Here is a 115343-nt window from a genome sequence, read left to right as displayed (position 1 = left end):
CTTTTTCGCGCATCCATGCAACAGCGACCGAAGTATCGAGCCCTCCGGAGAAAGCGATACCGACTTTTTTCCCTACGGGGAGTGATGCTAGAACTTTAGACACGCTGCCAAGCTTAACCAAAAAGCTGGTGCTATGCCTGCGCCATTGCTTTTTGAAGAGTCGAAAGCCCTAGGCCTCCAAGATTCAACGCAGTTTTATGAAATAGCTTGATGTCAAAGTCGTCACCCTTTTTCGCTGCGTAGTCATCCCGAACTTGCTCCCAAATGCGCTGCCCAATTTTGTAGCTTGGTGCTTGTCCTGGCCACCCGAAATATCTGGTGACTTCAAACTTTACAAATTCTTTGCTCATGTTTACGTTCTTGCCCATGAAATCAAGTGCGTAGTCAAAATCCCAAGTTCCACTGCCGTCAAGCCTCGGCTTGCCTAGGTGAACCCCGATATCCAGAACAACGCGAGCAGCACGCATTCGCTGACCGTCAAGCATCCCGAGGCGATCAGCCGGGTTATCGAGGTAACCAAGCTCGTCCATTAGGCGCTCGGCATACAGCGCCCAGCCTTCTCCGTGACCAGAGGTCCAAGACGCTAGTCGACGCCAAGCATTGAGGGTCTCTTTCACGTAGGTAGCCTGAGCCACCTGAAGGTGATGACCGGGAACGCCCTCGTGATAAACGGTGGTGGTTTCACGCCAGGTATCGAATTCAGTAACGCCGACTGGAACCGACCACCACATGCGCCCAGGCCTTGAAAAGTCATCAGACGGCCCGGTGTAGTAAATTCCACCGTGTTTAGTCGGTGCGATCATGCACTCGAGCCTTTTTATCGGCTCAGCAATCTCAAAGTGTGATCCGGAAAGGGCCTTCACGGCAGCGTCCGAGAGTTGCTGCATCCATTCTTGAAGAGCCTTTGTGCCTTGAAGCTTCGTGCTGGGGTCCTTTTCTAAGTAGGCGATTGCCTCTTCAACGCTGGCCCCGGGGAGAATCTGTTCGGCAACTAATGCCTGCTCAGCCACTACCCTGGCAAGCTCTTCTTTGCCCCACTCGTAGGCCTCATCTAAGTCCACTTTGGTTCCTAAGAACCTCGTGGACAACAACTCATAGCGCTCTCTTCCAATGGCATCCTCAGTGGTTGCACCTGGCAAGAGTTCTTTTTCTAAAAACGAACCAAATTTTGCATATCCTGCTGTCGCAGCTTCTGCAGCCTCGGCCAGATCTTCCATAAGGTGGCCTGAGAGCGCACCCTCTTCTGCTTTGGCGTCCTTTGCAAACTCACGAAAGAAGCCGTCGGTCGCTGTGATTTGTCTCACCTGATCAATGACCGCTTCGACTTGGCGTTTTGCTGGTGCGTCATTCGCACTTAGTCCGACTCTCAGCGTTTCGATGTATCCAGCCAAGGACGACTCCACTTTTCGCATTCTGGAAGATAGGTTCTCCCAGTCTTTTACCGTTGCCGTTGGTGAGTTATCAAAAATGTCTCGAACTCCTTGAGCCGGAGACGCAATGTTGTTGAGGTTTCTAAAGTGAAGCCCGGAATCATAGCTTTGGATTTCCTGAGTCAAGGACGCGGTCATCGCATCTTTAGTCACTTCGTCTATCTGATCTTGTGGCTCAAGCGCTGCCAGCATGGCAAGAACTTCCTTGATGGCCAACTGCTCATTAGCCAGCGCTTCGGGGGAGTGGTCATCCATGTCACCCTCGCCGCCGGGGTAACCAATGTCGGTCGCGAAGGATGGATAGCGGTTGGCCATATCAAGAACTAATTCATTGGCCAACAGGTCTATTGGGGTCTCGGTGCGCTTCATAGCCACTTCCTTTCAACCCGATGATTCTAGTTGGATGAAGGTTTGAGATGGCTATAAAAAATAGGCAGAGACGGTTACTTCACGCTTTCTAGCGGGACTTCCAGGCCTGCGGCGCGAATCGCTTGAGAATGTAGGTTTCAAAAAGCCCAATCAGGTTATAAAGCAAGATGGAAACCAACGTAATGACAACAACATAGGCCCAAACCTCGTTCGTCTTTGCCCTGCCAACGGCCGAAATAATCCCATAGCCGATGCCCTGGCCGGTTGCTAACCACTCGACCAATAGTGCCCCCGTAATTGCGCCTGGGACCGAAATCTTTACCGCTGCAAAGAATGAGGGTAGCGAACTGGGAAAAGCAACATACCTAAGGGCAGCAAGCTTGTTCGCGCCATATACGGTGGCAACATCGAGGGTTGCCTCAGATGCGGACCTTAGGCCAAAGACAATGTTTACAAGCGCTGGAAACAAAACCACAATTGCCCCCATCACTGCAACCGTGACTTGCTCTCTGCCAAAAATTAGAATCAGAATCGGCGCCATTGCAATTAGCGGCACTGAACGCAGCAACATCGCAATCGGCATCAGTGCCTGCTCGACCGATTTGAACAGGGCGAAAAGCACCGAAATAAATGTTGCAAAAAACAACCCAAAGGCAAAACCGATCCCGGCATCGAACATGGTTTGGGTAAGAGCGGAAATTACCAGAGCCTGATTCTCCATGGCACCTTCAACTAGGAACAGCCAGTTGAAGACATCGAGGGGGCCCTTGCCAATATATGGGCTGACATCGAATGCCCAGAGTGCGAATACCCAGAGGATTAAAACCACAACTAGCGAAAGGGCAGTGTTGCCAATTGACTGCGTAATGATCTTGGCTGTTTGTTTTGCAGCATCGCGCTTGACCTTGCTGCGAACAGCAATCATTGAGCGATCTTGAGAGTCTTCTATCTTGAAGTTCATCGGCTAGTCACCTTCGCCCAAGGGGTAAGTAGCCTGCCAATAATGCTAAATAGTGCGTAACCGCCACCGGCGATCAAACCAGAAATGAGCGCAACGCCCCAAACTCTCGCGATTTCAAGGCTCTGCTGGGCATTGACCATGGCTGGCCCAAAGCCAACATCTGGACCACCCACATATTCACCGAGGATTGCACCCAAAAACGCAGCTGGTGCGGCTATTTTGAAGGCTGCGAAGATAGACGGCAACGCTGAGAGCAGTTGCACCCGAAACAGTCGTTGGAGCGCACCGCCACCGTAGGCAGTCACCACATCGAGCATCCTCCTATCAGTTGCCTTCACGCCAGTTAGGGCTCCAATCATGGTTGTGAAAAAGACGCTCAGTGCAGCCAGAACTACTGCAGCACCGGCCGGTTCGCCGGCCCCGGGCGCACCAACAATGAGTCGCACGATAGGCCCGATAGCAACGATTGGGATGCAGTAGGTAATTACCGCGATTTGAGTTGTGAGTGTTTCAAGTCTTGGCAGTACCAGCGCAATGCCGGCAAAGACAAGTGCCAATGCGTTTCCCCAGGCAAAACCAATGGCCGCTTCGGTAAGGGTAATAATTCCGTTTCGCCAGTAAAACTCAAAGCCATCTTCAAATAGTTGAACTACAACTTCCAAGGGGGTGGGGATGGCTCCACCGGAACCATCCGGTCTGGTTCCCACGCTTGCAAAAACTGTTTCAGCCAGCAACCACCAAATGGCAAGGGTGGAGACAATACCAATCACGCCGCCAGCCCAGGTTGGCAAGCGGAGCTTGCTGCGCACGGTGGTTGCGCTACTCATCGCCAACTGCTGCGCCATTGCCGCCAAATAGGAGATCTGATGCATGGTCGTGGAGTGCATGGAACTCAGGGGTTCGCATCATCTCTGGCGTGCGTGGTCTGGGCAGGTCGACTTGAATAATTTCTTTGATTCGGCCAGGCCTTGGGCTCATTACGGCCACCTGATCGCTCAAAAATATCGCCTCCGAGATCCCATGGGTAACCATCAGTGTCGTGGCAGGTTTTTCGGTCCAAATTCGCAAGAGCTCAAGGTTCAACCGTTGCCTGGTCATGTCGTCTAGAGCCCCGAAAGGTTCATCAAGCAGTAGGACTGAAGGCTGTACTACCAATGCTCTGGCGATCGAGACGCGCTGTTTCATGCCTCCGGACAGTTGAGCTGGCTTGGCATTTTCAAAGCCCTGCAGGCCCACAAGCTTTATTAGATCTGAAATGAGGCTCTCATCTGGGCTAACTCGCGCTAATTCAAAGGGAAGCCTGATATTGGCAACGACACTTCGCCACGGCATAAGCGCGGAGTCCTGAAATGCGATTCCTAGTCTGTGATCGCGTCTGAGCTGGCTTGGGTCCATTCCGTCCACGGTTACGCTTCCAGCCGTGGGGCTTTCGAGTCCGGCGAGGATTCGAAGAATTGTTGACTTCCCGCAACCTGATGGACCTAGTAACGACAAGAAGCTGCCCTTATCTGAGTGCAGGGTGGTGTCTTCGAGTGCGGTAATCGAACTGTTTCCCAATTTAAACACTTTGGACAGTCCGGAAATAGTGATGCCACTGCCCAAAGTAGATTCACTCTGGGCAGTGGCATTTTCAAAACTCATGAGGGAAGGTTACTCCAAAAGTTCTGGGTGCTCTTGATAGACCTCAGCCAGCAAGCTCATGTCAAACAGCTGGTCCGCGGTAATTGCATAGCCAGCTCCCGAAAGCGTGGCAATGTTGCTCGCCTGCATCGCCTCTGAGATAGTCAACAGGCCATTAGCGACTGTCTCATCCGTTACCACCAGTAGAGAGTTCTGAGCAACGGACTGCTGCTGTTCCTTGCCTATGTCCAGACCTAGGTCCTTGCCGTAAACCTCAACTGCCAAACGCGCACCCTCGTTAGGTTCAGCGATTGCATCCTTCCAACCGCGTGCGGTTGCGTAAAGGAAGGACTTCAAGGCAGCGCGGTTGTTGTCGATTGAATCTTGGGTAACTACAAATGCCTCGGCTACAAACGGCAAGCCGTTGTCAGCAAACAGCAAGTTCGTGACTTCAAAACCCAGGTTCGCAACGGTGATTGACTCGTTGGTAACGTATGCCAGGAATCCGTCAACTTCACCGTTTACAAGTGGAGCTGGGTCATATTCAACTGGAACCTTTGTTACCTGATCCTGCGAGATGCCGTTAGCTGCCAACAGGGCATCAAACAGGGTCTCGTTGCCACCAGCTTGAACACCAATTCTTTTACCGATTAGGTCCTGGGCAGTGGCAATGTTGCCACCATCTTTCAAGGACAAAATAGTGAAAGGGTTCTTTTGGTAGGTAGCACCGATGATCTTCAGAGGTGCTCCCTCTTCAAGGATTACTGGGGTGACCGCAATTGGATCGGATAGACCGACCAGTGCTTCACCCGAGAGAACTACAGCTGCGGTTGCAGTTGGGCCAGCGATGAAGTTGACTGAACTGAAACCAGCTTCGGAGTAGTAGCCGTTCGAATCAGCGAAGTACTCGCCTGCAAATTCGGCGTTCTTGATCCAGCTGAACTGAACATTTAGTTCGCCTAGATCAGACGACTCGGTTTCGGTGCTTGCGCAGCCAGTTAGTGCTAATGATGCAATTGCTGTTACTGCTGCAAGTGCGAAAAAGCGCTTACGAATGGTTGTTCTTGTTGCCATTACAGTTGGGCCTCTCGGGAATAGGTAAACGAGCCGGAAAATCCCCGACTACGACATTGTTTCCCAAATGTTATCGTGAAATTTAGGGTTTACTGACAGGTTCCTGCTGTGTTATGCAATGAATTCCACCACCGCGGGCAAATAGCTCACGAGCGTCAATCAAAACTACTTCTCTATCGGGGTAGCACTCTCTCAAAATTGCCTGAGCCTCTTTGTCGTTTTGATCTTCAAAACTTCCAAGTAAGACAGCGTCATTCATAACGTAGTGATTGACGTAGCTGTAATCAACGAAACCTTCATCGTCCCGGAGGGTCGTTGGGGCAGGAAGCGATACTGGGGCAAGCTCAGCGTCAACAAGTTGTTGTTTGACCGCTTCGCTCACGGGAAAGTCTGGGTGATTCTGATTTTTTTGGTCATGAAATAGCACTCTTTGGTCGGGTAAGTAGCAGGCCACAATGTCAACATGGCCCCTAGTGCCGAATTCGTCATAGTCTCTGGTGAGTCCTTGCTTCAGCCAAACAAAGTCACTCACGCCAATGGTTCTGGAAAGTTCCTCCTCAACCTGCTCCTTGGTCCAGTTTGGATTCCGACCCGGGTCTAGTTGAACGGTTTCGGTAAGTAGCACTTGGCCTTGGCCGTTGACGTGAATACCGCCACCTTCGTTTACCATTTCACTGTCTACTCGTGGGGCCCCCAGAAAGCCCGCTATTTCTGTAGCAATCTTGCTGTCGTTTTCGAAGCTCGCCCAGCTTTGAGCGCCCCAGCCGTTAAACACCCAGTTCACGCAGGCAAGCTCACCAGCTTCGTTTTTGACAAAGGTGGGACCACTGTCTCTTACCCAGGCATCGTCAATTACTAAGTCAAAGATTTCGACTTGCCTGGACAGAAACTTTTTTGCCATGGCAAGGTCTTTGGGGTGGACAATGGCGGTCACTTTTTCAAAGTTACTTGCCGTATTGGCGACATTGGCCCAAGTTTTTCGGGCCGCGTATTGCTCATCGGGCGTCTCGCCGAGCGTGTAACCATCGTGCGGGAATGCGATCCAGGTTCGTTCGTGCTGGTCCCATTCCGGGGGCATCACGTAGGTCATGGAGTCAACCCCGGAATACCCCCGTGCTCGCCTTTGCCCCCAGGGGCTCTGTTGTTGGTGACTGCAGCTGATAGGGAACTATAGGTATCTGGTCTTCGGGTGGCAAAGAAGGGAAACAGTTCCAACCAATCTCTTCGTTGGTCTAGGTCGAGCTCGGCCACCAAAACCTCATTGCCGGACCGGCCGGCCTGAGCCAGAATGCGACCGTAGGGGTCGACGATGAATGATGAACCGTAAAAATCCAACAAACCCTCGTTACCCCATCGGTTTGGAACAACAATGAATAAACCGTTGGCAATCGCGTGACCGATAATGACCTGGCGCCAAAGTGGTTCAGTGTCAAAATCGGGATGGTCAGGCTCGGAGCCAATGGCGGTTGGATAGCAAAGAATATCCGCTCCCGCCAAGGCGTAAGATCTTGCAACTTCGGGGAACCATTCATCCCAGCAAGTTGGTAGGCCAAGCTTTGCTTTTCCAACTAGATCCATTTCGAAAACGGGGTACGGATTATTGCCTTGTCCCGGAGCAAAATACTTGTCTTCAAAGTAACCCTCGGTGACTGGAATATGGAGCTTTGGGGTTGAGCCCAGCAGCTGGCCATTTGACCCAACGACGATTGCTGTGTTTAGGCCTCTACCATCGGTGAGGCCCGCCTCTTGATAAAGCGATGCGTGAATAACTACGCCGTATTTCTTGGCCTGTTCTGAAATTAGGCTAAATGTTGGTCCGGAGTCCAGTTGCTCGGCATTTTGGCTCGGTGTCCCCGTGGGCAAGGTGTCTGCCGGATATCTTGAAAGCGTGAGCTCGGGAAGAAAAATTATTTGGGCGCCCGCCTCAACGGCAATCTCGACAGCTTCAATAACTGTGGCTATGTGAGCCGCTGAATCGACATTGTGGCTGATTTGAACTGCAGCAACCTTGGTTACTGCGCGCTCAGGCTCTCGAACACGGCTTAGAGATTTCGGTGACACAACTTGGGTTAGTTTCACGGCTATTCCATCGTGTCCAGGATTGCGACGAGATCCTCGTACTTTGTAGTCGGGTTGACTATTGCAAACCTCGTGTTTGGCTTGCCTAGGTGGCTTGATGGAACAACGAATGCAAACTGGGATTCCAGTAGTTTTTTGGACCACTTCTCATAGTCGTTGGCTTCCCAGCCGTCCCTCTCGAAAACTACGACCGAAAGCTGCGGCTCGCGAACCAGCTTGAGGTGGGGGCGGGTAGAAATTTCGATACTTATTTTCTTTGCAAGATCAACATTTGATTTGATGGCTGATCGGTAAGCGGCAACCCCGTAGGTTGCGAGTGAAAACCAGAGAGGCAATCCTCTAACTCGTCTAGTGAGGTTGAAAGCAAAATCAGATGGGTTCCAGTCATGATTCTTATTTAGGGTCTCTAAATATTCGCCGTGCTGGGTGTGGGTTTGGCGAGCAAGATCCGGGTTGCGATATACAAGGGCGCAAGCGTCAAAGGGTGCGAATAACCATTTATGCGGATCGACGATGAATGAATCAGCTTTTTCTAGTCCCAAATAAAGATGCTTTAGTTCTTGAACCAAGACCCCTGCCAAACCGTACGCTCCATCAACGTGGAACCAAAGATCGTTAGCGGTGGCAACATCCGCGAGCTCATCTAGTTTGTCGATGATTCCAAAATTTGTGGTGCCGCTTGTGCCAACCAGGGCAAAGGGAATCAGCCCCTGCTTCTTGGCTTCTTGAATTGCAGATTCGGCGGCGGCGCCGGTCAACGAGCCAGTCTTACTGGCGTCAGCAGAAAGGACCGTCACGCCCATTACTTTTCCGACGGACTTGACTGACGAATGCGCCTCTGAGCTGCAGATTATTGCCCAATTTTGACGCCCGTGCTTGGCCTCTGCGACATCGCGAGCAACCACAAGCGCAGATAGGTTTCCTAGCGTGCCGCCCTGAACAAAAACTCCACCGGCCCCCTTAGGAAGTCCTGCTTCACTGGCCAGAAATTCAAGGACTTGATTCTCCGCGAAAACGGCTCCAGCACCTTCGGTCCATGAGCCGCCGTAGATAGAGCTTGCGGAAACCACCAGATCAAAAAGAGTCGCGGCCTCGGTTGGCGCAGCAGGGATGAACGACAGAAAATTGGGGTGATCAGTGGAGATGGTGGCGGGGGCTAGAACCTCATCGAAGATAGATAGAGCTTTCTGTCCGCCGATGCCAATCTCGCTTATTGTGATCCCGGCGTTAGCTTCCAGCTCACTTCTTGAGCGCGGTCCATCCAGTGGAACCGGGTCCATGGCCATTCGCTCAGCTGCGTACTTATAGATGGCCTCACGGAGTTTGCTGTCTGCTCCAGCTTGATGCATTGCCTCAGTCATGTTGACCCTCCCGATAGGCCCAACTCTAGCTAATTGGCCCCTTGTGAAAGTGGTCGAAGACGATGTTAGTTCTTGTTGTTGCCACAGATGCATTGTTGCTTAGTTGATCTAGCACAAACTCTCTGGCGGCGTCGGAGTCTGCGACCGCGATGTGCACAATGAAATCCTCCGCACCGCCGAGAAAGAACACTTGTATCACTTGTGGGTGCTCTCGCATTGCTGTCATAAAGCTGGCCAGGTTTGCTCGCGCCCCTGCTCGAAGTGAAACAGAAATAAGAGCCTGGAGCTCTAACCCAAGAGCCTCGGGAGCGATGTCGGCGGCAAATGATCTAATCACCTTGCGCTGAACCAGATTGCGAACTCTTCCCAGACAGGTCGAGGCTGCTATTCCAACTTGACTTGCTAGATCAGCGTTCGAAATACGACCATTTCTGCCGAGTATCGAAAGAATCGAGCGGTCGATTTCGTCAACCTCGGAGTCGATTCGAATATTCTGCGACTTGAGCATGTGAAAAACCTCATTTTTCAATAGATACCATGGATATTAGCGCAATTAGTGAAGATTCTTCGTATTTTAGCCAACTGAGCGAATAATTTGCAAGAATTCAAGTCACTTGCTCTAGGAGAAAAAATGTTAGTTGGCGTCCCAAAGGAAATTAAGAACAACGAATTTCGAGTCGCTCTCACACCTGCCGGTGTTCACGAGCTGGTTACGCGCGGTCATGAGGTTCTGGTCCAGTCAAGCGCCGGCGAAGGCTCGGGTTTTCGGGATGACGAATACCAAAAGGCAGGCGCAACTATTGCAGCCACTGCCGAAGAGATTTGGTCCAAGGCTGAATTGCTGTGCAAGGTAAAAGAGCCGATAGCCATGGAGTACCCGCTGATGCGCAAGGGTCAAGTGCTCTTCACTTATCTTCACCTTGCAGCTTCCAGGGAATGTACCGATGCTCTTATCGATTCCGGGACCACTGCAATCGCCTATGAGACAGTTCAGCTTGCCAACCGGTCACTTCCTTTATTGCAACCGATGAGTGAGGTTGCAGGCAGGCTCTCGGCTCAGATAGGTGCTTACCAGTTGATGAAGACCAACGGCGGTGCCGGAATGCTTATGGGTGGAGTGCCTGGAACGCCGCGTGCCAAGGTCGTCGTAATCGGCGGCGGTGTGGCCGGAACCGAAGCTGCCTTGGTTGCCAATGGGATGGGCGCAGATGTGACAGTTATTGACCTATCGCTTCCAAGACTCAGGGAGATTGACGAACGTTTCAATTCCGAGGTGCAAACCAGGGCTTCGACTTCCTACGAGATTGCCGAGCAGCTAAAGGATGCAGATCTAGTGATCGGTTCAGTTCTGATACCGGGTGAGCGGGCTCCAAAGCTAGTTACTGACAAAATGGTGAGCGGGATGAAGTCCGGAGCAGTTCTGGTTGACATCGCTATTGATCAAGGTGGCTGCTTTGAGCACTCGAGGCCAACTACCCACGACGAACCGACCTTCCAGGTCCACCAAACTATTTATTACTGCGTTGCAAACATGCCGGGTGCGGTGCCCTCGACCTCAACGCGGGCCCTAACCAACGCAACATTGCCCTATGTAATGCAGCTTGCAACAAAGGGCTGGAAAGCCGCACTCAAAAATGATGCCGCTTTGGCACTGGGCCTAAACGTTCACGAAGGAATTATTACGCACCCTGCTGTAGCGCAAGCTTTTCCAGAATTGAAGTTTGTTGACACACAGGAATTGATTTAGAGAAATTCTCTTGCGAAAAATCCAAGAGCCCGTCAAAAAAAGTAGCTACTTCTTTTTTCGTTTCAGAACTGTGGTTATAAGCACTCCTGCGACAGTCACGCCAATTAGCGCATACAGAGCGATGGTTCTTTGGTTGGCAATTTCCTCGCAGGATGACCACCCCGCGACCTGAACATCAGGAGTGCAGGTCGTCGGGTCAAAAAATCCAATCAGCCAAGCCAAAATACCGATGCCGGCAATTGTGGCCAACATGGCAATTGAATTGTTCTTCAAGTTCGGTTGCTAGCTTGCTTCGGGTTCAGATTGCTGCTTTGCGATTTCCGCGTGAACGTCAGCCATGTTCAGGTCCTGAACTTTGCCGATCAATTCGTTCAGTGCTGGAGCCGGCAACGCGCCTGCTTGGCTGAACAGCAAAATTCCATCTCGGAAGATCATCAGGGTCGGGATTGAAGAGATGCCGGCCATTCCGGAAAGTTCTTGTTCCGCCTCAGTGTCAACCTTGGCGAAGGTAATTTCTGGATGACCGTTTGAGGCCTCCTCGAATATTGGACCGAAGGTTTTACACGGGCCACACCATTCGGCCCAAAAATCCACAAGGGTGATGCCTTCTTTGTTTACTGTTGCCTCGAAGTCCGCTTGGACCAAGTTTATTGTTGCCAATCTAATCAACCACCTTTACTATCCTTTGCCGCTTAGACGTTTGTGCCAAAACGATACCTACAATAACCACCATACCTCCGAGGGCTTGGGTCAGGCTAATCAGCTCCCCGAGCCAAAGTAGGGCGAACAGTGCGGCCAGAATTGTCTCCGATGTGGCCACCACGCCCACCAAAGTTGCTCCAAGGTGACGAAGCGCGAGAAAAGTAAAAGCCATAGGCAGGAAACTTCCGGCCACCCCGAGCAGGAGAAGCATTACCCATAGCGGAACTGTTATTCCGGCCAGGTTCCCACTCAGATCTAGGCCGTCGGTCAGGCTTCCGTAATCAAATTCATTCAGCCTTGAAAAAGGAAGGAAGAGTAGCGATGCGATACCCATCCCATAGGCCATGGTTACGTTTGTGGGCAAATGCCGCTGTATTCGCTCACCAACTATGAAGTGGGTGGTTAACGAGGCGGCAGCCCCAAGCGCATAAAGCATTCCCAGGCCACTAAGTTGACTATCCCAAATTTGGGCAACTACGGCCAGGCCGCCAAGGACTAGAGCAGCGCCAAACCAGATCTGCTTTTTTACCTTTTCCTTGAAAAAAAGCAAAGCGATTATTGGCACCCAAAGCACTGCGGTGTACTCAATGAGCAACGCGATGCCAACCGGAAGAAGAACCACTGCCTGCGAGTAGGCCCACTGAAGGGTTCCCACTCCAAAGATTCCTAAGAGTAGAAGTCGCGGGATGAGCCTTTTCTCCACCCGAAGATCTGATCGGTTTGCAATTAGGGCCCAGACAAGAGCAATCAGGCCTGCAGCAATAGACCGAACCAAAACGGCTTGTTCAGGTGTGACACCCGATTGGATTATCACTTTGGTGGTGGAGGCATTAAGGCCAAATAATATTGCTGCGCTGGCCGCGTATAGCACGCCAAGCGTCGGGTGTTTTTGAGTCAATTAGGCTTGTGCCGTACCTTTCAAAATACCAATTGGGAATCAATTGGGTAACCGTCTAAGTTTAGGAACATTATGGAAACTTTTGTAGTTGCCGGCGGGTGTTTTTGGTGCCTCGATTCAGCCTATGTCCAATTCAGAGGTGTCGGAGAGGTGACCTGTGGGTACACGGGTGGCCACAAACCTCATCCGAGCTACGAGGATATCTGCAATGGAAACACTGGCCACGCTGAGGTCGTGAACGTCACCTTTGATCCCGATGAGATTTCTTCAGAGCAAATACTGGATATTTTCTTCACTTTGCACGACCCAACTCAGCTGAATCGCCAGGGTGCTGACGTGGGTGATCAGTATCGATCAGCGATGTTTTACACGAGTGAATCTCAAAAGGAAGTTTTTACCGATGCCGTCGAGAGAGCCAAGGATATCTGGGGTCCAAACGTAGTCACCGAAGTTACCCCTCTGGGCGAAAACTTCGAGGCCGAGGATTACCACCAGGATTATTTCGACAAAAACCCCAACCAGGGCTACTGCCTTGCCGTGGTAGCTCCTAAGGTCTCCAAGGTCAGAGCAAAGTTCACAAGCCTTCTGAGATAAAAAGTTTTCCACAGATTCGTTTCCGAGTCACAAAGCTTCTAAAGCATTTGTCAAACTTTCCGGCATCACAAGGAAAGGCTCATAAATGGCAGAAACATATACGGCAGTCGGTCTGGTTGCCACTACCCCGAGAAACATAGTCACATCCGAGGGGCTCTCAGTCACTTCATTTCGCTTAGCATCCGGAAGTCGACATTTCGATAAAGAGACAGATGCTTGGACTGACGGTGACACCAACTGGTTCACGGTGGTGGCTTTTAGGCAACTTGCGGTCAACGCGAATGAGTCGCTCGCTAAGGGTGACAGAATTTTGGTCAGCGGTCGTCTAAAAGTGCGCGATTGGGACAATGGCGAGCGCACAGGAACAACAGTTGAAATTGAGGCGGATTGCCTTGGGCACGATCTGTTGTTTGGCACCAGCACATTTGAAAGGGCTGCTCGCCAAGACCAGCAAGCCGAAGATTCGGACTCTACGCTCCAGCCTGCTTAGAGCCCGATGAGGTCTGGCGCCCCCTAAACTCCAGACCCGAACCCCCTCTTCGTCACTTGCAATTTCAAAGGGCAATGCGCCTTTTAGCACTGGGATAAACTTTTCCCGGAGCAAACGACGAAGAGGGGTTTCCCTTTTCCAAATTGGATGGGCAGTTTTCTTGGCTGAATTTATTTACCAAATGATCAAAGCGCGTAAAGCGCACGGCGACAAAGTGATTCTTGATGATGTAACACTTGCGTTTTACCCCGGTGCAAAAATCGGTGTTGTTGGGCCAAACGGTGCGGGTAAATCGTCTGTTCTAAAGATTATGGCTGGGTTAGATAACCCTTCGAACGGAGAGGCCCGGTTATCACCGGATGCGACCGTTGGCATCTTGATGCAGGAGCCTGCCCTCAACGAAGAAAAGACGGTGCTTGGCAATGTCCAGGAAGCCGCTGCTGAAACCATGGCTCAGATTGAGCGATTCAATGAAATTAGCGCAGAGCTTGCCAGTCCAGAAGCCGACTATGACACTCTTTTGGCAGAAATGGGCACACTTCAGGAGCAGATAGACGCTTCTGATGGTTGGGATCTTGAGAATCAACTAGAGCAGGCCATGGATGCGCTGCGCTGCCCACCTGGAGACACTCCAGTCACCAACCTCTCGGGTGGCGAAAGGCGCAGAGTGGCTTTGTGCAAGCTTCTGCTTCAAAAGCCGGACTTACTTCTACTTGATGAGCCAACGAACCACTTGGACGCCGAGAGTGTCTTGTGGCTTGAGCAGCACCTAGCGCAGTACGCGGGCGCAGTGCTCGCCGTGACTCACGATAGGTACTTCCTAGACAACGTGGCCCAGTGGATTCTCGAACTAGATCGCGGTCGTGCTTACCCGTATGAAGGCAATTATTCGACCTACCTGGAAAAGAAGCAGGAAAGGTTGCAGGTTGCCGGCAAGAAGGACGCCAAATTGTCAAAGCGCCTTGCTGACGAGCTTGAGTGGGTTAGATCAAGCCCCAAGGCCAAGCAGACTAAATCAAAAGCCAGGCTTTCCAGATATGAGGAAATGGCCGCAGAGGCAGACAAGACTAGAAAATTGGATTTTGAGGAAATTCAAATTCCTCCTGGGCCGAGGCTCGGCGACATTGTTATAGAGGCGAAGAAGATTTCCAAGGGCTTCGAGGACCGTCCTCTTTTCAGCGACTTGAGCTTTACTCTTCCCAGAAATGGAATAGTTGGAATTATCGGCCCCAATGGCGTTGGAAAATCGACTTTGTTCAAGTGCATAACCGGCATGCATCAGATCGACAGCGGGGAGCTCAAGATTGGTGAGACCGTTTCGATAAGCTACGTGGACCAGTCTCGAGAGGGCATCGATCCGAATAAGTCACTCTGGGAGGTCGTATCGGGTGGGCTTGATTACATCCGGGTTGGACAAGTTGAAATGCCGTCCAGGGCTTATGTTGCAGCCTTCGGTTTTAAGGGCGCGGACCAACAGAAGAAAGCTGGAGTTCTCTCGGGCGGTGAGAGGAATCGACTGAATCTTGCTTTGACTCTAAAGAAGGGTGGAAACCTCCTCCTCCTTGACGAGCCAACCAACGATCTGGACGTGGAAACCTTGTCATCTTTGGAAAATGCTCTTTTGGAATTCCCCGGTTGCGCCGTGGTGATTACACACGATCGCTGGTTCCTTGACCGGGTGGCAACCCACATTTTGGCTCACGAGGGCACGGATGAAAATCCGGATAACTGGTACTGGTTTGAGGGTAACTTCGATTCATACGAGGAAAACAAAATCAAGCGACTGGGACCTGATGCTGCAAAGCCTCACCGCTCCACTTACCGCAGGCTTACCAGAGACTAGGAAAGTTCCGGAATCCTCAGCATTCCTTCTTGAGCGACAGAGGCAACCAGGCTCCCGTTTCTATTGAAAATTTGGCCGAGTGCCAGTCCGCGGCTGTTTTGCGCCGCGGGGGAGTGCTGAACATACAATAGCCAGTCGCTAAAGTCGGGCTTTTGATGAAACCACATTGCGTGGTCCAGGCTTGCTGAACTGAGGCCCTTGTGTGCCCAGCTAACGCCGTGGCGTCTCATTATCGACTCAAGGATTGAGTAATCACTTGCGTATGCCAAGCTCGCGATCTCAACTCCGTCGTCAGCTGGCAGCTGCGTTATGGGTTTGAACCAGACGCATTGCTTAGCTGACTGCTCCTTGGCTGCGGTTAGGTATACGGGTTCAGCGGTGTGCCGAAGATCAAACGGCCGGGCTTTGGCCCAGTAATTGGTGATCGGGTGATCAAAGTTCGCAAGGATTGTTGCCGCAGATGGAAGATCTTCTGGTTCCGGAAGGTTTTCTGGCATGGCATCCGAGTGACTCATCCCACCGCTTGGGTCTTGAAAAGACGCAATCATCGAGAAAATTGCCTTTCCTTCTTGACTGGCCTGAACACGTCGAGCCGAGAAGCTGCGACCATCTCGAAGGATGTCAACTTCGAACTCAATCGGCTTGGCCACGTCTCCTGGGCGCAAAAAGTAACTGTGAAGACTGTGAACCGGGCGGCCGGCGTCAATTGTCCTGGATGCCGCCACAAGGGATTGCGACAAAACCTGTCCGCCAAAGACTCTGCCATGTGGCATCCACTGAGTCTGACCGAGAAAAGTAGTTGGGCTCTGTTGTTCCAGGTCCAAGATTCGAACTAAATCTGCGACTGGGTCCTGAGGAATAACTGAATCTTGCATAAAAACCTTCTCTCATTGACTAGTTTAGGAGTTGACCATGGATAAAAATCTCTCCTTTAAAGACCCGAATGACCTTGTCGATCTCGCAGGTTATCTAAAAAGGGCATTGAGATTAGATAGCACTGGCGCAGTTCGACTTCGGGCTTTTGGGTCTGTATTAGCGGTTTATGTCAGTCCGATTTATGCCGGATCTTTACTGGGAGACGGGCTCACGGTAATTGGGCTTAGAACCATCAACCTAACTTCCCAAAACGAGCTCGACTCACTTTTTACAATTGAAGACTTATTGGCGTCTGTAGATAAGAGCATCGAGAGCGATGAGCTGGTGTTGGTGCTACCAAAAACTGCCGCCAGGGTCGGCTGGGCTGGCATTTCGCCACCACGTCAGGGCTGGGTACGTGCTGGCGAAGTCGAACAAGAGAAAATTTCTGCGTGGGCAAAAGACGGTATTGCTGCCGTGGCCGAGGCGCTTCCAGAGAGTATTGGGAGTGCCATCGCCGCGCGGGTAAGACTGCAGATTTGGGGTAAAGCGGTGGGAATTGAACACAACTTTCCAGCCGGTTCAGCCTTTGCTATGGCTGGGTTGGGATTCATGCAAAAAGGTATTCCCGTCGAGGTATACAGGGCGCATGGCTGGATTCGTCTTAGCAGCGACTACGGTCACGTAATAGCGAAGGAAAGCTTCAGGTTTTCCTAGTCCTCGAAGGTATTTAGCATCGAGTTAGCAGCCCGTTCCATATAGTCCCAGAGTTCGTCTCGATCCATCTCAGAAATCGAGAGCTCCTTAATTGCGCGTTGCATGTGCATTAGCCAAGCCGCTTTTGCGGCTGGATTTATTTTGAAACCGTTGTGACGCATTCTGAGCCGTGGGTGACCTCGCGTCTCCTGGTAGGTAGTTGGCCCGCCCCAGTACTGTTCCAGAAATAACTGAAGCCTGACACGGGCAGGCTCAAGGTCTTCCTCCGGATACATGGGCTTGAGAATCGGGTCGATCGCGACTCCCTTGTAGAAGTTTCGAGTCAGCTCTTCAAAAACCGGTTCGCCGCCAACTCGCTGGTAGAAATCCTGCAATTACTTGGCCAGGTTGATTTTGCTTGCACGAAGGAGGCCGATGTTTTGCTTGTCGAAGGCTTGCTTGCAACGTTTTCTCAGCTCTCTTGAAACCGCCCACTGGCGATTAGGGAGAGTTCGTATTGACACCCGAATAACAAACTGCTCACCTGAGATGTGCTGCATTCCCCACATGTCAGCATCTGCAATCATGTCCCTACTCCACTCCTTAGACTTGCGCATTTCGTCAGCGGTCGTTTGTATGATGTCCTGGACTTGATCAACGTCGTTGTCATATGCAAACGGGAAGTCCAAGAGCGCGGCTGCCCACTCCTGAGAAGCATTGCCAACCTGGACAATCTCACCGTTTCTCACAAACCAAAGCGTTCCGTGAATATCTCGAACTTCGGTGACCCTAAGGCCTACACGTTCAACTTCTCCGGACACGTCCCCTATTTCGACCCAGTCACCAACTCCGTACTGATCTTCGAAGACTATAAATATTCCCGAGAGAATGTCCTTCACTAATGACTGAGCGCCGAAGCCAATGGCCGCACCCAGAACCGTCGAGACGGCGATTAGCGCCCCTACGTTAATGCCAAGCTCGCTAAGAATCATCACTAGCGCGGTTATGGCGATTGCCCAGGTGGCGAAATTGTCCAGTACCGACGCGATGGTTCTAGTTCGTTGCGTAAGTCGCTGCTCCAGCATCAGCTCGTCCAGGCGTTCATCTTTTTTAACGCGCTGAACACCCGAGACAATGGTTCTCACAATTCTTTTTGATGCCACCTTCAACAGCACGCGCAGAACGACAGCTGCGGCAAGGATGATGACGATGGCTACCAGTGCAGACCATTCGGACATGAATTCGGTAAAGGTCATTTAGTTCTCCTCTTGGTCTTTGGCTTGAGCTTTTATTCCACGTTCCAGGCCTGCCAGATTCTCCACCAGTGTCCTTCTGAACGCTGGCTTTGACTGAGCGAAGCTGGAATCAATGAGCTTTTGAGTCTTTTCGGCCAAGCTCTTATTTGCAAGGGCTATTGGGTAGAGATTGGTCAATAGGTAGGAGGCAATTTGGTAGCTGCGCTCTTCCCAGATTTTTTGAGCAATAGACATGTACTTATCCGCATAAATTTCTAACAATGTTATGTCAGAGACTCGCCCGAAACTAGCAGAGGCAGAACTTATCAACGTGTTCGAGTACTCGGTGCGCTCTGTCAGCTCAACCCAGGCCTCTAGCTTTGCCACCGGAGTTGAGATTGCAGCCAGAGCAGCGGCTGCGAATTTCTTGCCGTTCGCCGTGTTGTCATGTGCCAGCTCCGTCGCTATTCGGTCTTGGTCGGCACGATTACCAACCGCAAGTCCAAGCAGAATCTCCCATCGAAGGTCTCCGTTAACAGTTAGGCCGGTCAGGGCTTTCTGGCCGGATACTAGAGCGTCTAGCCAGTCAAGTTGCTTGTCGGTTGTTGCGAACTGAGCAACGAATTTCGCAAACTGCAGCTGGTTGTCACTCCCAGCCTCCGCAGTCTCTGCAAGTTCAATTAACGATTGGGCTATGTGTTCAATTGTTTCTGTTCTTCTGTCTTCAGCCACGTAAAGAGTTGCAGTTGTTACCAGTTGCCGCAGCAATGTTGTGACGGTCGTGGACTCGGTTTCACTAGCAATGTGATCTAGCACCAACTGAATGAAATCTCTGGGCTTCGCCTCGGCGTCACGGGTTGTATCCCAAGCCGCTGACCAAATCATGGTTCTTGCAAGCGAATCGGAAATCCCTGACAAGTTCTCCAGCGCTACTGCCCATGAGCCATCGTCCAATCGAATTTTCGCGTAGGCAAGGTCTTTGTCATTTATCAGTATCAGGTCTGGCTTTACCTCGCCCAGTAGCTGTGAGACGGAGGTTATTGGCCCCGCAACATCGATTTCAATCTCGCCATTGCGCTCAAGGCGACCGCCAACAAGCTGAAACATGCCAACACCCAGGCGGTGAGGACGAAGGTATGGGTAGTCAGCAATCGCTGTTTGGATGATGTCGAACTTGGTAAACCTGCCATCTTCATCAACTTCAATTTCGGGACGAAGAGTATTTACACCGGCAGTTTCGAGCCAAAGTGAAGACCACTCTTTTAGATCCCGGCCGCTCTCGGCTTCGAGCTCAACGAGCAGGTCCCTTAGCTCGGTATTTTTCCACTGGTGTTTTTTGAAGTAGTTGCCGACTCCACGCATGAATGAGTCTTGGCCAACCCATGCGACCAGCTGCTTTAGAACCGAGGCGCCCTTGGCGTAGGTAATGCCGTCAAAATTCACCTGGACGTCCTCTAGATCGGCTATCTCAGCGACGATCGGGTGTGTGGAAGGCAGTTGATCCTGCCGATATGCCCAGCTTTTTTCTAGCGAGGCAAAAGTGGTCCAGGCTTCTGTCCACTCGGTTGCCTCTGCGGTTGCGAGGGTAGAAACATACTCTGCGAAGCTCTCATTTAGCCACAGGTCATTCCACCAGACCATGGTCACTAGGTCACCGAACCACATGTGGGCAAGCTCATGCAAAATTGTGACAACCCGTCGCTCTTTTACTGCGTCAGTGACAGCGGATCTAAAAATGTAACTCTCAGTGAAAGTCACCGCACCAGCATTCTCCATTGCGCCGGCGTTGAAATCTGGGACCCATAGCTGGTCGTACTTCTCAAACGGGTAAGGGTAATCAAATAGGTTCTCGAAGTAGGTGAAGCCGGCCTTGGTCTTGTCAAAGATGTATTCCGGATCCATAAATGTTGCCAGCGAACTTCGGCAGAATACTCCAAGTGGCACTATCTGCCCGTTTGATGAAGTCAGTTCATCGCGCCAAACGGTGTAGGGCCCGGCAACCAAGGCCGTGATGTAGCTTGAAATCCTTGGGGTCGGCGCGAAATCCCATCGCGCGAGTCCGTCGCCAATTAGCACTGGCTTTGGAGTAGTGGAGTTTGAAATCATTTGCCAGTCTTGGTTTCCTATTACCTTGAACTCAAAACTAGCTTTTAGGTCTGGTTGCTCGAATACGGCGAACATGCGACGAGAATCGGGTACCTCGAACTGGGTGTAGAAATAAACCTCGTTGTCCACTGGGTCCACGAACCGGTGCAGGCCCTCGCCGCTATTTGAGAAGACTCCGTTTGCTTTTACGGTGAGAACGTTCTCACTTTTGAGGTTCGGCAAGGTGATTCTGGTGCCATCGGAGTACTCGGACGGATCTAAATCCAGTCCGTTTAGTTCGATTGATTCAACTGAGGTCGTAATCGCATCGATAAAAGTCTCTTGGCCTTCTTCGCTGCAGGCGAATCTCACGGTCGAGACGTAGGAAAAGACCTTGGGATCCTGTGTCAAATTGACCTCAACGATGTAGGAATCAACATCGATTATTGCGGATCTTGCTTGCGCCTCTTGGCGGGTCAGATTTTCCCCTGGCATTTTTTTCTCCATTAAGTCTTTGTTTCCAAACAGCCTAGATGCTTTTTTACCTGAAACTCTGGGCAATAATTGATTTATGAATCAGTTCCTGAAGGCGGCGGCATCACCCGAGACCTCAGCACAGCTCGCTGAGATTGGCGCGGCCCTCCTGGTTCTCGGTTTGGTAGCTTTTTTGGCCAACAAGATGAAGTTCTCGGTGGTCCCTCTTTATTTGATGATAGGACTGGCTCTTGGTAACGGGGGATTCATTCCTCTGTCGCTAAGCGAAGAGTTCTTAGTTACCGGTGCTCAAATTGGCGCGATCATGCTTTTGTTGCTCTTGGGTCTTGAGTATTCGGCGTATGACTTGGCTAAGTCCTTCAAAGAGCGCAAGAGCGCCGGTGTCATTGATGTCATCGCGAATGCCACACCTGGTTTCCTAATTGGCTTCGTCTTAGGCTGGGGGATTCCCGGTGCCCTAGCTCTTGCCGGCATTACTTATGTTTCTTCATCGGGAATTGCAGCCCAGCTAATTAAGGAAATGGGCTTTAGGAAGTCAGAGGTTTCCAAGCGTGCCATTGGTGTGCTGGTATTCGAGGACCTGGCTCTTGCTCCTTACCTACCGCTTCTTTCCGCGGTTATTCTCGGTGTCAGCGTCTGGAGCGGCCTATTGACGGTGGGGCTAGCACTGGCAATCACCGGCCTAGTAATTCTTGTGAGCTTCAAGGGCTCTTCTAGATTTCAAAAGTTCCTGGACCCGAACGAGCCCGGTGGGCTGTTGCTAACCGTTTTCGGAACTGCGCTGTTGGCAGCGGGCCTGGCTGATCTCGTGGGGTTCTCGGGGGTTGTTGCTGCTTTCTTGATTGGTCTGTTGCTGACCGGTGAAGTTGCTGAAGCAGCAAGATCCAGACTGATGCCTCTCAGGGATATTTTCGCAGCAATTTTCTTCTTGTTTTTCGGTATAACTACCGACCCGTCGGAGTTGCCGGCGGTGCTGCCACTTGCATTCGTGCTCACGGTGGTTGGAATTGCCGGCAAGTACGCTGTTGGCTGGTGGGTCACTCGTGATCTCACAGACCGGTTGGCGGTTTGGCGAACCACTGCGTTCTTGATTCCGCGCGGTGAGTTCTCAATCGTGATAGCCGCCCTAGCCGCACCTGCGGTACTGAGCGTTAATCTTCAGGCCCTGACTCTTGCCTATGTAATTCTGACTGCGTTTACCGCGTCCATGATTTTGCGCTTCACTCGGCCCAAGTTGAATGCCAAGTCAGACAAGAAGTAGATTGGAAACATGAGTTCCTCACGTCTCGCAATCTATTTGGTGGCCCCTGTTGTAACAATTGGGTTTATCGCGGTCAGTTTTTCACTGGCTTTAGCAGGATTGCTTCCGGATCCGGTTGCCATCCACTGGGGGGTCAGCGGACAAGCTGATCAGTTTTTGGACCTGAACAGCTATTTGTGGCTGGTAACTATTAGTTTTGTGTTTTATTGGTCCGGCCTTGTTGCTCTTGAGGTTTCCGGCGTGAAGGCAAAGTTACTCAAGCCCCTGATGAAATCGCTACTTATCGGCTTGTTTTTCTTGATTCTTCTAGTTGTGACCATCACCACCTTGCTTCAGGCGGGTATGGAAACAGATGAGAGCCTCTTTATTGGTCAGTGGTTTTTGTTGGTTTTGATTCCAGTTGCGATCATGGTTTGGTTATTTTCTGCTAAGCCCAGTTTGAGGATTCGGGAAAACCTAGAGATCAGGCTTCGAGGTGTAATGGTTCTCAAAGTGCCCGTTGGTGCAATCGAGTCAGTTGGCCCGATGCACCTCAAGGCAAGAGACTATGGCGGCTGGGGCCTGCGCTACGCGTCCAACACCCTTGCGTTTATTCCAAGTTCTGGGTCTGCAGTTTTTATAAAACTTGACTGGGGTGAGGCCCTCGCGCTCAGAATGGACAAGCCAGAAGACTTTGTTGCCAGTTACCAATTAGAGACAGCGGGATAGCATGAAAATACACATAGCAACCGACCACGCCGGCATGGAGTTGAGCGCGTTTTTAGTCGATTCACTGACTGAACTTGGCCACGAGGTTATGGACCACGGCCCGAAGGTTTATGACGCTTTGGATGATTACCCGGGATTTTGTATCCGAGCTGCTTTAGCGGTTGCCAGAGACCAAGTCGCTGGCGAAGAGGCCCTTGGTATCGTGCTTGGCGGCAGTGGAAATGGTGAACAAATGTCTGCCAACAAAGTAAAGGGCATTCGGGCAGCACTTATTTGGAACAAGGAAACTGCGCAGCTTGCAAGGGACCACAATGACGCAAATGTTGCGGCAATTGGGGCCAGGCAGCATGACAACGCTGAAGTGCTCGAGCTAATAAAGATATTCATCACTCAGCCATTTTCAAATGATGAGCGACACGTGCGGCGGATTGGGAAACTGATGCAGTTTGAAAACACCGGAGAGGTTATTTACTAATCCGATGCCAGAGGGCCATACCGTTCACCGAACGGCAAAACATTTTTCGAAACATTTTCTAGGTCAAACAGTCGAGCTGACTTCTCCGCAAGGGCGCTTTACCGACGCGAGACTAGTTTCTGGTCAAAAACTAGTGACGAGCGAGGCTTTTGGTAAGCAGCTTTATCTTGGCTTTGAGGCTGCAACAGTGAGAATTCACCTAGGTATTTACGGCAAGTGGCGCTTTCGAAGTTTCGAGGAAACGCCTCCTGATCCAATAGGGCAAGTTCGAGCAAGATTTATTAGCACTGACCAAGTCGCAGACGTTGTTGGCCCAACATCGTGCGAAGTGCTTGATCAGTTAGAGGTCATTGCGAAACAGGCCAGGCTAGGTCCAGATCCCCTTCGAATAGACCCGGGTGATCACGAGCTTGAGCGATTTCTCACAAAGGTGGCAAGTAGCAAGGTTGTAATCGGGCAATTGCTAATGGATCAAAGCGTAATTGCTGGGGTCGGCAACGTTTATCGAGCGGAGCTACTATTTCGCGCTGGCCTGAACCCATACACTCCGGGTCAATTGGTTCCAAGCAAGGTGGCTGCAGAAATGTGGTTCGATGCCGTGGCACTCATGAAAATTGGTGTCAGGACCGGAATCATGCTGACAAGAGATGACTACCTGAAGGGAAGGCCCGCAATCGTAGATCGATATTTTGTCTATAAGCGTGAAGGGTTAACTTGCAGAAATTGCCTGAATCCGATTTCGATTGAGGTTCTGAATTCAAGGAAGCTTTATTGGTGTTCTAGTTGCCAAAAGGCGTGAAGGCCGGTTTCGATACTGTCTTTGCTTGGAGCGAGTGACGGGAATCGAACCCGCGTCATCAGTTTGGAAAACTGAGGCTCTACCATTGAGCTACACTCGCACGTCTTTGTTAGACGAGACATCATTCTATGGGGTAGAGTGGTCGAGTTCCTGACCTTTGGTCAAGAATGTTCGGGATGTAGCGCAGCTTGGTAGCGCATCTGTTTTGGGAACAGAGGGTCGCAGGTTCAAATCCTGTCATCCCGACAAATTGCTTGACGAAAAACCCCAACCATGGAGATAAGTTGAAGACGACCGTTGAAAAACTGAGCCCGACCAGAGTAAAACTGACAATCGAAGTTGATCAGGCGGGATTCAAGCCCACACTGGACAAGGCCTACAAGTCAGTCGCAACTCAGGTGAACATCCCAGGTTTCCGAAAGGGCAAGGTTCCCTCCTCGGTTTTGGATCAACGCGTTGGTAAGGACTCGATCATTGCTCAGGCAATCAACGATGGCATGGACACTTTTTACCGCGAAGCACTGGTGGCTGAGAAGCTAAAGCCACTTGGGACTCCCGAAGCCGACGTCAGCTCAGCGCCGAACGCTGCTGAAATGGAGAAGCCGCTAATTATTTCTCTAGAGGTTGAGGTTCGCCCAGAATTCAAACTTCCTAGCTACAAGAACATTGCGGTAACAGTCGAGCCAGTCAAGGTAGCCAAAATGGATATCGACACTGAGCTTGATGCTCTTCGCGCGCGCTTTGGCGCTCTCAAGACAGTTGACAGGCCAGCTAAGACCGGCGACTTCACCACAATCGACCTAACAGCAACGATGGACGGTAAGGACATCGACACCGCTCAGGACATTTCCTACGAAATCGGCTCCGGGCAACTACTGGACGGAATTGACGAGGCGCTAGAGACTCTGACTGCTGGTGAGACCACAACCTTTAGCTCGAAGCTTGTCGGCGGCGAGATGGCAGGACAGGCAGCCGAGGTTTCCGTCACTTTGAAGGCTGTAAAAGAGCGCGAGCTTCCAAAGGCGGACGACGACTTTGCCCAGCTGGCCAGTGAGTTTGACACGCTAGCCGAGCTAAAAAAGGATCTAGAAACCAAGCTTGCCGAGCAGCTGGGTCGCAAGCAGGTGCTGCAGGCTAGAGACAAAATTGTTGAGGAACTTGTCGCTAAAGCAAATATTCCGGTGTCCGACGTGGCGGTCAAGAAGGAAGTTGACGCACACCTAGAGGGCGAAGGTCGTCTAGAGGACGAGGTTCACCGCAAGGAAGTAACAGCAGACTCTGAAAAGGGCTTCAAGACTCAATTGCTACTAGATGCCATTGTCGACGCGGAAGAAATTAAGATTGAGGACCAGGAATTGATTGAGTACCTAGCTTTCACCTCCAGGAACTACCAGATGGAGCCGAACCAGTTCATTGAACAGGTCGCTAGTTCTGGGCAGGTTGCTTTCTACGCTGATGAGCTGAAAAGGCGCAAGGCCGTTGATTTTTTGGTGGCGCAGGCTGAAATTACTGACACCAAGGGTGCCAAAGTCAAATACGAGGTCTAACGCCTAAGGCGAACAAGCCCACGTTGTTGCAACTTTGCTAGTTATCGTAGTGACTACGTAGCTAAAGGAGATTTGAATGGCAATGCCCCAAATGGAGCGAACAGGTGTTTTTGACAGACTGCTAAAAGACCGCATTGTGTGGTTGGGCAGCGAAGTTAGGGACGAAAACGCTAACGAGATTTGCGCCAAAATTTTGCTACTAGCAGCCGAGGATTCTGAAAAAGACATCTTCTTGTACATCAACTCTCCGGGTGGATCAATTACCGCCGGAATGGCAATCTACGACACCATGCAGTACGTGCCAAATGACATCGTCACGGTTGGCATTGGAATGGCTGCGTCCATGGGCCAGTTCTTGCTCTCCTCCGGTGCCAAGGGCAAGAGATACGCCACTCCAAACACCAGGGTTTTGCTTCACCAGCCAGCTGGTGGCTTCGGCGGAACTGCCTCAGACATTCAGACCCAGGCCGAACTAATCATGTCAATGAAGCGTCAGCTTGCAGCGATCACAGCGCAGCAAACTGGAAAGACCGTTGAAGAGGTAATGCACGATGGAGACCGCGACCGATGGTTCACCGCTGCAGAAGCTCTCGAGTACGGCTTTATTGACCAAATACAAGAGTTTGCAAGCCGCTCAACCGGCGTTGGAAAGGCCTAATTATGAGTTTCATCGAGACATCGCAGGGCCGAGTGGCAGCACCCAGTGCCAGGTACATTCTTCCCGAGTTCGAAGAGCGGACTTCCTATGGAATCAAGCGTCACAACCCATACACAAAGTTATTTGAGGATCGCATTGTGTTCTTGGGCGTTCAGGTTGACGATGCGTCAGCCGACGATATTATGGCTCAGCTTTTGGTTCTTGAGTCCCAAGACCCAGATCGAGACATCACCCTTTACATAAACTCTCCCGGCGGCTCTTTCACTGCTTTGACAGCCATTTACGACACCATGCAGTACATAAAGCCACAGATTCAAACTGTTTGCTTGGGTCAGGCCGCTTCCGCGGCAGCTGTGCTGCTCGCAGCCGGTGCTAAGGGCAAGCGTCTTGCCCTGCCGAATGCTCGAATTCTGATCCACCAGCCTTCGTCGGGGGGCGGGGGACAAGGTCAAGCTTCTGACATAGAGATTCAAGCCAAGGAGATTATGCGCATGCGCGACTGGCTCGAATTCACATTGAGCCACCATTCCGGCAAGAGTTTGGAGCAGGTCAATAAGGATATCGACCGCGACAAGATCTTGACTGCCCAAGAGGCAATGGAGTACGGCTTGATAGATCAGGTTCTTAGTTCTAGAAAGCTCTAATTCTCTTTGGCGAGTGGCGCGGCAAAAAAGTCGCCCATTCGCTATAGGGTTTTGTCATGACACTATCTGAGACCAGTGAGCTTCTAAAGTGCACGTTTTGTGCCAAGAGCCAGAAGCAAGTCCGCAAATTAATTGCTGGCCCGGCTGTCTACATTTGCGACGAGTGCATTGAGCTTTGCAACGAAATCATCGAAGAGGAACTTGGGCAGAACGTCTCCAAGGAACTCTCCTCAATGGAGCTTCCAAACCCCAAAGAAATAAAGGGGTTTCTGGATGAATACGTCATCGGTCAAGATGGCGCGAAGAAGCAGCTGGCGGTAGCGGTATACAACCACTACAAGCGAATCAGGTCGACCGGCACGCTTACGGCCGCGGGCAAGCAGCACGATGACATAGAAATTGCTAAGTCCAACATTCTCATGATTGGTCCAACCGGTTGCGGAAAAACTTACCTGGCACAGACACTCGCAAAGCGACTGAACGTTCCGTTTGCGGTCGCTGACGCTACCGCCTTGACTGAGGCTGGCTACGTGGGCGAGGATGTTGAGAACATACTCTTGAAACTACTCCAGGCTGCGGACAACGATCCCAAGCGAGCTGAAACTGGAATTATTTACATCGATGAAATCGATAAAATCTCAAGAAAATCTGAAAACCCATCCATAACTCGAGATGTTTCAGGAGAGGGTGTCCAGCAGGCTTTGCTGAAAATCCTTGAGGGAACCGTCGCTTCAATACCTCCGCAGGGCGGCAGGAAGCATCCACAGCAGGAGTTCATCCAGCTGGACACCACCAATGTGCTTTTCATAGTTGCGGGAGCTTTTTCGGGCCTAGAGACAATAGTTTCAGAGCGAACTGGCAAGAAGGGTATTGGCTTTGGTGCTGAGCTAAAAGAGAAGAACGATGGCGTAGATATCTACAGGCAGGTTCAGCCAGAAGACTTGCGCAAATTTGGACTCATCCCAGAATTCATTGGCAGGCTTCCGGTAATTGCAACCGTGGAGGAGCTGGATAAGTCTGCGCTAATTCAAATTCTTACCGAACCCAAGAATGCGCTCATAAAGCAGTACCAGAGAATGTTCGAGATTGATGGGTTCGATCTCGAATTTGAGGCCGGTGCTATCGAGCATATTGCCGAGTCGGCGCTTGAGCGTCAGACCGGCGCTAGAGGGCTCAGGGCTATCCTGGAAGAGTTGCTCGGTCCGATAATGTACGAGCTTCCTGGCGGCGACAGCACTGGCATTGTAATGATTACTGAAGAGGTCGCCAAGACCGGTTCAATCCCTGAAATACAGCCACACCGCAAGCCACTTCAAGACAAATCCGCCTAGCGGATACGCACCAGCACCCATGAAAAACGCTGCCATCACGCCCTACCTTGCTGGCACAGTAGCTTCCACAACCGGATCAATCGCAACCTTCGGTATAGCAATTGCTGGACTGAGCGCCATGGGAGCAAGCCAGAGCCAGACTGCAACCGCAATAGTTGTAATGCTTATCGGCTACGGAGTGTTGTCGATTGCACTCAGCATTTGGCTCAAAATGCCAATTAGCATCGTCTGGTCAACGCCTGGCGCGGCATTTCTGGCAACTAGCTCGGGGCTTGGGGTCGGTTTCGAAACAGCTGTCGGGGCATTTATAGTTAGCAGCCTGCTGGTGGTCCTCACCGGAGCATGGCCTGCTCTAAGCAGGCTAGTCGCCAAAATACCTCCCCAGATATCGGCTGCAATGTTAGCGGGCGTTATCTTCCCTTTTGTGGCCGCGACAGTGCACTCAAGTGTTGATTTTCCACTCTTGATAATGCCAGTAATTGTTATTTGGCTTTTACTCAACCGACTTCTTCCGCTTTGGGCTTCACCGATAGCAATAGTGATCGGTTTTGCACTCATTGCCATGAGTCAAGAGGCCACGGACTTCGAGGTCTTGTCGTTCTGGCCAAACCTGGAAATGATTTCTCCCGTTTTTGATGTCGGCGTAATAGTCGCAATCGGAATCCCGCTTTATTTGATCACTATGGCCTCGCAGAACCTTCCGGGCCTAGCCATCATGAACGGGCTGGGATTTCCGCTACCGACCTCTAAACTCTTCGTTGCTACCGGGATTGGATCTGTCGTGACTTCTTTTTTTGGGGGCTTTGGGTTGAATCTAGCCGCCATCACCGCCGCCCTGAATGCCGACGATGGAGCCGGTAAGGATCCCTCAAAGCGCTGGAAAGCCGCTGCCTGGGGCGGCGTTGTTTATCTAATTTTCGCGCTATTTGCCTCTGTCTTTGCGGCCTTCGTGCTGGCGGTTCCAAGGGAGCTGCTACTAGCGCTGGCCGGCCTCGCGCTCATAAAGACTTTTGCATCGTCACTTAGAACCGCAGTGAGCGACGAGTCGACAAGGCTTGCGGGGGTTGTAACTTTTGTTATCGGCGCAGCAGGAATATCGGTATTCGGCATCGGCGGAGCCTTCTGGGCACTTGTCGCTGGAATAATTGTCTGGTCTATCAGAACTCGCTAGTCCTGATTCGGCTGAAACCTTAGATCTGTCACAGTCACTTCTTTAGCTTCTTTGAAGTTCAGTTCGGCAATGTGACCAACGGCTGCTAGGTCCTTGGCCATGCTCTGCATGGCAACTGGTCCAGAGACAAGCGCAGTTGCAATCTCAGCCTTCATCGATAACTTGTTGTCCGACTTTGACTTTCTGATTTGAACCAGAGCAGCACTCGCCAAGATCATAAGCCCAGAATCTTCGCCTGATATCTCGTCGGAAGTTGGCCAGGAGGACTTGTGGACAGTGCCGTCCTGCCACCAGCTCCAGACTTCTTCGGCTGCAAAGGGAATGAATGGCGCAAATAGTCGAACCAATACCCCCAGGGCCTGTCTAAGAGCTATAACTGCGCTTCCCTTTTCCTGTTCAGTGAAGTCACCTTGACCATAGGCACGTTCTTTTACTAGCTCAAGGTAATCGTCGGTAAAGGTCCAGAAAAAGGACTCTGCTTTTTCAAGCGCTTTAGTGTGATCGTAGCCCTCGAAGGCTTCTGTTGATGCGGCAATTACTTCCTGGAGGCTAGCAAGCATAGATTTGTCAATCGGTTCCGTAACCGCCGTGACGCCGGCTGGAAGTTCAAAGCTAAGGGCAAAGCGGGCAGCGTTTAGAAGCTTAATTGCAAGCCTTCTGCCAATTTTCATCTGACCTTCGTCGAACGCGGCATCGGTTCCAAGTCGCGCACTGGCGGCCCAGTATCGAACCGCATCTGAACCGTGTGTCTCGAGGATTTCGTTTGGAACGACTACGTTGCCCTTGGACTTTGACATCTTCTTGCGATCTGGATCTAGGATCCAACCGGAAATAGCTGCGTGCTTCCAGGGGGCTTGGCCGTGTTCTAGTTCAGAGCGAACCAAGGTTGAAAACAGCCATGTCCTAATAATGTCCTGACCCTGAGGTCTTAGGTCGTAGGGAAAGACCTTCGCGAACTTTTCTGGATTCGATAGCCATCCGCCCGCTAACTGGGGCGTCAGGGAGCTTGTAGCCCAGGTGTCCATGATGTCTAGTTCGCCAATAAATCCATTTGCCTGCCCCCGCATTGACTCCTCATGGCCGTCTGGGGTATCGCTAGACGGGTCGACTGGGAGCTGGGTGTCGTTGGGAACAATAGGGTTTTCATAGTCCGGATTGCCTTCGGCATCCAACGGATACCACAGCGGTAACGGGACGCCGAAGAAGCGTTGGCGAGAAATTAGCCAGTCGCCATTTAGTCCGTTGATCCAGTCTTCAAGACGAACTCGCATGAAATCCGGGTGGAAGGCAACTTCTTTGCCGAGGCTTACTAGTCTTTCTCCAAGTTTTTTGTCGCTGCCACCATTTTTTATGTACCACTGTCTGGTGGATACTATTTCTAGAGGCTTCTCACCCTTCTCGAAGAACTTCACAGGGTGGGTAATCGGCTTGGCTTCTCCGACCATGTCGCCGGAAGCCTGCAGGGACTTGACTAAAATTTCCTTGGCGCTAAAGACGGTTTTGCCTGCCAGCTCCGCGTATAGATCAGCACCCTTGCTGGCTGCTATCGCCTCGGGCGCATCTTGGAGTATTCGTCCATCAAACCCGATTATGGGCCGATTCGGAAGCTTTAGTTCGCGCCACCAGATGACGTCAGTGACGTCTCCAAATGTGCAAATCATTGCAATGCCCGAGCCCTTGTCAATTTGTGCCAATCGATGGGCCAAAATCGGAACCTCCACCCCAAATAGCGGAGTTCTGGCTGTCTTGCCAAAGAGGTGTGCGTATCTTTCGTCGTCGGGGTGAGCAACCAGCGCAACACAGGCCGGAATTAGCTCTGGTCTAGTGGTTTCGATATAGATCTTGCCATCCGGACCATCGAACCCGATTCGGATATATGCACTTGGTATCTCACGGTCTTCGAGCTCCGCCTGAGCCACTGCGGTCCTAAAGCTCACGTCCCACAGTGTTGGTGCCATCTGCGAGTAAGCCTCGTCGCGAGCTAGGTTGTTCAGAAATGCACGCTGGGAAACAAGTTGCGACTCTTTGGAGATAGTTCTATAACTTTGTGCCCAGTCAACCGACAGGCCTAGATTTCTCCATAGGTTTTCAAAGGTCTTCTCATCTTCTTCGGTTAGCTGTTCACACAGCGCGATGAAGTTTTGCCTAGAGATCGGAAGCTGGTCCTGCACTCTTGATGACTTGTTATCTCCGCCTGTTTGGGGAGGTTGGAAATCTTTGTCAAATGGCAGCGTAGGGTCGCATCTGACGCCGTAATAGTTCTGAACTCTTCTTTCAGTTGGAAGGCCATTGTCGTCCCAACCCATTGGGTAATAGACGGCCTTGCCGTTCATTCGCTTATAGCGAGCTACCACGTCAGTGTGGGTATAGCTGAAAACGTGGCCAACGTGCAGGGAACCGGAAGCTGTTGGTGGAGGAGTATCGATCGAGTAGATGTCGCTTTTTAGGGCTTGAGAATCGAACTCATAAACTTTATTTGCCTCCCAGACAGGGGCCCATTTGGCCTCTAAGCCCTCTACGGAGGCTTTTTCTGGAACGCTGGCGGGCCTTAGTGGCTCGGGAATGTAGTTATTCAATAGGTATGACCTCTGTATATTCGTAGTCTCTAGATTAACATTGTTCTTGACCGTAACTTCTCCGAAAGCCGTGATGTATCCAAAGCACCGCAATTCCTCTCAAGGGCCAATCGCCTCGCCGTCCTTTCCAGAACTTGAAAAGGAGGTGCTGGCCTACTGGGATAAAGACGGAACTTTTCAAGAATCAATTGACCAGCGAGCCGCAGCTGACGCTCCGGAGTTCGTCTTCTATGACGGCCCTCCCTTTGCCAACGGACTTCCGCATTACGGTCACCTTCTAACTGGATACGCAAAAGACTTGGTGCCTCGCTACCAAACCATGAGGGGCAAGCGGGTTGAACGCAGGTTCGGCTGGGACACCCATGGGTTGCCTGCAGAGGTTGAGGCGGAACGACTCTTGGGCATATCCGGTCGACCAGAAATCGAGAAATATGGAGTCGCTAAGTTCAATGAATTTTGCAAGACCTCTGTACTGAAGTACACCGAGGACTGGCGCAGCTACATCACTCGACAAGCCCGTTGGGTCGATTTTGATAATGACTACAAGACTCTGGACCAGAACTATACCGAGAGCGTTATCTGGGCCTTCCAGCAGCTCCACAACAAAGGGTTGATCTACGAGGGCTTCAAGGTCCTGGCTTACTGCTGGCGATGCGAGACTCCTCTTTCAAATCACGAACTCAAGATGGACGATGAGGTATACCGGGATAGACAGGACCAGTCCGTAACTGTCACTTTTCCGGTAACGAGCCAAGGTGAACTTTCAGGCGTAAAAATACTTGCATGGACGACAACGCCGTGGACGCTCCCAACTAACTTCGCATTGGCCGTTGGGCCGAATATCGAATATTCCTTGGTGAATGCTAAAAACAGTGACTTGGGTGATGAAAAATTCTTGATCGCTTCGGCGCTTTTGCCTAACTATCTAAAAGAACTGGGTTTCGAAGATGTTGAGAGCGCACAGGCCGCTGTGTCTAAGACTTATCTCGGTTCTGATCTAGGTGGCCTTAGGTATGAGCCAATCTTTGACTTCTACACCGATGCCAGTAAGTTCAGCATTGAAAATGCCTGGCAGGTGTTAGTCGGCGACTACGTAACTGCCGAGGATGGCACCGGAATTGTCCACCAAGCCCCTGCCTATGGAGAAGATGATCAAATGCTCTGCAATGCTGCTGGCATTCCAACTTATGTGTCAGTCAATGAAAGAGGCGAATTCACCTCTTTGATCGCTCCATACGAAGGGCAGCATGTATTTGAGGCGAATAAGCCAATCACTCAAGACTTGAAAGCGAGTGGTCGATTAATAAGGCAAGCGTCTTATGATCACAGCTACCCGCATTGCTACCGATGCAAGAATCCGCTAATTTACAAGGCGGTTTCATCGTGGTTTGTTGAGACCACAAAAGTCAAAGACCGAATGCTTGAACTAAACCAGGAGATCAACTGGGTTCCTGATCACACCAAAAACGGTGGCTTTGGAAAATGGCTTGAGAACGTTCGAGATTGGGCAATTTCAAGAAACCGGTTCTGGGGAGCTCCGATACCGGTTTGGAAATCGGACGATCCTAATTACCCAAGGATTGATGTCTACGGCTCGCTCGATGAAATGGAGCGCGACTTTGGTGTTCGCCCCACCGATTTCCACAGGCCAGTCATTGACGAGCTAACGAGACCAAATCCTGATGACCCAACCGGCAAGTCCACGATGAGAAGAGTGCCGGAGGTTTTGGATTGCTGGTTTGAATCTGGATCGATGCCGTTTGCGCAGGTTCACTATCCGTTTGAGAATCAGGATTGGTTTGACTCGCATTTTCCCGGCGACTACATAGTCGAGTACGTAGGGCAAACCAAGGGCTGGTTTTACACCCTTCACGTTTTGTCCACGGCGTTATTTGATCGCCCGGCTTTTAAAAACGCGGTGAGCCACGGGATTGTCTTGGGCAATGACGGGCAGAAGATGTCTAAGTCGCTAAGAAACTATCCGGACGTCAATGAGGTATTTGATCGTGACGGCTCTGATGCAATGAGATGGTTTTTGATGTCAAGCCCGATTCTTCGCGGCGGAAATATTTCAGTTACCGAGCAGGGCATTCGAGAAGGTGTTCGTCAAGCGCTTTTGCCGCTTTGGAATAGCTATTACTTCTTTGCTCTGTACGCCAACGCCTCCAGCTACACTGCGAGCCCATCGATGGCCTCAACTCAGTTATTAGACCGATATATTCTTGCTAAAACCCGAGAACTTATTGACTCGGTAACTTCAGATCTTGACGTTTTTGACAGCTTCGCGGCCTCTGCCAAAGTTCGTGATTTCGCTGAAGTGCTTACTAATTGGTACATCCGGCGCTCCAGAGATCGTTTCTGGGAAGGCGACAAGGATGCCTTCGACACTCTCTACACGGTTCTAGAAGCTGCATTCAGAGTGATCGCTCCCATGCTGCCGCTGGTGGCCGAAGAAATGTGGCGCGGTCTAACTAACGGTCGCTCCGTTCATCTCGAGAGCTGGCCGGAGGCCGAGGAGTTCTTGGAGCATGCTCAGCTAGTTCGGGACATGGATGCAATCCGCGAGGCGGCATCTTCCGGGCTTTCCTTGAGGAAGGCCTCTGGGGTTCGTGTAAGGCAGCCACTTGCAAAAATAACGGTTGCTGTAGTTGGTTCTGATTCTCTTCGAGATTATGCCGAGTTGTTGGCTGATGAGCTCAACGTGAAGGCCGTGGACATCGTGGAGGCCAACGCCGAAACCTCCTCGAGTTTCGGTCTAAAGCAATCGCTGTCCGTAAACGCTAGAGCTCTAGGACCCAGGGTTGGCAAGGATGTTCAACGAATCATTGGCCAAGCCAAGTCGGGCAACTGGGAACAGTTGGCAGAGGGGATCTTCGTTGATGGAACGTTGCTGATGGAGCCCGAGTATGAATTGACTCTTGTTGCGGACAATGAGTCCAGCGATTTTGCAGTTGGGGTGACCAGTTCGGGATTCATTCTGCTTGACACTCGACTTACGCCGGAGCTTCAGTCAGAGGGGCTTGCCAGAGACACGATTCGACACATTCAGCAGGCTAGGAAAGATTTCGGGCTTGATGTTTCGGACCGCATTTCCCTGAAGCTTGTTTGCGATGAGGAATCGGTAACCGCTTTGGAAACTCATTCCGATTTGATATCAAGGGAAACCCTGTCCAGCGACATAGAAATTGCTGCCGGTCAGATATCAGCGCCGCTTTCAGTAGGCGAAACCGGGGCCATCGCGATCACGTTGGCCAAAAAATGACCTTAGAAAGCCAACCTCAATCTATCGATGAGGTTCTTGCTGCCCTTTACGCAAGGAGGCCTGAAAACCAAATAAGGCCTCGCTTGGAGCCCACCAGACGACTAGTCGAAATGATGGGAAACCCCCAAAACAATTACAAAGTAATTCACATCACTGGCACCAACGGTAAGAGTTCGACAGCAAGAATGATTGAGCGGCTACTCAGGGAGCACGGGTTGAGAACCGGCAGGTTGACCAGCCCCCATCTGGTCTCTTTCAACGAGCGCATTGCCCTTGATGGTGAGCCGGTAGAAGATCAGTTGATCATCGAGGCTTACCAGGAAAATCTGGTGCTACTAGAGCTTGTGGACCAGGAGCTCACCGACAAAGGGGAGGACCCGCTTACTTTCTTCGAAGCCTTCACTGCACTCGCTTTTCACGTCTTTTCGGATGCTCCGATCGATGTTTTGGTTCTTGAAGTTGGAATCGGCGGAGAGTGGGATGCTACCAACGTTGCCGATGCAGATGTTGCGGTCTTCACGGCGATAGACCTTGATCATCAGGAAACTCTCGGTGACACCGTGGAGGAGATTGCCCAAACAAAAGCCGGCATTACAAAGCAGAATTCGATTGTGGTGTCAAGCTTTCAGCAGCAGAGCGTGGCATCTATCCTGCGCGCAAGTGCACCTCAGGAAGTTTTGATTGCCGGCGATGAATTTGGCTACTCGGAGATAAGCCCAGATGGCTTCGGAACCAGGTTTAGCGTGCAAGGAATTTGGGCCGAGTATCCCGAGCTTTGGATGCCAATCATTGGCCAACATCAAGCAGAAAACGCGGCAACCGCAATTGTCGCTACCGAGGCATTTCTTGGAAGAGCAATCGCTGACGAGGTGCTCAGGAGCGCTCTCGCAGATGCTGTCAGTCCTGGGAGGCTTCAGGTCATAAGTAAACAACCGCTGGTCGTAATCGATGGTGCCCACAACCCAGCTGGCCTGGTAAGCCTCAGGAACTCTATTCAGTGGCACTTCGGAGCGCCAAAAGCAATAGGTGTCGTTGGAATGCTCCGAGAAAAAGACATTCAGTCTTCGGCCCAGGAACTAATTGGGGTATTCGACCACCTCATAGTTACCTCGGCGCCTGGTGAACGAGGTCTTCCGGCCTTTGAGCTTGCTAACAGCTTTTCCGATGAGGGGCTAATTGTCGATGAAATAGTCCTGGAGTTCTGGTCGGCCTACGAGCAGGCAATTAGGCTTGGGGTGAGCACGGATAGGCCTGTATTTATAACCGGGTCGCTGTACCTTGTGGGAGCAGTGCTTGAAAAGCTTCAGCTGGAAAATTCGAACATGAACGATCAGGACGGGCAAGAAGTTGAGTAAAAGGTCTTCAAAACGAGCTCTCGGATCAATCGCACTTAGTTTCGAGGCCTTTGTGGTATTTTTCGCGACCCTCACCGCTTTTGGGCTAAAGGCATCAGACGTAAGCCCGAATTTGCCGCGCGTTGAGATCATTTGGGCAATTGGACTGGGCGTCGCTCTTCTTTGTATTCTGACGCCCGCCCTGTTATCGAAGCCATGGGGTTACTTCATTGGCTGGGGGATTCAGGTGGCGGTTTTGGCTTCTGGCTTCTGGCTCTGGGGCATGTTTGTGATCGGCGCAATGGTAGCCGGAATGTGGATTTGGGCGATGGTGGCCGGTGGCACAATAGACAAAGCAAGAGAAAATTATGAAAAGCTGAACGAAAAGGATCCAAATGCAGACACTAGTTCTATGTAAGCCGGACGCGGTTCGTCGTAATCTAATCGGCGAAATTATTCGACGCTGCGAGCAAAAGGGTTATGTGGTCGCGAAACTTGCAAAACTTCAGCCATCAAGACAGCTTCTAGCTCAGCACTACCTTGAGCACGAGGGAAAACCTTTTTATGAGCCCTTGATGGATTTCATGCTGTCTGGCGAAGTTGTTGCAATAGCACTTGAGGGCGAACGCGTCATCGAAGGATTTAGATCTCTTGCCGGGTCCACTGAGCCAACACTTGCGGCTCCGGGTACCATCCGGGGCGACCTCGGAAGGGATTGGGGGACGAAGGTTGTTCAGAACCTGGTTCACGGCTCAGATTCAGACGAAAGCGCTGCACGAGAGCTCGCGCTCTGGTTTAGCTAGCACTCGCTCTGGTAACAGCTAGATGAGAGTTATCCAGTAGTCCCAGAACTGGATCAAGATCAATACGATCAGCACTAAATAGGTCATGAGCGTGAAAACCCAGCTCCACGAGTAGACAAACTCCCCGAGCTTTTCTTTATTGCCCAGGTTGCCATCCCGCATAGTGCGGCCCAAAATCATCCAGAACAATGGGATAGTCGCTGCCCAGGCCACCATGCAGTAGATGCACAGCGATCCGATTACGTAAGCGGACTGTGTAAAGAGCCAAATGGCAAAACCAAGCCCAAATAAGTGTCCCAGCAGGAATAGTCGCCAAAACCATGGTGCAAACTTTGCCCCTGCAAGAATCGCCATTCCCACCAAGATCGGTGCAAAGAATGCGGCCAAGCCGATCAAGGGATTCGGAAATCCTAGGAGGGCCGCTTGTTCGCTCAGCATGACGGACTTGCAGCTCAGGATGGGAGAAATGTCACAGGAGGTGCTGGCATCCGGATTTTCGGCGACGTGGAGTCGCTCGAGCGTCAAGCCGAAGCTTGCGATCCAGCCCATAACGCCCATTGAGATAAGGGCAATTGGAAATAGCATCTTTCAATTATCGCATTTTGGTAACAAGTCGTGACATACTTACGGAAGATGTATTCACACATACATCAAAGATTTTTTTCGGAGAGCGATATGCCCCGAAGAATAAGAATTAGGTTCCGGCTGAGGCTTGAATCACTAGAACAGGCTCGGCGGGTGTGGACCTAAGGGCTACAAAGGCATAAGTGGCTGAGAAAAAAGAAATTCCAGAAAAGACGACTTCAAAAAAGGCACCTGCTAAAAAAGTGGCCGAGAAAAAAGCAGTCGAGAAAAAAATAGTCGACAAGAAAATAGTCGACAAAAAACCGGCAGCGAAAAAAGAAGCTTCAACAAAGGTCGTCGAAAAAAAGGACGAGCCTAAGAAGCCACTGAGCATTCAGCTGCTTTTCCAGGCACCAGACCTCCCTACTCCAAAGGTGAATCCTCGAAGTGGCAAGCTTGCCGAGGAGGAAACTTCTGAAGCTGCTACTAGGTCCGCTCCGACTAAGTCCGCATCTACTAGAACCAGACAGCGAAGCAAGCCTGAGAGTGAGGCCAAGCCAAAGACCAACGATGAACCTGCCGAAGAAAAAGATTCCGGGTCAACCAGGGTCGCTGCAAAACGTCAACGTCGCAAGGATTCAAGAGACACTGGTCGCCGCAGGACTGCAGTTACCGAGTCAGAGTTCTTGGCAAGAAGAGAATCTGTCGATCGTCGAATGGTTGTTCGCGAGAAGGATGCCAGGGTTCAAATCGGAGTTCTCGAAGACGGCCTGTTGGTCGAGCACTACGTAGCCGAAAGCCAGGGCGGGTCACTCATTGGAAATGTTTATCTTGGCAAGGTGCAGAACGTACTGCCTTCCATGGAAGCCGCTTTTGTTGACATTGGACGCGGCCGGAATGCTGTTCTGTATTCGGGCGAGGTCGATTGGGATGCCGCTGAAACTGGGAACCAGCCCAGAAGAATTGAGCTAGCACTAAAGTCTGGCGACCAAGTTTTGGTTCAAGTAACCAAGGACCCGGTTGGCCAAAAAGGGGCAAGGCTCACCTCGCAGATCTCACTACCTGGAAGATTCCTTGTCTACGTTCCCGGCGGAAATATGTCTGGAATTTCTAGGAAGCTGCCAGAGGGCGAGAGGCAGCGCCTGAAGCAAATTTTGAAGCACGCTTTGCCTGAAGACGCTGGTGTTATCGTGCGAACCGCTGCAGAGGGTGCTACCGAAGATCAGCTCACCCTGGATGTTGAAAGACTAAAGATGCAGTGGGAGAACATAAACAGCGAGGTAGCAAAGGGTAAAGCCCCGACGCTTCTTCACAGTGAACCGGACTTGTTGGTAAAAATCATTCGCGATGTCTTCAACGAGGACTTCACTGAGCTTGTTGTTTCGGGGGAAGAGTCCCTAGAGACCATCAGACAGTATCTGGAGTCTGTGGCGCCTGAGCTAATTGAACGTTTGGTTCAGTTCACCGCAAGCGAGGATGTGTTCGATAGCTATCGACTCGGGGATCAAATTATCAAGGCCCTCGACAGAAAGGTATTTCTTCCTTCCGGTGGCTCTTTGGTTATTGATCGCACCGAAGCCATGACAGTTGTTGATGTGAATACTGGAAAATTCATCGGATCCGGCGGAAACCTCGAAGAGACAGTCACCAAGAACAACCTTGAGGCAGCCGAAGAACTTGTTCGACAGCTTAGATTGCGCGACATCGGCGGAATCGTCGTGGTGGACTTTATCGACATGATTCAAGAGTCAAACCAGGAAATGGTGCGAAGGCGCCTATTGGAGTGCCTATCAAGGGATCGCACCAAAAACCAGGTTGGCGAAATTACTTCACTTGGGCTTGTCCAGATGACCAGAAAGAAAATTGGTCTCGGATTACTTGAAACTTTCTCAGAGCCCTGTGACTGCTGTGCTGGAAGAGGCGTAGTGGTTCATGACGAGCCGAGGTTCAGGATGCCGGAGGTTTCGGAGAATAAGCGAACCAAGAAGAAAGAGAAGACTAAGCCGACTGTAGTCAAAAAAGTAGTAACGGCGGAGCAGGCAGACGCATTCAAGAATGTGGTTAATCAAATAGCGAGTGCTGGTCATTCGAGTGATGAAGCCCTTCTACAGCTAAAGAAAGAGCCGGAAGGCAAGACAGAAATCCTAAACGCCGTGCTTGATTCGCTCCCAGAAGCCGAGAATGTGCCTAAGCCAAAACGTCGACGCGCCACATCAGCGGGTAAGCTATCAACTACAACCGAGTAAAACGCGGTTGAGTGTTGCTCACTCTTGGTTTATTTGCTAAACTTCGAGGCTGTTGCTCACGTTCTGTGGTTCAACAAGATTTCCCCTAATAGTTAGGTCAAAAAGTGGTTTACGCAATTGTTCGAGCTGGTGGACGCCAGGAAAAGGTTGAGGTCGGCACCATCGTGACCATGAACCGCATCAAAGCGTCTTCGGGCTCCATAGAGCTTCCGGCTGTTTTGTTGGTTGATGGTGACAAGGTCACCTCAGACTCACAGTCTCTTTCCAAGGTCAAGGTTGTTGCAGAGGTTCTTGACCAGTTGCGTGGCCCAAAGATTTCGATTCAAAAATACAAAAACAAGACCGGATACAAGAAGCGCCAGGGTCACCGTCAAGACTTGACCCGCGTCCAGGTCACAGAGATCAAGTAACTAGGAGTTAGACAATGGCATCCAAAAAGGGAGTTAGCTCCACACGTAACGGCCGCGACTCGAACTCTCAGCGTTTGGGCGTGAAGCGTCACGATGGTCAGGCAGTCAATGCCGGTGAAATAATCGTTCGCCAGCGCGGCACTCACTTCCACCCGGGAGTAAATGTTGGCCGCGGTAAGGACGACACTTTGTTCGCACTTGCGGCAGGTGCAGTCAAATTCGGCGCAAAGGCAGGCCGACGAGTAGTAAACATCGTCACCCTGTAACAGGATTAAGCAAAGAGGCGGACCTGGACCAGGTTCGTCTTTTTTTGTAGGGAGGGAAGAATGGTCACATTTGTTGATCAAGTAACCCTGCACCTATCCGCGGGAAACGGCGGAGATGGGTGTACTAGTACCAAACGTGAAAAATTCAAGCCACTTGCTGGTCCTGACGGAGCCAATGGCGGCGATGGCGGAACTATTTCGCTTATTTCAGACGTCAACACCACCACACTTCTTGACTACCACCACCGTCCACACCGTACTGGGCTAAATGGAACAGCTGGAGCTGGCGATTATCGTAACGGCGCGCACGGCGGAGACATTGTTCTAAAGGTTCCGGTAGGAACCGTCGTAAAAGATGCTCGTGGCAAATTGCTGGCCGATCTGGACTCAGTTGGAATGGAAATCGTCGTTGCCCAGGGCGGACAGGGTGGCCTCGGCAATGATGCACTGTCTAACCAGAAAAGAATTGCACCTGGTTTTCACCTCTTAGGTGTGCCCGGCTGGAAGGGCGAGGTAATCCTCGAGCTCAAGGTTGTCGCTGACATCGCTTTTGTGGGATTCCCAAGTGCTGGCAAGAGTTCTCTGATTGCCTCGATGAGCTCAGCTCGTCCAAAAATTGCAGATTATCCATTCACTACTCTTCACCCAAACCTTGGCGTCGTTCAGGCTGGAGAGCAAAGATATACCGTTGCTGACGTACCGGGTCTCATAGAGGGTGCAAGCCAAGGAAAAGGCCTAGGCCTTGAGTTTTTGAGGCACGTGGAAAGATGCAGCGCGCTGCTTCACGTTATCGATTGTGCCACCATGGAGCCGGGCAGGGATCCACTAACCGACCTGAAGGTCATCCTCGGTGAACTTCGTGATTACCAGGTGCCCGAGGGGCAGACGCCTCTGCATGAGCGACCTCAGTTGATTGCCTTGAATAAAATCGACATTCCCGATGCTAAGGAATTGGCGGCTTTTGTCACAGAGGAACTGCAGGCCATGGGGTATCCAGTCTTCGCTGTCTCAACTGCCACTCACGAGGGCTTGAAAGAACTGAACTTCGCTCTTAGCGCGGTTGTTCAAAAGGAGCGTGAGGGCAAGGTTGTGGGAGCTCAGAAGCGATTCTCATTAATCCCAACCAAGGCCGAGGACTCGAGTTACATAGTGCGAAAAGAGTCAATCTCCGGTGAGGACGTGTTTCGAATCATCGGCACCAAGCCAGAGCGGTGGGTTGCACAAACGCATTTTGGAAACACAGAGGCGGTTGGATATCTGGCTGAGCGTCTTCAGAAGATCGGCATAGAGGACGAGCTTGTGAGAAAAGGTGCGAAGAGGGGTTCCACCGTAATCATCGGTGAAGAAAATGGCGTCGTTTTTGACTGGGATCCATTGATTGATTCAGTCGCAGAGTTGGCCGACGGTATTGGCCTAGGAGAAGACGAAAAGCGCAGAACGAATGAACAACGACGTGGCGAATACTACGCAATGATGGATCAGCGAGCCAAGGGCCGCGAAGAACGTGCTGCTGTTCGAGAGGCCAGCGTCTTCGTAGAAGAAGACCAAGAGTGAAAACCTCCGAGCGCATTGCATCAGCCAGCAGAATTCTTATAAAGGTTGGATCAAGCTCGATAACAGGTGCAAATCATTCCAATCTAGACGAGATTGTTGATCTAAGCGCTGCGCTGATAGCTCTTGGTAAAGACGTAATCGTGGTCAGCTCCGGCGCAATCGCAACTGCTGCGCCGTTTATTGGTCTCACAGTCAAGGCCGAGGACCTGCCAACATCGCAAGCTCTAGCCAGCATTGGTCAAGCGAAGCTAATGAGCCGATACGAAAAGTCTCTTGAGCGTCACAATCTAATGCCTGGTCAAATACTTCTAACGGTCGAGAACTTGGACCAGGAAGTTACCTCGCTGAATGCGCTGCGCGCACTCGAGAGGCTCCTAGAGATAAAGGTCTTACCGATAATCAATGAGAACGATTCGGTGGCAACAAATGAGATCCGATTTGGCGACAATGATCAATTGGCGGCCAGGGTCTCGAGGTTGGCGAAGGTTGACCTCATGATCCTCCTTAGCGACATCGATGGCCTCTACACCAAGCCTCCACAGGAGGACGGCTCAGAGCATATTCCCGTTGTGGTTTTCGGTGCAGACCTGTCTTGGGTAGAGGTGTCTGGCACCTCGACAGGATATGGAACCGGGGGCGCACTGACAAAACTGTCAGCTGCCAAATTGGCAACGGAGTCCTCGGTTGGAGTGATCCTGACATCCAGCCAGAGCGTCGGTGAGCTGATTGACGGTGACTGCAAGCACACCTGGTTTGAGCCAGGACCTAAGAGCTAGGATTTTAGGATGAGCATCCAGCAACTTTTGCAAGAGGCCAAGGCCGCTTCGGCTGCCATGGGTCGAGCAAACAGCTCTGTGAAGAATCAGGCGCTTGAAACCATCGCGTCGGAGCTTGAAAAGAATTCAAAATTGATAATTGCGGCAAACCAGCTCGATATGGCCGCCGCAGAGACAAATGGCGTAAGCCTCGCCCTCCAGGATAGATTGCGCCTCGACGAGGCAAGAGTGTCATCGCTAGCCGTTGCTCTCAGGAAAATAGCCCAACTAGATGATCCAATCGGAGAGTCGGTTCGGGGCATGACACTAGCGAACGGCTTACTGGTTCAGCAGGTCAGAGTTCCTTTTGGCGTTATCGGTTGCATCTATGAGGCTAGACCCAACGTGACTATTGACATTGCTGGCCTAGCAATTAAGAGCGGGAATTGTGCAGTACTGAGAGGCGGCAGTGCTGCCGAAAATACGAATAAGAGCCTGATTAGTGTTATCCAAGCTGGACTGGAAAAAACGGGACTACCGAAGTCGGCTGTCTCGACAGTAGATCCTTTTGGCAGAGATGGCGCTGTTGAGCTCATGAAGGCTAATGGTCTGGTTGATGTTCTGATTCCTCGTGGATCCGCGAGTCTTATCCGAACAGTTGTGACTGAATCCACCGTGCCAGTGATTGAAACCGGCGACGGTGTTGTGCATATCTTTGTGGACGCCTCAGCAGATCTTTCCACGGCGATTCCTCTGATTATCAACTCGAAGGTTCAGCGCCCCTCGGTTTGCAACTCTCTTGAGACGCTGCTTGTACATGCTGACGTAGCGCACAAACTTCTGCCAGCACTTGCCAAAGAATTGAAGGAAAACGGAGTCACAGTCCACGGCTGCCAGGAGACTTTGCTACACATCCCGGATGGGATTGCGGCGACTGAGGACGATTGGGCGACCGAATACTTGAGTTTGGATTTGGCTATCCGTGTGGTTGCTAACTTAGATCACGCGCTGTCCCACATCGCCGAGTTTTCAACTAAGCACACTGAATCAATCTTGACATCCGATGCCTTAAGCGCAGAGCGGTTCCTTGCCGAAGTGGATTCATCGGTAGTTATGGTCAACTCTTCCACCAGATTTACTGACGGGGGAGAGTTCGGCTTCGGTGCTGAGGTCGGGATTTCTACTCAAAAACTTCACGCGAGAGGCCCAATGGGTCTTCGGGAATTAACATCAACCAAGTGGTTGGTTCGTGGAAGCGGACAAGTCCGAAGCTAAACTAAGGGACGAAGAAGGGGCCAGAATATGATTTCCATATTATTTGAGGAAGGTGTGATCATTCATCACACTGAATTGCCGATTCCAGCATTGCTGTTTGGGCTTATTGCGTTCGCCTCATTCTTGGTTCTGGCTGCTATCACGTGGTCTTACCGAGACGTAGCAAACAGGCATTCCCACAAGGAGTCGGGCTCCAGGGCCGGCCACTAGACCAATATGACTTCCAGGCGACGACGCATTGGTGTGATGGGTGGAACTTTTGACCCAATTCATCACGGCCACCTAGTCGCGGCCAGCGAAGTCGCAGCGGCCCTCAGCTTGGACGAGGTGGTGTTTGTTCCAACAGGTCAGCCTTGGCACAAAAAGGCCGTTAGTTCTGCAGAGCACCGGTATCTAATGACTGTCATCGCGACGGCAGCTAACCCTCAGTTCACGGTTAGTCGAATAGACATAGATCGACCAGGGGTTACTTACACGGTCGATACTCTTCGAGATCTTTCGTCTCTAATGCCTGATGCAGATCTGGTCTTTATCTCGGGCGCGGACGCCATTGCGCAAATCCTAGCCTGGAAAGAAATTGACGAAATCTGGCCCTTGGCCGAGTTCATAGCTGTAAGTCGTCCAGGGCACAAGCTAGAGCTTCCCGAAGCACCAGAGGGCAACATATCGGTTCTGGAGGTACCCGCTCTTTCGATCTCCTCTACAAACATCCGGCAGCGCGCTGGAGACAGTAAGCCAATCTGGTACCTGGTTCCCGATGGTGTGGTTCAGTACATTGCTAAGCACAAGCTTTACGAGGGGGAGTCTTGACAACTCCCATGACCAGGCGAGAGCTAAGAGAGCTTGAGAGAGTAGCAGTCACCAACGAACCACGAGTTCCAGCCCCGATTGAACAGCAGGTATTGAGTCAAGTCCCATTTCGAGATCAAAGCCTTGACCGAGCCTCAGAGTCATCTGAACATTTTGAAGTCGCCTCTCCTCTCTTGACGCGCAGACAGATGCGCGAGCAGGGGCTCCTGGGTTCTACTGCAGAAGCTAACAGTTCGAATTTTGTTGACGCCACAAACCTAACCCTCCCCTCTCACGAGGAGCCCGTCAGTCCTCGGCTCAATTCAAGGCGGGGCCTCCGAGAGGCCTCTTTTCCCGATGCTGAAGTTCCTGTCGAAATTTCTGAAGAAGACAGCTCAACAATTAGAGCGATCGACGCCCCTGATGAGCAGCTGTTTACCGGTGCAAACTTATTTGCTGAACCAAGCACTCAATCAATAGTTCTGGAGGGGGTGACCGAAGCGATTTCGCTACCAATGGATACGGGTGAGATTTTCACAACCGGATCTATTTCTATCGTTTCCGACCCTGCCACCGGAGCTCATACCGCCGGTTTTGATCTCGACGGAATTTCACAAGGCCAAGAGAGTGTTTTTGGCGTGGTATCAACCGTTAGTCCGGTAAGCGCCCTGGACTTGATCGACCAGCGCTCATCTATCGGAGTGGTTCCGCAATCTGTGCTGCGAAAGGGCTGGTGGAAGCCGTGGGCTCTAGCTGTCTGCGCGCTAGTTCTTGCAATTACTGCCATACTTGCCAGTATCACCATTCTCGGGGCCATAGGAGGCTAAGTACTTGCCAGCAAGCAAAGAGACTATTTCACTAGTTAAAACCGCATCGAAAGCAGCCTCTGACAAGCTTGGGGAGAACATAGTCGCCCTCGATGTCACCGAGCCGTTTGCTCTTGCTGAGGTCTTCTTGATGATTAGCGCCACCAACGAGCGTCAGGCACAGGCAATTGGGGACGCGATCGAAGATGAGCTACTTAAGCAAAAAGTAAAGGCTCGTTTCCGCGAAGGCAGGCAAACTGGGCGTTGGATTTTGCTTGATTTTGGAGATCTAATCGTTCACGTTATGCACGAGCAGGAGCGCGAATTCTACTCACTAGAGCGCCTCTGGAGTGATTGCCCGGTTGTCTCAACTGTCTAGGTTTTTTGTGTAGACTTAGGCACTTCACGGGCCTGTGGCGCAGCTGGTAGCGCACCTGCATGGCATGCAGGGGGTCAGGGGTTCGAGTCCCCTCAGGTCCACCGTGTATGGCAGACTCCAATCGGAGTCCATTTCGATGTAAACAAGCGGTCCTTCTAACCCAATCTGTCTTAAGCCACACTCCCGGTAGCTCGTTTCGTTAATGCCGAGGTCTTTCGACACGTCAGCCCGTTCAGGACACCGTAGCCCGCGGGCTTCGTCGCGGCGGGGCGGGAGGCACTTCCTTGGCGGCCACCACTAGCGGTAGTGCAATCACAACGTCGGAGCGCCGGGTGCGTACGGTGCACTCGCCGTTGGACTTTTCCACCAGCTCGCCCAGGGCATCCGTCAGGCCGCCGTCGATGCGGTATCTGACCACCACCCGAATGCCGAGTGGGGCGTTCGAAAGGAAGTGCTTGGGCGTAGGCAATGGGGAACTCACCCCCTCATGCTAGACGCGGGATGCCGAATAACATGCCCGCTAGCGTGCATGTTATTCGTTTCGTGAGCTAGCCCCAGGCGGACCGTGGTTGTGGGCATCATTCCCATAGGACTCCACTGTGTGTTTCTCAGACTGAGTTTGCGTCTGCGAGTTTTTCTCCCAATCTTGTTTGGTTTTTGTCAAGCGATTTATGAACATAAAGTCGTAAATAATGGTCATGATTTCCAGCAAATTTTCAGTAATCTGACTTAGACTTCCTCAAAGTTATATACCTCCAAGAAAGGGTAGAAGTGGCCTCTCACAATCCTGCTTTCAACCAAAGCATGCGTTCCGGACTAGCCTCTGCGAACCAGAATCAAGTCAACGTCGAATTTGATCGCATGACCTCAAAGCCCATGACAATGGCGGGAACTACCTCAAAGGTTCTCGGCATGTTTCTGGCAGTACTGGTTGGAGCAGGTGCGACTTGGTACTTGGAGCTTTACTCTCTATTTTTCCCTGCTATGTTCGTCGGCCTAGGTCTTGGTCTTTGGGCAAGTTTCAGCAAGAAGGTCCGTCCGGGTCTTTACATGGCATACGCGTTGGTTCAGGGGGTTTTCATCGGCAGCATTAGTGGCCTGTTGGAGTCTTTCTACCCCGGAATTGTGCAGACTGCTGTTATTGGAACCTTTGCAACTGCCGGCACGATGTTTGCGGCCTACCGTTTTGGATGGATAAAAGTAAACCAGCGCTTTACTCGATTCATGACTTTTGCGGTGACTGGCTATCTTGTCTTTGCGCTTGTAAACCTAGGGTTTGCAATGTTTGCCGGCATAAGTATTTACAGCTCACCATTCGGTTGGCTAATTGCCTTGGTTGGAGTAGGCCTAGCTGCGTTCACTTTGAATCTCGACTTTGAGGTTATTAGCCAGGGCGTTAGCCAAGGCTGGCCCGAGGAGATGGAGTGGCGAGCTGCATTTGGTCTGACGGCTACTCTCATCTGGCTATACGTTGAGATTCTTCGATTGCTTTCTATTTTCAACCAAAACTAAGAGGCCCGTTTCTCCCATTGCTGCCATAACTGGCGAAGGTCCCAAGCGTTTTCGGCAAGTATTGAAACCCCTCGCACCCCGGTGCGGCGAGTTTTTCCAGAAATTAGAAGCAGCTTATTTTGAAACAACAACTGGCTGCATCGACGTTGTGCCTCGTCAAAGAAGGTGGCATCTGCAATGCCGGATCCGTCGTCCAGGCTAATAAATACGACCCTCTTGCCACTACGCATAGGTGGAGTTTGGGTTGCAATCCGGACTCCGGCCACCAAGACCTCGGTGTTGCTCCTCAGTGAGCCGACTTCACTTGCTCGCACAACTCCCATTTCCTCTAGCATCTGCTGAAACTTTTGAATCTGGTGCTCGGAGATGTCCATCCCGGTAACGGCCATTTCAGCTTCAAGTTTTTGTCGCCTGGTGGGCGCAGTGTTGCCCACTGGAAGTTGATCAAGGTTTGTTAGGTCAAATGCCAGCTGATTTTTATCAATTTTGGGCGCAGCCTTTGAGCTGATCTGTCTAACCTTTACCAGGAGATCACTTCGGTTGTGGATCGATTCTTCGTTCGATACTCCGGCTATTGTGTCCAGCGCGCCCACTAGCGCAAGGCGCTCTAGAGTTCTCCTCGAAGGCCTGGCTCTCAGATAGAAGTCAGTCACATCTGCGTAGGGTTGCTCGCAAATTATTCGGTCCATTTCAGGTCTTGAGATACCGGAAATTTCACCGAGCGAGACCCTCACTCCCAGCTCTTTGCCACTTTTCTGGACAACGTACTGACTGGTTGAATAATTTACGTCAATTCCAAGAAGTTGAACTCCCAATCTTCTAGCTTCTGCGAGCAGCAATCTTCTTGGGTACATTCCAGGGTCGTGCGTCAGCAGTCCAGCTATGAACTCAGTGGGGTAGTGAGTTTTTAGCCACGCGGAATGATACGTGGGGACTGCAAATGCAGCGCCGTGTGCCTTGCAGAATCCAAAGCTTCCAAAACCTTCGAGGATTGACCACACACGATCAACTACGGCGGGAGTGTAATCTCTGGCGGCGGCTGACTTTTTGAAGTAGCGCTGAACTATACGAGCCTTATCTGGCTTACCCAGCTGTCGACGCATCTCATCAGCCCTGGCTAATGAGCAACCCGTCATTACCTGCATTATGCGCATCAGCTGCTCATGAAAGACCACTACTCCGTAGCTTTCTTTAAGGATGTCATGAAGATCTGGATGCATGTAGTCCGGTTGGATAAAGCCGTGTCTGCCATCAAGGTAGGGCTTAATCATGTTGCCCTTCATTGGCCCAGGTCTAAAAAGTGAAATCTGCATTGTGAGGTCATTGAACTTGGTTGGTTGGTGCTTGCCGGTGAGCTCTCTTTGACCTGGGCTCTCGATTTGGAACAACCCCAGGGTGTTGGTGGTCCTGATCATCTTGTAGACGGCTGGATCGTCTCTTGCGACTTTGTCTAAATCAAGGTCAACATTTTTGACTCGTTTGATCTCTTTGATTGTGTAGGCCATTGCGCTTTGCATCCGAACGCCCAGTACATCGAGCTTTAGAAAGCCCATGGGGTCCATGTCGTCTTTATCAAACTGGCTCATAGGTAAGCCCATCCCGCTCGGTTCGGTTGGGGTTAGGTCAAGCAGTCTTGAGTTCCCTAAAATCACGCCGCAGGGGTGCATGGAAATGTGCCTAGGTAGCCTGTCTAGTCGCTGGGTTATATCAACCAGCAGGTTTAGCTTGCGGTCAGATTCGGTGAGCTTGGAAAAATCTGCAAGCTCGGGCTTGTTCGACATTTCTGAACGAAAGTTTTTTGCCGAAAACCGCCACATGTTCTTGGCAATCTCATCAACCTGCTGGTCTTCTAATCCAAGCGCCATTCCGCCGTCTCTGACGGCACCCCTGCCTCGATAGGTGGACTGCATTGAAAGCAGGGTCACTCGTTTACCGCCGTAGCGTCGAAAGATCGCGCGATAAATCTCGTGTCGCCTGGCAGATTCAACATCAATGTCTATGTCTGGCAAGGTGCTGCGTTCTGTTGAAAGAAATCTTTCGAATAGCAGGCCTTCTTCTATCGGGTCAACACTGCTTATGCCAAGCAAGTAGTTGATCAAAGAGCCAGCGCCGGAACCTCTTGCTGCAATTCTTATGCGCATGTCTCTAATCATTTGAGCCACATCGGCAACCGTTAGAAAGTAGGTCGCAAACCCAAGCTTGTTTACCGCTATCAACTCCTTGGAGAGTCGGTGCTGAACAGTTGCAAGTTCGGCTGCCTTGATTCCTGGGTAGCGCAAGCTAATTGCAGCGTGACTTCTTTGCCAGAGAACTTCGAAGGGGTTTTCTGTCACCCCAAGCGAAGATTGCTCTGGAGTCTTTGGTTGGTTCCAGCCACAATCGTTAATTGGATCGAGAGAGCACTTTTGAGCCAGAAGTTCTGTTGTCCTTAGGAGCGCTACTGACTCGTTGGTGTCCTCGGTTACCTCCAGAGCCAGTGTTGCCATCTGATGCGATGACTTTAGCCAGGCCTGGGCGTTTGGCTGTGGGATGAATAGACCCAGAGGCTCTAGGTATCTTGCGGAATCTAAAACATCCGCGGTTAGGGCGCCATCCGGTTCTATGTAGCGAACCGCGTTGGTTATTACCGGAGGGATACCAACTGTTTTTGCTAAATCAAACATTGCCTTTGCGTGCTGTGCTGAACCTAATTTGCCGGGCTCAGTCATGTGATTCACCACTTCGACGGCAAGTGCAGCCGGGGCTGGAAAATACTCTCGCCACATTGTTGCTAAGTCACGTGCACTGGTTTTGGAGGTGAGTGCAGCATCAGCTAAAGAACTTTCAAGGCCAATGAGTATCGTGCAGGAAGTTTCTTCCTTGAAAAAGCCAGCAAGATCGCCAATTTTTATCGATACATCTTTTTTACCACCTTTTCTTTCCTGCGCCTGAGAAATGATGCGGCATAGGGTCGACCAACCCCTGCCTGAGTTGTTTCCGTGAGCAAGAATCAGAACGCGCCCCAGCGACTTATCCGCGGTCACTTCTAGGCTGACGCCCACAATCGGAGCTATGCCACTAGATATACAGGCCCCTATGTGCTTTATTGCCCCGTAGAGGCCGTCTCGATCGGTTATTGCTAAAGATTCACAGCCCATTGAGCTTGCGGCCGCACAAAGCTGCTCAGGTCTGTTCACGCCATAGTGGGCAGAGAAGGCGGAGCTGACGTTTAGGTGAGTAAAGCTCATTTAGGGCGTGGCTTGCTCAATTTCCCAGTTGTCACCGGGCATTTGGTGCCTTAGCTGGAAAAAGTACCTATTGTCAGGGCTTGCCGCCCACAAGCGCCACATTTCTGTCTCAACCAGGTTTTGACCCTGACCGGGGTGAGCCTGACCTGCATGTTGCCACCAGAGTGACCTGGAGTACCAACGAACCGGCCGAGATGTGGTCAAAAAGACAGCATCGCGCCAAGTAAAGCAGGCCGGAGCACCGTCAGCATCAAGCACGACACCGGTGACTAATTCTGTTTCCAAAGCTAGCGCCCCTTCTAACTATTCGAACAAGTGTTCGAATAGTTAGAAGTGTAAGTCTTAGCTAAGACATTTACAAAATTGCTTGGAAACTATGGTTTTGTTTTTTGCCAATCCTCGACAAAGCTAACTACCTTGAGGCTTGAATTTAGTTTCCGCTAGGCGATCGAAAGGTCGTCGCTTTGGGACGAGTTAGTGAGAAGAGCTAGGCGTTTGCGAAATGAGCTGAGCCTATTCAGATTCGAGAGCGGAATGTTTTGCCAATGAGTTACGCCCCTGATTCCTTGCAGTGCTGAGAGGCTCCAAACTTCACAGTCAGCTAGGTCTTCAGGCTTAGAATTCACGAAGGCAGTTTCAAATCCTGCCTGATTTGCCATCTCGAAAACGAGTTCTCTGGTGATTGATGGTAGCCAGTCGGTTGAGTCGTCCGGTCCGCAAAGCACGTCGTCACGCCACCAAACGATTGACGACAGCGCTCCATCCGCTACGTTCCCGTGGGCATCTAAAATCACCGCTTCGTCGGCGCCGTGGAGGTTGGCTTTTCTTCTAAGTTTTTGGCACACCGATAGATCAGGTCCTTTGACTTGAGCGTCAACCCGAGGATCTGGCTCGTCTAATGACCATAGAGAGCAGGTAAGGGTCCTAACCGGTGCTTGACGGAGTCGGAAAAATAACTGTTCACCAGGGTTTTGTTCCTTGCGGAATTCGATTCTTGGAAACCATTCGCCTTCCGACGGAATTGCGGACACGACGGCGTCAAAAAAGCCACTCAGGTCCTGCTGCTGTATTTTGGTAACTGAACCAGAAAACCGCGCAAAGTGCCGATCTATAACTCGGGTTGAACCGTTGGAAACAAGCCAGCTGTCCGCCACGCTAAGAGTGGTTGGAATGGCGTGGTCAATCGGATTCAACTCACCGCCGGTGAATTGAAAGAAATCTCCAGTTACGCTCATCTTGTCTAGAATACGGGGCTGGAAAAGGATTAAATGCCACTTTATTATGAACGCATAGCCGGGTGGAGCCCCGTGGCTGATACTTTCGTGGCTTTTTTCGGGAGTAAACCAAACTCGTTTTGGTTGGACCGGGAACATCATCATGACGCTCGATTTTCGATAATTGGCTCCGGACCAAAGACTTCACAGTTGCCGAAGTATGCCAAAGACGAGCAAAATCACAACTTGCCGTTTGGTTTTCGTCCGGGATTCGTGGGGGTCATTGAATACGAACTACCCGAAAAAGGTCCACTGGTTGTTTCGGGCATTGAGGTGGACAGGGCTTTTGTCTACGACCATGACAATCGGGCAATGTTTTTTGTTGGCGAGTTTGTCGATAGAGCGTCTTTCGCTGATTGGTTCCACGCCGCACTGTTGCGCTTAGCTCTAGCTGGGGGAGATGCGGCCAACTACGCGCTCAGTCACGACGCTGCTACAGCCGCCAGCTTTGAAGTCAGGGACACCAAGAATGACTACATTGCAAACATCGAAAAGGCTAAAGATCAAATCACTAGGGGTGAGATCTATCAGCTCTGTCTGACAACCGAATTGTCAGCGGATTATGTTGGGGATCCACTAGCGCTGTTTCTTCGACTCAGAAAAGATCACGGCGCTCCTTACTGCAGCTATCTAAAAGTCGGAGGTGTTAGTTACTTGAGTATTTCGCCAGAGCGGTTTTTGACAGTTTCTGGCGTGAGGGTTACCAGCTCACCTATCAAGGGCACTCGAGCAAGATCGAGCGACCCTGAAATCGATTTGGCCTTGCAGGCTTCGCTTGGGGCCGATGAGAAAGAACGAGCAGAAAACCTAATGATTGTTGATTTGATAAGGAATGACCTGTCATCGGTCTGCACGGCTCAATCAATCACGGTTGAGTCGCTATTGGCGTTGCGGTCATATTCGACCGTTCATCAGCTCGAATCTGATGTTGCGGGCGAGCTTGCGGATACTAAGACTGGCTTTGATGCCCTTACCGCTTTGTTCCCGGGTGGTTCGATGACCGGTGCGCCAAAGATTAGGGCATGCGCATTGATCGCGGAACTGGAGGATAGGCCCAGAGGTGCTTATTCGGGCGCGATTGGCTGGGTAAGCCCATCGGGTGACATGGACCTAGGCATGGTTATTAGAACTGCCATCTTCAAAAATCAAACTGTCAGCATTTCGGTTGGCGGGGGAATCACCTCTGGATCAGAACCAGAAACCGAGCACGCTGAAATGCAATTGAAAGCACTAGCCCTAGTTCAGGCAATGGACGCCTCGGTGAATTGGTAACCTATAAGCCCGCTAAGCAAAAGGCCACTAATTGCAAGAAGATTACAACGTCACAGCCATTCAAGATAAGTGGTTGCCGGTTTGGGATGACCTAAAGCCTTTTGACTCATCCAGAAAAGACGACACTAGGCCCACTAAGTATGTTTTGGACATGTTCCCGTACCCGTCTGGTGACTTGCACATGGGACATGCAGAGGCCTATGCCCTAGGCGATGTTATTGCGCGTTACTGGGGCCAAAAGGGCTACAACGTTATGCACCCAATTGGATGGGATGCCTTTGGGTTGCCAGCCGAAAACGCAGCAATTAAGCGCGGCCTAGACCCCAGAGCTTGGACCTACGAAAACATCGCCCAGCAAAAAGCATCTATGCGCAGGTATGCCTGCAGCTTTGACTGGGACAGAGTTCTGCAGACTTGTGACCCGAGTTACTACCAGTGGAATCAGTGGTTGTTTCTAGAGCTCTACAGCCGCGGTCTTGCCTACCGCAAGAATTCGAACGTGAATTGGTGCCCGAGCTGCCAAACAGTGCTAGCTAACGAGCAGGTAGTTCAGGGACTTTGCGAGCGCTGTGATTCGGTGGTTACCAAGAAGTCTCTTACTCAGTGGTATTTCAAAGTTACTGACTACGCAGATCGCCTTCTTGATGACCTAAGTCAGCTAGAGGGCAAGTGGCCTTCCAAGGTGCTCTCGATGCAGCGAAACTGGATTGGAAGATCTCAGGGTGCAAACATCGATTTTGCAATCGAAGGCATGGATCAAAAGATTTCGGTGTTCACCACTCGACCTGACACTTTATACGGGGCGACTTTTATGGTTTTGGCAGCCGACAGCGAGCTAGCCCAGGAGCTTGCCAATGCCGCAGCCCCAGAGATTCGTGAGCAGTTCAATAACTACCTCGAGGAAGTCAAGAAGGCTAATGACATCGAGCGTTTGGCTACCGACCGAAAGAAAACCGGAGTGTTCTTGGGGCACTATGCGCTAAACCCAATAAACGACGAACGAATCCCAGTATGGGTTTCCGATTATGTTTTGGCTGATTATGGAACCGGCGCAATCATGGCGGTTCCCGCCCATGATGATCGTGACATTGAGTTCGCAAAAACCTTTGACCTACCGGTGTTCATGGTTGTCTACACCGGCGAAGAGGACCCAGCTGTATCTGGAATTGCGACCAGCGGCGACGGTGTCATCGTGAACTCTGGAGAACTGAACGGTCTAAGTAAGTCAGATGCAATCTCCAAGGCCATCGAGCTAGTTGAAGCAAAAGGCACCGGTAAGGGTGCGAAGAACTTCAGGCTTAGAGATTGGTTGATTTCCAGGCAACGCTACTGGGGAACTCCAATCCCAATCATTCACTGCGACAAGTGCGGGGAAGTCCCAGTACCTGCCGATCAACTGCCGGTTGAGTTGCCGGCAAGCGAAGGTCTAGATCTTTCACCTAAGGGGACTTCACCTCTCGGCGCTGCCTCGGACTGGCTAAATGTCGATTGTCCAAAATGTGGTGGCAAAGCCAAACGAGACTCTGACACCATGGACACCTTTGTTGATAGCTCCTGGTATTTTTTGAGGTTCCTAAACCCAAATTCTGATGAAGTTCCATTCGAAAAGGCGCAAGCTGAGAAGTGGGCACCGGTTGACCAGTACGTCGGCGGAGTGACCCACGCTATCTTGCACTTGCTCTATGCGAGGTTTTTCACCAAGGTGCTTCACGACATTGGGATGGTTGATTTCGAAGAGCCCTTTACTAGGTTGCTAAACCAGGGCATGGTCTTGATGAACGGTTCCGCGATGAGCAAGTCCAGGGGGAACTTGGTTCGCCTCAGCGAACAGCTGGACATTCACGGGGTGGATGCAATTCGACTAACTATGGCTTTCGCGGGACCACCGGAGGATGACATCGACTGGTCCGATGTTTCACCGGCTGCGTCGGCTAAGTTTTTGGCACGCGCTTGGCGCATTGCCCAAGATGTTACTAGCAAGCCAGAATCGAATTTTGCTTCTGGAGACAAAGGGGTCCGAAAGGCAACCCATCAATTCTTGGCTGGATTCAAAGAGGCAATTGAGAGCCATAAATTCAACGTTGGCGTTGCCAAGGCCATGGAGCTTACAAACCACCTGCGTAAGGCAATCGATCAAGGTGTTGGCCCAGCCGACATTGCTGTCAGAGAAGGCGCCGAGGAGCTAGCTAAGGCACTAAGCCTGTTTGCTCCCTACACCGCAGAGGACATGTGGCAGCTGCTTGGTCATGAGCCGACAGTCGCGCTAGCTCAATTCGCAGAAGTTGAGAATGATCTGCTCGTCGAGCAAAAGGGCACCGCAATCGTTCAGATTGACGGCAAGCTGCGCGACAAGTTTGAAGTGGATGTTTCTATCTCAGAAGATGAGCTACGAGAGCTCGCGCTAAGTTCCGAGCTAGTTAAAAAGGCACTTCAGGGCAAAGAAACTTTAAACATAATTATTAGGGCTCCAAAACTTGTGAACATAGCAACCAAGTAGCGGTTTCTCGACAGAGTTTTCAGCGGCCAGTAGCACATTTGAACTTTAGTGCATCTTGTTTGGATGCAGAAAATACTTCAATGGCTAAACGCTCTGGATTCTAAAAAACGCAAGCAGCTCTATCTTGTCGGCGGACTCGTTGCGATCTTGCTCGGTGTTTTACTTTCCAATTCCAGTGCGCCTAAAGTGCAAGATGCGATTGTCCAACAAAGTGAAAACTTTACGGTTTCTGGTGAGGTTTTTATTCACGTTGTTGGCGAAGTAGTTGAGCCTGGCCTATACGAGCTTTCCTACGGTTCTAGGGTTCGAGACGTTATCGATGCTGCCGGGGGCTTTACCGACTCGGCTGTTCAGTCAAGCGTCAACTTAGCTCGCCTAGTCTCAGATGGCGAGCAAGTGGTGATCCTGGCGGAGTCCCAAATGGCAACTGACTCAAGCCTGGGCTTTATTTCCCTAAATAGAGCCTCAAGCTCGCAGTTAGAGTCGCTTCCGGGCATTGGACCGGCATTAGCCGGTCGGATTTTGGCATACCGGGACGAAATTGGTTCGTTTGCCAGTATCGAACAACTCCTGGAAGTGACCGGCATTGGTAGCAAATTATTTGAAGAGATAAAAGGCTCCATAACTTTGTGATTATTTTTGTGGCGGCGACCTACTGGACGATTCTCTGGGTTACCGCTTTGCCCGGGTCAGTGTCTCAGATAAAGCTTTCCTATCCAAGAATCGAATTTATCGAGGGGCTGCGCGCTGTTTTTCTCTTTCGTGCCCAAGGGGTTACTCCTGATGCCACGGCGCTAGTGGGCGGACTCGCAATCGGCGAGAGAGAGCTTCTTTCTCTTGAATTGGCACAGAACATGAAAACCCTTTCACTCACTCACCTGGTTGCCGTATCCGGAGCAAATCTGGCAATTATCATGGGAGTCGTATATTTACTCACGGCCGCATTGGGGCTCGCGAGAAACACTCGATTCGTGACTGCTTTTTTGGTCATGGTCGCCTATGTTTTAGTCGTCGGGCCAGAGTCAAGCGTGCTTAGGGCTGCCACCATGGCGACTTTTGTCGCTATTGGTCTATGGCTTGGAAGAGGAACAAAGCCAATAATTTCATTGGCTTGGGCGGTTATCTTTTTATTGGGCATAGATCCAGGTTTAGCGACAGACTTCGGCTTTGCTCTTTCGGCGTTGGCTACGGTTGGGCTTTTGACCATGGCAGTCCCGATCTACAACTGGCTGTCTGGCTTTATGCCTAGGTTGATCGCAATAGGAATTGCAGCAAGTTTTTCAGCTCAACTGGCAACGACCCCAGTTTTACTTATGCTTCAGCCGTCAATTCCTGTGTATTCAGTGCTGGCGAATCTCATTGTCGAGCCCGTTGTGGCTCCGGTGACGGTCCTTGGAATACTTGCCTTGATTCTTGCCTATCCGCTTCCGTTTTTGAGTTCTGTAGTCAGCTACCTGGCATCAATTGGGACCTGGTGGATAACACTGGTAGCCAACGAAGTATCAACGTGGCCGGCCGCCAGAGTCCATTTTGTTGCGGGTCCTGCCGGAATCGTTTTGGCTGCACTCATTGTGTTGCTTTGCCTAGGGCTGTATCAGCGTCGCCTTTCTGAGTATCGACCCGGTCTATCGATTTCACTGGTTGCGGTGCTGCTTATGTCGGCGTCCTGGTCGGCGATTGATCAGATCCGATATCAGGGCTTTGAGGGTGAGTGGCAGGTTGTCAACTGTGACGTTGGGCAGGGTGATGCTCTCGTAATCAGAAGCCAGGGTGTCGTTGCACTAATTGATGTTGGAAGAGAGTCACAGCCGATTGACAAGTGTCTCGATAATTTGAATATTTCGCGGATTGATCTTTTGGTTATTACCCACTTTGATGCGGATCACGCCGGTGGAATCTATGGTGCGCTAGATGGAAGAAGAGTGAAGACGGCTGTGATTTCAGGATTCGCTGACGATCGACCTCTGGTTTCCTTGGTTGAAGCCGCTCTTGCTCAGTCGGAGGTGGAAGTGCTAACCGGCTTTGCCGGCATGGGCGGAAAGCTCGGGGAGCTCAATTGGAAAGTTTTGGCTCCAACAGCGAAAGCCACCGAGGCTAAAGACAGTAATGATGCTTCGGTGATAGTGGCATTCACGGGTGGGGACTATGGAATCCTTGCCCTTGGAGACTTGGGGGCTGCCGGTCAAACTCGCTTGATGAGAAATGCCGGGGGTGCCTTGAGTGAACTTGCGAACCGACCGCTTCTACTAAAAGTTGCTCACCATGGCTCCGCCGATCAATCTAGTCAGCTCTTTCAACTACTCTCTGCCGATGTGGCAATATTTTCAGTCGGACAGAATCCTTACGGGCATCCAACCAAAAAAGCGCTTGATCAGGCAGCCGTTAGTGGCTCGATAATAGTGAGAACTGATGAACTTGGGTCTGTCGCTTTTAGGTTCGAAGGACAAGCCTGGAAGATTTCAAGCGCGGGTAAACTAACGGCGTGACTAATGGACGAACGGTTAGCTGGCATCAGGCCGAGCCCGCCAACCTTGTATTGATATCCGGCCCCGAGTCATACTTTGCATCTCGCGCGTCCAGGTTGATAAAGGACAAGTTGCGGGCTAGTCACGAAGATTTAGAAGTAAACGAGGTTACCGATGGAGAATATTCTCCAGGGCTAATATTTAGCTTGGCTTCACCCTCGCTGTTTAATGAGCCAAGACTTGTAATCATCGGCAGTGCATCCGAGGGTTTGGCGGAGGACTTGGAGCAGCTGCTTCTAGATCCTGCGGAAAACTGCACGATCGTGGTCCGGATTCCTAACCTCGTTGGGCACAATGGCAAACTAAAAAAGCAGCTTTCCGCATCTGCCCTAAATGTTTCTTGTGAAGAGGTAAAAAAAGATGTCGATCGCATCGATTTTATAAAGCGGGAATTTCAGAGACTCGAGACGCCAATCGACCTGCCTGCTATTAGAGCTCTGGTAGCGGCTTTCGGTTCAGATATGGGTGAACTTGGTGCCGCCTGTGATCAATTATCGAATTCTGGCGCCTTGAAAATTTCACTCGTTGAAGTTGAGCGAACTTTTCAAGGCAGAGTAGAAACAAATGCGTTCAAGATTGCCGATGCCGCTCTAGCCGGTAATGCGGGTGAAGCTATCAGGCTATTTCGGCACGGCTTCGCAACCGGTATAGACAGTGTCGCCCTAACGGCTGCACTTTCAATGAAGATCAGACAGCTAGCAAGGCTGTTTAACGACAGAAATGCCCCTGCGGCTGCCACTGGAATGCAACCTTGGCAGCAAGATCGTGCGATAAAGGAGCTGGCGGGCTGGACTGAACCTCAGCTAATAGAGCTTGTGCAGTTGGCTGCCCAAACTGATTTCGACGTAAAGGGCGCAAGTCGGGACCCGGAGTACTCCATCGAGAAACTCTTATTAGCGATGGCTAAATCTGGGCAATAAAAAAACCGGGCCATCAGCCCGGTTTTTTTAGAAGCTTTTTTAGAGGCTATTTACCTTCTTGGCAATAGCTGACTTACGGTTAGCTGCCTGGTTCTTGTGGATGACGCCCTTGCTGACAGCCTTGTCGATTTTCTTATTGGCTCCGACTAGTGCGGCGGCAGCTGCAGCCTTATCACCGGCTGAGCTAGCATCACGCACAGCGCGGATTGCAGACTTGACTTCGGTCTTTACTGCCTTGTTGCGGTCCTCGGACTTCTGGTTAGTTCCGATGCGCTTGATCTTGGACTTGATGTTTGCCATGTTCTACTTTCTCTGGCCAAAAAATTTTGCGGAGTAAATCTCCGCGAACAAGGCAAAACTCTACCAGTTTGGCTCCTGTCGAGCAAGCATCATGGGAGAATGGCCAAGTTACATTCATCCATAAATGAGGTTTACTTGTCTCCACGCGCACGGTCTGCTCTCGAGCCGTCTCTTACCGACCAGGATCAAATACGCAATTTTTGCATAATTGCTCACATTGATCACGGTAAATCGACCCTTGCAGATCGGATGCTTCAGCTCACTGGAATAGTTGAAGACCGTCAAATGCGGGCTCAGTATTTGGATCGGATGGACATTGAGCGAGAGCGCGGAATTACGATCAAGTCTCAGGCGGTTCGGCTTCCCTGGGAGTTGGACAATAAAACTTTCGCTCTAAACATGATCGACACACCCGGCCACGTTGATTTCACCTATGAGGTTTCTAGGTCGCTGGCTGCTTGCGAGGGAGCAGTGTTGCTAGTCGACGCGGCTCAGGGGATTGAAGCGCAAACATTGGCAAACCTTTATCTAGCTATGGAAAATGACCTGGAAATCATTCCGGTCCTAAATAAAATCGATCTGCCAGCAGCCCAAACCGAGAAGTACGCCGAGGAACTTGCCAATCTGATTGGTGGATCCCCGGATGATTGTTTGAGGGTCTCGGGTAAAACTGGTGTTGGAGTAGAAGAGCTTCTTGACCGTATCGTCCAGCGAGTGCCTGCTCCAACAGGCGACATCAATGCTCCTGCTCGAGCAATGATTTTTGACTCGGTTTATGACAGCTACCGAGGCGTTGTTACCTACGTCAGGATGATTGATGGGCGGCTGTCTTCTCGGGAGCAGATCCAGATGATGTCAACAAGGGCAGTGCACGAGCTCTTAGAAATCGGTGTGATTAGCCCGGAACCGGTTGTCACCAAAGGTTTAGCAGCTGGCGAGGTGGGTTATCTAATCACCGGCGTCAAGGACGTCAGGCTTTCCAAGGTCGGAGATACTGTCACCACTAAAGACAAACCAGCAACACTTTCGCTGAAGGGTTATGCCGAGCCAAAGCCTATGGTTTTCTCTGGAATTTACCCCATAGATGGAAGCGACTACCCGAACCTTCGGGAGGCATTGGACAAGCTTCGTCTCTCCGATGCCTCGCTGGTCTATGAGCCCGAAACATCAGCCGCACTTGGCTTCGGCTTTCGCTGCGGCTTTTTAGGTTTGTTGCACCTCGAGATAATTACCGAGCGATTGGAGCGAGAGTTCAATCTTTCTCTCATTGCAACCGCTCCATCGGTGGTTTATCAAGTCACTCGAGAGGACAACACCGAGTTCATAGTCACTAACCCATCCGAGTTTCCCGAGGGCAAAATAAAGGTAGTGAAAGAGCCGATCGTAAAGGCCACAATTCTGAGCCCAAAGGACTATGTGGGCACAATCATGGACCTGTGTCAAACCCGTCGCGGGACGATGATTGACATGCAATACCTAGGTGAAGACCGAGTGCAGCTTCGCTACCAGCTTCCGCTTGCTGAGATTGTTTTTGACTTTTTCGACCAGCTAAAAAGCAAGACCCAGGGCTACGGGTCATTGGACTATGAAGAAGCCGGCTATCTCCCGGGCGACTTAGTAAAAGTAGATTTGCTGCTTCAAGGCGAGAAGGTAGATGCTTTCAGCTCGATTGTTCACAAGGACAAGGCTTATGGCCACGGCACAAAAATCACGGCAAAGCTTCGTGAATTAATACCAAGGCAACAGTTTGAGGTTCCAATCCAAGCCGCTGTCGGTTCCAGAATTATTGCTCGGGAGAGCGTTCGTGCAGTCAGGAAAGACGTGCTGGCTAAATGCTATGGCGGTGACATAAGCAGAAAGCGGAAGCTTCTTGAGAAGCAAAAAGAGGGCAAGAAGAGAATGAAGATGGTCGGCCGGGTAGAAGTTCCTCAGGACGCATTTATAAAAGCGCTGTCCTCCGACGAAACTTCAAGCACGGAAAAGAAAAAGTAGTGTCGGCCAGCTTGCCGCTTGGACTGCCGTGGCCAGAGTCGAATCTAATACCTCCTAGGTTCGATGACCTAAAAACCTTTCACGCCTATGTTCACATTCCGTTTTGCGAGTTTAGATGCGGATATTGCGATTTCAACACCTACACCGCAAAGGAAATCGGGGGGCTCTCCCAGTCGAGTTTTCACGAGTCACTAATTACCGAAATAGAGGCGAGTGCGAAGGTTATTGAGAACTCGGGCTACGCGAAGCGGAGTCTTTCCACATTGTTTTTTGGTGGTGGGACACCATCGCTTTTTACCAGTAATCAAATCGAGCAAATCATGACCAGCTTGAAAAATCATTATGGGTTTTTACCGGACATCGAAATAACACTAGAAGCAAACCCTGAATCTGCCAGTCCTCAGTATTTAGAGCAACTTGCCGCCGTAGGCGTCAACAGAATAAGTCTCGGGGTCCAGAGTTTCGACCCGAAGGTTTTAGCCACGCTAGAGCGAGTTCATGACCCAGACAAAGTTGAACCAATCCTGAAGGCTGCAGCCGAGCTTGGGTTAGAAAGCAGCCTCGATTTGATTTATGGCGCTCCAAACGAGTCTCTTGATTCTTGGAGAAGGACCGCTGAAATCGCCGCCTCAATGGGTACTGGACACGTCTCTGCCTACTCCCTAATCGTTGAGCCTGGAACAAAGCTTGCCAGGCAAATCAAGGTTGGTGAATTGCCGGCAACAGACGATGACTTAGACGCAGAGAAGTTTGAAATCGCGGACCAAGTTTTCCAGGCCAACGGTCTTCCTTGGTATGAAGTTGCCAACTGGGGCAAACCTTCGAAGCACAACCACGCTTATTGGGGCAGCGCCGACTGGTGGGGGTTTGGGCCCGGTGCTCATTCACATTTAAGTGGGAATCGGTTTTGGAACACTAAGCATCCTCTGAGCTATCAAAAACAACTTGCGAACGGCTCGCCGGTTGCGGGCATCGAATACATTGATGCACGGACCAACCTCGAGGAGCGCCTGATGTTGGAGCTTCGAACCAGCACCGGAATTCCTCTAAAAGTATTGGCCGAGCTCGGTATTTTGGAAAGCACGATTGACCCCTTTGTTTTGGACGGAAGCTTGAAGATTGAGAACCAAAATTTGGCTGTCACTGCATCCGGGAGGCTTTTTGTTGATCGCATAGTTCTTCAGCTGCTGACGAACTAGCACTTATTCAATAGACTTGGCACTCATGATAGGTCAGTGCTAATGATTCCCAACAGATCCCTAGAGGTCTTGCGGGCAATTGTTGAGGATTACATCGCCTCGAACCAGCCTGTCGGCTCAAAGTCACTTCTTGATAGGCACCCGCTGGGAGTCTCTGCCGCAACAATTCGCAATGACATGGCGCTTTTAGAAGAAGAAGACCTCATTACCGCGCCACACACTTCAAGCGGAAGAATTCCAACCGAAAAAGGCTACCGACTGTTCGTTGACAAGCTCGGTGAGATAAAGCCCCTTTCACACTCAGAACGTAGCGCGATTGAGACTTTCTTGGACGGGGCTACTGACCTGGACGAGATTGTAGAAAGAACTGCTAGGTCATTGTCCGCGCTCACCAATACTTTGGCGCTTGTGCAGTATCCAACGCTTGGCAACGCCAAGGTGCGCCACGTTGAGCTAATTCCTATTGCCGAGCTAAGGCTTGTTGTGATGCTCATTTCTGAGAGGGGAAGGGTTCAGCAGGTTCAGGTGGAGTTGAGTGCTCCGGCTGAAATAGATCTTGTTACCGAGTTGCGCGGACGACTAAACGGGATGCTAGTCGGTGCAAACTACACTGATGTAAAAATAATTTTGGACAAACTCCCAGCCGAATTTGCTCCCAGCCGAAGAGATTTTGTTGGCAGGGTCGTGTCTCAACTTCAGTCTTTGGTCGATGCCAATAGAGAAGAGCGCTTAGTTCTGTCGGGCACCGCGAATTTGGCGAAGCACGATGAGGATTTTGGTGGCGAGCTTTCAAGTGTCCTTGAGGCGATTGAGGAGCAAGTAGTAATGCTTCGTTTGATGCAAGAAATGCAGACCGATCAATATGGGGTGGGCTTGAAGATCGGGTCCGAACTTGGGGTTGCTGGCGTCCAGCACGCAGCCATGATGGCCATCGGTTACGAAAACTCCGGAACCGAGTTGGCAAAAATTGGCGTACTCGGGCCAACAAGAATGAACTATTCCGGGAACATAGCTTCGGTAAGAGCCGTTGCAAAATATCTAAGCAATGTACTGGAGGCAAATTCTTGAGCGATCACTATGAAGTTCTCGGAGTCGCAAGAGATGCGACCGAGGATCAAATCAAGAAGGCATATCGCAAACTGGCAAGGGAGCTCCACCCCGATATCAACCCTGCCAAAGAGGCCCAAGAACGCTTCAAGCTTGTGACTCACGCCTACGAGGTTCTCAGTGATAGCAGCAGTCGAGCTAGCTATGACGGAGGCGGTAACGAAGGATTTGGCATCGGAGACATTTTTGACAGCTTCTTCGGAGGCGGGGGCCAACGCGGACCGCAGTCCAGGTCTCAAAGAGGTCAAGATGCCCTGCTGAGAGTGGACTTGGATTTGAAAGAGGCAGTTTTCGGTGCCAACAAAGTTCTAACCATAGACACCGCGGTTCTCTGTGAGGAGTGCAAGGGCAGCTGCTGTCGCCCAGGAACAAGCGCTCAAACCTGCGATATCTGCAGAGGGTCAGGCCAGATTCAGCGTCAGGTGCAGTCATTTATGGGGGCCATGGTCACCACTGCACCATGTGGAACCTGCCGGGGAACCGGTCAAGTGATTCCGGACCCTTGCGTTGAATGTCGAGCCCAGGGCAGAGTCAGAGCCTCAAGAGATCTCGATCTCGATATCCCAGCTGGAGTGTCCGACGGCTTGCGTTTGCACCTACCAGGTCAAGGCGAAGTGGGTTTCGGCGGGGGCCCCAGCGGGGACATTTATCTTGAAATTTCGGTCCGTGCCGATCCTATCTTCGGCCGCGATGGGGATAATTTGGTGGCTGTTCTGGAAGTCCCAATTGCAGATGCCGCCCTTGGCTTCGAGACCGAAATTGACACATTAGATGGTCCCTCGCTGGTTTCAGTGAAGGCAGGTGCTCAGCACGGGGATGTAATAACTCTCAAGGGGCTTGGGTCAAATAAACTGCGCGGTCGTGGACGCGGAGACCTTTTGCTGCAACTGAAGGTCTTGACGCCAAACCGGATAGACGGAAAACAAAAAGATCTTTTCAAAAAACTCAAGGCGCTTCACAAGGATGACTCGCCGAGGCTCGGCAGTCGTCGGGCTAGAGGTAGGTTCTAGTGCATTGGTTTTTTGACCCAAGCATTACCGAGGCTTCATCTGTTATTACAGCTACCGAGCTTGAACATTTCAAGAGTCTTCGGATCAGAGATGGGGAAGAGATCGCCATAACAAATGGCGTCGGTGGAGTACTGACCGCCACAGTTTCGAATGCCGCTGCAGGACAGCTAGGACCAAAATCATTCCAAGTAACAACCAGGTCAACCCCTGCGATACACCTTGTGCAATCACTTGCTAAAGGTGGCAGAGACGAAGCTGCGCTCCAGACCGCAGTTGAATTAGGCGTCTCGAGCATAACCCCACTGCAGGCATCACGATCAGTGGTCGAGTGGGGAGCAAAGGCGTCAAGAAATCAAGAGCGTTGGAACCAAATCTCTATTTCCGCAATGAAGCAATCTCAGCAAGCTTTTAGGGCAGATATCAAAGACCTTTCTACTCTCAAGCAGTTGATACCTATCGGTACCGGACTTGTACTCGATCCCCAGGCTTCGACAAGCATCGTTGGACTAGAGCTGGAGAATGAAGTGACCATTGTGGTGGGGCCAGAGGGCGGGTTTTCACAACAAGAGATTGACGCCCTTTTGTCTCAAGGGTTTTTAGGCGTCCGGCTTGGTGGAACTATTCTTCGAACTTCAAGCGCTGGACCTGCAGCCATTGCAGCCCTAATGGCCCTGTCTGGACACTGGAGCTAGTGGCTAAAATGATGAAGGAGGAAAACGTGGACTGTATTTTTTGCAAGATAGTAGATGGCGAGGTTCCAACCGAGCTGATCGCCGAAAACGAGCACGCCATAGCCTTCTTAGATCTTTACCCGCAGGCTCCGGTACACATTTTGGTGGTTCCAAAAATTCACAGTGAAAACATTCTTCAGCTTGATAATTCTTCGAGCCTTAACGGTCTTTTTGAGTTGATTCGAAAAGTTGCGGCGACAAAAACTGACGGTCAGTTCAAGCTTCAGTTCAATTCTGGCAAGCGTGAGGGGCAATCGGTCTTTCACACTCACGCGCATATTCTTAGTGAGCAGTCCAACTAGTGGCTAAAACAAGTTTTGAAATAACCGGAGTAGCACTCCTTGATCTGTTGGGCGAGCAAGACAGGAATCTGAAGCGAATTGAGGCTGAGCTGCCGGGCTTAGTCATTCAAAATCGGGGGAATGTTTTTAATCTCACGGGTGACCAGGCTCAGTTGGATCTAGCTTCTGAGGTGTTTGAGCAGCTTGCAGAGATGATAAAGCAAGGCCTAAGCCCAGATCCTCAAGGTGTTTCAGAGACGATACGAATTATTCAGGACAATAAACAGCAGCCAGCCTCAAAGATACTTGCGTCAAGCACGATAAACACGCCCGCTAAGACGGTAAGGGCTAAGACGGCGGGTCAAAAAGAGTACCTAGATGCCATTGACCAGAACACCATCACCTTTGGGATTGGACCTGCGGGCACTGGAAAAACTTACTTGGCGGTAGCAAAGGCCGTGGAGGCACTTTATCGAAAAGAAGTCAGCCGGATAATCCTTACTCGGCCAGCCGTTGAGGCCGGAGAGAGGCTTGGCTTTTTGCCTGGGACACTCAGTGAAAAAATCGATCCTTATCTAAGACCGCTGTTTGATTCACTTCAGGAGATGCTCGAGCCCGATGTGACAGCAAGGCTTATGGAGGCAGGGGTTATTGAGGTTGCGCCTCTTGCGTACATGCGAGGCAGAACTCTAAACGACAGCTTCATAATTCTTGACGAGGCGCAAAATACCACCGGTGAACAAATGAAGATGTTTCTGACAAGACTGGGGTTCAATTCCAAGATGGTTGTAACCGGAGACGTAACTCAGATCGATCTTCCCGGTGGGAAGTCCGGACTCGGGATTGCTCAGACGGTGCTGGCTGATGTTGAAGGACTCAACGTTCAAAAGCTAACAAGCAGAGATGTAGTTAGACACGAACTAGTCACAAGAATCGTTGAGGCGTATGACAGAGCGGCAATCAAATGAGCCTTGAAATAGCCAATGAATCCGAAATAACTGTAGATACCGAACGCGTGCTTGAGCTGGCATATTTTGTCCGTGGAGCGCTGAAGCTTCACGAATTGGTGGACCTGGGGATTACCTTTGTTGACGAGGGGCCGATGACTGACCTTCACATCAAGTGGATGGATGAACCAGGACCAACCGATGTCTTGAGTTTTCCCATGGATGAATTACGTCCAGGTACGGACCGGAACAGCTCGCCCGAAGGAATTTTGGGCGACATAGTCGTGTGCCCGCAGGTTGCAATAAAGCAAGCTAAAACAGCTGGTCACGAAACAATCAATGAAATCCTGCTGCTGGTAACCCACGGCATGCTCCACCTGGTCGGTTTTGACCATGCTGAGCCGGAGGAAGAAAAAGAAATGTTTGATCTGCAAAAAAACTTGCTAGCTGATTTCTATAAATTGGAAACCTCTTGATTTTCGTAATCTCAGGTTTATTGCTGGCGGCCCTATTGATCATTCTGGCCACCATTCAGACCACGCTCGAAATCGCTGAAGATGCTCGGGCCGGAGCTTTATCTATAGCCAGAGCGCTATTACTGAGCGCTTTAGCCGGTTTTTGGCTGGTTTTTGCCGTGAATGCCGGCAATCTTGGTTACATTTTGGCTGCAGGCCTACTCGTACTTTGGTTTTCACAGCAGCTGCTTGGTCGAATTCTGGGTAGGGCTAAATTTGCCGAGACGCTATCTAGCAAGGCCAATGGGCTTGTGACATGGTGGAGCAAATTGGTTGCTCCAATCCGGCTTGTGACTCCTGAGGTGGCCGAGGAGTATGAACAAGAACTTCTGGACTCTGTTGAGGAATTTGGCGAAACGGTGGTCCGAGAGGTCATGGTCCCCCGGGTAGACGTGGAAGTAGTTGACAGCGATGCACTGCTCGAGGATGCATTGAGCACGTTTATGGCGACTGGGTTTTCGAGGCTGCCGGTTGTGGGAGAGAGCGTCGATGACGTTGTTGGCGTGCTCTACCTAAAGGATCTTGCCAGGGTCGTGCATCAAGATCCGGGCCTACTGTCGGTCAAAAAAGCCATTGATGCTGCAAGACAGGCGCTCTTTACTCCAGAATCCAAGTCGGTAGCAGATCTGCTTCAAGAGATGCAGCGGGTAAAAACTCAGATTGCAATTGTCGTCGACGAATATGGCGGAGTAGCTGGAATCGTGACCGTTGAGGATCTGATCGAGGAGCTCGTTGGCGAGATTGGCGACGAGTACGACCGTGAGGTTGTCGGAATCGAGAAGCTTTCTGAAACAACTTTCAGGTGTCAGCCCAGAACTCCGTTGGACGAAATTGCTGAAATCTTCGAGATTGAGCTTGAGGACGATGATGTTGACACAATCGGCGGTCTTCTAGTCAAGGCAATCGGAGCGCTCCCGGTTGGTGGGGAAACAGTCGAGGTGCAGGGTCTAATGCTTACTGCCGAGCGCGTAGTTGCCAAGAAAGGCCAACTGCTGAGCGTATTAGTTCGTAAACTCGTGACAGATGAGTGAATTTAGATCTGGGTTTGTAAGCTTCGTGGGCCGACCGAACGTTGGCAAGTCAACGCTGACTAACGCTATCGCCGGTGAGAAAGTCGCCATCACTAGCTCTAAGCCACAAACCACCAGGCGCGCAATTAGGGCAATCAAGACCACGGAGACTGGCCAGTTGATAATGGTTGACACTCCTGGTCTTCACAGGCCAAGAACGCTTTTGGGACAGCGGTTAAACGATCTTGTAAGCTCGACTTTGCACGAGGTAGATGTAATCGTGTTTTGCACTCCGGCCAATGAGGAAATTGGGCCGGGTGATCGAAAAATTGTTGCGGACATTGCCAAATACGGCCGTGCCAAGAAAATCGCAATTGTCACCAAGTGTGAAACCGTATCTAAGCAAAAACTTGCTCAACACCTGATGGCAGTCTCAGAATTACATGACTGGAAGGAAATTGTTCCGGTTTCAGCCGCCACGATGGAGCAGGTTGAGCTTCTAGAGACACTTCTGATTAGCTACTTACCGATTGGGCCTCTGTTCTATGAGAAAGATGTCGTGAGTGAAGAACCTCTTGAGGATCGGATTTGCGAGCTGGTGCGGGAAGCGGCTCTGGAGTTAGTCAATGATGAGCTGCCACACTCACTTGCCGTCACCTTGGATGAAATTCTCTACGATACAAAAAAGCCGACCGTACACGTTTCGGTTTGGGTCGAACGCGATTCCCAGAAGGGGATCATTATCGGCAAGGGCGGCTCGATGTTGAAAACCATAGGTCAGAAGGCCAGGCGTGAAATCGAAGCCTTGATGGATGAGCCCATTCACTTGGCAATTCAAGTCAGAATTGCTCAAAACTGGCAAAGAAATGCCAAGCAGCTTGGAAAACTCGGGTTCTAGCGCAACTGGTCCTCAAGTGCTAGCCTGAGAACATGAGTTTTAACCTCCTGCTTATTGGCCGCGACGAGGCCTAGCCACGGCCCAATCTCGTCGCGGTGCAAACCTGCGGTCAATTCAGATTTAGGCGGAGAGAAATGAAAAATCACCAAAAACCATCGAAAATGCCATTTGAGCGTTACGAACCTTTTCACGATCAGATTTCGGTAGAGCTTGCGGACAGAACTTGGCCCACTAAAAGAATCACTCAGGCGCCACAGTGGTGCGCTGTTGATCTTCGTGATGGCAACCAAGCACTAATCGATCCTATGAACGCCGAGCGAAAGCTTGAGATGTTCAAGCTTCTGGTTTCGATGGGTTATAAGCAGATCGAGGTTGGGTTCCCGTCTGCATCCCAAACTGACTTTGACTTTGTGCGTCTACTAATTGAGCAGGACTTGATCCCTGAGGACGTAACGATTCAGGTTTTGACGCAGTCCAGGGATCACCTTATTGAGCGGACATATGAGTCGATAGCTGGGGCCAAGCAGGCAATCGTCCATTTTTACAACTCAACTTCAGTGCTTCAGCGCAGAGTTGTATTTGGGCAGGACAAGGCCGGAATCAAGAGGATTGCCACCGATGCGGCTTTGAAATGCTTGGAACTAGAAGCCAGCATCCCCGAAACAAAAGTCTTTTACGAGTACTCGCCAGAGTCTTATACCGGCACTGAGCTCGAGTTCGCACTCGAAGTGTGCAACGCGGTCGCAGACATTATCAAGCCGACTTTGGACCGGAAATTGATAATCAACCTGCCGGCAACCGTGGAAATGGCAACACCGAATGTCTACGCGGACTCGATTGAGTGGATGTCAAGAAGGCTTCACCCCAGAGAAGCAATATTGCTTTCACTGCATCCGCACAATGATCGAGGTACAGCAGTTGCCGCAGCCGAACTGGGCTACATGGCAGGTGCCGATCGCATTGAGGGTTGTCTTTTTGGAAATGGCGAGCGCACCGGAAACGTTGATCTAATTACCCTGGGCCTAAATTTATTCAGTCAGGGAATCGATCCGATGATTAATTTCGCAGACATCGATCAGATCAAGCGGACCGTTGAATATTGCAATCAACTAAAGGTTCCTGAGCGCAGTCCATACGGCGGCGATTTGGTCTACACGGCATTCTCCGGCTCGCACCAAGATGCTATCAAAAAGGGATTTGATCACCTTGCTAAGGATGCTCTTGCAGCCGGAAACAGCGTTGATAAGCACACCTGGGCTGTTCCTTACCTTCCAATTGATCCAAAGGACGTTGGCAGGAACTACGAGGCCGTCATTAGAGTCAACTCCCAATCCGGTAAGGGTGGAGTGGCCTATCTATTGAAGACCGACCACAGCTTGGACTTGCCTCGCAAGCTCCAGATTGAGTTTTCGAAGGTTATTCAGGGCTACACCGATACTTCCGGTGGAGAGGTGAGCTCCGAGCGAATTTGGGAAATTTTCCAGGACGAGTATCTTCCAGCTTCAATCGAGCAGCCTAAGTGGGGTCGCTTCGAACTGAAGAAGATGCGGACCGAATCTGACATGGATGGAATTGTTCAAATTGACGTAGTTATGCGTGATGGAGATGTTGAGTTTGCCGCTACTGCAACGGGTAACGGTCCGATTTCGGCCTTCATCGCTATCTTGGGGGATAAGGGTTCTGACATCAGGCTTCTTGATTATGTCGAGCACACACTTAGTGCTGGAGGCGACGCGTTAGCTGCAGCGTATATCGAGCTCGAGGTTGACGGGAATGTGCTTTGGGGTGTCGGTATTGATGGCGACATTGCTACCGCGTCTCTAAAGGCACTTATTAGCTCAACCAATCGAGCTCTAAGGACTGCAGTTACCAGCTAAACCCGCAATTTTTGCGATACTTGTCCTATGCCGCATTACCGAGATGAAGCCGTCGTCATCCGAACCCACAAGCTCGGGGAAGTCGATCGCATAGTGACACTTTTGACAAAGAATCACGGTCAAGTTCGAGCAGTTGCAAAGGGTGTCAGGAAAACTAGCAGCAGAATTGGCGCAAGGTTAGAGCCGTTTAATGTTGTGGATTTGCAGCTCTACGAAGGCAGAAACCTAGACACTGTTTCTCAGGTCGAGCAACTCGCTAACTACGGAGCCGTCATAATCGCGGATTACGCCAGATACACAGCAGCTAGTGCTGTTGTCGAAGCGGCCGAACGCTTCACGCGCGAAGATTCTTCCTCCCAGCACTACATGCTCGTGATTGGAGCTCTCAGGGCTCTTTCACTGAAAGAGCATGCCTCTGATCAGATCCTGGACTCGTACCTTTTGCGGGCATTGGCAATCTCAGGTTGGATAACCAATATTGACCAGTGCCAGGGTTGCGCCTCAACCGAAACTGTTTCGTTTTCCGTTCACTCTGGATCTGTTAGTTGCCAATCTTGCACCATGCCCGGATCGGTCCGTCTTGGGGTCGATGGAATTTCGCACATTAGCGCACTGCTTATCGGTGATTGGCCAAGCGTTGGTCGCGCTAACTTGGCAACGCGTGCGTCCGTGAGCGGTGTCGTGGCTGGCTACTTGCAATGGCAGCTCGAAAGAGGACTTAGATCCCTGGAGCACGTGGAGCGAAGTTGATAAAACTAAATGACCCGACGAGAAAAGTGCCTACCTTTGGGACTGTTCCAAAGCACATCGCGATGGTTATGGACGGGAATGGTCGGTGGGCCAATGAGCGTGGTCTTACTCGCACCGAGGGTCATAGGGCTGGCGAGGCAGCGCTATTGGAGGCAGTTGCAGGCGCGAGTAACGCGGGTGTCGAGAATCTGACTGCCTATGCATTTTCGACGGAGAACTGGAAGCGCTCGACCGAAGAGGTCAAGTTCCTAATGGGCTACAACAAGGATGTTTTGAGGCGACGAAGAGACCTCCTCATGGAATGGAACGTTCGCATTCGTTGGTCTGGGTCGGAGCGTAGGCTTTGGCCTAGCGTCGTGCGTGAGCTACGTGTCGCCGAGGAAATGACCAAGAACAACACCGGTTTGGTCCTAACCATGGCTGTTAACTACGGAGGACGGCAGGAGATAGTTGCCGCCGTGAACAAGATTCTCCAAGAGTTCAGCGCTAGTGGTTCTGTTCCCAAATCCATAACCGAGAAGACGATTCAAAAAAGACTTTATGTTCCAGAACTTCCGGACGTGGACATGTTCTTGCGATCGAGCGGAGAGATGCGTATTTCTAACTTCATGCTTTGGCAATCGAGCTATGCGGAGATGATTTTCATGGACGTTCTGTGGCCTGATTTCACTCGCGAGTCAATGTGGGAGGCTATTGGTGAGTTTGGAAGAAGGCAGCGCCGCTTCGGTGGTGCCTTAGATGCCCCACTAAACTAGGGAATCGCTAGACATCCAATAAATAATCCCCGGAGAATAATGGCCAATCAAAAGCTCGACCAGGTAATTTCGCTTGCAAAACGCAGAGGCTTTGTGTTTCAGGCTGGCGAGATTTACGGCGGATCGAGATCGGCATGGGATTATGGCCCACTCGGAGTGGAGCTAAAGGAAAACATCAAACGTCAGTGGTGGCAGTCTGTGGTGTCTGGCAGAGATGACGTTGTCGGGCTTGATAGCTCCATTATTTTGCCCACCAAGGTTTGGGAATCTTCTGGCCACGTTGAGGCGTTTGTTGATCCGTTGATTGAGTGCACCAGTTGTCACAAGCGGTTTCGTCAGGATCACCTGGAAGAGGCCTTTGAAGAAAAGAAGTCCAGGGCTCCCAAATCAATGGCGGAGATTGCCTGCCCAAACTGTGGGACAAAGGAATCCTGGACTGAGCCAAAGAGCTTTAACGGCCTTCTGAAGACCTCGCTAGGTCCAGTCGATGATGACACCGGCATGCATTACCTGCGGCCTGAAACTGCTCAGGGAATATTCGTAAACTTTAACAACGTTCTAAATGTTTCAAGGATGAAGCCTCCATTTGGAATCGGTCAAATGGGAAAGAGCTTCCGCAACGAAATCACTCCGGGTAACTTCATCTTTCGCACGCGCGAGTTTGAGCAGATGGAGATGGAGTTTTTTGTAAAACCAGGTGAAGATGAAAAGTGGCACGAATACTGGATCGAACAGCGCCATAACTGGTATCTAGATCTTGGAATTAATCCAGATAACCTTCGACTGTTCGATCACCCGAAGGAAAAGCTGTCGCACTACTCCAAGCGCACCGTTGACATTGAGTACCGCTTTGGCTTCCAGGGTGGAGAATTCGGTGAGCTTGAGGGAATTGCAAACCGAACTGATTTTGACCTAAAAACCCACTCAGCTTCGTCCGGTGTTGACTTGAGTTACTTTGATCAAACCGAGGAAAAGCGCTGGACTCCATTCGTTATTGAGCCAGCGGCTGGACTAACTAGGTCGCTGATGGCATTCATGGTCGATGCATATTCAGAGGACGAAGCTCCTAATGCGAAGGGCGGCGTTGACACCAGGACCGTTCTCCGACTCGATTATCGACTTTCGCCCGTGAAGGCAGCTGTTTTGCCGCTCAGCAGAAACGAGGCGCTGAATCCAATTGCCAAGGCGTTGGCCGCCGAGCTTCGAAAGAACTGGAACATTGACTTTGATGACTCAGGTGCCATTGGGCGTAGGTATCGCAGACAAGATGAAATTGGAACTCCTTTTTGCATAACGATTGATTTTGAGACAGCCGATGACCAGTCCGTGACTATTCGTGAGCGTGATTCAATGGCTCAGGAGCGAGTGTCCTTGGACAAGGTTGCAAGCTACCTATTTGAGAGACTCAGCTAGTTAATTGGGACTAACGTACGGAACTAAAACCTTTCAGGTGCCAGTCGTGCTGGCACCAATGGCTGGTATTACAAACACTGCCTTCAGGAGGCTCTGTCGCGAGTACGGCAATGGTCTGTTCGTCTCTGAGATGGTCACCTCTAGAGCTCTGGTTGAAAGAACTGAAGAGTCGATGCGCCTAATCGGGCATCATGAGTCCGAGGAATTTCGGTCGGTTCAGCTTTATGGAGTTGACCCCACAACGATATCTAGAGCCATCGAGATGCTCGTTCAAGAGGACCGAGCAGATCATATTGACCTGAATTTTGGTTGCCCGGTTGCGAAGGTTACTCGAAAGGGTGGGGGAGCAGCCTTACCTTGGAAATCAGAGCTATTTGAGGCCATTGTTCAAGCAGCTGTTAAGGCAGCTGGAACAATCCCAGTGACAGTCAAAATGCGCAAGGGTATAGATCAAGGTCACCTAACGTTTTTGGACGCTGGCAAGGCCGCCAGGGACGCAGGGGTTACTGCCGTTGCGCTGCATGGGCGAACCGCGGAGGATTTCTATTCCGGAAGAGCAGACTGGGACGCTATCGCAGAGCTTCGAGAGTCGTTGCCAGATGTTCAAGTTCTTGGCAATGGTGACATTTGGTCAGCTCACGACGCAGTATCAATGATGGATAAAACCGGAGTAGACGGAATTGTGGTTGGTAGGGGTTGCCTCGGAAGGCCGTGGCTCTTCCAGGATCTCGAACGGGCAATAGCAGGCTACCTAGCTGGTGACAAGAATCCACAAGTAGACGAGGTAATGCCATCACTTGGTGAGGTGGCCGACGCGTTTTATCGCCATGCCGAGCTGCTGACAGAGTACTTCGATGAAGAAGGCAGGGCGTGCCGAGATATTAGGAAGCACGTTGCTTGGTATTTCAAGGGCTACCCGGTTGGCGGGGAATTCAGGGCCGATCTTGCAAGAGTCGAGTCATTGCAACAGGCAGCTGATTTATTGGGCTTACTAGAGCGAGATACGCCCTACCCGGGTGAAGAAGCTGAGGGCCCTCGGGGTAGGCTCGGCTCGCTAAAGAAGTGTTCACTGCCGGAAGGCTGGTTGGACTCCAGGGACTTGAACGACACTCATCGAGCTCAGCTGGAGTTTGCGGAACTGTCTGTATCAGGAGGATAAGCATGGTTGCTAAAGCTGAAAGCGGCTATGACCCTCGAGACCTCGAGCGGTTTGTGGGCCAACCCGGGTCTCAAATGGAGGGTCGCGGAGAGTTTGCGCGGGACCGGGCAAGGGTCTTGCACTCTGCTGCGTTCCGGAAACTCAGCGCTAAGACTCAGGTTCTTTCCCCAAGCTCGGGGGACTTTGCAAGAACAAGACTTACTCATTCGCTTGAGGTTGCTCAGGTTGGCAGGGAGCTAGCAACAGCCCTGGGAGTGAACCCGGATCTAGTGGACATGGGCTGCCTGGCTCATGATCTTGGACATCCTCCTTTTGGCCATAACGGTGAGTCTGCTCTGAATTTTTGGGCTGCCGACGTCGGCGGTTTTGAGGGCAACGCCCAGACATTTCGAATCCTGACGAGGCTTGAGCCAAAGATCTATGACGAAAGTGGCATCTCGAGGGGCTTGAATTTAACCAGGGCCTCTTTGGATGCGGCGACCAAGTATCCGTGGCCACTGTCCAGAGCAGCCGAGTTCGACAACGTAACAAAATTCGGTGTCTATGACGACGATGTAGAAGTCTTTGATTGGATGAGGCAGGAAGCACCTGAGGGTATCAAGTGCGTCGAGGCTCAAATTATGGACTTTGCTGACGATGTTGCTTACTCGGTTCATGATTTTGAGGACTCAATAGTGGAAGGGTTTGTGGATCCGGCCCTAATTTCCGATTCCACGTCAAACGATGCCCTAATTGAGGACATAAGCAAATGGTCCGAGGGTTCCTATTCAAAGGTTGAATTAGAAGAAGCACTCTTATCCCTACAGTCCTCCAGTCATTGGCTCAAAACATTCGATGGGTCACCGAGACACTTGGCGAGGCTAAAAAACCTGGCCAGTGACCTAATTGGTTCTTTTGTTTCCAGAACCACCGGTGCAGTTTTGGAGGACTCTAAAAGAGGCACATTGAGTCGTTTTAGTAACGGCGTTATGGTTCCGAGTCGCGTGAAAAGTCAGATTGCGGTCCTCAAGGGCATCGTCGCCTCCTCGGTAATGACAGAGAATTCAAGGCAGCCTTATTACGAGGACCAACGAACTTTGCTAGTAGAGCTTGCCGAAACCTTGCTATCCAAAAACGGCGCTCGACTCGACTCGACCGGTTCCGAAGCATGGGCAGCCGCAAAGGACCACAAGGCTCAGAAACGAGTCATCGTGGATTTCGTTGCATCCTTGACTGACCCGGCAGCTGTCGCTCTACACCGCAGCTCAAGAGCATAGGATTCAGTTATGGCTGGTCGAGTATCCCAAGGGGACATTGAAGAGCTAAAAGAGCGCGCTGACATTGTGGAGATTGTCGGGGGCTACGTATCTCTCAAGGCAGCAAGTTCGGGTTCTTTCAAGGGTTTGTGTCCATTCCACGATGAGAAATCACCAAGTTTTAACGTTCGAGCTAATCCTGCGTTCTACCACTGCTTTGGCTGTGGAGTTGGTGGCGATGTTTACAAGTTCATTCAAGAAATTGAGTCGGTTAGTTTTTCCGATGCGGTGCAACGCTTGGCAGACAAGGTCGGCTATCAGCTGAAGTTTGAGGAAGGAAGCGACGAGGGTTCAACAAGGTCAAGGTTGCTGTCTCTAAATAAATTTGCTGCAGATTATTACCAAACGCAATTGCAATCAGCCGAAGGTCAGACTGCTCAAGACTTCCTGCTGTCTCGGGGTTTCGAATTGGCAAGCTTTGCAACTTTCGGAATCGGCTATGCCCCGAAAGGCTGGCAGAACCTGATAGAAGCGGCGACTGCAGCGGGTTACCAAATGCAGGAGCTTGTATCTGCGGGTTTGGCGATGGAGAGCGACAAGGGTGGCTACGATCGCTTTCGCGGGCGTGTGCTATGGCCCATCAGAGACGCAAACTCGCAAGTGCTTGGGTTTGGCGCCAGAAAACTTTATGAGGATGACCAAGGGCCGAAATACCTAAATACGCCAGAGACACCCGTGTATCACAAGTCGAGCGTCCTTTATGGTCTTGATTTGGCTCGAAAAGCCATCGTCAAGTCAAGGCAGATCGTTGTTGTCGAGGGCTATACCGATGTCATGGCCTGTCATCTAGCAGGGGTGGAGACTGCGGTCGCAACTTGTGGCACGGCTTTTGGCGAAGAGCACATTCGGATAATCAATCGATTATTGGGTCAAACAAGCGACCCGGCAGAGGTTATCTTCACCTTTGACCCGGATGCCGCAGGTGAGAAGGCTGCTCTTCGAGTCTATGGAGACAGCTCAAAGTTCAATGCCCTAACCTTTGTCGCGAGTGGGCCTGATGGCCTTGACCCCGCGGACCTTCGACAGAAAATGGGCGACGGGGCAATATCAAAGATGCTGGGATCCAAAAAGCCACTATTTGAGTTCGTTATTCGCCATCGAATTAGCCAATTTTCTTTAGCCGATCTAGATTCACGAGTAGCTGCTGCAAGGGCAGCAGCACCAGTTGTTGCTGAGATTACGGATTCGGCCCTCAAGTCAGGTTATGTGAAGGCGCTAGCGGATTGGGTGTCTCTTGACTCTTCAGAAGTAGAGCAAATGGTTCGGGCAGGCGTGACAAGGCAGGTTCAGCAGCGAGTAGAGCCAATGAGACAAGCTGGAGCTCCTGCGGGCGAGGCTATTACCCCGCAGGCTCGAATGGAGCGGCAAATACTGGAGGTATTAGTGCAAGCCCCCGGTGCGTTTAGTCCCGAGCAGCTTCGCCGCATGTTGGCTTCGGGGTTTTCCGTCGCTCAGCATCATCGAATTCTCGAGGTGGCGAATATGAACTCGATGCAGTTAGCGGAGGATGACTTCGCAAATCTATTAGCAACTCAAGTTTTGCCAGAGGATCTGGATGTGATTCGGTCTCTTGCTCTTGCAAACCTTCCGGTAGCTAACGAGGCGGCTCTTTCTAAATACGCGGTTGGTGTCGTGAGGACCGCGATGCTCAATACCTTAGCTCGAGAGAAAGCTGATTTGATGGCGGCGCTCAGACGAATCGACTCGACAGCAAGTCCGGAACAGCTTGCCCAAGTCCAGCAGGAATTGATGGCGTTGGAATCAGAACGTCGTGAGTTGATGAAATAGCTCGCGAATCTGCTAATGTTGTGCCGTGTCTCTAGGGATGCATTCCTCGGTAGCTCAATTGGCAGAGCAATCGACTGTTAATCGATAGGTTCTTGGTTCGAGTCCAAGCCGAGGAGCCACACTTTTCCTGGAGATGGCATGAGCAGGCAAGTAATTTCCACTTCACTGTCCGTAGGCCTTGCCACCGGCCTTTACGGAGTTTCATTCGGAGCCATTGGGTCTGCCGCTGGCCTAACGGTTCCTGCCGTCATGTTGCTCAGCTTGCTGATGTTTTCGGGCGCGAGTCAATTCGCATTTGTAGGAATCGTTGCTGCTGGGGGAGCGCCAATCACAGCAATTTCTTCTGCATGGCTTATGGGTGTCCGAAACTCTTTCTATGGCCTGCGACTCAACACCGTAATTGGTCCAAGAGGGCTATGGCGTCTGCTTGCAGCCCAATTGACCATTGATGAGTCAAATGCCGTGTCCGCGGCCCAAGAGGGTCCACGAGATCAAAAACTTGGTTTCTGGCTCACCGGCGGTGCGGTATTTGTCTTTTGGAACACAGCAACTTTGCTGGGAGCCATGGCTGGAAATCTCTTTGGGTCAGTTGAGGCCTGGGGCCTCGATGGCGCTGCTGCGGCTGCGTTCCTTGGGCTGCTCTGGCCTAGATTGAAAAATAACTTGGCTTTGGCCGGCATCGGTGCATTAGTTGCACTGATCGCAATTCCCCTCACCCCAGCCGGCGTTCCGGTGCTATTGGCCGCTGTTGTTGCTTTGCTCCCAATAGGGGGCAAAAAATGATCAGCACGGTGATTTTTGCATCTTTGGCGGTCTATAGCTGGAAAATTCTAGGTTTCTTGATTCCCGACCGTCTTATTGGGGAGCGTGGAAGGCTGATTGCCGAGCGCATGACGGTTTCTTTGCTTGCAGCGCTTGTCATGCTTCAGGGGTTTTCGTCTCAGAGCGATCTGGTTCTTGATGCACGAGCAGCTTCCCTAGTTGTTGCCGGGGCGCTTTTAGCTCTTAGGGTTCCCTATATTTTTGTAGTTCTAGCCGGGGCGGTTGTGGCTGCTGGGGTAAGGCTTTTAGGGTTCTAAATAGTCTTCCCCTGGCAGCCACGACAAACCAGGTGCTCCCCAGTCGTTTTCCTTGATGGCCTTTTTCATGAATCTTTTATGGGGCTTTGCTAGCCGGTCCGCATAGAGGATGCCTTCTAGGTGGTCAAACTCGTGCTGAAAGATTCGAGCCAGCCAGCCCTCGGCGTCTATTTGGTAACCCTGGCCCTCTAGGTCAGTAGCTCTCAACACGGCCCGGTTTGCTCGCTTGAGGGGAAATCTCTCTCCTGGAATAGACAAACAGCCTTCAGAATCTGCTTCTTCGTCTAGTGACTCTTCGGAAAATTCTGAGATAGAAAGCTCAGGATTGATTGCAACTCCTCGAACTTCCTGATCTTCGGTGCTGAATGAGTAGACAAATATTCTGAGTCCGACTCCAATTTGAGTGGCGGCTAGGCCGACTCCGGGAGCCGCATCCATGGTCTCGAGCATGTCAGCGACCAGCTGGCGGATGTAATCATCTATCACCGGTACCTCTAGAGCTCGTGTATGAAGAACTGGATCACCGGTTATGCGTATTTTTTGCAAGGTCACGCTCCTATTTTAGCTATTCTCAAGCGGTAATTTCAGCTTGGTGGTCTAGGCTTTTAGGGCTTCCAGGCCGACAGGAGAAAAGCTTTGTTTTCACCCGAAATTGTCAGGGCATTTGCAATCGGCCTTGCTGTTATCGGAGCGATTTTTCTCTCACTTGGCGCCCAGTTTCAAAACGACGCAGTGACTAAGCATCACGCCCCTATCCGTCCCAGACCAGGATCTCTGAGCCTTCGGCAGATTGCTGACCTTCTGAGAAGACCCAGATGGCTGACTGGAACAAGTTTTTTGGTGCTGGCAATCCTCTTCCAGCTATCAGCCCTTGCGCTCGCTCCACTGATTGTGGTTCAGCCGATAGGTGCGATTGCTTTGATTATGACCTCTCTGCTGAACGCAAGAATCTATGGGGTTCGCCTGAATCCGAGCACATTTCTTGCAATTGCTCTAACGACTATTGGTGTTGGCGGGTTCGTTGCAGTAGCGGCCTCTAGTGCCGTTGCTGTTGAAATGAGCAACGGGAAGCTGTTGCAAGTAGTCGGCATACTCTTTGTATTGCTTCTAATGTTCGGGCTGTTATTTTGGCGTTCCAAGGGCAAGGTTGGTGCGCTGCAATACATTTTTGGAGCCGGTGTTTTATACGGTTTTGTGGCCTCTCTTGCAAAAGTGGTGATTCAGAGAATATTCCAACAGGACTATGACCTACTTACGCTGCTTGCTCTGATTTCCTTGATAGGGGCGACGGTACTCGGTGGTTGGTTCGTTCAGAATGCTTACGCGTCGGGCCCTCCTGATTTAGTGATTGCGGGCCTGACTGTTATTGATCCTGCTGTTGCGGTCATGATCGGCATCGCAATTCTTGGTGAGGCCGAGGCAGCCAGTATTGGACAGGTTGTTAGTTACGGCGTGGCGGGTATTATTGCTATAACTGGGGTGCTTGCCTTGAACAAATTTCACCCGCAGTTAAAAAAGAAGGATAATAGTGAGCCAACCGATTAAGGTCCTCATAGCCTGCGACACCTTTGCACCGGACATTAACGGAGCCGCCAAGTTCGCTGAACGATTAGCCGGTGGTCTTGTTAGAAACGGCAATGAAGTGGCAATTATTGCTCCTAGTCTCGACGGTTGGTCCGGAACCAGAGTGGAAGAACACGACGGCGCCAAAATGACCGTCCACAGGCTCAAGAGCCACAAGATGCCGAACCACAAGAGCCATCGATACACCTCTCCGTTTGGGCTATCAAGGGCGATCAAAAGAATCGTTCTTGAGCAAAGGCCGGACGCACTGCACATACAGTCACACCTGATGGTTGGACGATTCGCGATGCGTGCGACCAGAGGAATGTCGATCCGTAGGATCGCCACGAACCACACGATGCCTGAGAACCTACTCAAGTATTCGTTCCTGCCAAAATTTATCCATCCGCTTGCCATCAAAATTCTCTGGGGAGACGCCGGCCGAGTGTTGCGGAAGATGGATGCGTTAACCACACCCACAAGACGTGCAGCAGATCTTTTGGAGAACTCAGCTCACGTCGAGGGTGTTTTGGCGATCAGCTGCGGCATAGATGCGACAAAGTTTGCTAACCAGACTCCAACTCAAAATAGATTGCCGGTGGCACTCTTTGTTGGCCGATTGGACAACGAGAAGAGAATAAATATTTTGCTGAACGCCATTAGCAAATTAGATAAGTTCCCAAATCTAAAACTTCGACTGGTTGGTGATGGGGGTGAGCGCGAGCGCCTCGAGCGTCAGGCCGGTTTGCTTGGGATTTCGGATCGCGTCGAATTTTTGGGGCATGTTACAGACCAAGAGCTTGCGGGGATTTATGAGAACTGCACTGTTTTTGTAATGCCTTCAATAGCCGAGCTTCAGTCGATTGCGACCATGGAGGCTATGGCCTCTGGACGACCAGTCATAGCCGCGGATGCCATGGCACTTCCGCATTTGGTTCACGACGGTGACAATGGATATTTATTTCCCCCGGATGACGTAGATGCCCTTAGAGATCGATTGGAGCTTGTGCTTTCAGCGGACGAACAGGAGCTTGCAAGACTCAGTGAAAACTCCCTGCATCTGATTCAATCTCATGACATTGTGACGACAATCACGATTTTTGAAGACCTCTATCGAGGAACAGGGGCCGAGGTTCCAACGACAGCCGACAATAAACCCGAGTACTTGTTACCAATTGGCCGATTGTCTGCTTCCCTTAGAAAGCGCTTAGAGGAATTCAGGGTAGAGGCCCTAAGCCTTCGGCGCCGCGCAGAGGGTGCGTCGGAGAGCGCGCGAGGAAGATTCTCGGGAGCGGCCGATGACGCCAGGGAGAGACTGAGCGAGGTGCGCGAAGAGGTCAGGGAGCAGCTATCCGAGTTTCGCAGTGACCTAGGGGATGCCGCGAAGAAATTTCGACGTAAACGCGACGATTAGATTGTTCTAGTCGATACATCGGATCCAGAGTGTGTCCATTGTCTTGTAAACCCCGTGCAAGAGCTTTGGACGCCAAACCTGATGCAAAATTTCTTTACACCTGTTGCTTTAGACGAGGCGGCCTTGTCTTAGTTGGGTAGAATCTAAGAGGCTGGGGGCGTTAGCTCAGCTGGTTAGAGCAAACGACTCATAATCGTTCGGTCGCGGGTTCAAGTCCCGCACGCCCCACTTTCAGATGTTTTTCCTCGCAACTGTGTAACCCTAGAAAAACCTTGACTACCTCTGACTCAGCTACATTCCGCTCACCTAGTTAGACTTGGAGCAACAGCTGGGAGTAAATGAATGTCGGCAATGATAATTCAAGTCCAAACGTCCCTGCCTGACCATGCTCATTCTCAATCGGAAGTGACCGCTGCTCTAGCACCCAGACTCGCACCCACAGATGGTACCAGGGCCGTGTTAGAGCGCCTACATGGCAACACCAAAATCGAACAGCGGCACTTTGTTTTACCAATTTCGGAATACACAGACATTGATTCATTCACCAAGGCGAATACACTTTTCGCGCAGCACGCTCTGACGCTGGTTGAGGACTGCACCAGAAGAGCGCTTGAGAACGCCGGTTTAAATGCCGAGGAAGTTGATCATCTTTTCTTCACGACGGTGACCGGGGTTGGCGCTCCTGCGATAGATGTGTTGCTTTCCGCTCGCATGGGATTTCGACCAGACATTAAACGCATCCCGAGTTTCGGGCTCGGTTGTGCTGGTGGAGCCGCGGGAATTGCTCGAGTAGCTGATTATCTTTTGGGTGACCCAAAGGCAGTGGCGCTAGTTGTGTCTGTTGAACTGTGCTCACTAACTATCCAATGGGAAGATCGATCTATGGCCAACTATGTTGGTACGGGCATCTTCGGGGATGGGGCGGCCGCAGTTGTGATGGTGGGGAGTCAGCACCCCAAGGCTTTGAATGGGATTGCTGTAAAGGCCACCAGAAGCACCTTATATTCCGATACCGAATCTCTCATTGGATGGAAGATTGGTGCAAGTGGCCTGTCCCTGATGCTAGAGGCGGGCGTCCCTGAGATGATAACTGAGCACTTTGCAGCTGAGGTGGATGTGCTCCTGAGTCAACAAGGGCTGTCTCGTGAAGACATTGATATATGGGTGGCACATCCGGGCGGTCCGAAAATTCTGGAGGCATTCGCCTCATCGCTCGATCTAGCTGACTCGGACCTGTCCGCTAGCTGGGATGTTATGGCCAGAGCAGGAAACATGTCTTCGGCAGCGGTACTTCATGTACTGAGCGATCTTTTTCAGCAACCATCCGCAGCAGTTGGCGTGCTATTTGCAGTCGGTCCTGGAGTATCTCTCGAGCTTGTCTTGTTGGAGTGGACATGATCTTGACTGTCAGTGTGATGTTATTCATCGGTCTTATGTTGGCAACGGGTGCAGAGCGGATTTACGAACTAGCTGTTTCTACTAGAAACGCGAAAAAAGCATTCGAATCTGGTGGCATCGAATACGGCCGAGGTCATCTACCCGCCATGATTGCGCTTCACACTGCTTTACTAGCCGGTGCCATCATCGAAGTTGTTCTGTTCGACCGCCAATTTCTCGGGGCTCCGGGCTGGATTTTTCTTGCCATTGCTATCGGATGTCAGGCGGCAAGATATTGGTTTATTTGGGCACTTGGGTCCCAGTGGAATACCCGTGTGATCGTGATTCCTGGTGCCCAGCGTGTCAAAAGAGGTCCATACTCACTTTCTTGGCTTCGTCACCCTAACTACTGGGTTGTAGCGATAGAGGGTATCGCTTTGCCCTTGGTTCACTCGGCTTGGTTTACAGCTATAGCCTTCACCGCTCTTAATGCCATATTGCTTCTTGGATTCAGGATTCCTACCGAAAACAAGGCGCTGAAGGGTTTGAAATGACGGACTACGACGTAATTGTGGTCGGGGGAGGGCCAGTAGGCATGGCAGCGGCCATTGAGGCCCGACTGAGTGGCCTATCTGCTGTTGTAGTTGAACCTCGAAGTGGTGCCATAGATAAGGCTTGTGGCGAAGGTCTAATGCCGGGCGCCATTCCTCTCTTAGCAAGGTTGGGCGTTTATCCCACCGGCCGTGATCTAGCCGGAGTCACCTACAGAAGTGGTGGGCACGCCGTGTCTCACCGATTTTCGAGTGGCGTAGGAAAAGGCGTTAGGCGCACGGAGCTTCACGGAAGCCTTAGGTCACGCTCAGAAGAACTTGGCGTAGTTTTTGTCGAGGCATCCGTCGGCTCCGTCAGGGAATCCGAAAGTGGTTTGGCTGCATCGTGCTCAAATGGTACTAACATTCAAGGCCGTTACCTCATCGCCGCTGACGGCTTGCATTCTAGTATTGCTAAAGCTGCTGGATTAGTGAAGGCCCTGTCTCCAAGGCGATCTAAACGCTTTGGAATAAGGCAGCATTTCCACGTTGCGCCTTGGTCCGAATTCATTGAGGTCTTTTACACCAAGACCGCTGAGGTCTACATAACTCCTGTATCAGAGGATCAGGTGGGGGTTGCTGTCCTGGGTCCAAAGTCAACCGACTTTGATGAAACTATAGCTAGCATCCCAGAACTTGCAGGAAGGCTAGAGGGTGCAGCACCGGCCTCGCAGCGAAGTGGGGCAGGGTCATTCCCTCAGCTAACCACAGCGCGCACCAAGGGCCGCATACTGTTGGTCGGCGACGCCTCCGGGTATGTAGATGCAATTACTGGTGAGGGTTTGAGGCTTGGTTTCGCTCAAGCACGAGTGGCGATTGAGTGCATTTTGAGTGACAAGCCAGCAAGTTACGAAAGAGCTTGGCGCCGAGTAAGCAGAGACTTTAGGGTTTTGACTGGGGGCCTAATTTCAGCGGCGAATTCCCCGATCAGAATGGCCATTGTGCCGCTGGCCAGCCGGCTTCCTTGGGTCTTTGGTTTGGTCGTCAATCGCTTGGCTCGCTAATTATGGTTGCAAGCAGAATTGGTTTTCTATTTAGGTCTACCCACCCAATGCCTTCACTTGCAGTCGCGCTCTTCGCGGCTTTATTTGCTGTCGGTGTCGGCTTGGACGCTGGCAGAGTTGCGCTAGTAGGGCTCGCGGTTTTGTTGCAGCAGTTCTCGGTAGGGTTATCAAACGACTGGCTAGACCACAAGCGAGACCGCGCAGCCGGACGCACCGATAAACCCCTAGCAAAGGGCTCCCTAAATGCTTCGCTTGTTCGGAACTCTTCCTTTGCGGCAGGCGTCTTGGCGCTCCTCGTCTCAGGTTTGCTCGGCTGGGAGAGTCTAGGCTGGATGGTACTCATGCTTGTTGCAGGTTGGGCCTACAACCTAGGCCTCAAGGCAACCCCTCTCTCAGTTCTTCCATATGCAATTGGGTTCGGTATTTTGCCGGTCTTTGTGACATTGAGCCTTGAGCAGAGTCAGGTCCCACCCGCATGGGTTGTGGTTGTTGCAGGTCTGCTGGGAGTCTCCGCGCACTTCGCGAATACTCTGCCTGATCTGCTTGAGGATAGAGCGACCGGGGTTAGAGCGCTTCCCCACATTGTTGGACAAAAAATCTCCGCACTTGTCATTGCCACTACGGCAATTCTCGCCTCCAGCATTGCTGTTTATCAAAGCAACAGCTTGGCAGGCCTCGTAGGTGTAATTGGCTTGACGGCAACGATTGTGCTAGCTGGCATTGCGTCCGTGTTGAGTCTCAGGCCAACACCACCTCGCGTGATTTTTCCGTTGCTGGTCTTGGCTTCTTTGGTCAATGCGGTTTTGCTGATGCTGGGTGTTGGACCGATCGGAAGTTAGGTCCTTTGGTCGATTATGCCTGAGACCCAAACTGTGTCGAGCTGGCTGGAATTACGTCTTCGTCTCCAAACAGAAAATGCCTGCTCATGTCGGGCGAGTATTTAGATAAGTAGGTCCTTCTTCCAAGACCTTCGGCCAGTTCTCGATGATGGATTACGCTTGCTCCGCAACAAAGACCAATAACCTTCACCCCGAGGCCAAGGGCAAATTTCCCGAACTCGGCTGTCTCGTATCGATTCGAATTTTGGGCCTCCAGAGCATCTGGAAACGTCCTCTCATTCCGGAGGGCCGCCGTGTTTAGTGGGTCTGGAAGATTAAAAAGCGTGGGGTGTTTCGTTGTTGTGCGATACGTTGCCGGCATGGCGCAAACGTTATGCCCTTTGGTTGCCTCAACTATCGCTTCTACTATGGGTCGAATCGTTTGGGGTCCGTGAAAACAATTTGTTCCGACCACGTCGGCCCCAGCTTCAGCCAGCTGTCTGCATGCATCTTGTGCTGAGACCCCATCGCGCAGCACTCCGTTTGCGAAAATCGCCACATTGATTATCGAGGGGAGCCCTGCAAGCTGTATTTCTTCGAGGGCAATCTTCGCTTCTTCGAAGTAGTACATAGTCTCGCCGACAATAAGGTCAGCGCCTTCTTCTTTTGCCCACTTAATCATCTCCCGATACATCTGCCGAACGGCCGATTTGGAGGACTCATCGGCTGGGTCAAAAATGTTTGAGTTGGATATGTTCCCTGCTACATAAATGTCTCGTGACTGAGCAGCTCGCTGCTCGCTAGCCGCTTCTCGGGCGATCGACATGGCCGCCCTGTTGAGCGGCTCCAGCAGATGTTCTTGCCCCAGAAGCTTCAATTTTTCTCGGTGACCGTTATAGGTGAAAGCCAGAGCGATGTCACTACCTGCCCTAAGGAAATCAGTCGTGATTTGCTTCAGAACTTCTGGATGCTCAAGTGCTACCAACGGAACGAATTCACCCGCGGTTAGATATCCGCGCCTCTCGGCTTCAAACAGGTAGCCGCCGGAAAGGATTATTGGCTCAGGCTCGAGTAGGCGTTCCGAGAAAGTGAGTTCGTTCATAATTAGCCTCCGAAGGTAAGGGTGGCAGGGACCCCTGTTTCAAGCAAGTCGAGTGAAATGAGGCGTAATTTCTCTAGAGAATTTGGGACAGGAACTTCTTGGTTCGCTCCTCTTTCGGGCTGTCAAAAATTTCCGAAGGTGTCCCGACTTCGACGATTTCGCCCTTGTCCATGAAGACAACTCGGTCGGCGACTTCGCGGGCGAAGCCCATTTCATGCGTCACCACAATCATGGTCATACCTTCTTGGGCTAACTCCTTCATTGCATCTAAGACTTCGTTAATCATCTCCGGGTCCAGGGCACTTGTGGGCTCATCAAATAGCATCACCTTTGGGGTCATCGCTAACGCTCGTGCTAGCGCAACTCGCTGCTGCTGACCCCCGGATAGCTGGGCTGGAAATTTGTCGGCCTGCTCCGGAATCTTCACTCTGGTCAGCAGTTCCATCGCAAGCTCTTCGGCAGCAGACTTGGATAGACCCCGAACCCTTCTAGGTCCAATCGCAACATTGGTTAGGACCGTGAGATGAGGGAACAAGTTGAAGTTCTGGAAAACCATTCCGGTTTCTCTTCGGATCTCCTGAATATTTCTAATGTCCGTTGTTAGGGCAGTGCCGTCAACGAGGATGTTGCCTGCGTCATGACTCTCGAGCCTGTTGATGCAGCGTATTAGCGTCGACTTACCGGAGCCGGAGGGGCCAATCACTACGACTACTTCCTTACGGCCAACCTGCATGTTTATGTTCTTTAGCGCCTCAAAGTCCTTGAAACGCTTATAGACACCATCGATAACGATGATGGCATCGTCGGATTCGCGCCCACCTGACATCTTGGATGCATCCTTGAATACTTCATTGTTCATCGAATACCAACTCCTAGTTTCTTTTCGATTCTTTGGCTTTCTCTGCTCATGACATATGAACCAACCCAGAACAAAAGGCCCACAAATGCTAGGGATTCATAGATCAGGCCTTGTCCGAGGTAGTCATCCTGCTTAGTGATGGCAGTGCCAACATTTAGCAGATCAAGGACGCTGAGCGCTACTCCGGCAAGAGTAGTGTCCTTGAAAAGGGAGATGAATTGACCAATCTGGGCAGGGATAACATTTCTCAGCGCTTGGGGCAGGGTGATCAAGAATGTGATCTTGAAAGTTGAAAGCCCAAGCGCCTTGCCTGCCTCCGCCTGACCCTTTGGTATCGACTGCAAGCCACCCCTAATAACTTCTGCGAGGTATGCGGCTGTAAACAGGGTGAACACGGTTACCGCTCTGAAGATTGCATCCGGTGCGATGCTGGCTGGTATGAAAAACTCCAAAGCAACACCGGCTAGCAATAGAAGAACAAAGAGTGGAGCTCCCCGCAGTAGTTCGATGTATGCGGTGGATAGCCAGCGCACAAGGGGCAGTGTTGACCGTCTGCCTAGTGCCAGCATCACGCCTAACGGGAAACTAAGAGCAATGCTAACTACGGCAAGGTAGAAATTGATCAGGAACCCGCCCCACTCTTCGAGCGCGGCCTGCCCCATTGTTAGGAAGATTAGAACTAGAGGCAGCGTGACGTTTATGGCGACCCACAACCATCCGGGGAGTCTTTTCAGAGGGGTAGTTCGCCTGGCTCTTCCAAAGAGTCTTCCTGCGAAGATCGAAAGCACCACGTACGCACCAAACAGAACGGCGTCTAAGTCTCCAGCTAGAACTATCAAGAAGGCTGAGGTGGCAATAATTAGGCCAAAACGCTGAAATAGCTCCCATAGCTTTCCAGCAAGAGTCGGCGGTTTGTCGATTGGGCGATTCATCCCCGAAGCAAGACTGGCTATAGAGAAGCATGTCGCCAAGATTGAGAAGCCCACCAGGTACATCAGTTCCTCGGGAAAGCGGCCTACCAGGAGGATTTTCAGGTTAACTTGGATGATTTCCCAGCGCCCAGTGATAAACACGAACTGAAACACCTGAAATATGACATAACCCAAGATGCTCGCCGAAACTACTGTGAGTATCGAGTCCGTAATCGACCTAAAAAGGTTTCTTCTAATCCAAGTAATCATCGTTCCACCAGTGCAAGTCTTCTGTTGAAAAAGTTCACAACGAGGCTAGTTACTAAAGAAATTGCAAGATAAACAAGCAATGTTAGAGAGAAAGCGGGCACCGCAGGGGAGCCATTACCCACCGTAATTTGAGCGATCTGGGTCAGCTCAAAGTAACTGATGGTTGCTCCCAGCGATGAATTCTTTATGAGATTCAGGTATTGGTTTCCAAGCGCCGGCATGGCTATGCGAAATGCCTGAGGCAGGATAATGAGCCTCATCTTTTGTGAGCCGCTTAGCGCGATGGCATCCGCGGCCTCCCCTTGACCCTTGGACACAGCGAGAATCGAACCGCGCACAATTTCCGCGATGTGGCTGCTCGTGTAGATCACCAGCGATGCAACCAGAGCGAAGAACGACGGATCCAGCCTTAGTCCGCCCGTTGTTCCCCGGCCATCAACGTATGGCAACTCCCAGCCGTATCCGAAAAGCAGCCAAATCACAATGACCAAGACCACGAATGTGACTATTCCTACCAGCCATGCTCGGTCTTGCTTTCCGCTCTTATCTGCCTGTCTGATGCGAACTTTGGCCACCACGAAAGCGAGTAGTGCAGCACTCAAGATCCCGATTCCTAACTGAGCGGGAGAACCGATAAACCAGGGGATAGCAATGCCCCTGTTTGACACCACGAAAAGATCAAGTGGCAGCCAGGCATTTTCAATTCTCGGAAAAGCCTGCAGAACAACCGCAAGGTTCATGAACGTCAGCAGGAGAAGCAGCGGCAGGTTTCGAACTAACTCAACATATACTGTGCCAAGTGTTCTGACCATAAAGTTTTTAGAGAGCCTGGCGATACCTATCAAGGTGCCAAGGATGGTGGCCAGAGCGATCCCTATAAAGGCGACTCGGAGGGTATTTAGAAAACCCTCTACGAAAGCGTCTCGCACCGGCTGAGATTGGTCCAGGTCGTTTCCGGGAATCGTGAAGTTCGCGGGATTGTCAAGAAAGCGAAGATCGGTTTGAATGCTGCTCTTGGCTACATTCTCTTGATAATTGCCGTACAGCCAATAGAAAAGTGCGAACACTGCCAGCAGTGCAAGTATTTGCAGTGCCCATTTGAGGGTTCTGATGTCCCTAAAGAATGGCACCTTGGAGGGTGTGCTCAACTGAGGGCTCATTTTACTGAGCCCCCAGTTGAGTTACCTGTTGTCGTAATGACGGTGTTTATTTAACGGTAAGGAGGTGCGTAGAGAATTCCACCATCGTTCCAGAGTGAGTTAAGACCGCGGTCCAGACCCAGTGGGGTTAGGTGACGCGCAAATATCTCTCCGTAGTTTCCAACCTGCTTGACTACCTGGTAAGCGAAGTCGGTAGGCAATGAAAGGTTCGGATCTAGAACCGCTGCTCCGTCGCTACCTGGAACTTCTGCTCCAAGGAAACGAAGTATTCCAACGTCCTCTGTCGTGTCGCGAATGCTGTCAACGTTTGCACTTGTGATGCCAAACTCCTCAGCTTGGATCGTAGCAAGTATTGCCCAGTTGACTGCCTGTGCCCAAGCGGTGTCACCGTCCAGCACCGCTGGAGCCAGTGGCTCCTTCGAGAACACCTCTGGAAGAATTGTTAGAGCGTCGCTTCCATTGGGGTAAGCAGAACGAAGCCCGGTTAGCTGGCTAACGTCTGATGACCATCCGTCACACTGGCCGGCTAGGAAAGCCTCCAGAATTAGGTCGGTCTCATCGAACGAGCGGATTTCCCAATCTAGACCCAGGCGTGACGACTCAAGAGCAGCGTTGCCCTCGGTGGTTGTGCCTTTGGCTACACAGATGATTGCACCATCCATGGCTGCGATCGCGTTGTAACCACTGTCCGAGGTAACCATCATTCCCTGGCCGTCGTAGAAGGTTGGCTGAAGGAAGTTTGCACCCTCGCTACCATCCCTGGTCGCAGTCCAAGTTGTGTTGCGGACTAGAACGTCAATCGCTCCGCTCTGAAGTGCTGTGAAGCGGTCTGCGGTCTCGAGATCAATCATCTCAACGGCATTAGCATCTCCTAGGACAGCTGCGGCAATTACGCGACAGAAGTCCGAGTCGAAGCCAACGTGCTCACCGGCATCGTTGGTCACTGCAAAGCCTGGAAGGGCATCGCGAGTTCCACAGCGTACTGAGCCTGCAGCGGTAACGCTATCTAGCAGTGAACCTGCCGCCTCGGTAGTCGTGGTAGTTGTCGTCTGCGTTGCAGCAGGAGTTGTTGTCTCAGCTTCGGTGCTGGCACAACCTGCCAAAAATAGTCCCGCAGCTGAAGCAACTGCTAGAACCGATAATGATTTCCTTTTCACGTGTCTCCTTTCAATGGAGAAACATCGCGCTCTGAAAATTCTTCGAGAGCGGCAAGCCCCAATTGGTCTTGTAGGGCAAGACTATGCCTGGCTCCAATTGGATTCCCTCGGTGAGGGCTGATTGTTACCTAAGCGTGACGGGCCTAAATAGTCTTTTCTAGGTAGCAATTTGCACAAAGCGACTCATAAGTAACTTGGTCACCGTCAATAGCAACTTGCTCACCATCGAAGATAAATACCCCATTTAGTAGGCGCCCATTGAACATTGCCTTGCGACCACAGCGGCATATCGTCTTCAGCTCTTCTAGGCTGTGCGAAATCTCCAAAAGCCTCTTGCTACCTGGGAAGCTCAGGGTCTTAAAATCGGTCCGAATTCCGTAGGCCAATACTGGGACTCCATCAAGCACCGCAATCTCGAGACATTGATCTACTTGTTCTGGAGTCAGAAATTGGGCCTCATCTAAAAGCAAACAGGCTATTTTCTTGTCTTCAGCTCGGTTCAAGGACTCAGCTTCGCTTGCGAACTTTTCGCGCAGGTTCTGCGACGGGGTAATCAGGAAATCAACGTCTCTAGATACGCCCAGTCTGCTGACTATTGACTTATCGCCTTTGGAGTCCACGGAAGGCTTAGCAATCAGGACGTGCTGAGATCGCTCTTCGTAGTTGTAGGCAGCCTGAAGCAGGGCGGTGGATTTGCCAGAATTCATTGCGCCGTAGCGAAAATAAAGTTTGCTCATAACCCCTAGATGTTATCGGCTGAAACCTGCCTAGACCTCCGCTCTTACCCAGTGGCTCAAAAACATTTTGACTTTTCTAGGCATCGAGGTTTATCCTCAAGGCAACGATTCAGGACATTGGGGAAGATGTTTATCTGAATCGGAGGTAGAAAACTGGACAACTGTCTACTGTGGGTTCTTTCTTGCCCGCAAGATAAGTGCAAGGAAATAGATGAAATCCTTGCAGGGTTTTCTGCGTCCAGCGACTGGTTTGCTCAGCCAGCATTACCTTCGACTTACCAACTTCAAACAAGCTTTAGAACCCCTTCTGAAGTCTGTGCTGATTTGGCATCTCAGTTATTCAAGCGGGGGGTAATTTGCGAGATTGAAGGCCGAGGGGCTGAAGATGAGCGCTTCTTAGTTCACCCGAGGCTTGGTATTCATCGACAGAGTATTGACTCGGCCGGGGAGCAAGTTATTAGGTTCGGGCAACTCCAAAGTTTTATCTCTCAGTCTCAGGGCAACATGGCTGAATTCGCGAGACTCATAAGGATGGCTGAGGGGCAGGCCTGGCTCGATGTCTTTGAGCCATTGAGGCTATTGCCTGAAGGTGTGCGTTTGTTACCGAAAGCCGTTTAGATGTTGCGGAACGCCAGCACAGCGTTGTGACCCCCAAAGCCGAAGCTATTCGAGATGGCGACTGCCTCTGGCCTTTGTAGGCGTGCGATAGACCTTGGGACATTCAACGGAATTGCCGGATCTTGGTTGTCAAGATTGGTAGTTGGAGGAACCTGCTGTTGCTTTAGCGCCAAAATCGTAAAGATAGCCTCGATTGCTCCAGCTCCACCAAGCAGGTGCCCCGTGGAAGCCTTGGTGGCAGCTATCACTAAGTTTTCTGTGTGGGTTCCAAAAACTCTGTGTATAGCCGTGTACTCGGCAATGTCTCCGACCGGTGTAGATGTTGCGTGGGCGTTTACGTGCTCAACGTCTGCTATCGATGCGTCTGCCTGTTCCAAGGCGTCCAACATGGCTCGCGCGGCCCCAGCACCCTCGGGGTCTGGCGCCGTGATGTGATAAGAATCACTTGTTACAGAGCCACCCACGATTTCGCAGTAGATCTTCGCTCCTCGAGACTGTGCAGATTCCAGCGCCTCTAGAACTAGGGCTCCTGCACCCTCGCCCATCACGAATCCATCTCTGTCAATGTCGTACGGCCTGGATGCCTCTTCAGGCGTTTCGTTTTTTCTGCTTAGGGCATGCATCGCGGCAAAGGCAGCGATTGGAAGTGGATGGATCGCAGCTTCGGCGCCGCCGGCGACTACTACATCGGCTTCGCCGCGTTGAATCCTATGAAAAGCATTAGCGATTGCTTCGTTTCCGGATGCACAAGCGCTAACGGCCGTTCTTGCTCCACCTTTGGCCCCCAACGCCATACCTATGGCTGCCGCTGGTCCGTTCGGCATAAGCATCGGAACAGTCATGGGTAGTACGCGTCTTGGACCACGCTCTTGGAGAGTGCTCCAAGCGTCTAGCAGGGTCTGTACTCCTCCGATTCCGGTGGCAAAGTCGACCGCAAGTCGTTCGGGTTCTACTTCTGGTGCTCCAGCGTCAGCCCAGGCTTCCCGGGCTGAAATCAATGCGAATTGGCTGGAAGGATCTAGTCTTTTTGCTTCCTGCGGGCTTAGAACTGCGCTGGCGGCTACCTTTGCCTGACCGGCGAATGTAACCGGGAGCTCGTATTTCGCCACCCAGTCTTGCTCAAGCGTTGCTATACCGCTTTTACCCTGTAAAAGCGCTTCCCAGCTGGCAATGGCGTCACCGGCAAGGGGAGTGGTTGCCCCAATGCCTGTAACGACTACGCGGCGCACTTTAGTCTTGATTCGCCGTTATGTAGGTCACTGCGTCGCCCACAGTTACTAGGTTCTTTACTTCTTCGTCTGGAATTTTTACGCTGAACTTGTCCTCGGCGTTGACCACGATGGTCATCATCGATATGGAATCGATGTCTAAGTCGTCGGTGAATGACTTCTCCATTTGAACAGCGTCTGCTGCGATGCCAGTTTCGTCGTTGACGAGCTCAGCTAGTCCAGCTAGTACTTCTTGCTGTGAATGTGCCATGGGGTTTCTCCTAATTGTTTCGTTAGTAACTGGCTTATCTTATGGGAGTTCTACAACTTGGGCAGCGAAGGTGAGCCCCGCGCCGAAACCAATTTGAAGTGCAAATCCTCCGCTCGCAACCTTTTTTTCCTCGAGAATGCGGTGCATTGCAAGCGGAACGGAGGCAGCAGAGGTGTTTCCAGTTTCCACAATGTCCTTGGCTATCACCACGGTATCTGGAAGCTTCATCTGTTTTGCAAACTCATCTATTATTCGCAAGTTTGCTTGGTGCATGACCAGGGCGCTTAGATCGCTTGCTTCGATGCCGGCAGCATCAAGTGCCTGCTTGGCTACCTTTGACATCTCCCAAACGGCCCAGCGAAATACGGTCTGGCCTTCCTGCGTAAGAGTTGGCCATGGAGTTTTGCCGTCTCGGAAGTCCAGAATCGATCCGGTCATGCCAACCTTGTCCCAGCTTGAACCGTCAGCACCCCAAATCGTCCTTGAAATTCCAGGGTGATCGCTAGCGCCAACTATTGCGGCCCCGGCACCGTCGCCAAGAAGGAAGCTTATGGTTCTGTCAGTTGGGGATATAAAGTCTGAAAGCTTCTCGGCTCCAACTACCAGGACGTATTTGCATAATCCGGAACGAACTAGAGCATCGGCCTGGGCTATGCCGTAGCAGTAACCAGCGCAGGCTGCGGAAATGTCATAGGCCGCCGCGTCGTGGGCGCCAACTAGCTCCGACAGCAACGAAGCGCCAGAGGGGGTCTGATAGGGAAACGAAATGGTGGCCAAGATGACCGCGCCTATTTCGTTTGGGTCAACGCCGGATTTTGCTATTGCCTCTTTTGATGCCTCCACAGCCAAGTCCATCATGGACTGATCTTCGGCGGCTCTGGTCCTTGTTGCCACTCCGGTCCGCTGTCTAATCCACTCGTCCGACGAATCAATCGGGCCGGCTATGTCATCGTTGGTCACAACCTGATTTCCTCTTGCGGCGCCCAGAGCATAAATGCGGGTGTGGGCGACCGGAATGGATTCTTGGAGCTGTTTCATTTAGTAACCCTCTCGAAATCAGTTGGCACCTTCAAGGCTATCGGGTTCGCATTGGGGACCGCTCTTTTTACAAGTCCCGTCAGTGCTCCAGCAGGAGGTAACTCGACAAAATCGAGCTGCTCTTCTGGGAGGTTGGCCATGCACAAATCCCACCGAACCGGAGCTGTTACCTGGCTGACTAGCGAGTCAATAAAGATTTGTCCACTGCCACAGAGTTGACCATCGACGTTGCTCCAAAGCTTCATTATCGGATCTGTTACAGCTACTTTTCTAACTGCCTCGGCCAACTCCAGGCGAGCTGAATCCATGTAGCTGGTGTGGAAGGCACCTGCCACTTTGAGCTCAATGACTCGAGTTTTGGCTGGCGGCGAAGCAATGAGGGCGGCTATCTTGCTCTTGTCTCCTGCAGCGACTAGCTGGCCGGCACCATTATGGTTCGCTATCTCAAGCCCTATTTCTCCAACCGCAAGCATTACTTCGGCATGGTCTCCTCCTAGGATTGCCGCCATGCTTGTCGGATGCTCGGCAGCGGCCCTAGCCATGGAGCGCGCACGGATTGCCACAAGCCTGATAGCTTCCTCGTCCGAAATAACTCCGGCTATTGCGGCAGCTGCAAATTCGCCGACCGAGTGACCGAGAACGCCATCGACGGGGGAGTCACGAAACAATGTCCTGAAGGCGGCAATGGATGAAGCTACGATCAGCGGCTGGGCTATAGCCGTGTCCTTGATCTTGGCGTCGTCCGCTGTGGTGCCAAGGCTGACAAGGTCAAGGTCGCTTGCCGAGGATAATTTCTCAATCTCAGCCCGAAAGCCTGTGACCTCGGAGAGCCAGGGGTCAAGAAAACCAGCTGTTTGAGAACCTTGACCGGGACAGGCAACAATCCGCATCGTCATCTTCTAACTCCTGATTCGCTGTCGCTTATCGCCCCGAGTGCGAGGGCTATTTGCAGCATAAACGCGGATCTAGGATCAGTTGGGTTCTCAATAATAATTTCCTGTATTCGTTTTAGGCGATATCTGACTGTGTTTGCGTGCACGAACAATTGCTTTGAAGTTGCTTCCAAGGACCTGCCGCAATCGAGATAGGCCCGAAGGGTTGAAAGCAGGTCAGATTGCGAGTCAGCAAGAGGCGTGTAGTACTTATCTAGCATTGACTGCTTGGCTAGCGGGTCACCTGATAGCGCCCTTTCGGGCAACAGCTTATCAGCGTGGGTTGGGCGAGTAGGTGAGTCAACAGTAGCGGCGACAGCGAGAGCCGAAAGGGCGGCCTTAGCTGATTTTGAGGCATCGGAGACGCTCAAGACTGTCGGGCCAAGGACAAGTGGCCCGGATCCAAAGTATTGCTCTAACGCGCTGGCTGTTTCGTATATTTTGGCCTCTGCATCATTGGTTGGTTCCATAAGCCCAACTACAACAACCTGCCTTCGACCTTGAATTCCAACCAGTACGTCGGCGGCAAGTTTCCTGGCAGTTTTGCGAACACCATCGGGGTCTTCGCTTGATGGGGTGGAGCCGAGCAAAACAGCCACAGCCCCGTCCGCCTGCCACCCAAGTGCAGCAACGCGGGAGCTAATCTCCTGGGATGTTTCACCGCTAATTATTGAGTCGACAACTAATGCCTCTAGCCTTGCATCCCAGAGACCCCTGGCCTCCGCGGCTCGAGCGTACACATCAGCTGCACTAAAGGCTAAGTCCCTCGAGTATTTGAGAACCGCGGTGTGAAGGTCTGGGTGTTCTTTGAGAACAGTCTCCTCAACCATCTCCACGACAACTTGAATGACCTGAAGGGTCTCCTGGAGCGAAATTGATCGCAGAAGTTCTCTCGGTGCGCTACCAAACACGTCCGCTGCTACCCATGGCTGAGCCTTTGGGTCCTTGTACCAACTAATAAAGCTAGTGATGCCCGTTTGAGCAACACCGCCTATCGCCGCTCGTCGAACCGGCGGCATGTTTCGATACCAGGGCAGCGTCTCGTCGAGCCGAATTAAGGTAGCGGTTGCTAACTCTCCGGCTATGGAGTTCAGCCACGCAAGATGCTTAGGAGTCTCCACCGGCTGTCCCGCTTGTTCCAGCTGCAACATCGTGCAATCGGTACTTGTCAATCGCTAACTGAGGAACCGAGGGATCTATTTTCTGGTCCGCAACTAATTGTTCCAGCACTCTCACGGCGATCGAAGGACCGTCAATCTTGAAGTACCTTCTTGCAGCAGCTCGTGTATCGGAGAAACCGAAGCCGTCGGCTCCTAGAGTGGCGTAGTCTCCAGAGATCCAAGGCCTGATCATGTCGGGTACTGAGTGCATAAAGTCGCTGACTCCAAGGGTTGGACCTTCGGAGTCTGCTAACTTGCCTGTCAGGTACGGCATCGTTGGGTCGTTGTTGGGATACAGGAACTTTTGCTCGTCCGATGCTAGTCCGTCTTTGCGCAGCTCAGTCCAGCTGGTGACTGACCAAACATCTGCTGAGACGCCCCACTCAAGCAATAGCTGTTGGGCCTCAAGCGCCCACGGGATTGCCACTCCGGATGCAAGAATCTTCGCTTTATGGCCTGATGCTGCATTGTTGCCCACGAGGTGTATTCCCTTGACGATGCCATCGACATCAACATTCTCAGGTTCCGCAGGTTGCAGTGCGGGTTCGTTATAGACGGTTATGTAATACATGACGTTTGGATCCGGGTGTTCGCCACCGTACATGCGTTCGATTCCAGTTCGAACAATGTGTGCCATTTCGTAACCGTAGGCAGGATCGTAGCTAATAACAGCGGGGTTTGTGCTTGCCAACACCGGTGAGTGACCATCGGCATGCTGCAGGCCTTCACCGGTCAGCGTCGTGCGCCCAGCAGTGGCGCCAATCATGAAGCCTCTGACCATCTGATCGCCAGCCAGCCAGATTGCATCGGCTGTCCTCTGGAATCCGAACATTGAATAAAAGACGTAGAACGGAATAATCGGTTCTCCGTGGGTTGAGTAACTCGAACCAGCCGCGGTAAATGCGGCAAGCGAGCCTGCCTCATTGATTCCGGTGTGCAGTATCTGGCCGTTGGTGGCTTCTTTATAGCTCAAGAGTTGCTCGCGGTCGACAGACAGATAATTCTGGCCGTTTGGATTGTAGATCTTCGCTGTTGGGAAAAAAGCATCCATTCCAAAAGTTCGGGCCTCATCCGGGATGATCATGGAAATACGCTCCCCGATCCCGTCTGCTTTGAGAAGATCTTTGAGCATTCTCACGAAGGACATAGTGGTTGCTATCTCCTGGCTGCCCGATCCCTTGCGGGGAGAGGCGTAAGCCTTATCGGTTGGCAATTCGAAGTTTACGTACTTGCTTCTACGTTCAGGCAGGTAACCTCCGAGCTCTTTTCGACGCTCGTGCATGTATTGGATTTCTGGTGCATCTCTGCCGGGGTGGTAGTAGGGAGGCTGATATGGATCTGACTCGAGTTGCGCGTCGGTTATAGGAACACGCATTTCATCCCTGAAGTCCTTGAGATTCTGGAGAGTTAGCTTTTTCATCTGATGGGTGGCGTTGCGGCCTTCGAAGCTCTTGCCCAGACCATAGCCCTTCACGGTTTTGGTAATGATTACCGTTGGTTGACCCTTGTGCTCCGTTGCGGCCTTGTATGCGGCGTAGATTTTTTTGTAATCGTGTCCTCCGCGCTTCAAACCCCAAATCTGGTCGTCTGTCATGTCTCCGACCATGTTGGCTGTTCGTGGGTCTCTGCCAAAGAAGTTTTCTCTGACGAACGCTCCGGATTCGGCCTTATAAGTCTGGTAATCACCATCTGGGGTTTGGTTCATTAGGTCAACGAGTGCGCCGTCGCTGTCTTGCTGGAGCAAGGGGTCCCACTCCCGGCCCCAGATAACCTTTATGACATTCCAGCCGGCGCCTCGGAAGAAGCTTTCCAATTCTTGAATAATCTTGCCATTACCTCGAACCGGACCATCTAGTCGCTGCAGATTTGCGTTCACTACGAAGGTGAGGTTGTCCAGGCTGTCATTCGCAGCAAGCTGCAAAGCGCCCCTTGATTCAACCTCGTCGAGCTCGCCGTCTCCCAAGAACGCCCAAACATGTTGTTCGCTGGTGTCTTTAAAGCCACGCCCCTGCAGGTAGCGGTTGAATTGTGCCTGGTAAATGGCATTGATGGGTCCAAGCCCCATTGACACGGTCGGGAATTCCCAGAATTCTGGCAAAAGCCTTGGGTGTGGATAGGAAGGTAGTCCTCCTCCGGCTTGAGATTTTTCTTGTCTGAAGGCGTCTAGTCTTTCCGCACTGAGTCTGTCCTCGAGAAATGCGCGAGCATACGGTCCCGGTGAGGCGTGGCCTTGGATAAAAATTTGGTCGGCTCCGGCGGGGTGGTCGTGACCCTTGAAAAAGTGGTTGAAACCGACTTCGTAGAGCGAAGCGCTTGAGGCAAAAGACGAGATGTGTCCGCCGACGGCTATGCCAGGTCGCTGAGCTCGGTGCACCATGATGGCGGAGTTCCAGCGCATCCAAGCGCGATAGGTGCGCTCTATCTGTTCGTCTCCAGGGAAGTCTGGCTCGTCCTCAGGAGAAATGGTGTTTATGTAATCGGTGGTTGGGATTAGAGGGACATTCAGTTGCAGATCGTGCGATCTACGCAACAGGGATTGCATGATCTCTCTTGCACGACCTCGACCGTGAGCCCTAGTGAGGGCATCCAGCGATTCAAGCCATTCCGCTGTCTCTTGTGGATCGCGGTCCGGGGATGGCGGGACGTATGCATCTTGGTTGTTATGCGACACTGAAGCCTCTTTTCGTGGCCTGGGTTCCTTGTGCTCTTGTGTGAGCGTCTAAAGTCTACATAGGACTTAGAAATCTGTCCGACACCCTGTCTGTTTTCGGGGTGATGAGTTCAAAAAGTAAAGGAAATAAAAAATGTCACTTTCTGTCGGGGACAAAGCCCCAGATTTCTCTCTCACCAATCAGTTCGGTGAGGTCGTATCGCTGAGCGATTTTGAAGGTAAAAAGCCGGTGGTACTTGTTTTTTATCCACTATCTTTTTCGGGCACTTGCACCGAAGAACTCTGTGAGCTGAGAGACAACTTGTCCACCTTTGAATCAGCGGAGGTTGAGCTGCTTGCCATCTCAGTTGACAACAAATTCACACAGGCAAAATTCGCCGAAGATCAGGGGTATAAGTTCCAGCTGTTGGCAGATTTCTGGCCGCACGGTTTCGTCACCAAGCTGTACGACGTATTCCTGGAGGACCGCGGGCATGCCACTCGTGGGACCTTTGTGATTGCTAAGTCCGGCGAACTAGTTGCGAAATTCATTACCTCACCAGGGGAGCCCAGAGATCTTGATTCTTACAAAAAGGCACTTGAGCTTCTATAAGCTAACCGATTGGTAGTAAGATTTCGCGAGGGGCCTTTAGCTCAGTTGGTAGAGCGCCACGTTTACACCGTGGATGTCATCGGTTCGAGCCCGGTAGGGCCCACTCGAACGGCTTGGTCGCGATTTCGCGGCACTAAGAGCCAGAAGCGCGGCGTAAATCACGAAGCACTAAATTGATTGGCTGAAGACATGGAAAAACTCTCCTCTCTTGTCAACCACTTCAATGAACTCTGGCCTGAATCTGAGATTGCCGACTGGGATCGTTCCGGGTTGATGATCGGCGATCTTTCTTCGAAGATACAAACTGTGTTTCTGACTGTTGACGTAACAATGGATGTCCTAATTCATGCCAAGGACAGTGGCGCCAATCTTGTTTTGGCGCATCACCCGATGTTCCTAAAAGGCGCTCATACTCTGCGGGAGGATTTAGCAAAGGGCGCAGAGGCAGCATTTGCCATCAAAAATGACCTGGCTGTTTTTTCGGCTCACACTAACGCTGATTTTGTCTCTAACGGAGTTTCCCAGACTTTGGCCAAGGCGCTTGGCTTGGGTTCCCTTGATTTCCTAGATCCAGATACTAAACAGGGGGTTACTGGAACCCTCGGGAAACCGACCACATTATTGGAATTTGCGCGAGCGGCTGCCAGAGTTTTACCTTCAGTTGCTCAGGGCATAAAGATTTCAGGGGACTCAGATCGTTTAATCTCCAGAGTCGGCTTGGTCGCTGGTGCCGGCGACAGCTATTTGAACATTGCTCAAGACGCCAATTTGGACCTTTTCATCACCTCTGATCTCAGGCACCACCCTTCTCAAGATTTCGTCGAGCAGGGCAAATTAAATGGCGGCCCAGCCCTGATGGACATCGCGCACTGGGCAGCGGAATGGTTGTGGCTTGAGGCAGCTCAAAAGCAGCTCAGTGATAAGTTTGGCTCTGTTAGCTTTGTCGTCAGTGACTTGTCGACCGACCCTTGGGATTTTGTGGTGATGCAATGAAAATAGATCCGAGTCAACTGCCGGTCCTGATGGTCTTCAATCAGCAGGTGTTTCAAATTCGCAAGCTCGAGGCAGAGGCCTCAAAGATTGCCGCCGGGGAAGCGTCGGAGAGCATTCGCGAAGCGCTCTTACTTTTGAGCGCTCAGGCGAGCCAAATGCTGAGTGACCACGAAGAAATAGAGCGAGACTTACGGCGCTCGGAAGCTGATCTTGAGCTAGTAGAAGCTCGTATTGCTAAGGATGAGCAGCGGCTTACTCAGTCTTCCGACGCAAAGACAATCACGGGTATTCAGCATGAGCTAGTGACACTTGGAAAACGCAAGGGCGAACTCGAGGAAGCGCAGCTGCTTCAAATGGAGCGGGTCGAAGATTCAAAGGCTCTCCAGCACGAGACCCAGGTCAGCCGCGAGGCCCTTCAGAATGACCTTCGAGTAGCTACCGATGAGGCGAATAGATCTTTGGCAAGAGTCACTCTTGAGCTGTCCGATCTTCGTGGGCAAACTGATAAGAACCGGTCTTCGATCGATTCCGGCCTTGTTGAGTTATTTGAAAGATTGAGTAAACGTGGCTCTGCTATTGGGTCGCTGCGCGGTTCAACCTGCGGAGCCTGCAACATGAATCTAACCTCAACGGCTCTGGGTGCCATTCGCGCGATTGCCCATGACGAGCTGGCAACTTGCCCTGAGTGCAGCGCCATCTTGGTTCGAGAGTGACCTGATTCCAAAATGATTTTTGTCTACTGCGATGGAGCGTCACGGGGCAACCCCGGCCCGGCATCCTATGGCGTCCATATTGAGGATGAGTCGGGTAGCACGATTGCCGACTTCGGCGAGGCCCTTGGGAACCAAACAAATAACTACGCCGAATATCAGGGCGTTATTGCCGCACTCAGGTTCTTGACAACTACAGACCACCGTTTGGTGACCATAAGACTTGATTCAAAATTGGTTGTTGAGCAGCTAAGTGGTCGTTGGAAGGTAAAGAGCCCTGAGATCAGGGAGCTGGTTTTCGAGGCCAGTCAATTACTTGGCGCCTTCGACGTGAAGCTCGAGTGGATCCCACGGGATAAAAACACCTTTGCGGACGCCAACGCAAATAAGGCTTTGGATGAGGGTGACTTTCATGGCGAAGAGGCGGATCTTCCGCTGTCTGCCGCACAGCCAAGAAGTATTCGAGCACCTAGGCAAAAAATAGAGCCGACAACCCTCGTAGTTATAAGGCATGGCAGCACGAATAGCACTGCAGCAAATCTGATTGCGGGCGGTGACGGTGAGGATATAGGGCTAAGTGAAAAAGGCCTCAAGGAGGCAAAGCTGTCTGCCGCCGCGGTTTCACCGCTGCTGAAGTTTTTTGACCTTCCGCCGGTGACATCAATAATCAACTCGCCTATGAAGCGGACCACACAGACTGCTGAGGCTCTTTCCGGGATCGAAGGCGTCACGCTTTTTCCGGATGAGCGGCTTAGAGAAATCGCCTTCGGGGAGTGGGATGGCATGTCCATGGACTCAATGGAGATTGAGTCACCAGAGGTGGCAAAGTGGCGAGCATCAACCAGCCAAAGACCTCCAGGGGGAGAGTCGATCCAGGATCTCGAAGAACGCGTTTCAGAACTTGTGTCTGAAGCGGTTCTCGATAATCAGGGCCGCACCGTGGTCCTGGTTACGCACATGATGCCCTCTAGGGTGATTGCCAAGTTGGCGCAACGATCTGCGGATTCAACTTACTGGAACGTAAATTTTGCACCGGGGGGCATAAGTGTTTATCGGTTCTTTGGTACTGGTTTCGTAGAAACATTCACCATCAACTCTTGCGCCCATCTGATTCAGGGCTAGTCTTGGTTGCGAGATGGGTCGGCTGGACGGTCGCGGCATTGCCGAGGAACGTCCGGGCTCCAAAGAGCACGGTGGTGGGTAACGCCCACCTGGGGTAACCCAAGAGATAGTGCAACAGAAAGTAAACCGCCCCCTAGGGGGTAAGGGTGAAACGGTGGTGTAAGAGACCACCAGCGGATTAGGAGACTAGTTCGGCTAGGTAAACCTCACCGGGAGCAAGACCAAGTAAGAAGACGCTAAGGACTGCTCGTTTAGTCTTCGGGTAGGTCGCTAGAGCCACTTAGCAATTTGTGGCCGAGATAGATGGCCGTCAGTGCTTAGGCATTACAGAACCCGGCGTATCGGCCGACCCATCTCACTTTTATAAATACTGCACAGCCATGGCCGCAGCGCCAATGATCCCAGCCGCATTCTTGGTCTCAGCAGGGACCATTCGAGTTCTTACTTTTATGAAGGGAAAAAACTCCTCGTGAGACTTGCTTGCTCCACCACCGACAATAAATAGGTCCGGGCTAAATAGTGTTTCCATGTGCGAGAAGAACGTCTCTAGTCGCTTACCCCACTGTTCCTGTGATATCTCGTCTCGCTGAAACGCTCCGTAGGATGCGTAGCTCTCAATGTCGATGTATTCACCAATATCCAGATGTCCAAATTCAGTGTTGGGCACCAGTGTCTTGTCGACAAAGAGGGCCGAGCCAATTCCGGTGCCAAGCGTCACCAGGATTGTAACGCCGCTTGCATTTCGTCCAGCGCCGTATGTCATTTCAGCAACCCCGGCAGCGTCGGCATCATTTAGCAAGTGGACTTTTCTGTTCAAGACGTTTGAAAGTAAGTCTTCGGCATCAAAATCAATCCAGTTGTTACTGATGTTGGCTGCCGATCTTGAAATGCCGTGAGTTACAACTGCCGGAATGCAAACACCAACCAGGGCATCAGAGGGAGCCTCAATTTGGTTTAGGAGTTCTTTGCAAGTTGCTGCAACCGAGTCCGGCTCTCCGCCTTCGGGAGTTGGAATACGTACCCTTGTGGAGGCAAGCTCTCCGGTTGAGGTGTCAACCAATGCGGCCTTAATCCCGGTTCCACCTACATCAATACCCACTGCGATGGTTGTCATTTAGATCTCCGTAAGTATTTCTGGACCGGCCTCGGTAATCAAAATCGTATGCTCGAATTGCGCAGAGAATTTTTTATCCTTGGTTGTGATTGTCCAGCCGTCATCCCACATGTCCCAATCTTGAGAGCCGAGGGTAAGCATAGGCTCAATTGTGAAAATCATTCCTGGCTCAATTAGGTCCGTGTACAAAGGTTCGTCGTAGTGCGGAATTATCAAGCCGGTGTGAAAACTGGTTCCAACACCGTGACCGGTAAAGTCACGCACAACTCCGTAGTTGAATCTTTTGGCATAGCTCTCAATAGCTCGACCAATGATGTTGACTTCTCTTCCCGGAATTGCGGCCTTTATGCCGCGCAGCATGGCTTCACGAGTGCGCTCTACAAGCAGCTTGACTTCCTCGGACGCCTGCCCTGCAATCACGGTTCCATTGTTATCGCCGTGGACACCGTTTAGGTAAGCGGTGATATCAATGTTTACAAGGTCACCGTCTTCGATAATGGTGTCATCCGGTATGCCATGGCAAATCACTTCGTTCAATGAACTGCACAGAGACTTTGGAAATCCACGATAGCCAAGGGTTGAAGGGTACGCCCCGTGATCTATAAGGAATTCGTGACCTATCCGGTCCAGCTGATCCGTTGTAACGCCCGGCTTGACGGCGGCAAGAACTGTTTGTAGCGCTTGAGCGGCGAGCTTGCTAGCTTCGCGAATTTTTTGAATAGTCTCTTCGTCGTATTTGTCGCCACCTATGTGCTTGGCGGGGCCACTCTTTCCAACGTACTCTGGTTTGGCTATGTTTGAGGGTACGGTTCGTGGTTTAGATATTTTCCCGGGGACAAGACTCGAGTTGCTCGCTTTTGGCATTTATCCAGTCTATTTTTGAATTAGCAATTTAGGAGGCACATTGTCCGATAAGCCCGAATTCTGGTTTAATCTCAAAACTCAACTAGTCGAAATAGGACCGCAGTCGCTCTCGCTTGATCGGATCGGACCTTTTCCGGATCTTGAGAGTGCGAAAGCTGGTCCTGAGGCAATTATTGCCCGTGCCAAAGCGCTTAGAGAAGAAGACAGAAAAGAGTGGGAAGACTAAAACTGCTGATCAGCGGCAGGAAAGCTGCCATTCTGGACTTCTGAGCGGTACTGCGTTGCTGCAGCCTGCAGCGACTCTCGAAGGTTGAGGTATTTCTTTGCAAATTTCGGTGATCTCTCACCCAATCCGGCGAAATCTTGCCAGACCAGTATCTGTCCGTCGCACTCAGATCCGGCGCCGATGCCGATCGTGGGAATCTCCAGGGCCACAGAAATCTCTTTAGCCAATGCTGCGGGAATCATTTCCAGCACGATTGCGAAGGCGCCGGCTTTTTGGATCGCAAGGCACTCAGCCATAAGGCGATCTGCATTTTCCTGGTCTCTGCCTTGAACCTTGTAGCCAGCTAGTCCATGCAGTGTCTGCGGCGTGAAACCCACGTGTCCCATCACGGGGATGCCGTTGTCGACGATCCTAGAAATCTGCTCCAGCTTTGCTCCTTCGAGCTTCACGGCCGCAGCACCAGTTTCCTTCATCGCTCGAATAGAGGTTATGAGCGCTTGCTCAGCACTGACTTCGTAACTACCAAAGGGCAAGTCAATGACCACAAGAGAGTTAGTGGCGCTACTCGCAACTGCCTTTCCAAATGGGATCATTTCTTCAAGAGTGATTGGGGCCGTGCCCTGATTAGCCAGCACGTTATCGCTTGCCGAGTCTCCAACCAATAAAACCTCTATGCCCGCGGCATCAAAAATGCTTGCGGTGTGCATGTCGTAGCTGGTGAGCGCTGCGAAACGAACGCCCTTATTTTTTAGCTCCGTGAGCGTGCTAGTTCTGATTTTCATAGTTCGGTAAACCTCGTTGTGATTGGGACCCTGCGTCCAGAACCAAATGCGATCGTAGTAGTTTTTGTGCCGATCGCACCTTGAGAGCGCTTCCATTCTGAGGCTCTCACCATGCTCTCGATCTTCTCGGCCAGCTGGCGTGGATGACCGCTGGCAACAACTTGTTCAATCGTTGCTGATTGCTCTATTAGCAGCGCCAAAATCCGATCAAGTGTTTCGTAGTCAGGCAATGAGTCGGTGTCAATTTGGTCGGGACGCAGTTCTGCACTCGGCTCTTTGGTTATTGAATTTTCGGGAATCGTTTCGCCGTTTCCACGGGAATTTAGCCACGATGAAACCTTCCAAACATCGGTCTTGAAAAGGTCCTTGATGGGCGCGAATCCGCCCGCGCTGTCGCCATACATTGTTGAGTATCCAACCGCGATCTCTGACTTGTTCCCGGTCGATAAAAGAAGTGCGTTGTCAGTGTTGGAAATGCCCATTAGTAGTACTGCTCGGATTCTTGCCTGCAGGTTCTCTCCGGCCAAGGCGCTGAATTGAAGCGATGATTCAAAGGCTTTATGGACTGGGTCGATAGGTATCTCTCGCATTTCAATCGAAAGGTTGGCCGCTAATTTTTCAGCATCTGTTATCGAGTGAGCCGATGAGAAACGAGAGGGCAAGGCAACGCCGATGACATTCTTTGCACCTACTGCCTCGACTGCGATGGCGGCGGATAGTGCGGAGTCAATTCCACCACTTAGACCCAGCACCAATTTTGTTTGGTTTGTCTTTCTGCAGTAGTCGCGTAGCCCGGCAACTAGGACTTTCCAAAGTGTCGACATTTCGCCGCTCTCTAAAGGCTCTAGGTCATCTGACTGTTCGTAATAGCAGCCTTCCTCGAATTCAGCCCGCTGCACTTCGGTGCCGTTTGCGTCAACTAGAAAGCTTCCGCCGTCAAAAACCAGTTCGTCTTGTCCGCCGGACAGATTGGCGTATGCCACTGCGAAACCATCTTGAAATTGCCTGACAGCTGCTCGCCTCTCTGATGCTTTGTCGCGAGTATACGGAGAGCCGTTTGGAACAATCAGAAGTTCAACGCCTGCTCTTTTGAGGGCAGCAGGTCTGGTTGAGGTTTGATCCCATATGTCTTCACAAATGGCTATTGCGCATTTGGTTCCGTTCGCATCAAAAATAAGCTCTTGGTTGCCGGGAACGAAGTTTCGCCAGTCGTCGAATACGTCATAGTTGGGCAGTACTTGCTTGTGATAGGTGCCTATCAGCTGGCCAGCGTGAATAACGCTAGCTGAGTTGTGGGCTATTGCCTTGGAGGACTGAATATGCGTTGCCTTGGAAGTGGCTAAAGTCGCGTGGCCCACTACAAAGTAAAGGTTTGAAAACTTAGGTGCGCTAGAAGCTTCGACGAGCTTCAACAGTGCAGTTTCGGAACGATGAATTACGTCTTCGCGATAACTCAAGTCGCCAAGTGGATAGCCTGAAATCGCAAGCTCTCCTGATATCAGCACGTCGACTTCGCCTGCGGCAACTTCGGCACATTTCATTAGTTGTTCGAGGTTATGCGCAACGTCACCCACCACGGGGTTCGTCTGGGCAAAAGCCACTTTTATTGACGTCACAACCGATAGCCTATTACCAGTGTCAGGAGGAAATATGGACAAGCAGCAAGAGTTTGTGTTAAGAACCATTGAAGAGCGCGGTGTTAAGTTCATCCGGCTCTGGTTTACCGACGTTGCCGGGTCTCTGAAATCGGTGGCTGTGGCCCCGGCAGAGATAGAGGGTGCTTTTGCAGAGGGCATAGGTTTTGATGGTTCCTCCATTGAGGGACTCGCTAGGAACTCTGAAGCTGACATGTTGGCATTACCAGATCCTGCTACTTTCCAGATTCTTCCTTGGAGAGGGACAGTCGATCCTGCTGCACGCATGTTCTGCGACATCGCGACCCCAGATGGACAGCCGGCAGCGGCCGATCCTCGAAATGTTCTGCGCAGGACGCTGGCCAAGGCTGCATCCATGGGCTTTAGTTTTTATGTTCACCCGGAAATTGAGTTTTATCTTTTGAAGTCGAGCAGCGTAGACGCGTCTGGAGAACCTGTTCCAGTTGATAACGCTGGTTATTTTGACAACGTGCCTGGAGGCACGGCGCATGACTTTAGAAGAAGAGCCGTAACCATGCTCGAGCAGCTTGGTATCTCGGTTGAATTCTCCCACCACGAGGGTGGCCCAGGTCAGAACGAAATTGACTTGAGATATGCTGACGCACTCACGATGGCCGACAACATAATGACTTTCCGAACTGTGATCAAAGAGGTGGCTATCGAGCAGGGCGTTTATGCGACCTTCATGCCTAAGCCCTTCACTAACCACCCCGGCTCTGGAATGCACACTCACTTTTCGCTATTTGAGGGGGATAAGAACGCGTTCTTCGATCCTGCCGCCGAGTACCACCTGTCTAACACCGCGAGGCAGTTTATGGCCGGAATTCTTCGTCATGCTCCAGAGATAACTCTGGTTACCAATCAGTATGTCAATAGCTATAAGAGGCTATGGGGCGGTGGAGAGGCACCTAGCTACGTCAGCTGGGGTCACAACAACAGAAGCGCTCTAGTTCGTGTACCGCTTCATAAGCCGGAGAAGGCTCAGAGTACGAGAATTGAGTACCGAGCAATGGATTCTGCGGCTAACCCATATCTTGCGTATTCGCTGCTCCTGGCTGCTGGACTAAAAGGCATAGAAAATGAATACGAGCTAGAGGACGAGACCGAGCAGGATGTTTGGACTCTTTCTTATCAAGAGCGAAGAGCAATGGGCATCGAGGCTCTTCCTCAGTCACTCGACCACGCAATTAGAAAGCTAGAGGATTCCGAACTTGCGGCTGAAGTCCTAGGGGAGTCGGTGTTCAACTTTGTGCTTGCAAATAAGCGCAACGAATGGGCTGACTATCGTGCTCAGGTGACTCCGTATGAGATTGATCAAAACCTCAAAACCCTCTAAATGGTTATCGGCAGAGTCGCTTCTCTAAGTGACATAGTTCGACTGGGGTTCGAGTCGCTGAGCGTTGCCAAGGACAACTTGGTAGAGCTAGAGACGGTTCTTGGATCAAGTTACCAGAGTTGCATATCCGCATTTGAAACTTCCGCATCACCGGACAGGGCTTTGGCTCATCTTCTGGAGCTTGCAAAGAATCACCCGAAGCAGACACTTGAGGCGCTTTCTAGCTCGTCAGGTCCTAAGCGATTGATGGCTATCCTCGGTGCATCAGACGGTTTGGCCGACTATCTGACTCGTCATCCTGATGAGTTGTCACTATTTGGTAGCGCCCAGTCGTTGCCATCACACTTTTCCCTCAATGCCGATTCCAGACTTGATCTTCGGGTGGCCTATCGCAGAGAGCTTCTAGCTATAGCTGATTGGGATTTGGGGCTGTCAGACCCTGCTGAGAATGTCGTCGAAGTGACTAGTGCCTTGAGTAGGCTTGCCGATGCGGCCTTGGAAGCAGGGTTATCCGTCGCAAGGTCTGAGCTCATTTCAGACGGCAGAATTTCTCAAGAGAAATCGGACAACACTCGATTAGCGATTATCGCTATGGGCAAGACCGGTGCCGATGAGTTGAACTATGTCAGCGACGTTGATGTTATTTATGTTGGTGATGGCCCAGAGGAGTATGCGATCGCGACTGCTACTCAAGTAGCCCAGCGGTTGGGCTTGGTTATCAACGAGGCAGCTGCTGAGCCCGGGCTCTGGGAAGTTGATCCAAATCTTAGACCCGAGGGCAAAAACGGAGCGCTCGTTAGATCCGTGACTGCTCATTCGGCACACTATGCAAAATGGGCTGAACCTTGGGAGTTCCAGGCATTATTGAAGGCGAGGTTCGCGGCGGGTGATCAAGACCTTGGCAATCAATATCTTTTAGAAGTAAAGCCCCAAATATGGGGAGATAGAGAGCGATCAAATCTGGTCCAGCACGCCAGACAAATGCGCAAGCGCGTCATAGACCAAATTCCAATGGAGGAAAAAGAGCTCAACATCAAGTTGGGCCGCGGCGGACTGCGCGATGTCGAATTTACCGTTCAGCTTTTGCAGCTCGTCCACGGAGTGGTTGATGAAACCCTTCGAGAAGAGGGCACATTTCCGGCAATTAACGCACTGGCTAATGCTGGGCTTTTGGGTCGAGACGACGCCCTGGCGCTGCAAAAGCAATACAGCCTGCTTCGGGTTATCGAGCACAGACTTCAGCTTGCAAAGCTTCGCAGGACTCACCTAGTCCCAAGTGACGCTTCGGACCTCAGACGAATTGCTCGCGGCGTCAATCCACGTTTGAGTGCCGATGGCCTGAGGGAGATGTGGCTGAATAGCCGCCAGGAGGTGGCAAGTCTCCACGACACTATCTTCTTCCGACCATTGTTGGCTGCCACCGCCGCACTCTCACCCGGAGAGATATCTCTGACAGCCAGCGAGACTGAGAGCCGGCTTGTCTCTCTTGGGTTTACCGACCCAAAGGGTGCCATGAGGCATCTTCGCGCCCTAAGCCAGGGTATGTCACGTGGCGCTACCATCCAACGCTCCATTCTTCCGGTGCTGTTGCGCTGGATGGCCGAGGGTATGAATCCCGATGGGGCGTTGCTCAGCTTTAGAAGGCTCAGTGAATTGTTGGGGGACAAGCACTGGTTCCTAAAGATGCTCCGAGACTCTTCAGGGGCTGCTGAGCGGCTAATGCAAGCTCTGTCTAACTCTGTTTACATCTCCAGGCTGCTCGAGTACACCCCGGAATCAACGGCGTGGTTTGCAGATGAATCGAAGCTTCAATCTACTGACAGAGATTCCTTAGAGGCCGAAGTCAAATCATTCTTGGCAAGGAACTTGGGGTTCGAAAAAGCCGCCGAGGGACTAAAGTTCATCCGGCGCAGGGAAGTGCTGAGGATTGCGATTGGCGCCACTCTTGGGAATCTGGAAATCTCTCAGATTTCGAGGGCTCTGAGCGAGGTCACTGAGATTTATCTAGGGTCAATGCTTCTGGTCGCTTCGCGGAAGTCCAGCATTGATTTGGACGTAAGCATCGTTGCCATGGGTCGCCTCGGTGGTCAGGAGCTCGGTTTCGGTTCGGATGCCGACGTGATGCTTGTCTACAAAGACGATGATCCAAAGGCTCAGAGTAAGGCCGAGACCCTCACCGGCGACTTTATAGCCTTGGTTAAAGATTCAATTCTAGAGTTTGAGCTTGATCTGGATCTGCGACCGGAAGGAAAAAACGGCCCTCGGATAAAATCTCTCAGCGCCTACGAGGGTTACTACGAGAAATGGGCGGAAACCTGGGAGTTTCAAGCTCTCCTCCGAGCACGGCCCATGTTCGGCTCTCAAGGCCTCAGGGATTCATTCACAGGTCTAATTGATAGATTTCGCTACCCCGAGGAGCTATCGAATAAGCAGCTTGTATCGATTCGGCTAGTCAAGGCTCGGGTGGAAAACGAGAGGCTCCCCAAGGGCATCGACGCGAACAGGCATTTGAAGCTCGGGCCCGGTGCAATAAGCGACGTCGAATGGCTTGTTCAGTTAATGCAGCTTAGATATGCCGGTAACCATCCGGAGCTTAGACGTCTGAGCACGCTTGGCACTCTGGCTTTTCTAGTCACGCTTGGTCATGTAGGTGCCGCTGATTCGCGGGTGTTAGAAGATGCTTGGATCATGGCCAGCAGAGTGCGCAGTGCTCAGGTCCTTGCCCTAGATAAGGCGTCAGACGAGCTGCCAATTGACCGCTACAAGCTCGAGGCGATAGCAAGAGTTTTGGAGTTTGAGCCGGGTTCAGCCACCGATCTCGAAGAGCGTTACCTTGCGGTCACGAGGCGCTCAAGAGCGGTATTTCAGAAGCTGTTTTTGGAATAGAAAAAGCCGGGTAGAAAACCTACCCGGCTTTTATCTAGTTGACGTATGTCCTAAACGCCGTAGTAAAGCTCGAACTCGTAAGGGTGAGGTCGCTGGGCCATTGGCTTTAGCTCCTTCTCACGCTTGTAGTCGATCCAGTTTTCAATCAGATCCTTTGTGAAGACGTTGCCCTCCATCAGGTACTCGTGATCTTCTTCGAGCGCCTTCAAAACCGACTCCAAGTCTCCAGGGACCTGAGGGATCATCTTGGCTTCCTCTGGAGGAAGCTCGTAGAGGTCCTTGTCCACCGGCTCATGAGGTTCGATGCGGTTCTTGATTCCATCAAGGCCAGCCATAAGCTGAGCGGCAAATGCCAAGTATGGGTTTCCAGAACTATCCGGAGCCCTAAACTCGATGCGCTTTGCCTTGGGGTTTGAACCGGTCATTGGGATACGAATTGCTGCAGATCGGTTTCCAGCGGAGTACACAAGGTTTACTGGGGCTTCAAAGCCAGGAACCAAGCGGTGATAAGAGTTGATAGATGGGTTCGTGAAGGCAAGCAAGCTTGGTGCGTGCTTCAAAATTCCACCGATGTACCAACGGGCAAGATCGGAAAGAGATCCGTAACCAGTCTCGTCGTAGAACAACGGCTTGCCGTCTTTCCACAGCGACTGGTGAACGTGCATGCCAGATCCATTGTCGTTGAACAATGGCTTTGGCATAAAGGTTGCGGTCTTACCGTACTGGTGCGCAACGTTCTTCACGATGTACTTAAACTTTAGAAGGTCATCAGCGGACTTGACCAGCGTGTCAAAGCGATAGTTGATCTCGCACTGTCCGGCAGTTCCAACCTCGTGGTGGCTTCGCTCAACGCTCAGTCCCGCATCCTCTAGCTCCAACACAATTGCGTCGCGAATGTCAGCCAAGTGGTCGACGGGGGAGACAGGGAAGTAACCACCCTTATAAGGGGTCTTGTTTCCTAGGTTTCCGCCCTCTTCTTTCCTAGCGGAGTTCCAAGCGCCTTCGATTGAGTCAACGATGTGGAAGGCGGTGTTCGACTTCACTTCGTAACGAACGTCGTCAAAGATAAAAAACTCAGCTTCAGGGGCAAAGAATGCCGTGTCAGCTATGCCGGTGGACTGCAAGTAGCGTTCTGCTTTATGTGCAACCTGACGCGGGTCGCGGTGGTAAAGCTCGCCGTTTCTTGGGTTGTAAATGTCAAAGTTCATTATCAGAGTCTTCTCGACTCGGAATGGGTCTTCCCACGCTGTTGTGACATCTGGAATCAACTGCATGTCACTCTCGTGAATGGATGCGAAGCCACGAATTGAGGAGGCATCAAACAGCTGTCCAATTGCAAAAAACTCTTCATCAATCTGTGAAACTGGCAGGTTAAAGTGCTGTTGCACTCCCGGCATGTCAGTAAACCGAACGTCCACGAACTTGATGTTGTGTTCCTTGATGTACTGCAGTGCCTCTGAGGCTGTTTTGAACATTGAGGTACCTCTCTTGGGTGATTAGGGTATTTCTACTTACTCATGGGTAAAACTAACGAGTCAATGTTTCAGAAATGTTAAACTTTGCGCTTTGGAGCTCTAACTCGGTTGGGGTCAATCCCCTTTGGAATCGGAACCGAGGCGTGAGCACCCAAAGCGTCAAGTCTGTTTGAAACTGCGGTTACTTCGCCACGACTTAGGGACTTGGGAAGCTTGTAGACATGCTTTAGTAATCGATAAATTCGAACTCCGGAGTCGTCAACGGTCACTTTAACCTTGTGGACCGCTGCGCCAGGAGCTGACCTTAGAACTTTCCTTGCTTCATCGTCAAGCATTTGCTGAACTCGGGCTGATGAACCTTCAGAAATAAGAACTACTCCCGGGCGACCGATCATGCGATAGATCGCCTCTCTTGTCTTGGCGTTCACTGCCACCGGCATAGAGGAAGTTCTCCAGCCACGCTTGATCTGTGAGTCTAGGACCGCGCCTACGGCACCTGCTTGACCTTCGATTTGCATGTAGGCGTTCTTCTCGGCCTTCTTGCTCATAACGATCATGGAAAATAGAACGCCCGTTATCAGGCCGGAAAGGCCCCACAACACCAATGTGAAAACATTTCCGTCTCCGGTTACAAAGCCAACCGCTAAGCCGACCGCAATGGACAGCAGCAGTACTAGTGCCGCAAGCCATGCTGAGGACGGGTCAGATTTGGCCGTCGTTTTATAAACGCGCCACAGCTGCCTGAAGCGTCCTGGAGGTTTCTTGTCTTTAGCCACGGTCAATAGTTTACTCAGGCAACCGCGCTTGCTTGCGCAAACTCGACTTTGTCGGCTAGATGCTTGAGTTCTTCTGGAATTTCGCGGCCCTTGGCCATCATTGACTTGGCCCATAGTCTGCCCGCACGATAACTCGAGCGCACCAACGGGCCGGCTAGTACTCCTAGGTAACCGATTTCTTCAGCGGCCTGAGAAAGCTCAACGAATTCCTGTGGCTTCACCCATCGCTCAACCGGGTGATGCCGTGGTGAAGGCCTTAGGTATTGGGTGATTGTGATGATGTCTGTTCCGGCATCGTGTAGGTCCTGAAGAGCCTGAAGCACCTCTGGTATTTCCTCGCCCATGCCCAGGATCAGGTTGGACTTGGTAACCATTCCAGCTGCACGGCCCTGGCTAAGAACATCCAGTGAACGGTCATAGGTGAATGCCGGCCTGATCCTCTTGAAAATTCTTGGCACTGTCTCGACGTTGT

General features: G+C 51.4%; 111 protein-coding genes, 6 tRNA genes and 1 other RNA gene (2 of these 118 running past the window's edge). 73 read left to right on the top strand and 45 right to left on the bottom strand.

Features of this window, described 5'->3' with window-relative positions:
- From argG to IMCC13023_RS05420, 10 genes are all read right to left on the bottom strand, one after another.
- A protein-coding gene (gene argG / locus IMCC13023_RS05465) for an argininosuccinate synthase (protein WP_040325433.1) crosses the window boundary here: on the bottom strand, positions 1-103 show its beginning. It extends 1211 nt beyond the left edge of the window; the window shows 103 of its 1314 coding nt (coding positions 1-103); the start codon lies at positions 101-103; its stop codon lies off the left edge, out of view.
- 28 nt (positions 104-131) lie between these two features.
- Positions 132-1799 carry a DUF885 domain-containing protein gene (locus IMCC13023_RS05460; RefSeq protein WP_007542119.1) on the bottom strand — a complete coding sequence of 556 codons (1668 nt, stop codon included), beginning with the start codon at positions 1797-1799 and terminating at the stop codon, positions 132-134.
- A gap of 88 nt (positions 1800-1887) precedes the next feature.
- Complete coding sequence (locus IMCC13023_RS05455; RefSeq protein WP_007542118.1) at positions 1888-2760, bottom strand: ABC transporter permease; 873 nt, start codon at positions 2758-2760, stop codon at positions 1888-1890.
- On the bottom strand, positions 2757-3587 hold the full coding sequence (locus tag IMCC13023_RS05450) for an ABC transporter permease (protein WP_100207078.1): 831 nt from the start codon (positions 3585-3587) through the stop codon (positions 2757-2759). The genes IMCC13023_RS05455 and IMCC13023_RS05450 overlap by 4 nt, the downstream gene beginning before the upstream one ends.
- Entirely contained in the window at positions 3580-4401 is an 822-nt protein-coding gene (locus IMCC13023_RS05445; RefSeq protein ID WP_007542116.1) for an ABC transporter ATP-binding protein, read from the bottom strand. The genes IMCC13023_RS05450 and IMCC13023_RS05445 overlap by 8 nt, the downstream gene beginning before the upstream one ends.
- 9 nt (positions 4402-4410) lie before the next feature.
- Positions 4411-5454, bottom strand: coding sequence for an ABC transporter substrate-binding protein (locus IMCC13023_RS05440; RefSeq protein ID WP_007542115.1), 1044 nt, complete (start codon positions 5452-5454; stop codon positions 4411-4413).
- Positions 5455-5536: 82 nt separating this feature from the next.
- Positions 5537-6544 carry an agmatine deiminase family protein gene (locus IMCC13023_RS05435; protein WP_007542113.1) on the bottom strand — a complete coding sequence of 336 codons (1008 nt, stop codon included), beginning with the start codon at positions 6542-6544 and terminating at the stop codon, positions 5537-5539.
- Entirely contained in the window at positions 6541-7533 is a 993-nt protein-coding gene (locus IMCC13023_RS05430; protein WP_007542111.1) for a nitrilase-related carbon-nitrogen hydrolase, read from the bottom strand. Before IMCC13023_RS05430 ends, IMCC13023_RS05435 begins: the two co-directional genes overlap by 4 nt.
- Positions 7534-7535: 2 nt before the next feature.
- Positions 7536-8894: a pyridoxal phosphate-dependent decarboxylase family protein gene (locus IMCC13023_RS05425; RefSeq protein WP_007542109.1), complete on the bottom strand. Its 1359-nt coding sequence runs from the start codon at positions 8892-8894 to the stop codon at positions 7536-7538.
- A gap of 25 nt (positions 8895-8919) precedes the next feature.
- Positions 8920-9402, bottom strand: a complete 483-nt coding sequence (locus IMCC13023_RS05420) for an Lrp/AsnC family transcriptional regulator (RefSeq protein ID WP_007542107.1) — start codon at positions 9400-9402, stop codon at positions 8920-8922.
- Positions 9403-9525: 123 nt separating this feature from the next.
- On the opposite strand from IMCC13023_RS05420, the gene ald reads away from it, so the two are divergent.
- On the top strand, positions 9526-10641 hold the full coding sequence (ald, locus tag IMCC13023_RS05415; protein WP_040325261.1) for an alanine dehydrogenase: 1116 nt from the start codon (positions 9526-9528) through the stop codon (positions 10639-10641).
- A 45-nt stretch (positions 10642-10686) separates the two neighbouring features.
- On the opposite strand, the gene IMCC13023_RS05410 is transcribed toward ald, so the two are convergent.
- The 3 genes from IMCC13023_RS05410 to IMCC13023_RS05400 are packed head-to-tail and all read right to left on the bottom strand — an operon-like array spanning position 10687 to position 12241.
- Complete coding sequence (locus tag IMCC13023_RS05410; protein ID WP_007542103.1) at positions 10687-10914, bottom strand: hypothetical protein; 228 nt, start codon at positions 10912-10914, stop codon at positions 10687-10689.
- 9 nt (positions 10915-10923) lie between these two features.
- Positions 10924-11301, bottom strand: a complete 378-nt coding sequence (gene trxA / locus IMCC13023_RS05405; protein WP_007542101.1) for a thioredoxin — start codon at positions 11299-11301, stop codon at positions 10924-10926.
- Position 11302: 1 nt separating this feature from the next.
- Complete coding sequence (locus IMCC13023_RS05400) at positions 11303-12241, bottom strand: DMT family transporter (protein WP_040325259.1); 939 nt, start codon at positions 12239-12241, stop codon at positions 11303-11305.
- A gap of 72 nt (positions 12242-12313) precedes the next feature.
- Here IMCC13023_RS05400 and msrA point away from each other — a divergent pair, with 72 nt between their 5' ends.
- From msrA to ettA, 3 genes are all read left to right on the top strand, one after another.
- Positions 12314-12835 carry a peptide-methionine (S)-S-oxide reductase MsrA gene (gene msrA, locus IMCC13023_RS05395; RefSeq protein WP_040325257.1) on the top strand — a complete coding sequence of 174 codons (522 nt, stop codon included), beginning with the start codon at positions 12314-12316 and terminating at the stop codon, positions 12833-12835.
- Positions 12836-12920: 85 nt separating this feature from the next.
- Positions 12921-13325, top strand: a complete 405-nt coding sequence (gene ssb, locus IMCC13023_RS05390; RefSeq protein WP_040325255.1) for a single-stranded DNA-binding protein — start codon at positions 12921-12923, stop codon at positions 13323-13325.
- 160 nt (positions 13326-13485) lie between these two features.
- Entirely contained in the window at positions 13486-15168 is a 1683-nt protein-coding gene (gene ettA, locus IMCC13023_RS05385; protein ID WP_007542087.1) for an energy-dependent translational throttle protein EttA, read from the top strand.
- On the opposite strand, the gene IMCC13023_RS05380 is transcribed toward ettA, so the two are convergent.
- Positions 15165-16043 carry an acyl-CoA thioesterase gene (locus IMCC13023_RS05380; RefSeq protein WP_007542086.1) on the bottom strand — a complete coding sequence of 293 codons (879 nt, stop codon included), beginning with the start codon at positions 16041-16043 and terminating at the stop codon, positions 15165-15167. The two genes, ettA and IMCC13023_RS05380, sit on opposite strands and share 4 nt — an antisense overlap.
- A gap of 37 nt (positions 16044-16080) precedes the next feature.
- Here IMCC13023_RS05380 and IMCC13023_RS05375 point away from each other — a divergent pair, with 37 nt between their 5' ends.
- Positions 16081-16740, top strand: coding sequence for a DUF8185 domain-containing protein (locus IMCC13023_RS05375; protein WP_007542085.1), 660 nt, complete (start codon positions 16081-16083; stop codon positions 16738-16740).
- Here IMCC13023_RS05375 and IMCC13023_RS05370 read toward each other — a convergent pair.
- From IMCC13023_RS05370 to pepN, 3 genes are read right to left on the bottom strand one after another with little or no spacing between them, the layout of a single operon-like run.
- The gene (locus IMCC13023_RS05370; RefSeq protein WP_007542084.1) at positions 16737-17114 is read right to left on the bottom strand and encodes a globin; all 378 of its coding nucleotides are present in this window, start codon (positions 17112-17114) and stop codon (positions 16737-16739) included. The two genes, IMCC13023_RS05375 and IMCC13023_RS05370, sit on opposite strands and share 4 nt — an antisense overlap.
- On the bottom strand, positions 17115-17975 hold the full coding sequence (locus IMCC13023_RS05365) for a mechanosensitive ion channel family protein (protein WP_007542083.1): 861 nt from the start codon (positions 17973-17975) through the stop codon (positions 17115-17117).
- Positions 17976-20534, bottom strand: coding sequence for an aminopeptidase N (pepN, locus tag IMCC13023_RS05360; protein ID WP_040325425.1), 2559 nt, complete (start codon positions 20532-20534; stop codon positions 17976-17978). It abuts the gene before it with no gap.
- 76 nt (positions 20535-20610) lie between these two features.
- Here pepN and IMCC13023_RS05355 point away from each other — a divergent pair, with 76 nt between their 5' ends.
- From IMCC13023_RS05355 to IMCC13023_RS05340, 4 genes are read left to right on the top strand one after another with little or no spacing between them, the layout of a single operon-like run.
- The gene (locus IMCC13023_RS05355) at positions 20611-21795 is read left to right on the top strand and encodes a cation:proton antiporter (RefSeq protein ID WP_007542079.1); all 1185 of its coding nucleotides are present in this window, start codon (positions 20611-20613) and stop codon (positions 21793-21795) included.
- Positions 21796-21804: 9 nt separating this feature from the next.
- Positions 21805-22503: a DUF1648 domain-containing protein gene (locus tag IMCC13023_RS05350; protein WP_040325254.1), complete on the top strand. Its 699-nt coding sequence runs from the start codon at positions 21805-21807 to the stop codon at positions 22501-22503.
- A 1-nt stretch (position 22504) separates the two neighbouring features.
- Positions 22505-22978: a ribose-5-phosphate isomerase gene (locus tag IMCC13023_RS05345; protein WP_007542070.1), complete on the top strand. Its 474-nt coding sequence runs from the start codon at positions 22505-22507 to the stop codon at positions 22976-22978.
- A 4-nt stretch (positions 22979-22982) separates the two neighbouring features.
- The gene (locus IMCC13023_RS05340; protein WP_007542068.1) at positions 22983-23777 is read left to right on the top strand and encodes an Fpg/Nei family DNA glycosylase; all 795 of its coding nucleotides are present in this window, start codon (positions 22983-22985) and stop codon (positions 23775-23777) included.
- A 26-nt stretch (positions 23778-23803) separates the two neighbouring features.
- Here IMCC13023_RS05340 and IMCC13023_RS05335 read toward each other — a convergent pair.
- Positions 23804-23877 (bottom strand) — tRNA-Gly (locus IMCC13023_RS05335).
- 72 nt (positions 23878-23949) lie between these two features.
- On the opposite strand from IMCC13023_RS05335, the gene IMCC13023_RS05330 reads away from it, so the two are divergent.
- The 6 genes from IMCC13023_RS05330 to IMCC13023_RS05305 all read left to right on the top strand — a co-directional run bounded on the left by IMCC13023_RS05330 (position 23950) and on the right by IMCC13023_RS05305 (position 29128).
- A tRNA-Pro gene (locus IMCC13023_RS05330) sits at positions 23950-24023 on the top strand.
- A 38-nt stretch (positions 24024-24061) separates the two neighbouring features.
- On the top strand, positions 24062-25324 hold the full coding sequence (gene tig, locus IMCC13023_RS05325; RefSeq protein WP_007542066.1) for a trigger factor: 1263 nt from the start codon (positions 24062-24064) through the stop codon (positions 25322-25324).
- Positions 25325-25400: 76 nt separating this feature from the next.
- Positions 25401-25982: an ATP-dependent Clp protease proteolytic subunit gene (locus tag IMCC13023_RS05320; RefSeq protein WP_007542064.1), complete on the top strand. Its 582-nt coding sequence runs from the start codon at positions 25401-25403 to the stop codon at positions 25980-25982.
- Positions 25983-25984: 2 nt separating this feature from the next.
- The gene (locus IMCC13023_RS05315) at positions 25985-26626 is read left to right on the top strand and encodes an ATP-dependent Clp protease proteolytic subunit (protein WP_040325252.1); all 642 of its coding nucleotides are present in this window, start codon (positions 25985-25987) and stop codon (positions 26624-26626) included.
- 56 nt (positions 26627-26682) lie between these two features.
- Positions 26683-27957, top strand: coding sequence for an ATP-dependent Clp protease ATP-binding subunit ClpX (gene clpX / locus IMCC13023_RS05310; RefSeq protein WP_007542060.1), 1275 nt, complete (start codon positions 26683-26685; stop codon positions 27955-27957).
- Positions 27958-27976: 19 nt separating this feature from the next.
- Positions 27977-29128 carry a benzoate/H(+) symporter BenE family transporter gene (locus tag IMCC13023_RS05305; RefSeq protein ID WP_007542058.1) on the top strand — a complete coding sequence of 384 codons (1152 nt, stop codon included), beginning with the start codon at positions 27977-27979 and terminating at the stop codon, positions 29126-29128.
- Here IMCC13023_RS05305 and valS read toward each other — a convergent pair.
- A complete protein-coding gene (valS, locus tag IMCC13023_RS05300; RefSeq protein ID WP_007542057.1) occupies positions 29125-31704 on the bottom strand; it encodes a valine--tRNA ligase in 2580 nt (859 codons plus the stop codon). The genes IMCC13023_RS05305 and valS overlap by 4 nt on opposite strands.
- Before the next feature lie 73 nt (positions 31705-31777).
- On the opposite strand from valS, the gene ileS reads away from it, so the two are divergent.
- Genes ileS through ndk form a run of 4 tightly spaced genes read left to right on the top strand, consistent with a single transcriptional unit; the run spans position 31778 to position 37103 of the window.
- Complete coding sequence (gene ileS / locus IMCC13023_RS05295) at positions 31778-34966, top strand: isoleucine--tRNA ligase (protein ID WP_007542055.1); 3189 nt, start codon at positions 31778-31780, stop codon at positions 34964-34966.
- Positions 34963-36321: a bifunctional folylpolyglutamate synthase/dihydrofolate synthase gene (locus tag IMCC13023_RS05290; protein ID WP_007542047.1), complete on the top strand. Its 1359-nt coding sequence runs from the start codon at positions 34963-34965 to the stop codon at positions 36319-36321. The genes ileS and IMCC13023_RS05290 overlap by 4 nt, the downstream gene beginning before the upstream one ends.
- Positions 36314-36718 carry a DUF4233 domain-containing protein gene (locus tag IMCC13023_RS05285; protein WP_050816758.1) on the top strand — a complete coding sequence of 135 codons (405 nt, stop codon included), beginning with the start codon at positions 36314-36316 and terminating at the stop codon, positions 36716-36718. Before IMCC13023_RS05290 ends, IMCC13023_RS05285 begins: the two co-directional genes overlap by 8 nt.
- Complete coding sequence (gene ndk, locus IMCC13023_RS05280; protein ID WP_007542042.1) at positions 36696-37103, top strand: nucleoside-diphosphate kinase; 408 nt, start codon at positions 36696-36698, stop codon at positions 37101-37103. Before IMCC13023_RS05285 ends, ndk begins: the two co-directional genes overlap by 23 nt.
- An 18-nt stretch (positions 37104-37121) precedes the next feature.
- Here the strand turns inward: ndk and IMCC13023_RS05275 are convergent, their stop codons facing one another.
- Entirely contained in the window at positions 37122-37688 is a 567-nt protein-coding gene (locus IMCC13023_RS05275) for a vitamin K epoxide reductase family protein (protein WP_007542040.1), read from the bottom strand.
- Between the two features lie 182 nt (positions 37689-37870).
- Between IMCC13023_RS05275 and IMCC13023_RS05270 the strand changes: the two genes are divergently transcribed.
- The 11 genes from IMCC13023_RS05270 to IMCC13023_RS05220 all read left to right on the top strand — a co-directional run bounded on the left by IMCC13023_RS05270 (position 37871) and on the right by IMCC13023_RS05220 (position 46248).
- Positions 37871-39913, top strand: a complete 2043-nt coding sequence (locus IMCC13023_RS05270) for an Rne/Rng family ribonuclease (RefSeq protein WP_007542037.1) — start codon at positions 37871-37873, stop codon at positions 39911-39913.
- Positions 39914-40017: 104 nt separating this feature from the next.
- The gene (rplU, locus tag IMCC13023_RS05265; protein WP_007542036.1) at positions 40018-40323 is read left to right on the top strand and encodes a 50S ribosomal protein L21; all 306 of its coding nucleotides are present in this window, start codon (positions 40018-40020) and stop codon (positions 40321-40323) included.
- 14 nt (positions 40324-40337) lie between these two features.
- Positions 40338-40589 (top strand): 50S ribosomal protein L27, encoded by a 252-nt coding sequence (gene rpmA, locus IMCC13023_RS05260; protein ID WP_040325248.1) that lies wholly within the window; start codon positions 40338-40340, stop codon positions 40587-40589.
- Between the two features lie 60 nt (positions 40590-40649).
- Positions 40650-42143, top strand: coding sequence for a GTPase ObgE (gene obgE, locus IMCC13023_RS05255; RefSeq protein WP_007542034.1), 1494 nt, complete (start codon positions 40650-40652; stop codon positions 42141-42143).
- On the top strand, positions 42140-42919 hold the full coding sequence (gene proB, locus IMCC13023_RS05250; protein WP_007542033.1) for a glutamate 5-kinase: 780 nt from the start codon (positions 42140-42142) through the stop codon (positions 42917-42919). Before obgE ends, proB begins: the two co-directional genes overlap by 4 nt.
- A 9-nt stretch (positions 42920-42928) precedes the next feature.
- Entirely contained in the window at positions 42929-44173 is a 1245-nt protein-coding gene (locus IMCC13023_RS05245) for a glutamate-5-semialdehyde dehydrogenase (protein ID WP_007542032.1), read from the top strand.
- Positions 44174-44200: 27 nt separating this feature from the next.
- On the top strand, positions 44201-44383 hold the full coding sequence (locus IMCC13023_RS05240; protein WP_007542031.1) for a hypothetical protein: 183 nt from the start codon (positions 44201-44203) through the stop codon (positions 44381-44383).
- A 6-nt stretch (positions 44384-44389) separates the two neighbouring features.
- Positions 44390-44983, top strand: coding sequence for a nicotinate-nucleotide adenylyltransferase (gene nadD / locus IMCC13023_RS05235; RefSeq protein ID WP_040325246.1), 594 nt, complete (start codon positions 44390-44392; stop codon positions 44981-44983).
- Positions 44984-44991: 8 nt separating this feature from the next.
- Entirely contained in the window at positions 44992-45789 is a 798-nt protein-coding gene (locus IMCC13023_RS05230; protein ID WP_007542023.1) for a hypothetical protein, read from the top strand.
- A 4-nt stretch (positions 45790-45793) separates the two neighbouring features.
- Positions 45794-46147: a ribosome silencing factor gene (gene rsfS / locus IMCC13023_RS05225; RefSeq protein WP_007542021.1), complete on the top strand. Its 354-nt coding sequence runs from the start codon at positions 45794-45796 to the stop codon at positions 46145-46147.
- Positions 46148-46175: 28 nt separating this feature from the next.
- Positions 46176-46248 (top strand) — tRNA-Ala (locus IMCC13023_RS05220).
- A 131-nt stretch (positions 46249-46379) separates the two neighbouring features.
- On the opposite strand, the gene IMCC13023_RS07450 is transcribed toward IMCC13023_RS05220, so the two are convergent.
- Entirely contained in the window at positions 46380-46628 is a 249-nt protein-coding gene (locus IMCC13023_RS07450) for a putative acetyltransferase (RefSeq protein WP_502685263.1), read from the bottom strand.
- A 290-nt stretch (positions 46629-46918) separates the two neighbouring features.
- Here IMCC13023_RS07450 and IMCC13023_RS05215 point away from each other — a divergent pair, with 290 nt between their 5' ends.
- Positions 46919-47659: a Bax inhibitor-1/YccA family protein gene (locus IMCC13023_RS05215; protein ID WP_050816757.1), complete on the top strand. Its 741-nt coding sequence runs from the start codon at positions 46919-46921 to the stop codon at positions 47657-47659.
- On the opposite strand, the gene IMCC13023_RS05210 is transcribed toward IMCC13023_RS05215, so the two are convergent.
- The 3 genes from IMCC13023_RS05210 to IMCC13023_RS05200 all read right to left on the bottom strand — a co-directional run bounded on the left by IMCC13023_RS05210 (position 47656) and on the right by IMCC13023_RS05200 (position 52121).
- Positions 47656-50886: a DNA polymerase III subunit alpha gene (locus IMCC13023_RS05210; RefSeq protein WP_007542014.1), complete on the bottom strand. Its 3231-nt coding sequence runs from the start codon at positions 50884-50886 to the stop codon at positions 47656-47658. The two genes, IMCC13023_RS05215 and IMCC13023_RS05210, sit on opposite strands and share 4 nt — an antisense overlap.
- Positions 50887-51171, bottom strand: coding sequence for a hypothetical protein (locus IMCC13023_RS05205; protein ID WP_007542011.1), 285 nt, complete (start codon positions 51169-51171; stop codon positions 50887-50889).
- Between the two features lie 155 nt (positions 51172-51326).
- The gene (locus IMCC13023_RS05200; protein WP_050816756.1) at positions 51327-52121 is read right to left on the bottom strand and encodes an aminotransferase class IV; all 795 of its coding nucleotides are present in this window, start codon (positions 52119-52121) and stop codon (positions 51327-51329) included.
- 33 nt (positions 52122-52154) lie between these two features.
- On the opposite strand from IMCC13023_RS05200, the gene IMCC13023_RS05195 reads away from it, so the two are divergent.
- The 5 genes from IMCC13023_RS05195 (at position 52155) to holA (ending at position 59374) form a co-directional block, all read left to right on the top strand.
- Positions 52155-53432 carry an anthranilate synthase component I family protein gene (locus tag IMCC13023_RS05195; protein ID WP_081478860.1) on the top strand — a complete coding sequence of 426 codons (1278 nt, stop codon included), beginning with the start codon at positions 52155-52157 and terminating at the stop codon, positions 53430-53432.
- Between the two features lie 31 nt (positions 53433-53463).
- A complete protein-coding gene (gene leuS / locus IMCC13023_RS05190) occupies positions 53464-55929 on the top strand; it encodes a leucine--tRNA ligase (protein ID WP_007542008.1) in 2466 nt (821 codons plus the stop codon).
- A gap of 63 nt (positions 55930-55992) precedes the next feature.
- The gene (locus IMCC13023_RS05185; RefSeq protein WP_007542002.1) at positions 55993-56562 is read left to right on the top strand and encodes a ComEA family DNA-binding protein; all 570 of its coding nucleotides are present in this window, start codon (positions 55993-55995) and stop codon (positions 56560-56562) included.
- Positions 56559-58415: a ComEC/Rec2 family competence protein gene (locus IMCC13023_RS05180; protein ID WP_007542001.1), complete on the top strand. Its 1857-nt coding sequence runs from the start codon at positions 56559-56561 to the stop codon at positions 58413-58415. The genes IMCC13023_RS05185 and IMCC13023_RS05180 overlap by 4 nt, the downstream gene beginning before the upstream one ends.
- On the top strand, positions 58412-59374 hold the full coding sequence (gene holA / locus IMCC13023_RS05175; RefSeq protein ID WP_040325242.1) for a DNA polymerase III subunit delta: 963 nt from the start codon (positions 58412-58414) through the stop codon (positions 59372-59374). Before IMCC13023_RS05180 ends, holA begins: the two co-directional genes overlap by 4 nt.
- 39 nt (positions 59375-59413) lie before the next feature.
- On the opposite strand, the gene rpsT is transcribed toward holA, so the two are convergent.
- The gene (gene rpsT, locus IMCC13023_RS05170; protein ID WP_007541997.1) at positions 59414-59674 is read right to left on the bottom strand and encodes a 30S ribosomal protein S20; all 261 of its coding nucleotides are present in this window, start codon (positions 59672-59674) and stop codon (positions 59414-59416) included.
- A gap of 135 nt (positions 59675-59809) precedes the next feature.
- On the opposite strand from rpsT, the gene lepA reads away from it, so the two are divergent.
- The 20 genes from lepA (at position 59810) to IMCC13023_RS05070 (ending at position 79480) form a co-directional block, all read left to right on the top strand.
- Positions 59810-61666: a translation elongation factor 4 gene (lepA, locus tag IMCC13023_RS05165; protein ID WP_040325406.1), complete on the top strand. Its 1857-nt coding sequence runs from the start codon at positions 59810-59812 to the stop codon at positions 61664-61666.
- The gene (gene hemW / locus IMCC13023_RS05160) at positions 61666-62865 is read left to right on the top strand and encodes a radical SAM family heme chaperone HemW (RefSeq protein WP_007541993.1); all 1200 of its coding nucleotides are present in this window, start codon (positions 61666-61668) and stop codon (positions 62863-62865) included. The genes lepA and hemW overlap by 1 nt, the downstream gene beginning before the upstream one ends.
- A 42-nt stretch (positions 62866-62907) precedes the next feature.
- Positions 62908-63933 (top strand): heat-inducible transcriptional repressor HrcA, encoded by a 1026-nt coding sequence (gene hrcA / locus IMCC13023_RS05155; RefSeq protein ID WP_040325240.1) that lies wholly within the window; start codon positions 62908-62910, stop codon positions 63931-63933.
- Positions 63930-64982 carry a DnaJ C-terminal domain-containing protein gene (locus IMCC13023_RS05150; protein ID WP_007541989.1) on the top strand — a complete coding sequence of 351 codons (1053 nt, stop codon included), beginning with the start codon at positions 63930-63932 and terminating at the stop codon, positions 64980-64982. The genes hrcA and IMCC13023_RS05150 overlap by 4 nt, the downstream gene beginning before the upstream one ends.
- Positions 64982-65674 (top strand): RsmE family RNA methyltransferase, encoded by a 693-nt coding sequence (locus tag IMCC13023_RS05145; RefSeq protein ID WP_007541987.1) that lies wholly within the window; start codon positions 64982-64984, stop codon positions 65672-65674. Before IMCC13023_RS05150 ends, IMCC13023_RS05145 begins: the two co-directional genes overlap by 1 nt.
- Before the next feature lie 26 nt (positions 65675-65700).
- Complete coding sequence (locus tag IMCC13023_RS05140) at positions 65701-66015, top strand: HIT family protein (RefSeq protein WP_249859722.1); 315 nt, start codon at positions 65701-65703, stop codon at positions 66013-66015.
- Entirely contained in the window at positions 66015-66962 is a 948-nt protein-coding gene (locus tag IMCC13023_RS05135; RefSeq protein WP_007541983.1) for a PhoH family protein, read from the top strand. The genes IMCC13023_RS05140 and IMCC13023_RS05135 overlap by 1 nt, the downstream gene beginning before the upstream one ends.
- Complete coding sequence (ybeY, locus tag IMCC13023_RS05130; protein ID WP_007541980.1) at positions 66959-67417, top strand: rRNA maturation RNase YbeY; 459 nt, start codon at positions 66959-66961, stop codon at positions 67415-67417. Before IMCC13023_RS05135 ends, ybeY begins: the two co-directional genes overlap by 4 nt.
- Positions 67414-68487, top strand: a complete 1074-nt coding sequence (locus IMCC13023_RS05125; protein ID WP_007541976.1) for a hemolysin family protein — start codon at positions 67414-67416, stop codon at positions 68485-68487. Before ybeY ends, IMCC13023_RS05125 begins: the two co-directional genes overlap by 4 nt.
- Positions 68480-69364 (top strand): GTPase Era, encoded by an 885-nt coding sequence (gene era / locus IMCC13023_RS05120; protein ID WP_040325238.1) that lies wholly within the window; start codon positions 68480-68482, stop codon positions 69362-69364. The genes IMCC13023_RS05125 and era overlap by 8 nt, the downstream gene beginning before the upstream one ends.
- A gap of 134 nt (positions 69365-69498) precedes the next feature.
- Positions 69499-71241, top strand: coding sequence for a 2-isopropylmalate synthase (leuA, locus tag IMCC13023_RS05115; protein WP_007541972.1), 1743 nt, complete (start codon positions 69499-69501; stop codon positions 71239-71241).
- Positions 71242-71268: 27 nt separating this feature from the next.
- Positions 71269-71991 carry a DNA repair protein RecO gene (recO, locus tag IMCC13023_RS05110; RefSeq protein WP_040325236.1) on the top strand — a complete coding sequence of 241 codons (723 nt, stop codon included), beginning with the start codon at positions 71269-71271 and terminating at the stop codon, positions 71989-71991.
- Positions 71988-72746, top strand: coding sequence for a polyprenyl diphosphate synthase (gene uppS / locus IMCC13023_RS05105; protein WP_040325234.1), 759 nt, complete (start codon positions 71988-71990; stop codon positions 72744-72746). Before recO ends, uppS begins: the two co-directional genes overlap by 4 nt.
- Positions 72747-72785: 39 nt before the next feature.
- Positions 72786-74159: a glycine--tRNA ligase gene (locus IMCC13023_RS05100; protein ID WP_007541965.1), complete on the top strand. Its 1374-nt coding sequence runs from the start codon at positions 72786-72788 to the stop codon at positions 74157-74159.
- A gap of 4 nt (positions 74160-74163) precedes the next feature.
- The gene (dusB, locus tag IMCC13023_RS05095; protein ID WP_040325232.1) at positions 74164-75318 is read left to right on the top strand and encodes a tRNA dihydrouridine synthase DusB; all 1155 of its coding nucleotides are present in this window, start codon (positions 74164-74166) and stop codon (positions 75316-75318) included.
- Positions 75319-75320: 2 nt separating this feature from the next.
- Positions 75321-76574, top strand: a complete 1254-nt coding sequence (locus tag IMCC13023_RS05090; RefSeq protein WP_007541961.1) for a deoxyguanosinetriphosphate triphosphohydrolase — start codon at positions 75321-75323, stop codon at positions 76572-76574.
- A gap of 9 nt (positions 76575-76583) precedes the next feature.
- A complete protein-coding gene (gene dnaG, locus IMCC13023_RS05085) occupies positions 76584-78401 on the top strand; it encodes a DNA primase (protein WP_007541959.1) in 1818 nt (605 codons plus the stop codon).
- Between the two features lie 43 nt (positions 78402-78444).
- A tRNA-Asn gene (locus tag IMCC13023_RS05080) sits at positions 78445-78520 on the top strand.
- 19 nt (positions 78521-78539) lie between these two features.
- Positions 78540-79184 carry an AzlC family ABC transporter permease gene (locus tag IMCC13023_RS05075; protein ID WP_007541958.1) on the top strand — a complete coding sequence of 215 codons (645 nt, stop codon included), beginning with the start codon at positions 78540-78542 and terminating at the stop codon, positions 79182-79184.
- A complete protein-coding gene (locus tag IMCC13023_RS05070) occupies positions 79181-79480 on the top strand; it encodes an AzlD domain-containing protein (RefSeq protein ID WP_007541956.1) in 300 nt (99 codons plus the stop codon). Before IMCC13023_RS05075 ends, IMCC13023_RS05070 begins: the two co-directional genes overlap by 4 nt.
- Here IMCC13023_RS05070 and def read toward each other — a convergent pair.
- The gene (def, locus tag IMCC13023_RS05065; protein ID WP_040325229.1) at positions 79469-80032 is read right to left on the bottom strand and encodes a peptide deformylase; all 564 of its coding nucleotides are present in this window, start codon (positions 80030-80032) and stop codon (positions 79469-79471) included. The two genes, IMCC13023_RS05070 and def, sit on opposite strands and share 12 nt — an antisense overlap.
- 84 nt (positions 80033-80116) lie before the next feature.
- Between def and IMCC13023_RS05060 the strand changes: the two genes are divergently transcribed.
- From IMCC13023_RS05060 to IMCC13023_RS05030, 7 genes are all read left to right on the top strand, one after another.
- Positions 80117-81025 (top strand): DMT family protein, encoded by a 909-nt coding sequence (locus IMCC13023_RS05060; protein ID WP_007541952.1) that lies wholly within the window; start codon positions 80117-80119, stop codon positions 81023-81025.
- Positions 81009-82457, top strand: coding sequence for a glycosyltransferase (locus tag IMCC13023_RS05055; RefSeq protein ID WP_007541951.1), 1449 nt, complete (start codon positions 81009-81011; stop codon positions 82455-82457). Before IMCC13023_RS05060 ends, IMCC13023_RS05055 begins: the two co-directional genes overlap by 17 nt.
- A gap of 154 nt (positions 82458-82611) precedes the next feature.
- A tRNA-Ile gene (locus IMCC13023_RS05050) sits at positions 82612-82685 on the top strand.
- Positions 82686-82799: 114 nt separating this feature from the next.
- Positions 82800-83855: a type III polyketide synthase gene (locus IMCC13023_RS05045; protein ID WP_007541948.1), complete on the top strand. Its 1056-nt coding sequence runs from the start codon at positions 82800-82802 to the stop codon at positions 83853-83855.
- Positions 83852-84388: an isoprenylcysteine carboxyl methyltransferase family protein gene (locus tag IMCC13023_RS05040; RefSeq protein WP_040325227.1), complete on the top strand. Its 537-nt coding sequence runs from the start codon at positions 83852-83854 to the stop codon at positions 84386-84388. Before IMCC13023_RS05045 ends, IMCC13023_RS05040 begins: the two co-directional genes overlap by 4 nt.
- Entirely contained in the window at positions 84385-85428 is a 1044-nt protein-coding gene (locus IMCC13023_RS05035) for an NAD(P)/FAD-dependent oxidoreductase (protein WP_007541943.1), read from the top strand. Before IMCC13023_RS05040 ends, IMCC13023_RS05035 begins: the two co-directional genes overlap by 4 nt.
- Before the next feature lie 2 nt (positions 85429-85430).
- Positions 85431-86267, top strand: coding sequence for a UbiA family prenyltransferase (locus tag IMCC13023_RS05030; protein ID WP_007541941.1), 837 nt, complete (start codon positions 85431-85433; stop codon positions 86265-86267).
- A 13-nt stretch (positions 86268-86280) separates the two neighbouring features.
- On the opposite strand, the gene IMCC13023_RS05025 is transcribed toward IMCC13023_RS05030, so the two are convergent.
- From IMCC13023_RS05025 to IMCC13023_RS05000, 6 genes are all read right to left on the bottom strand, one after another.
- Complete coding sequence (locus IMCC13023_RS05025; RefSeq protein WP_007541938.1) at positions 86281-87348, bottom strand: homocysteine S-methyltransferase family protein; 1068 nt, start codon at positions 87346-87348, stop codon at positions 86281-86283.
- 73 nt (positions 87349-87421) lie between these two features.
- Positions 87422-88207: an amino acid ABC transporter ATP-binding protein gene (locus IMCC13023_RS05020; protein WP_007541936.1), complete on the bottom strand. Its 786-nt coding sequence runs from the start codon at positions 88205-88207 to the stop codon at positions 87422-87424.
- Entirely contained in the window at positions 88204-89388 is a 1185-nt protein-coding gene (locus tag IMCC13023_RS07390; protein WP_050816753.1) for an amino acid ABC transporter permease, read from the bottom strand. Before IMCC13023_RS07390 ends, IMCC13023_RS05020 begins: the two co-directional genes overlap by 4 nt.
- Positions 89385-90536, bottom strand: a complete 1152-nt coding sequence (locus tag IMCC13023_RS05010) for an amino acid ABC transporter permease (RefSeq protein ID WP_162097429.1) — start codon at positions 90534-90536, stop codon at positions 89385-89387. The genes IMCC13023_RS07390 and IMCC13023_RS05010 overlap by 4 nt, the downstream gene beginning before the upstream one ends.
- Before the next feature lie 62 nt (positions 90537-90598).
- Positions 90599-91705 carry an amino acid ABC transporter substrate-binding protein gene (locus IMCC13023_RS05005; RefSeq protein WP_007541929.1) on the bottom strand — a complete coding sequence of 369 codons (1107 nt, stop codon included), beginning with the start codon at positions 91703-91705 and terminating at the stop codon, positions 90599-90601.
- A gap of 143 nt (positions 91706-91848) precedes the next feature.
- Positions 91849-92442, bottom strand: coding sequence for a thymidine kinase (locus IMCC13023_RS05000; RefSeq protein ID WP_040325224.1), 594 nt, complete (start codon positions 92440-92442; stop codon positions 91849-91851).
- Between the two features lie 138 nt (positions 92443-92580).
- Here IMCC13023_RS05000 and IMCC13023_RS07220 point away from each other — a divergent pair, with 138 nt between their 5' ends.
- Positions 92581-93060, top strand: coding sequence for a DUF3145 family protein (locus IMCC13023_RS07220; protein ID WP_081478857.1), 480 nt, complete (start codon positions 92581-92583; stop codon positions 93058-93060).
- Here the strand turns inward: IMCC13023_RS07220 and fabF are convergent.
- Genes fabF through aceE form a run of 6 tightly spaced genes read right to left on the bottom strand, consistent with a single transcriptional unit; the run spans position 93057 to position 100340 of the window.
- Entirely contained in the window at positions 93057-94289 is a 1233-nt protein-coding gene (gene fabF / locus IMCC13023_RS04990; protein ID WP_007541922.1) for a beta-ketoacyl-ACP synthase II, read from the bottom strand. The genes IMCC13023_RS07220 and fabF overlap by 4 nt on opposite strands.
- Before the next feature lies 1 nt (position 94290).
- Positions 94291-94539 carry an acyl carrier protein gene (locus IMCC13023_RS04985; protein ID WP_007541920.1) on the bottom strand — a complete coding sequence of 83 codons (249 nt, stop codon included), beginning with the start codon at positions 94537-94539 and terminating at the stop codon, positions 94291-94293.
- A 39-nt stretch (positions 94540-94578) separates the two neighbouring features.
- Positions 94579-95577 (bottom strand): beta-ketoacyl-ACP synthase III, encoded by a 999-nt coding sequence (locus IMCC13023_RS04980; RefSeq protein WP_007541918.1) that lies wholly within the window; start codon positions 95575-95577, stop codon positions 94579-94581.
- On the bottom strand, positions 95574-96473 hold the full coding sequence (locus tag IMCC13023_RS04975) for an ACP S-malonyltransferase (protein ID WP_249859721.1): 900 nt from the start codon (positions 96471-96473) through the stop codon (positions 95574-95576). Before IMCC13023_RS04975 ends, IMCC13023_RS04980 begins: the two co-directional genes overlap by 4 nt.
- On the bottom strand, positions 96470-97660 hold the full coding sequence (locus IMCC13023_RS04970; RefSeq protein ID WP_040325223.1) for a PucR family transcriptional regulator: 1191 nt from the start codon (positions 97658-97660) through the stop codon (positions 96470-96472). The genes IMCC13023_RS04975 and IMCC13023_RS04970 overlap by 4 nt, the downstream gene beginning before the upstream one ends.
- A complete protein-coding gene (gene aceE / locus IMCC13023_RS04965; RefSeq protein WP_040325222.1) occupies positions 97617-100340 on the bottom strand; it encodes a pyruvate dehydrogenase (acetyl-transferring), homodimeric type in 2724 nt (907 codons plus the stop codon). Before aceE ends, IMCC13023_RS04970 begins: the two co-directional genes overlap by 44 nt.
- A 133-nt stretch (positions 100341-100473) precedes the next feature.
- On the opposite strand from aceE, the gene IMCC13023_RS04960 reads away from it, so the two are divergent.
- From IMCC13023_RS04960 to rnpB, 6 genes are all read left to right on the top strand, one after another.
- Entirely contained in the window at positions 100474-100932 is a 459-nt protein-coding gene (locus tag IMCC13023_RS04960) for a peroxiredoxin (RefSeq protein WP_007541910.1), read from the top strand.
- A gap of 30 nt (positions 100933-100962) precedes the next feature.
- Positions 100963-101035, top strand: a tRNA-Val gene (locus tag IMCC13023_RS04955).
- A gap of 86 nt (positions 101036-101121) precedes the next feature.
- Positions 101122-101925 (top strand): Nif3-like dinuclear metal center hexameric protein, encoded by an 804-nt coding sequence (locus IMCC13023_RS04950; RefSeq protein WP_040325221.1) that lies wholly within the window; start codon positions 101122-101124, stop codon positions 101923-101925.
- On the top strand, positions 101922-102638 hold the full coding sequence (locus tag IMCC13023_RS04945) for a zinc ribbon domain-containing protein (RefSeq protein WP_040325219.1): 717 nt from the start codon (positions 101922-101924) through the stop codon (positions 102636-102638). The genes IMCC13023_RS04950 and IMCC13023_RS04945 overlap by 4 nt, the downstream gene beginning before the upstream one ends.
- Positions 102639-102650: 12 nt before the next feature.
- Positions 102651-103757 carry a histidine phosphatase family protein gene (locus IMCC13023_RS04940; protein ID WP_007541904.1) on the top strand — a complete coding sequence of 369 codons (1107 nt, stop codon included), beginning with the start codon at positions 102651-102653 and terminating at the stop codon, positions 103755-103757.
- 14 nt (positions 103758-103771) lie between these two features.
- Positions 103772-104114: RNase P RNA component class A (gene rnpB, locus IMCC13023_RS07095), an RNA gene on the top strand.
- 4 nt (positions 104115-104118) lie between these two features.
- Here the strand turns inward: rnpB and ppgK are convergent.
- Together ppgK and map are read right to left on the bottom strand one after the other, a co-directional pair.
- The gene (gene ppgK / locus IMCC13023_RS04935) at positions 104119-104871 is read right to left on the bottom strand and encodes a polyphosphate--glucose phosphotransferase (RefSeq protein ID WP_007541902.1); all 753 of its coding nucleotides are present in this window, start codon (positions 104869-104871) and stop codon (positions 104119-104121) included.
- The gene (gene map / locus IMCC13023_RS04930) at positions 104872-105735 is read right to left on the bottom strand and encodes a type I methionyl aminopeptidase (RefSeq protein WP_040325218.1); all 864 of its coding nucleotides are present in this window, start codon (positions 105733-105735) and stop codon (positions 104872-104874) included.
- A 40-nt stretch (positions 105736-105775) separates the two neighbouring features.
- On the opposite strand from map, the gene IMCC13023_RS04925 reads away from it, so the two are divergent.
- Positions 105776-105961 (top strand): hypothetical protein, encoded by a 186-nt coding sequence (locus tag IMCC13023_RS04925; RefSeq protein ID WP_007541897.1) that lies wholly within the window; start codon positions 105776-105778, stop codon positions 105959-105961.
- Here IMCC13023_RS04925 and panB read toward each other — a convergent pair.
- Both panB and IMCC13023_RS04915 read right to left on the bottom strand, forming a co-directional pair.
- Entirely contained in the window at positions 105958-106743 is a 786-nt protein-coding gene (gene panB, locus IMCC13023_RS04920; protein WP_007541895.1) for a 3-methyl-2-oxobutanoate hydroxymethyltransferase, read from the bottom strand. The genes IMCC13023_RS04925 and panB overlap by 4 nt on opposite strands.
- The gene (locus IMCC13023_RS04915; RefSeq protein WP_040325214.1) at positions 106740-108359 is read right to left on the bottom strand and encodes an NAD+ synthase; all 1620 of its coding nucleotides are present in this window, start codon (positions 108357-108359) and stop codon (positions 106740-106742) included. Before IMCC13023_RS04915 ends, panB begins: the two co-directional genes overlap by 4 nt.
- Before the next feature lie 34 nt (positions 108360-108393).
- Between IMCC13023_RS04915 and glnA (IMCC13023_RS04910) the strand changes: the two genes are divergently transcribed.
- Positions 108394-109734, top strand: coding sequence for a type I glutamate--ammonia ligase (glnA, locus tag IMCC13023_RS04910; protein ID WP_007541891.1), 1341 nt, complete (start codon positions 108394-108396; stop codon positions 109732-109734).
- Entirely contained in the window at positions 109735-112620 is a 2886-nt protein-coding gene (locus IMCC13023_RS04905; protein WP_007541889.1) for a bifunctional [glutamine synthetase] adenylyltransferase/[glutamine synthetase]-adenylyl-L-tyrosine phosphorylase, read from the top strand.
- A gap of 50 nt (positions 112621-112670) precedes the next feature.
- Here the strand turns inward: IMCC13023_RS04905 and glnA (IMCC13023_RS04900) are convergent, their stop codons facing one another.
- The 3 genes from glnA (IMCC13023_RS04900) to lipA form a co-directional block, all read right to left on the bottom strand.
- Positions 112671-114095, bottom strand: coding sequence for a type I glutamate--ammonia ligase (gene glnA, locus IMCC13023_RS04900; protein ID WP_007541887.1), 1425 nt, complete (start codon positions 114093-114095; stop codon positions 112671-112673).
- Positions 114096-114172: 77 nt separating this feature from the next.
- Entirely contained in the window at positions 114173-114871 is a 699-nt protein-coding gene (locus IMCC13023_RS04895; protein ID WP_007541885.1) for a DUF4191 domain-containing protein, read from the bottom strand.
- A 14-nt stretch (positions 114872-114885) separates the two neighbouring features.
- A protein-coding gene (gene lipA, locus IMCC13023_RS04890; protein ID WP_007541883.1) for a lipoyl synthase crosses the window boundary here: on the bottom strand, positions 114886-115343 show its end. 535 nt of this gene lie beyond the right edge of the window; only the last 458 of its 993 coding nucleotides appear in the window; its start codon lies beyond the right edge, outside the window; the stop codon is at positions 114886-114888.

It is taken from the genome of Candidatus Aquiluna sp. IMCC13023 (assembly GCF_000257665.1).
GTDB lineage: Bacteria > Actinomycetota > Actinomycetes > Actinomycetales > Microbacteriaceae > Aquiluna.
This window is presented reverse-complemented; position numbering and strand designations above follow the sequence as displayed.

Excerpts from the sequence above, each read along its gene's own strand:
- IMCC13023_RS05460 (WP_007542119.1), bottom strand. The coding sequence starts at position 1,799 with ATGAAGCGCACCGAGACCCCAATAGACCTGTTGGCCAATGAATTAGTT.
- IMCC13023_RS05455 (WP_007542118.1), bottom strand. The coding sequence starts at position 2,760 with ATGAACTTCAAGATAGAAGACTCTCAAGATCGCTCAATGATTGCTGTT.
- IMCC13023_RS05450 (WP_100207078.1), bottom strand. The coding sequence starts at position 3,587 with ATGAGTAGCGCAACCACCGTGCGCAGCAAGCTCCGCTTGCCAACCTGG.
- IMCC13023_RS05445 (WP_007542116.1), bottom strand. The coding sequence starts at position 4,401 with ATGAGTTTTGAAAATGCCACTGCCCAGAGTGAATCTACTTTGGGCAGT.
- IMCC13023_RS05440 (WP_007542115.1), bottom strand. The coding sequence starts at position 5,454 with ATGGCAACAAGAACAACCATTCGTAAGCGCTTTTTCGCACTTGCAGCA.
- IMCC13023_RS05435 (WP_007542113.1), bottom strand. The coding sequence starts at position 6,544 with ATGACCTACGTGATGCCCCCGGAATGGGACCAGCACGAACGAACCTGG.
- IMCC13023_RS05425 (WP_007542109.1), bottom strand. The coding sequence starts at position 8,894 with ATGACTGAGGCAATGCATCAAGCTGGAGCAGACAGCAAACTCCGTGAG.
- IMCC13023_RS05420 (WP_007542107.1), bottom strand. The coding sequence starts at position 9,402 with ATGCTCAAGTCGCAGAATATTCGAATCGACTCCGAGGTTGACGAAATC.
- ald (WP_040325261.1), top strand. The coding sequence starts at position 9,526 with ATGTTAGTTGGCGTCCCAAAGGAAATTAAGAACAACGAATTTCGAGTC.
- msrA (WP_040325257.1), top strand. The coding sequence starts at position 12,314 with ATGGAAACTTTTGTAGTTGCCGGCGGGTGTTTTTGGTGCCTCGATTCA.
- ssb (WP_040325255.1), top strand. The coding sequence starts at position 12,921 with ATGGCAGAAACATATACGGCAGTCGGTCTGGTTGCCACTACCCCGAGA.
- IMCC13023_RS05380 (WP_007542086.1), bottom strand. The coding sequence starts at position 16,043 with ATGCAAGATTCAGTTATTCCTCAGGACCCAGTCGCAGATTTAGTTCGA.
- IMCC13023_RS05375 (WP_007542085.1), top strand. The coding sequence starts at position 16,081 with ATGGATAAAAATCTCTCCTTTAAAGACCCGAATGACCTTGTCGATCTC.
- IMCC13023_RS05365 (WP_007542083.1), bottom strand. The coding sequence starts at position 17,975 with ATGACCTTTACCGAATTCATGTCCGAATGGTCTGCACTGGTAGCCATC.
- pepN (WP_040325425.1), bottom strand. The coding sequence starts at position 20,534 with ATGCCAGGGGAAAATCTGACCCGCCAAGAGGCGCAAGCAAGATCCGCA.
- IMCC13023_RS05355 (WP_007542079.1), top strand. The coding sequence starts at position 20,611 with ATGAATCAGTTCCTGAAGGCGGCGGCATCACCCGAGACCTCAGCACAG.
- IMCC13023_RS05350 (WP_040325254.1), top strand. The coding sequence starts at position 21,805 with ATGAGTTCCTCACGTCTCGCAATCTATTTGGTGGCCCCTGTTGTAACA.
- IMCC13023_RS05345 (WP_007542070.1), top strand. The coding sequence starts at position 22,505 with ATGAAAATACACATAGCAACCGACCACGCCGGCATGGAGTTGAGCGCG.
- IMCC13023_RS05340 (WP_007542068.1), top strand. The coding sequence starts at position 22,983 with ATGCCAGAGGGCCATACCGTTCACCGAACGGCAAAACATTTTTCGAAA.
- IMCC13023_RS05320 (WP_007542064.1), top strand. The coding sequence starts at position 25,401 with ATGGCAATGCCCCAAATGGAGCGAACAGGTGTTTTTGACAGACTGCTA.
- IMCC13023_RS05315 (WP_040325252.1), top strand. The coding sequence starts at position 25,985 with ATGAGTTTCATCGAGACATCGCAGGGCCGAGTGGCAGCACCCAGTGCC.
- clpX (WP_007542060.1), top strand. The coding sequence starts at position 26,683 with ATGACACTATCTGAGACCAGTGAGCTTCTAAAGTGCACGTTTTGTGCC.
- IMCC13023_RS05305 (WP_007542058.1), top strand. The coding sequence starts at position 27,977 with ATGAAAAACGCTGCCATCACGCCCTACCTTGCTGGCACAGTAGCTTCC.
- ileS (WP_007542055.1), top strand. The coding sequence starts at position 31,778 with ATGTATCCAAAGCACCGCAATTCCTCTCAAGGGCCAATCGCCTCGCCG.
- IMCC13023_RS05290 (WP_007542047.1), top strand. The coding sequence starts at position 34,963 with ATGACCTTAGAAAGCCAACCTCAATCTATCGATGAGGTTCTTGCTGCC.
- ndk (WP_007542042.1), top strand. The coding sequence starts at position 36,696 with ATGCAGACACTAGTTCTATGTAAGCCGGACGCGGTTCGTCGTAATCTA.
- IMCC13023_RS05275 (WP_007542040.1), bottom strand. The coding sequence starts at position 37,688 with ATGCTATTTCCAATTGCCCTTATCTCAATGGGCGTTATGGGCTGGATC.
- rpmA (WP_040325248.1), top strand. The coding sequence starts at position 40,338 with ATGGCATCCAAAAAGGGAGTTAGCTCCACACGTAACGGCCGCGACTCG.
- obgE (WP_007542034.1), top strand. The coding sequence starts at position 40,650 with ATGGTCACATTTGTTGATCAAGTAACCCTGCACCTATCCGCGGGAAAC.
- IMCC13023_RS05245 (WP_007542032.1), top strand. The coding sequence starts at position 42,929 with ATGAGCATCCAGCAACTTTTGCAAGAGGCCAAGGCCGCTTCGGCTGCC.
- IMCC13023_RS05240 (WP_007542031.1), top strand. The coding sequence starts at position 44,201 with ATGATTTCCATATTATTTGAGGAAGGTGTGATCATTCATCACACTGAA.
- nadD (WP_040325246.1), top strand. The coding sequence starts at position 44,390 with ATGACTTCCAGGCGACGACGCATTGGTGTGATGGGTGGAACTTTTGAC.
- IMCC13023_RS05230 (WP_007542023.1), top strand. The coding sequence starts at position 44,992 with ATGACCAGGCGAGAGCTAAGAGAGCTTGAGAGAGTAGCAGTCACCAAC.
- IMCC13023_RS05210 (WP_007542014.1), bottom strand. The coding sequence starts at position 50,886 with ATGAGCTTTACTCACCTAAACGTCAGCTCCGCCTTCTCTGCCCACTAT.
- IMCC13023_RS05200 (WP_050816756.1), bottom strand. The coding sequence starts at position 52,121 with ATGAGCGTAACTGGAGATTTCTTTCAATTCACCGGCGGTGAGTTGAAT.
- IMCC13023_RS05195 (WP_081478860.1), top strand. The coding sequence starts at position 52,155 with ATGCCACTTTATTATGAACGCATAGCCGGGTGGAGCCCCGTGGCTGAT.
- IMCC13023_RS05185 (WP_007542002.1), top strand. The coding sequence starts at position 55,993 with ATGCAGAAAATACTTCAATGGCTAAACGCTCTGGATTCTAAAAAACGC.
- rpsT (WP_007541997.1), bottom strand. The coding sequence starts at position 59,674 with ATGGCAAACATCAAGTCCAAGATCAAGCGCATCGGAACTAACCAGAAG.
- hrcA (WP_040325240.1), top strand. The coding sequence starts at position 62,908 with ATGATTCCCAACAGATCCCTAGAGGTCTTGCGGGCAATTGTTGAGGAT.
- ybeY (WP_007541980.1), top strand. The coding sequence starts at position 66,959 with ATGAGCCTTGAAATAGCCAATGAATCCGAAATAACTGTAGATACCGAA.
- era (WP_040325238.1), top strand. The coding sequence starts at position 68,480 with ATGAGTGAATTTAGATCTGGGTTTGTAAGCTTCGTGGGCCGACCGAAC.
- leuA (WP_007541972.1), top strand. The coding sequence starts at position 69,499 with ATGAAAAATCACCAAAAACCATCGAAAATGCCATTTGAGCGTTACGAA.
- recO (WP_040325236.1), top strand. The coding sequence starts at position 71,269 with ATGCCGCATTACCGAGATGAAGCCGTCGTCATCCGAACCCACAAGCTC.
- IMCC13023_RS05100 (WP_007541965.1), top strand. The coding sequence starts at position 72,786 with ATGGCCAATCAAAAGCTCGACCAGGTAATTTCGCTTGCAAAACGCAGA.
- IMCC13023_RS05090 (WP_007541961.1), top strand. The coding sequence starts at position 75,321 with ATGGTTGCTAAAGCTGAAAGCGGCTATGACCCTCGAGACCTCGAGCGG.
- dnaG (WP_007541959.1), top strand. The coding sequence starts at position 76,584 with ATGGCTGGTCGAGTATCCCAAGGGGACATTGAAGAGCTAAAAGAGCGC.
- IMCC13023_RS05075 (WP_007541958.1), top strand. The coding sequence starts at position 78,540 with ATGAGCAGGCAAGTAATTTCCACTTCACTGTCCGTAGGCCTTGCCACC.
- IMCC13023_RS05070 (WP_007541956.1), top strand. The coding sequence starts at position 79,181 with ATGATCAGCACGGTGATTTTTGCATCTTTGGCGGTCTATAGCTGGAAA.
- IMCC13023_RS05045 (WP_007541948.1), top strand. The coding sequence starts at position 82,800 with ATGTCGGCAATGATAATTCAAGTCCAAACGTCCCTGCCTGACCATGCT.
- IMCC13023_RS05040 (WP_040325227.1), top strand. The coding sequence starts at position 83,852 with ATGATCTTGACTGTCAGTGTGATGTTATTCATCGGTCTTATGTTGGCA.
- IMCC13023_RS05035 (WP_007541943.1), top strand. The coding sequence starts at position 84,385 with ATGACGGACTACGACGTAATTGTGGTCGGGGGAGGGCCAGTAGGCATG.
- IMCC13023_RS05030 (WP_007541941.1), top strand. The coding sequence starts at position 85,431 with ATGGTTGCAAGCAGAATTGGTTTTCTATTTAGGTCTACCCACCCAATG.
- IMCC13023_RS05025 (WP_007541938.1), bottom strand. The coding sequence starts at position 87,348 with ATGAACGAACTCACTTTCTCGGAACGCCTACTCGAGCCTGAGCCAATA.
- IMCC13023_RS05020 (WP_007541936.1), bottom strand. The coding sequence starts at position 88,207 with ATGAACAATGAAGTATTCAAGGATGCATCCAAGATGTCAGGTGGGCGC.
- IMCC13023_RS07390 (WP_050816753.1), bottom strand. The coding sequence starts at position 89,388 with ATGATTACTTGGATTAGAAGAAACCTTTTTAGGTCGATTACGGACTCG.
- IMCC13023_RS05000 (WP_040325224.1), bottom strand. The coding sequence starts at position 92,442 with ATGAGCAAACTTTATTTTCGCTACGGCGCAATGAATTCTGGCAAATCC.
- IMCC13023_RS04985 (WP_007541920.1), bottom strand. The coding sequence starts at position 94,539 with ATGGCACATTCACAGCAAGAAGTACTAGCTGGACTAGCTGAGCTCGTC.
- IMCC13023_RS04980 (WP_007541918.1), bottom strand. The coding sequence starts at position 95,577 with ATGAAACAGCTCCAAGAATCCATTCCGGTCGCCCACACCCGCATTTAT.
- IMCC13023_RS04975 (WP_249859721.1), bottom strand. The coding sequence starts at position 96,473 with ATGACGATGCGGATTGTTGCCTGTCCCGGTCAAGGTTCTCAAACAGCT.
- IMCC13023_RS04970 (WP_040325223.1), bottom strand. The coding sequence starts at position 97,660 with ATGTTGCAGCTGGAACAAGCGGGACAGCCGGTGGAGACTCCTAAGCAT.
- IMCC13023_RS04960 (WP_007541910.1), top strand. The coding sequence starts at position 100,474 with ATGTCACTTTCTGTCGGGGACAAAGCCCCAGATTTCTCTCTCACCAAT.
- IMCC13023_RS04950 (WP_040325221.1), top strand. The coding sequence starts at position 101,122 with ATGGAAAAACTCTCCTCTCTTGTCAACCACTTCAATGAACTCTGGCCT.
- IMCC13023_RS04945 (WP_040325219.1), top strand. The coding sequence starts at position 101,922 with ATGAAAATAGATCCGAGTCAACTGCCGGTCCTGATGGTCTTCAATCAG.
- IMCC13023_RS04940 (WP_007541904.1), top strand. The coding sequence starts at position 102,651 with ATGATTTTTGTCTACTGCGATGGAGCGTCACGGGGCAACCCCGGCCCG.
- ppgK (WP_007541902.1), bottom strand. The coding sequence starts at position 104,871 with ATGACAACCATCGCAGTGGGTATTGATGTAGGTGGAACCGGGATTAAG.
- map (WP_040325218.1), bottom strand. The coding sequence starts at position 105,735 with ATGCCAAAAGCGAGCAACTCGAGTCTTGTCCCCGGGAAAATATCTAAA.
- panB (WP_007541895.1), bottom strand. The coding sequence starts at position 106,743 with ATGAAAATCAGAACTAGCACGCTCACGGAGCTAAAAAATAAGGGCGTT.
- glnA (WP_007541891.1), top strand. The coding sequence starts at position 108,394 with ATGGACAAGCAGCAAGAGTTTGTGTTAAGAACCATTGAAGAGCGCGGT.
- IMCC13023_RS04905 (WP_007541889.1), top strand. The coding sequence starts at position 109,735 with ATGGTTATCGGCAGAGTCGCTTCTCTAAGTGACATAGTTCGACTGGGG.
- glnA (WP_007541887.1), bottom strand. The coding sequence starts at position 114,095 with ATGTTCAAAACAGCCTCAGAGGCACTGCAGTACATCAAGGAACACAAC.